The sequence below is a fragment of the Tepidiphilus sp. J10 genome, from assembly GCF_006980785.1.
In the GTDB taxonomy this organism is placed as follows: domain Bacteria; phylum Pseudomonadota; class Gammaproteobacteria; order Burkholderiales; family Rhodocyclaceae; genus Tepidiphilus; species Tepidiphilus olei.
Genome location: NZ_SBHP01000001.1, coordinates 545,497 through 656,779, shown reverse-complemented (window position 1 = coordinate 656,779; position 111,283 = coordinate 545,497). Strand labels below are relative to the sequence as shown.

Annotated in this window: 106 protein-coding genes (2 of these 106 running past the window's edge); 63 read left to right on the top strand and 43 right to left on the bottom strand. The window is 65.6% G+C overall.

The genetic code is table 11. The annotated features are described in order from the left end of the window. Positions 1-636 carry the 3' portion of an ABC transporter permease gene (locus tag EPD81_RS03230; RefSeq protein WP_142803961.1) on the top strand. It extends 501 nt beyond the left edge of the window, so 636 of the gene's 1,137 nt are visible here — the last part of the coding sequence; its start codon lies beyond the left edge, outside the window; the stop codon is at positions 634-636. Then, complete coding sequence (locus EPD81_RS03225; protein ID WP_142803960.1) at positions 633-1,394, top strand: ABC transporter ATP-binding protein; 762 nt, start codon at positions 633-635, stop codon at positions 1,392-1,394. The genes EPD81_RS03230 and EPD81_RS03225 overlap by 4 nt, the downstream gene beginning before the upstream one ends. A 22-nt stretch (positions 1,395-1,416) precedes the next feature. Here the strand turns inward: EPD81_RS03225 and gabD are convergent, their stop codons facing one another. The 4 genes from gabD to EPD81_RS03205 all read right to left on the bottom strand — a co-directional run bounded on the left by gabD (position 1,417) and on the right by EPD81_RS03205 (position 6,932). Continuing rightward, the gene (gene gabD / locus EPD81_RS03220; RefSeq protein WP_221928822.1) at positions 1,417-2,868 is read right to left on the bottom strand and encodes an NADP-dependent succinate-semialdehyde dehydrogenase; all 1,452 of its coding nucleotides are present in this window, start codon (positions 2,866-2,868) and stop codon (positions 1,417-1,419) included. Between the two features lie 20 nt (positions 2,869-2,888). Continuing rightward, positions 2,889-4,166: a Glu/Leu/Phe/Val dehydrogenase gene (locus EPD81_RS03215; RefSeq protein ID WP_142803959.1), complete on the bottom strand. Its 1,278-nt coding sequence runs from the start codon at positions 4,164-4,166 to the stop codon at positions 2,889-2,891. A gap of 337 nt (positions 4,167-4,503) precedes the next feature. Continuing rightward, positions 4,504-5,727 (bottom strand): CaiB/BaiF CoA-transferase family protein, encoded by a 1,224-nt coding sequence (locus EPD81_RS03210; protein WP_142803958.1) that lies wholly within the window; start codon positions 5,725-5,727, stop codon positions 4,504-4,506. Between the two features lie 17 nt (positions 5,728-5,744). Then, positions 5,745-6,932: an acyl-CoA dehydrogenase gene (locus EPD81_RS03205; protein ID WP_142803957.1), complete on the bottom strand. Its 1,188-nt coding sequence runs from the start codon at positions 6,930-6,932 to the stop codon at positions 5,745-5,747. A gap of 131 nt (positions 6,933-7,063) precedes the next feature. Between EPD81_RS03205 and EPD81_RS03200 the strand changes: the two genes are divergently transcribed. The 5 genes from EPD81_RS03200 to EPD81_RS03180 are packed head-to-tail and all read left to right on the top strand — an operon-like array spanning position 7,064 to position 10,400. Further along, entirely contained in the window at positions 7,064-7,345 is a 282-nt protein-coding gene (locus EPD81_RS03200; protein ID WP_142803956.1) for a hypothetical protein, read from the top strand. Positions 7,346-7,400: 55 nt separating this feature from the next. Then, positions 7,401-8,120 carry a dienelactone hydrolase family protein gene (locus EPD81_RS03195; RefSeq protein ID WP_142803955.1) on the top strand — a complete coding sequence of 240 codons (720 nt, stop codon included), beginning with the start codon at positions 7,401-7,403 and terminating at the stop codon, positions 8,118-8,120. A gap of 27 nt (positions 8,121-8,147) precedes the next feature. After that, positions 8,148-9,044, top strand: coding sequence for an MlaD family protein (locus EPD81_RS03190; RefSeq protein ID WP_142803954.1), 897 nt, complete (start codon positions 8,148-8,150; stop codon positions 9,042-9,044). A 4-nt stretch (positions 9,045-9,048) separates the two neighbouring features. Next, a complete protein-coding gene (locus tag EPD81_RS03185; RefSeq protein ID WP_142803953.1) occupies positions 9,049-9,684 on the top strand; it encodes an ABC-type transport auxiliary lipoprotein family protein in 636 nt (211 codons plus the stop codon). Next, a complete protein-coding gene (locus EPD81_RS03180) occupies positions 9,681-10,400 on the top strand; it encodes a uracil-DNA glycosylase family protein (RefSeq protein ID WP_142803952.1) in 720 nt (239 codons plus the stop codon). Before EPD81_RS03185 ends, EPD81_RS03180 begins: the two co-directional genes overlap by 4 nt. Positions 10,401-10,473: 73 nt before the next feature. Here EPD81_RS03180 and EPD81_RS03175 read toward each other — a convergent pair whose 3' ends face one another. Then, the gene (locus tag EPD81_RS03175) at positions 10,474-11,556 is read right to left on the bottom strand and encodes a C40 family peptidase (protein ID WP_221929184.1); all 1,083 of its coding nucleotides are present in this window, start codon (positions 11,554-11,556) and stop codon (positions 10,474-10,476) included. A 37-nt stretch (positions 11,557-11,593) separates the two neighbouring features. Between EPD81_RS03175 and EPD81_RS03170 the strand changes: the two genes are divergently transcribed. Next, positions 11,594-12,202 (top strand): UbiX family flavin prenyltransferase, encoded by a 609-nt coding sequence (locus EPD81_RS03170; RefSeq protein ID WP_142803951.1) that lies wholly within the window; start codon positions 11,594-11,596, stop codon positions 12,200-12,202. Positions 12,203-12,207: 5 nt separating this feature from the next. Here EPD81_RS03170 and ptsP read toward each other — a convergent pair whose 3' ends face one another. Both ptsP and EPD81_RS03160 read right to left on the bottom strand, forming a co-directional pair. After that, a complete protein-coding gene (gene ptsP / locus EPD81_RS03165) occupies positions 12,208-13,950 on the bottom strand; it encodes a phosphoenolpyruvate--protein phosphotransferase (RefSeq protein ID WP_142804259.1) in 1,743 nt (580 codons plus the stop codon). Positions 13,951-13,963: 13 nt separating this feature from the next. Continuing rightward, positions 13,964-14,233 carry an HPr family phosphocarrier protein gene (locus EPD81_RS03160; RefSeq protein ID WP_142803950.1) on the bottom strand — a complete coding sequence of 90 codons (270 nt, stop codon included), beginning with the start codon at positions 14,231-14,233 and terminating at the stop codon, positions 13,964-13,966. Between the two features lie 124 nt (positions 14,234-14,357). Here EPD81_RS03160 and EPD81_RS03155 point away from each other — a divergent pair, with 124 nt between their 5' ends. The 5 genes from EPD81_RS03155 (at position 14,358) to EPD81_RS03135 (ending at position 19,513) form a co-directional block, all read left to right on the top strand. Next, positions 14,358-15,149: an alpha/beta fold hydrolase gene (locus EPD81_RS03155; RefSeq protein WP_142803949.1), complete on the top strand. Its 792-nt coding sequence runs from the start codon at positions 14,358-14,360 to the stop codon at positions 15,147-15,149. Between the two features lie 134 nt (positions 15,150-15,283). Then, positions 15,284-17,206 carry a tRNA uridine-5-carboxymethylaminomethyl(34) synthesis enzyme MnmG gene (gene mnmG, locus EPD81_RS03150; protein ID WP_142803948.1) on the top strand — a complete coding sequence of 641 codons (1,923 nt, stop codon included), beginning with the start codon at positions 15,284-15,286 and terminating at the stop codon, positions 17,204-17,206. Then, complete coding sequence (gene rsmG / locus EPD81_RS03145; RefSeq protein WP_221929182.1) at positions 17,203-17,871, top strand: 16S rRNA (guanine(527)-N(7))-methyltransferase RsmG; 669 nt, start codon at positions 17,203-17,205, stop codon at positions 17,869-17,871. The genes mnmG and rsmG overlap by 4 nt, the downstream gene beginning before the upstream one ends. Beyond that, positions 17,871-18,662 carry a ParA family protein gene (locus EPD81_RS03140; RefSeq protein ID WP_142803947.1) on the top strand — a complete coding sequence of 264 codons (792 nt, stop codon included), beginning with the start codon at positions 17,871-17,873 and terminating at the stop codon, positions 18,660-18,662. The genes rsmG and EPD81_RS03140 overlap by 1 nt, the downstream gene beginning before the upstream one ends. After that, positions 18,662-19,513: a ParB/RepB/Spo0J family partition protein gene (locus EPD81_RS03135; protein WP_142803946.1), complete on the top strand. Its 852-nt coding sequence runs from the start codon at positions 18,662-18,664 to the stop codon at positions 19,511-19,513. The genes EPD81_RS03140 and EPD81_RS03135 overlap by 1 nt, the downstream gene beginning before the upstream one ends. On the opposite strand, the gene EPD81_RS03130 is transcribed toward EPD81_RS03135, so the two are convergent. After that, positions 19,510-21,423, bottom strand: a complete 1,914-nt coding sequence (locus EPD81_RS03130) for a sigma-54-dependent Fis family transcriptional regulator (protein WP_142803945.1) — start codon at positions 21,421-21,423, stop codon at positions 19,510-19,512. The two genes, EPD81_RS03135 and EPD81_RS03130, sit on opposite strands and share 4 nt — an antisense overlap. A gap of 238 nt (positions 21,424-21,661) precedes the next feature. On the opposite strand from EPD81_RS03130, the gene adh reads away from it, so the two are divergent. From adh to EPD81_RS03090, 8 genes are all read left to right on the top strand, one after another. Beyond that, positions 21,662-23,182 carry an aldehyde dehydrogenase gene (adh, locus tag EPD81_RS03125; protein ID WP_142803944.1) on the top strand — a complete coding sequence of 507 codons (1,521 nt, stop codon included), beginning with the start codon at positions 21,662-21,664 and terminating at the stop codon, positions 23,180-23,182. A gap of 103 nt (positions 23,183-23,285) precedes the next feature. Then, a complete protein-coding gene (locus EPD81_RS03120; protein ID WP_142804257.1) occupies positions 23,286-23,696 on the top strand; it encodes a DUF779 domain-containing protein in 411 nt (136 codons plus the stop codon). A 140-nt stretch (positions 23,697-23,836) separates the two neighbouring features. Further along, positions 23,837-24,634 (top strand): ABC transporter ATP-binding protein, encoded by a 798-nt coding sequence (locus tag EPD81_RS03115; RefSeq protein ID WP_142803943.1) that lies wholly within the window; start codon positions 23,837-23,839, stop codon positions 24,632-24,634. Beyond that, on the top strand, positions 24,624-26,588 hold the full coding sequence (locus EPD81_RS03110; protein ID WP_142803942.1) for a long-chain fatty acid--CoA ligase: 1,965 nt from the start codon (positions 24,624-24,626) through the stop codon (positions 26,586-26,588). The genes EPD81_RS03115 and EPD81_RS03110 overlap by 11 nt, the downstream gene beginning before the upstream one ends. 1 nt (position 26,589) lies before the next feature. Then, entirely contained in the window at positions 26,590-27,477 is an 888-nt protein-coding gene (locus EPD81_RS03105; protein WP_142803941.1) for a branched-chain amino acid ABC transporter permease, read from the top strand. Between the two features lie 3 nt (positions 27,478-27,480). Then, a complete protein-coding gene (locus EPD81_RS03100) occupies positions 27,481-28,554 on the top strand; it encodes a branched-chain amino acid ABC transporter permease (RefSeq protein ID WP_142803940.1) in 1,074 nt (357 codons plus the stop codon). A gap of 41 nt (positions 28,555-28,595) precedes the next feature. Further along, positions 28,596-29,846 carry an ABC transporter substrate-binding protein gene (locus tag EPD81_RS03095; protein WP_142803939.1) on the top strand — a complete coding sequence of 417 codons (1,251 nt, stop codon included), beginning with the start codon at positions 28,596-28,598 and terminating at the stop codon, positions 29,844-29,846. Positions 29,847-29,893: 47 nt separating this feature from the next. Continuing rightward, a complete protein-coding gene (locus EPD81_RS03090; RefSeq protein WP_142803938.1) occupies positions 29,894-30,715 on the top strand; it encodes an ABC transporter ATP-binding protein in 822 nt (273 codons plus the stop codon). A 34-nt stretch (positions 30,716-30,749) separates the two neighbouring features. Here EPD81_RS03090 and EPD81_RS03085 read toward each other — a convergent pair whose 3' ends face one another. Continuing rightward, positions 30,750-31,190, bottom strand: coding sequence for a PaaI family thioesterase (locus EPD81_RS03085; RefSeq protein ID WP_142803937.1), 441 nt, complete (start codon positions 31,188-31,190; stop codon positions 30,750-30,752). Between the two features lie 147 nt (positions 31,191-31,337). Between EPD81_RS03085 and EPD81_RS03080 the strand changes: the two genes are divergently transcribed. The 9 genes from EPD81_RS03080 to EPD81_RS03040 all read left to right on the top strand — a co-directional run bounded on the left by EPD81_RS03080 (position 31,338) and on the right by EPD81_RS03040 (position 38,377). Next, positions 31,338-31,694: an ATP synthase subunit I gene (locus EPD81_RS03080; protein WP_169115470.1), complete on the top strand. Its 357-nt coding sequence runs from the start codon at positions 31,338-31,340 to the stop codon at positions 31,692-31,694. Positions 31,695-31,703: 9 nt separating this feature from the next. Then, on the top strand, positions 31,704-32,555 hold the full coding sequence (gene atpB / locus EPD81_RS03075) for a F0F1 ATP synthase subunit A (RefSeq protein WP_142803935.1): 852 nt from the start codon (positions 31,704-31,706) through the stop codon (positions 32,553-32,555). Between the two features lie 101 nt (positions 32,556-32,656). Further along, positions 32,657-32,902 (top strand): F0F1 ATP synthase subunit C, encoded by a 246-nt coding sequence (gene atpE, locus EPD81_RS03070; protein WP_142803934.1) that lies wholly within the window; start codon positions 32,657-32,659, stop codon positions 32,900-32,902. 49 nt (positions 32,903-32,951) lie between these two features. Further along, the gene (locus tag EPD81_RS03065) at positions 32,952-33,425 is read left to right on the top strand and encodes a F0F1 ATP synthase subunit B (protein WP_028875395.1); all 474 of its coding nucleotides are present in this window, start codon (positions 32,952-32,954) and stop codon (positions 33,423-33,425) included. A 3-nt stretch (positions 33,426-33,428) separates the two neighbouring features. Beyond that, on the top strand, positions 33,429-33,971 hold the full coding sequence (locus tag EPD81_RS03060) for a F0F1 ATP synthase subunit delta (RefSeq protein WP_142803933.1): 543 nt from the start codon (positions 33,429-33,431) through the stop codon (positions 33,969-33,971). A 10-nt stretch (positions 33,972-33,981) separates the two neighbouring features. Then, positions 33,982-35,520, top strand: coding sequence for a F0F1 ATP synthase subunit alpha (gene atpA / locus EPD81_RS03055; protein ID WP_142803932.1), 1,539 nt, complete (start codon positions 33,982-33,984; stop codon positions 35,518-35,520). Between the two features lie 33 nt (positions 35,521-35,553). Continuing rightward, on the top strand, positions 35,554-36,423 hold the full coding sequence (gene atpG, locus EPD81_RS03050) for a F0F1 ATP synthase subunit gamma (protein ID WP_142803931.1): 870 nt from the start codon (positions 35,554-35,556) through the stop codon (positions 36,421-36,423). Positions 36,424-36,452: 29 nt separating this feature from the next. Beyond that, positions 36,453-37,850, top strand: a complete 1,398-nt coding sequence (atpD, locus tag EPD81_RS03045) for a F0F1 ATP synthase subunit beta (protein ID WP_142803930.1) — start codon at positions 36,453-36,455, stop codon at positions 37,848-37,850. 86 nt (positions 37,851-37,936) lie between these two features. After that, complete coding sequence (locus EPD81_RS03040; protein WP_142803929.1) at positions 37,937-38,377, top strand: F0F1 ATP synthase subunit epsilon; 441 nt, start codon at positions 37,937-37,939, stop codon at positions 38,375-38,377. 52 nt (positions 38,378-38,429) lie between these two features. On the opposite strand, the gene EPD81_RS03035 is transcribed toward EPD81_RS03040, so the two are convergent. From EPD81_RS03035 to EPD81_RS03010, 6 genes are all read right to left on the bottom strand, one after another. Beyond that, on the bottom strand, positions 38,430-39,017 hold the full coding sequence (locus tag EPD81_RS03035; RefSeq protein ID WP_142803928.1) for a hypothetical protein: 588 nt from the start codon (positions 39,015-39,017) through the stop codon (positions 38,430-38,432). A gap of 3 nt (positions 39,018-39,020) precedes the next feature. Then, positions 39,021-39,872, bottom strand: a complete 852-nt coding sequence (locus EPD81_RS03030) for a Tim44 domain-containing protein (RefSeq protein ID WP_142803927.1) — start codon at positions 39,870-39,872, stop codon at positions 39,021-39,023. 22 nt (positions 39,873-39,894) lie between these two features. After that, positions 39,895-40,629, bottom strand: coding sequence for a bifunctional demethylmenaquinone methyltransferase/2-methoxy-6-polyprenyl-1,4-benzoquinol methylase UbiE (gene ubiE, locus EPD81_RS03025; RefSeq protein WP_142803926.1), 735 nt, complete (start codon positions 40,627-40,629; stop codon positions 39,895-39,897). A 243-nt stretch (positions 40,630-40,872) separates the two neighbouring features. Continuing rightward, the gene (gene arsB / locus EPD81_RS03020) at positions 40,873-41,958 is read right to left on the bottom strand and encodes an ACR3 family arsenite efflux transporter (RefSeq protein WP_142803925.1); all 1,086 of its coding nucleotides are present in this window, start codon (positions 41,956-41,958) and stop codon (positions 40,873-40,875) included. Positions 41,959-41,973: 15 nt separating this feature from the next. Further along, entirely contained in the window at positions 41,974-42,387 is a 414-nt protein-coding gene (locus EPD81_RS03015) for an arsenate reductase ArsC (protein ID WP_142803924.1), read from the bottom strand. After that, positions 42,384-42,746 carry a helix-turn-helix transcriptional regulator gene (locus EPD81_RS03010; RefSeq protein WP_142803923.1) on the bottom strand — a complete coding sequence of 121 codons (363 nt, stop codon included), beginning with the start codon at positions 42,744-42,746 and terminating at the stop codon, positions 42,384-42,386. Before EPD81_RS03010 ends, EPD81_RS03015 begins: the two co-directional genes overlap by 4 nt. Positions 42,747-42,868: 122 nt before the next feature. On the opposite strand from EPD81_RS03010, the gene chrA reads away from it, so the two are divergent. The 6 genes from chrA (at position 42,869) to EPD81_RS02980 (ending at position 50,688) form a co-directional block, all read left to right on the top strand. Continuing rightward, positions 42,869-44,062, top strand: coding sequence for a chromate efflux transporter (gene chrA, locus EPD81_RS03005; RefSeq protein WP_142803922.1), 1,194 nt, complete (start codon positions 42,869-42,871; stop codon positions 44,060-44,062). A 100-nt stretch (positions 44,063-44,162) separates the two neighbouring features. Further along, on the top strand, positions 44,163-44,954 hold the full coding sequence (locus tag EPD81_RS03000) for a GNAT family N-acetyltransferase (protein WP_142803921.1): 792 nt from the start codon (positions 44,163-44,165) through the stop codon (positions 44,952-44,954). Positions 44,955-45,089: 135 nt separating this feature from the next. Next, positions 45,090-47,036 carry a phosphate transport regulator gene (locus EPD81_RS02995; RefSeq protein ID WP_142803920.1) on the top strand — a complete coding sequence of 649 codons (1,947 nt, stop codon included), beginning with the start codon at positions 45,090-45,092 and terminating at the stop codon, positions 47,034-47,036. Beyond that, positions 47,033-48,673, top strand: a complete 1,641-nt coding sequence (locus EPD81_RS02990) for a PEP/pyruvate-binding domain-containing protein (RefSeq protein ID WP_142803919.1) — start codon at positions 47,033-47,035, stop codon at positions 48,671-48,673. Before EPD81_RS02995 ends, EPD81_RS02990 begins: the two co-directional genes overlap by 4 nt. Next, positions 48,666-49,838, top strand: a complete 1,173-nt coding sequence (locus EPD81_RS02985) for a glycosyltransferase family 1 protein (protein WP_185955332.1) — start codon at positions 48,666-48,668, stop codon at positions 49,836-49,838. The genes EPD81_RS02990 and EPD81_RS02985 overlap by 8 nt, the downstream gene beginning before the upstream one ends. A 10-nt stretch (positions 49,839-49,848) precedes the next feature. After that, the gene (locus EPD81_RS02980; RefSeq protein WP_142803917.1) at positions 49,849-50,688 is read left to right on the top strand and encodes a UDP-2,3-diacylglucosamine diphosphatase; all 840 of its coding nucleotides are present in this window, start codon (positions 49,849-49,851) and stop codon (positions 50,686-50,688) included. Here the strand turns inward: EPD81_RS02980 and EPD81_RS02975 are convergent. Further along, positions 50,632-52,494, bottom strand: a complete 1,863-nt coding sequence (locus tag EPD81_RS02975; protein ID WP_221929179.1) for a GGDEF domain-containing protein — start codon at positions 52,492-52,494, stop codon at positions 50,632-50,634. The two genes, EPD81_RS02980 and EPD81_RS02975, sit on opposite strands and share 57 nt — an antisense overlap. A gap of 161 nt (positions 52,495-52,655) precedes the next feature. Here EPD81_RS02975 and EPD81_RS02970 point away from each other — a divergent pair, with 161 nt between their 5' ends. From EPD81_RS02970 to EPD81_RS02960, 3 genes are all read left to right on the top strand, one after another. Then, positions 52,656-53,888 (top strand): EAL domain-containing protein, encoded by a 1,233-nt coding sequence (locus EPD81_RS02970; protein WP_142803916.1) that lies wholly within the window; start codon positions 52,656-52,658, stop codon positions 53,886-53,888. 83 nt (positions 53,889-53,971) lie between these two features. Continuing rightward, positions 53,972-56,101: a methyl-accepting chemotaxis protein gene (locus EPD81_RS02965; protein ID WP_142804255.1), complete on the top strand. Its 2,130-nt coding sequence runs from the start codon at positions 53,972-53,974 to the stop codon at positions 56,099-56,101. 30 nt (positions 56,102-56,131) lie between these two features. Continuing rightward, positions 56,132-56,863: a glutamine amidotransferase gene (locus EPD81_RS02960; RefSeq protein WP_142803915.1), complete on the top strand. Its 732-nt coding sequence runs from the start codon at positions 56,132-56,134 to the stop codon at positions 56,861-56,863. Positions 56,864-56,872: 9 nt separating this feature from the next. On the opposite strand, the gene EPD81_RS02955 is transcribed toward EPD81_RS02960, so the two are convergent. Next, positions 56,873-57,184 carry a hypothetical protein gene (locus EPD81_RS02955; RefSeq protein WP_141056122.1) on the bottom strand — a complete coding sequence of 104 codons (312 nt, stop codon included), beginning with the start codon at positions 57,182-57,184 and terminating at the stop codon, positions 56,873-56,875. A 79-nt stretch (positions 57,185-57,263) separates the two neighbouring features. After that, entirely contained in the window at positions 57,264-58,025 is a 762-nt protein-coding gene (locus EPD81_RS02950) for a TorF family putative porin (RefSeq protein ID WP_142803914.1), read from the bottom strand. Between the two features lie 226 nt (positions 58,026-58,251). On the opposite strand from EPD81_RS02950, the gene phoB reads away from it, so the two are divergent. Both phoB and EPD81_RS02940 read left to right on the top strand, forming a co-directional pair. Further along, entirely contained in the window at positions 58,252-58,953 is a 702-nt protein-coding gene (gene phoB / locus EPD81_RS02945) for a phosphate regulon transcriptional regulator PhoB (protein WP_142803913.1), read from the top strand. Beyond that, positions 58,950-60,302, top strand: coding sequence for an ATP-binding protein (locus EPD81_RS02940; RefSeq protein WP_142803912.1), 1,353 nt, complete (start codon positions 58,950-58,952; stop codon positions 60,300-60,302). The genes phoB and EPD81_RS02940 overlap by 4 nt, the downstream gene beginning before the upstream one ends. Here EPD81_RS02940 and EPD81_RS02935 read toward each other — a convergent pair. The 4 genes from EPD81_RS02935 to gatC all read right to left on the bottom strand — a co-directional run bounded on the left by EPD81_RS02935 (position 60,270) and on the right by gatC (position 65,135). Beyond that, a complete protein-coding gene (locus EPD81_RS02935) occupies positions 60,270-61,814 on the bottom strand; it encodes a hypothetical protein (RefSeq protein ID WP_142803911.1) in 1,545 nt (514 codons plus the stop codon). The genes EPD81_RS02940 and EPD81_RS02935 overlap by 33 nt on opposite strands. 87 nt (positions 61,815-61,901) lie before the next feature. Next, complete coding sequence (gene gatB / locus EPD81_RS02930; RefSeq protein WP_142803910.1) at positions 61,902-63,362, bottom strand: Asp-tRNA(Asn)/Glu-tRNA(Gln) amidotransferase subunit GatB; 1,461 nt, start codon at positions 63,360-63,362, stop codon at positions 61,902-61,904. Between the two features lie 16 nt (positions 63,363-63,378). After that, entirely contained in the window at positions 63,379-64,857 is a 1,479-nt protein-coding gene (gene gatA / locus EPD81_RS02925; RefSeq protein WP_142803909.1) for an Asp-tRNA(Asn)/Glu-tRNA(Gln) amidotransferase subunit GatA, read from the bottom strand. Then, complete coding sequence (gatC, locus tag EPD81_RS02920) at positions 64,854-65,135, bottom strand: Asp-tRNA(Asn)/Glu-tRNA(Gln) amidotransferase subunit GatC (RefSeq protein ID WP_142803908.1); 282 nt, start codon at positions 65,133-65,135, stop codon at positions 64,854-64,856. The genes gatA and gatC overlap by 4 nt, the downstream gene beginning before the upstream one ends. A gap of 332 nt (positions 65,136-65,467) precedes the next feature. Between gatC and EPD81_RS02915 the strand changes: the two genes are divergently transcribed. From EPD81_RS02915 to lipA, 9 genes are read left to right on the top strand one after another with little or no spacing between them, the layout of a single operon-like run. Continuing rightward, entirely contained in the window at positions 65,468-66,508 is a 1,041-nt protein-coding gene (locus EPD81_RS02915) for a rod shape-determining protein (protein ID WP_142803907.1), read from the top strand. Between the two features lie 22 nt (positions 66,509-66,530). After that, positions 66,531-67,397, top strand: coding sequence for a rod shape-determining protein MreC (mreC, locus tag EPD81_RS02910; protein WP_142803906.1), 867 nt, complete (start codon positions 66,531-66,533; stop codon positions 67,395-67,397). Further along, positions 67,397-67,921: a rod shape-determining protein MreD gene (gene mreD / locus EPD81_RS02905; protein WP_142803905.1), complete on the top strand. Its 525-nt coding sequence runs from the start codon at positions 67,397-67,399 to the stop codon at positions 67,919-67,921. Before mreC ends, mreD begins: the two co-directional genes overlap by 1 nt. Before the next feature lie 7 nt (positions 67,922-67,928). Beyond that, positions 67,929-69,788, top strand: a complete 1,860-nt coding sequence (mrdA, locus tag EPD81_RS02900) for a penicillin-binding protein 2 (protein ID WP_185955331.1) — start codon at positions 67,929-67,931, stop codon at positions 69,786-69,788. After that, entirely contained in the window at positions 69,785-70,948 is a 1,164-nt protein-coding gene (rodA, locus tag EPD81_RS02895) for a rod shape-determining protein RodA (protein ID WP_142803903.1), read from the top strand. Before mrdA ends, rodA begins: the two co-directional genes overlap by 4 nt. Next, positions 70,945-71,955 (top strand): septal ring lytic transglycosylase RlpA family protein, encoded by a 1,011-nt coding sequence (locus EPD81_RS02890; RefSeq protein WP_142803902.1) that lies wholly within the window; start codon positions 70,945-70,947, stop codon positions 71,953-71,955. Before rodA ends, EPD81_RS02890 begins: the two co-directional genes overlap by 4 nt. A 49-nt stretch (positions 71,956-72,004) precedes the next feature. Continuing rightward, positions 72,005-73,147 (top strand): D-alanyl-D-alanine carboxypeptidase family protein, encoded by a 1,143-nt coding sequence (locus EPD81_RS02885; RefSeq protein WP_206673354.1) that lies wholly within the window; start codon positions 72,005-72,007, stop codon positions 73,145-73,147. After that, positions 73,129-73,809: a lipoyl(octanoyl) transferase LipB gene (gene lipB / locus EPD81_RS02880; RefSeq protein ID WP_221929177.1), complete on the top strand. Its 681-nt coding sequence runs from the start codon at positions 73,129-73,131 to the stop codon at positions 73,807-73,809. The genes EPD81_RS02885 and lipB overlap by 19 nt, the downstream gene beginning before the upstream one ends. Before the next feature lie 12 nt (positions 73,810-73,821). Continuing rightward, a complete protein-coding gene (gene lipA, locus EPD81_RS02875; protein WP_142803900.1) occupies positions 73,822-74,778 on the top strand; it encodes a lipoyl synthase in 957 nt (318 codons plus the stop codon). A gap of 33 nt (positions 74,779-74,811) precedes the next feature. On the opposite strand, the gene EPD81_RS02870 is transcribed toward lipA, so the two are convergent. Next, positions 74,812-76,221 carry an MFS transporter gene (locus tag EPD81_RS02870; protein ID WP_142803899.1) on the bottom strand — a complete coding sequence of 470 codons (1,410 nt, stop codon included), beginning with the start codon at positions 76,219-76,221 and terminating at the stop codon, positions 74,812-74,814. 593 nt (positions 76,222-76,814) lie between these two features. Here EPD81_RS02870 and EPD81_RS02860 point away from each other — a divergent pair. Beyond that, on the top strand, positions 76,815-78,785 hold the full coding sequence (locus tag EPD81_RS02860) for a UvrD-helicase domain-containing protein (RefSeq protein WP_142804253.1): 1,971 nt from the start codon (positions 76,815-76,817) through the stop codon (positions 78,783-78,785). Here the strand turns inward: EPD81_RS02860 and dsbD are convergent. Both dsbD and cutA read right to left on the bottom strand, forming a co-directional pair. Next, positions 78,782-80,623 (bottom strand): protein-disulfide reductase DsbD, encoded by a 1,842-nt coding sequence (gene dsbD, locus EPD81_RS02855; RefSeq protein WP_142803898.1) that lies wholly within the window; start codon positions 80,621-80,623, stop codon positions 78,782-78,784. The genes EPD81_RS02860 and dsbD overlap by 4 nt on opposite strands. Beyond that, positions 80,620-80,958, bottom strand: coding sequence for a divalent-cation tolerance protein CutA (cutA, locus tag EPD81_RS02850; protein WP_142803897.1), 339 nt, complete (start codon positions 80,956-80,958; stop codon positions 80,620-80,622). Before cutA ends, dsbD begins: the two co-directional genes overlap by 4 nt. A 97-nt stretch (positions 80,959-81,055) precedes the next feature. On the opposite strand from cutA, the gene EPD81_RS02845 reads away from it, so the two are divergent. Next, complete coding sequence (locus EPD81_RS02845) at positions 81,056-82,369, top strand: hemolysin family protein (protein ID WP_142803896.1); 1,314 nt, start codon at positions 81,056-81,058, stop codon at positions 82,367-82,369. A gap of 16 nt (positions 82,370-82,385) precedes the next feature. Here EPD81_RS02845 and EPD81_RS02840 read toward each other — a convergent pair whose 3' ends face one another. Both EPD81_RS02840 and EPD81_RS02835 read right to left on the bottom strand, forming a co-directional pair. Next, positions 82,386-82,601: a glycine zipper 2TM domain-containing protein gene (locus EPD81_RS02840; RefSeq protein ID WP_142803895.1), complete on the bottom strand. Its 216-nt coding sequence runs from the start codon at positions 82,599-82,601 to the stop codon at positions 82,386-82,388. A gap of 77 nt (positions 82,602-82,678) precedes the next feature. Then, on the bottom strand, positions 82,679-83,251 hold the full coding sequence (locus EPD81_RS02835; protein WP_221929176.1) for a YSC84-related protein: 573 nt from the start codon (positions 83,249-83,251) through the stop codon (positions 82,679-82,681). A gap of 201 nt (positions 83,252-83,452) precedes the next feature. Here EPD81_RS02835 and EPD81_RS02830 point away from each other — a divergent pair, with 201 nt between their 5' ends. Beyond that, positions 83,453-84,604, top strand: coding sequence for a glycosyltransferase family 1 protein (locus EPD81_RS02830; RefSeq protein ID WP_142804251.1), 1,152 nt, complete (start codon positions 83,453-83,455; stop codon positions 84,602-84,604). Beyond that, positions 84,601-85,416 carry a DUF2334 domain-containing protein gene (locus EPD81_RS02825; RefSeq protein ID WP_142803894.1) on the top strand — a complete coding sequence of 272 codons (816 nt, stop codon included), beginning with the start codon at positions 84,601-84,603 and terminating at the stop codon, positions 85,414-85,416. The genes EPD81_RS02830 and EPD81_RS02825 overlap by 4 nt, the downstream gene beginning before the upstream one ends. Here EPD81_RS02825 and EPD81_RS02820 read toward each other — a convergent pair. Genes EPD81_RS02820 through EPD81_RS02795 form a run of 6 tightly spaced genes read right to left on the bottom strand, consistent with a single transcriptional unit; the run spans position 85,339 to position 91,241 of the window. Next, complete coding sequence (locus EPD81_RS02820; RefSeq protein WP_185955330.1) at positions 85,339-86,358, bottom strand: alpha-hydroxy acid oxidase; 1,020 nt, start codon at positions 86,356-86,358, stop codon at positions 85,339-85,341. The genes EPD81_RS02825 and EPD81_RS02820 overlap by 78 nt on opposite strands. Positions 86,359-86,360: 2 nt before the next feature. Beyond that, positions 86,361-87,041 carry a Fe2+-dependent dioxygenase gene (locus tag EPD81_RS02815; RefSeq protein WP_142803892.1) on the bottom strand — a complete coding sequence of 227 codons (681 nt, stop codon included), beginning with the start codon at positions 87,039-87,041 and terminating at the stop codon, positions 86,361-86,363. Between the two features lie 43 nt (positions 87,042-87,084). Continuing rightward, positions 87,085-89,277 (bottom strand): TonB-dependent siderophore receptor, encoded by a 2,193-nt coding sequence (locus EPD81_RS02810; RefSeq protein ID WP_142803891.1) that lies wholly within the window; start codon positions 89,275-89,277, stop codon positions 87,085-87,087. Between the two features lie 40 nt (positions 89,278-89,317). Then, positions 89,318-89,740 (bottom strand): biopolymer transporter ExbD, encoded by a 423-nt coding sequence (locus tag EPD81_RS02805; RefSeq protein ID WP_142803890.1) that lies wholly within the window; start codon positions 89,738-89,740, stop codon positions 89,318-89,320. A gap of 12 nt (positions 89,741-89,752) precedes the next feature. Beyond that, on the bottom strand, positions 89,753-90,520 hold the full coding sequence (locus tag EPD81_RS02800) for a MotA/TolQ/ExbB proton channel family protein (protein WP_142803889.1): 768 nt from the start codon (positions 90,518-90,520) through the stop codon (positions 89,753-89,755). Positions 90,521-90,539: 19 nt separating this feature from the next. Beyond that, positions 90,540-91,241 (bottom strand): energy transducer TonB, encoded by a 702-nt coding sequence (locus EPD81_RS02795; protein ID WP_142803888.1) that lies wholly within the window; start codon positions 91,239-91,241, stop codon positions 90,540-90,542. A gap of 247 nt (positions 91,242-91,488) precedes the next feature. Between EPD81_RS02795 and EPD81_RS02790 the strand changes: the two genes are divergently transcribed. The 8 genes from EPD81_RS02790 to EPD81_RS02755 all read left to right on the top strand — a co-directional run bounded on the left by EPD81_RS02790 (position 91,489) and on the right by EPD81_RS02755 (position 100,944). Next, positions 91,489-93,468 carry a long-chain fatty acid--CoA ligase gene (locus EPD81_RS02790; protein ID WP_142803887.1) on the top strand — a complete coding sequence of 660 codons (1,980 nt, stop codon included), beginning with the start codon at positions 91,489-91,491 and terminating at the stop codon, positions 93,466-93,468. Between the two features lie 11 nt (positions 93,469-93,479). Continuing rightward, positions 93,480-94,265, top strand: coding sequence for an ABC transporter ATP-binding protein (locus EPD81_RS02785; protein ID WP_142803886.1), 786 nt, complete (start codon positions 93,480-93,482; stop codon positions 94,263-94,265). Positions 94,266-94,278: 13 nt separating this feature from the next. After that, positions 94,279-95,205 carry a branched-chain amino acid ABC transporter permease gene (locus tag EPD81_RS02780; protein ID WP_142803885.1) on the top strand — a complete coding sequence of 309 codons (927 nt, stop codon included), beginning with the start codon at positions 94,279-94,281 and terminating at the stop codon, positions 95,203-95,205. 21 nt (positions 95,206-95,226) lie between these two features. Continuing rightward, positions 95,227-96,294 (top strand): branched-chain amino acid ABC transporter permease, encoded by a 1,068-nt coding sequence (locus EPD81_RS02775; RefSeq protein WP_142803884.1) that lies wholly within the window; start codon positions 95,227-95,229, stop codon positions 96,292-96,294. Between the two features lie 53 nt (positions 96,295-96,347). Beyond that, positions 96,348-97,679: an ABC transporter substrate-binding protein gene (locus tag EPD81_RS02770; protein ID WP_142803883.1), complete on the top strand. Its 1,332-nt coding sequence runs from the start codon at positions 96,348-96,350 to the stop codon at positions 97,677-97,679. Between the two features lie 71 nt (positions 97,680-97,750). Continuing rightward, positions 97,751-98,584, top strand: a complete 834-nt coding sequence (locus tag EPD81_RS02765; RefSeq protein WP_142803882.1) for an ABC transporter ATP-binding protein — start codon at positions 97,751-97,753, stop codon at positions 98,582-98,584. A gap of 22 nt (positions 98,585-98,606) precedes the next feature. Next, a complete protein-coding gene (locus EPD81_RS02760) occupies positions 98,607-99,869 on the top strand; it encodes a phenylacetate--CoA ligase family protein (protein WP_221929175.1) in 1,263 nt (420 codons plus the stop codon). Continuing rightward, positions 99,862-100,944, top strand: coding sequence for a CaiB/BaiF CoA-transferase family protein (locus EPD81_RS02755; protein ID WP_221929174.1), 1,083 nt, complete (start codon positions 99,862-99,864; stop codon positions 100,942-100,944). Before EPD81_RS02760 ends, EPD81_RS02755 begins: the two co-directional genes overlap by 8 nt. Here the strand turns inward: EPD81_RS02755 and EPD81_RS02750 are convergent. The 10 genes from EPD81_RS02750 to EPD81_RS02705 all read right to left on the bottom strand — a co-directional run bounded on the left by EPD81_RS02750 (position 100,941) and on the right by EPD81_RS02705 (position 110,406). Next, the gene (locus tag EPD81_RS02750; protein WP_142803881.1) at positions 100,941-101,519 is read right to left on the bottom strand and encodes a PhaM family polyhydroxyalkanoate granule multifunctional regulatory protein; all 579 of its coding nucleotides are present in this window, start codon (positions 101,517-101,519) and stop codon (positions 100,941-100,943) included. The two genes, EPD81_RS02755 and EPD81_RS02750, sit on opposite strands and share 4 nt — an antisense overlap. 72 nt (positions 101,520-101,591) lie before the next feature. Next, positions 101,592-102,287: a hypothetical protein gene (locus EPD81_RS02745; protein WP_142803880.1), complete on the bottom strand. Its 696-nt coding sequence runs from the start codon at positions 102,285-102,287 to the stop codon at positions 101,592-101,594. 110 nt (positions 102,288-102,397) lie between these two features. Continuing rightward, positions 102,398-103,147 (bottom strand): trans-aconitate 2-methyltransferase, encoded by a 750-nt coding sequence (locus EPD81_RS02740; RefSeq protein WP_142803879.1) that lies wholly within the window; start codon positions 103,145-103,147, stop codon positions 102,398-102,400. Between the two features lie 43 nt (positions 103,148-103,190). Continuing rightward, positions 103,191-106,781, bottom strand: coding sequence for an indolepyruvate ferredoxin oxidoreductase family protein (locus tag EPD81_RS02735; RefSeq protein WP_142803878.1), 3,591 nt, complete (start codon positions 106,779-106,781; stop codon positions 103,191-103,193). 160 nt (positions 106,782-106,941) lie between these two features. After that, entirely contained in the window at positions 106,942-107,412 is a 471-nt protein-coding gene (rlmH, locus tag EPD81_RS02730) for a 23S rRNA (pseudouridine(1915)-N(3))-methyltransferase RlmH (RefSeq protein WP_142803877.1), read from the bottom strand. Positions 107,413-107,422: 10 nt separating this feature from the next. After that, positions 107,423-107,788 carry a ribosome silencing factor gene (rsfS, locus tag EPD81_RS02725; RefSeq protein ID WP_142803876.1) on the bottom strand — a complete coding sequence of 122 codons (366 nt, stop codon included), beginning with the start codon at positions 107,786-107,788 and terminating at the stop codon, positions 107,423-107,425. After that, positions 107,785-108,513 (bottom strand): nicotinate-nucleotide adenylyltransferase, encoded by a 729-nt coding sequence (nadD, locus tag EPD81_RS02720; RefSeq protein ID WP_142803875.1) that lies wholly within the window; start codon positions 108,511-108,513, stop codon positions 107,785-107,787. Before nadD ends, rsfS begins: the two co-directional genes overlap by 4 nt. Then, positions 108,494-109,243 (bottom strand): BPSS1780 family membrane protein, encoded by a 750-nt coding sequence (locus EPD81_RS02715; protein ID WP_142803874.1) that lies wholly within the window; start codon positions 109,241-109,243, stop codon positions 108,494-108,496. Before EPD81_RS02715 ends, nadD begins: the two co-directional genes overlap by 20 nt. Before the next feature lie 13 nt (positions 109,244-109,256). Next, positions 109,257-109,589, bottom strand: coding sequence for a DUF2782 domain-containing protein (locus EPD81_RS02710; protein ID WP_370456497.1), 333 nt, complete (start codon positions 109,587-109,589; stop codon positions 109,257-109,259). A 91-nt stretch (positions 109,590-109,680) separates the two neighbouring features. Next, the gene (locus tag EPD81_RS02705; protein ID WP_142803872.1) at positions 109,681-110,406 is read right to left on the bottom strand and encodes a TIGR00730 family Rossman fold protein; all 726 of its coding nucleotides are present in this window, start codon (positions 110,404-110,406) and stop codon (positions 109,681-109,683) included. 68 nt (positions 110,407-110,474) lie between these two features. Here EPD81_RS02705 and polA point away from each other — a divergent pair, with 68 nt between their 5' ends. Next, positions 110,475-111,283: the 5' portion of a DNA polymerase I gene (gene polA / locus EPD81_RS02700; RefSeq protein ID WP_142803871.1), read on the top strand. 1,912 nt of this gene lie beyond the right edge of the window; the window shows 809 of its 2,721 coding nt (coding positions 1-809); it begins with the start codon at positions 110,475-110,477; its stop codon lies beyond the right edge, outside the window.

Here is a 111,283-nt window from a genome sequence, read left to right as displayed (position 1 = left end):
GCAGCCGGCGTGCGGGCGGTGCCCATCGTGGCGCTGCTCTCCTTTCTCATCGGCGTGGTGCTCGCCTACCAGGCGGGCGTGACGCTCGATCGCTTCGGGGCCAACGTCTTCATCGCCGATATGATCGGCGTCGTCGTATTGCGCGAAATGGGGCCGTTGATCGCGGCGATCATCGTGGCCGGTCGCACCGGCTCGAGCTATGCTGCTCAGCTCGGATCGATGCGCGTCACCCAGGAGATCGACGCGCTGCGCTCACTGGCCCTGCCGCCGGCTGAGATGTTGGTGATTCCGCGCTTCTTGGCCCTGGCGATCGCCCTGCCGCTGCTCACGACGCTAGCCAACGCTGCTGGACTCTTCGGTGGGATGGTAGTGGCTACGGGCGGGTTTGGGCTGGATTGGACCGTCGGGCTACAGCGCTTGGGCCGGCTCGGGCATGCGCACTACTGGGTGGGTTTGGTGAAAACGCCAGTGTTCGCCATGGCGATCGCCCTCATCGGCTGCCAAGCGGGCATGAGCGTGCGTGGCTCGGCGCTCGAAGTGGGGCGGGCGACCACCTCTAGCGTGGTGCAATCCATCTTCTGGGTGATCGTGCTCGATGCGATCTTCTCCATCGTCTTTCGGCGGCTGGGGCTATGAGCGAGGTAAGCGAAGATACGCCCGCGATCGAGGTGCATGGCCTGTGCAACCGCTTCGGCAAACACGTGGTCCACGAGGGGCTCGACCTGGTCGTGCCGCGCGGCAAGGTGGTTTCGCTCGTCGGGGGCAGCGGCAGCGGCAAGACGGTGCTCCTCAACAACCTCATCATGCTCACGCGCCCGGCTGCCGGTTCCATCCGGCTCCTGGGGCGGGACGTGGCCTCTCTCGGGCGCGCGGAGCGTATCCGTCTGCAGCTGCGCCTGGGGGTTATGTTCCAGCAGGGGGCGCTCTTCACCTCCCTCACGGTACTGGAGAACGTGATGCTGCCGCTTGCCGAACATACCCGCTTGCCCCTACGGCTGCGCGAGGAACTGGCCATGCTCAAAATCCAGCTTGCAGGGTTGGACGCGGACGCGGTGCATCGCCATCCGCGCGAACTCTCCGGCGGCATGACCAAGCGCGCGGCGCTCGCCCGGGCGCTCGCGCTCGATCCCGAGATTCTCTTTCTCGACGAGCCGACCTCGGGGCTCGATCCGGTGAGCGCCCGGGCATTCGACCGGCTCGTATTGGAGTTGCGCGATGCCCTGGGCGTGACCATTTTTCAGGTCACGCACGATCTCGACTCGATCTTCGGTGCGAGCGACCTCGTGGTCTTTCTCGCCCGAAAGAAGGTATTGGCCGTGGGGACGGCCGAGGAGCTGGCCCAGCGGCCGGAGCCGGAGCTGCGGGCGTACTTCTCGGCGCGGGCGGGGAGGTGAGCCGCCGCGCGCCGTGGCACCATCAGATGCCGCCGATGCACATGTACTTGATCTCTATATATTCCTCGATGCCGTATTTGGAGCCCTCGCGCCCCATGCCGGAGAACTTCATGCCGCCGAAAGGAGCGACCTCGGTGGAGATGATGCCCGTGTTGATGCCGACGATGCCGTATTCGAGCGCCTCGCCCACGCGCCAGACGCGGCTCGAGGATTCGGTGTAGAAATAGGCGGCTAGTCCATACTCGGTATCGTTGGCCATGCGAATGGCTTCTTCTTCGGTGTGGAAACGGAAGAGCGGCGCTACCGGACCGAAGGTCTCTTCGCGTGCCACTTTCATCTCGGGCGTGACGTCGGCAAGGATGGTGGGCTCGAAAAAGGTCCCGCCCAGGGGATGGCGCTTGCCGCCAAGCACGATGCGTGCCCCTTTGCTCACGGCGTCGGCGATGTGCTCCTCGACCTTGCGCACGGCGTTCTCGTCGATCAGGGGCCCCTGGTTGGTGCCTTCGGCGAGCCCCGGGCCGACCTTGAGCCGGGAGACGGCCTCGGCGAGCTTGGTGGCGAAACGCTCATAGACGCCGTCTTGCACGAGCAGACGGTTCGCGCACACGCAGGTCTGGCCCGTGTTGCGGTATTTCGAGGCGAGAGCCCCCTGCACGGCGGCGTCGAGATCGGCATCGTCGAAGACGATGAATGGCGCATTGCCACCGAGTTCGAGCGAAAGTTTTTTCAGGGTGGGGGCGCACTGCGCCATGAGCTTGATGCCGATCTCGGTGGAGCCGGTAAACGAGAGCTTGCGCACGGTGGGATTGGCGGTGAGCTCACCGCCGATGGCCGTGGCCGAACCGGTGACGACGTTGAACACGCCTGCCGGTACGCCGGCTCGTTCGGCGAGCACCGCCAGCGCCAGGGCCGAGTACGGGGTTTGGCTCGCGGGCTTGAGCACCATGGGGCAGCCGGCGGCGAGTGCCGGCCCAGCCTTGCGGGTGATCATGGCAGAGGGGAAATTCCAGGGGGTGATCGCGCCGCACACACCGATCGGCTCCTTGGTGACGACGATGCGCTTGTCGGTCTGATGCGGCGGAATGACGTCACCGTAGATGCGCTTGCCCTCTTCGGCGAACCACTCGATGAAGGAAGCGGCATAGAGCACTTCGCCGCGTGCCTCGGTCAAAGGTTTGCCCTGCTCCGAGGTCATGATCAGGGCCAAGTCTTCCTGGTTTTCGACGATGAGGTCGAACCAGCGGCGCAGGATGCGGGCGCGCGCCCCGGCGGTGAGGGCGCGCCAGGCCGGCCAGGCGGCGTTGGCCGCCTCGATCGCGCGGCGCGTCTCGGTAGCGCCCATCTTGGGCACGGTACCGAGCACGCTGCCATCGGCGGGGTTGCGTACGGTGAGCACGGCACCGTCGTCGGCATCGACCCAGCGCCCGTCGATGTAGGCTTGGGTACGGAAGAGGGAAGGGTCTTTGAGATTCATGAGGATTACCTTCAGTGCAGTTAGGGATAAATGCCGCGCAGCTGCCGTGCCTCGAGCACGCGCCGGCAGGCGAGGATATAGGCGGCGGTGCGCAGCGTCACGCGGTGTTCTTGCGCGGCTTTCCATACGGCCTCGAAGGCTTCGCTGAGGATGCGCTCGAGCCGTTCGTTGATCTCCTGCTCGGTCCAGAAGAAACTGGAGAAATCCTGCACCCACTCGAAATAGCTCACCGTGACCCCGCCGGCATTGGTGAGTACGTCGGGCACGATGGTCACCCCGCGGGAGGTGAGGATGTCGTCGGCTTCGGGCGTGGTGGGGCCGTTGGCGCCTTCGAGGATGAGCCGCGCCTTGATGTCCATGGCGTTGTGCCGGTCGATCTGGCCTTCGAGGGCGGCCGGAACGAGGATGTCCGTTTCGACCGACCAGAGGTCTTCGTTCGCGATCGTCGTGGCCCCCGGGAACCGCCCCAGGGTACCCCCGCCGTCGAGCCAGTGCTGCAGGGCGTCGAGGTCGATGCCGTCACCGTTGTGGATCGTGCCGGTGACGTCTTGCAGGGCGACGATTTTTGCGCCGGCCGAGGCGAAACAACGGGCGGCGGTAGCCCCGACGTTGCCGTAGCCCTGGATGGTGACACGAGCGCCAGCCAGATCCAGGCCGAGTTTGCGCGCCGCGCTGCGCCCGACGATGAAGACGCCGCGACCGGTGGCTTCGCGCCGGCCCAGGCTGCCACCGAGGCTGACCGGCTTGCCGGTGACCACACCCATCACCGTCCGCCCCTGGTTGATGGAGTAGGTATCCATCATCCAGGCCATGATCTGCTCGTTGGTGTTGACGTCCGGCGCAGGGATGTCCTTGTCCGGGCCGATGAGTACGCCGATCTCGCTGGTGTAGCGGCGAGTGAGGCGCTCCAGTTCACCCCGGGTCAGGGTGCGGGGATCGACCCGTACCCCTCCCTTGGCTCCCCCGAAAGGAAGACCGATCACGGCGTTCTTGATCGTCATCCAGCCGGCGAGCGCCATCACCTCGGAGAGCGTGACGTCCTGGTGATAGCGCACCCCGCCCTTGCCGGGCCCGCGCGAGGTGTTGTGGTGGACGCGGTAGCCTTCGAAGTGCCGGATCGAACCGTCGTCCATCTTCACCGGGATGTCGACGATGAGGATACGCTTGGGTCGTTTGAGGGTTTCGATCCAGTAGCCCAGTTCGCCGAGGTGAGGGTGCACGCGGTCGACCTGTTCGAGGAAGACTTCCCAAGGGCCGAGGTGGGAGCGATCGAGGTAGGAGGGGAGGGAGTTCGTCATGATGGTTCCTCGTGAGAACGGGGCGCAAACCAGTCCTTGTGGGATTTTGGTGCCTACTGCGGAGCGTTAGTCGGATGCTCCGAATGAGCGACTGCGCGACTGCATGGCGGCATTTTCCAGGGCTCACATGCGTGCTTACCCATATGATATTGAATTTGCATACGGCACTCGAGGCGCCCGGCCCGGCGGTAAACGCCAAGGAGGGTTTTGCGCGGCGCCCCTTCCGTGTGAATGGTGTTTCTGTTGCGGTAGCTTTTCTGCTTCGCCCTTGCGTTCGTGAAGTCGCGGTCGCATCAGTGTAGGTAATGGGAGCAAAAATTGCAAAGCCGCTCGCCGTTCACACGATGCCTTTGGCCTGCAGCGACGATATTTCGGCCTCGTCCATCCCGAGCACCTCGCGCAGCACTTCGGCGGTGTGCTCACCCAGGAGCGGTGGAGCACCGCGGTAGGCTGGGGGCGTGGCCGACAGGCGCATGGGGTTGGCGACCTGGGGTACCTCGCCCAGCCGCTCGTGGGGCAGGCGCAGCGCCATGCCGCGGGCGCGTACCTGGGGGTCGGCGAAGACCCGGGAGAGGGGATTGATGGGGCCGCAGGGGACTCCGGCCCGCTCCAGGGCGGCGATCCAGGCATCGGTGCTGCGCGTGCGGGTGAGCTCCTGCAGGCGCGGGATGAGCTCGGCGCGGTGGGCGACGCGCGCCGGGTTGGTGGCATAGCGCGGGTCGGCGGCGAGCTCCGGCACCCCTGCTTCGGCACAGAAACGGGCGAATTGACCATCGTTGCCGATCGCCAGGATCATCCAGCCGTCGGCGGTGGGGAAATCCTGGTAGGGGACGATGTTGGGGTGGGCGTTGCCCAGCCGGGGAGGATCCTGGCTGGTGGTGAGGTAGTTGAGCGCCTGGTTGGCGAGGCAGGCGACCTGCACGTCGAGGAGTGCCATGTCGATGTATTGGCCGCGGCCGCTGCGTTCGCGCCAGGCAAGCGCGGCGAGGATGGCATTGGCGGCGTAGAGGCCGGTGAGGATGTCGGTGAGCGCCACGCCCACCTTCATCGGCCCGCCGCCGGGTTCGTGGTCGGGCCGGCCCGTGATGCTCATGAGGCCGCCCATGCCCTGGATGAGGAAATCGTATCCCGCCCGGGGCGCATAGGGACCGGTCTGGCCGAAACCGGTGATGGAGCAATACACGAGCCGGGGGTTGCGCGCCGAGAGGTTGGCGTAATCCAGGCCGTAGCGCGCCAGCGTCCCCACCTTGAAATTTTCGATGACGACGTCGGCCTCTTCGACCAGGCGCCGTATGATCTCCTGGCCTTCGGGGCGGGTGAGATCGACGGTGAGCGAGCGTTTGTTGCGGTTCGCGCACAGGAAGTAGGCGGCTACTTTTTCCTCGTCTTCACCGGTTCCCTTCCACCACGGCGGCCCCCAGGTACGGGTGTCGTCGCCGCTGCCGGGCTTTTCGATCTTGATGACGTCGGCACCCAGATCGGCGAGCAGCTGGCTCGCCCAGGGGCCGGCCAGCACGCGCGAGAGATCGAGTACGCGCAGGTGGGAGAGGGCCAGGTCCATCGTCGCGATTCCCTGGCTCAGTTGGCAAAGGCGGCGATGCCGGTGATGGCACGGCCGAGGATGAGGGCGTGGATGTCGTGCGTGCCCTCGTAGGTATTGACCACTTCGAGGTTGACGAGGTGGCGCGCCACGCAGTATTCGTCGCTGATGCCGTTGCCACCGAGCATGTCGCGGGCGGTGCGGGCGATGTCGAGCGCCTTGCCGCAGGAATTGCGTTTGACGATGGAAGTGAGTTCGACGGCCGCGATGCCTTCGTCCTTCATCCGCCCGATGCGCAGCACCGTCTGCAGCCCGAGGGCGATCTCGGTGCACATGTCGGCGAGCTTTTTCTGGATGAGCTGGTTGGCGGCGAGCGGCCGGCCGAACTGCTTGCGTTCGAGCACGTAGTTGCGGGCGGTTTCGTAGCAGGCCTGGGCCGCGCCCAGCGCACCCCAAGCGATGCCGAAACGGGCGGAGTTCAGGCAGGTGAAGGGGCCCTTGAGGCCGCGGACTTCGGGGAAGACGTTTTCCTCGGGCACGAAGACCTCGTCCATGACGATTTCGCCGGTGATCGAGGCGCGAAGCCCCACCTTGCCGTGGATGATCGGTGCCGAGAGCCCTTTCCAGCCTTTCTCCAGGATGAACCCGCGGATCTGTCCCTCGTCGTCTTTGGCCCAGACGACGAAGACGTCGGCGATGGGGCTGTTGGTGATCCACATCTTGTTGCCCGACAGCAGATAACCGCCGTCGACGCGGCGCGCCCGGCTCTCCATCCCCCCCGGGTCGGAGCCGTGGTTGGGCTCGGTGAGCCCGAAACAGCCGATCCATTCGCCGCGGGCGAGTTTGGGCAGGTACTTGCGCTTTTGCGATTCAGTGCCGAATTCGTGGATGGGGACCATCACGAGCGAACTCTGCACGCTCATCATCGAACGGTAGCCCGAGTCGACGTATTCGATCTCGCGGGCGATGAGCCCATAGGCGACGTAGTTGAGCCCCGCACCACCGTATTCTTCAGGGATGGTCGGGCCGAGCAGGCCCAGCTCGCCCATTTCACGGAAGATCGTCGGGTCGATTTTTTCGTGGCGAAAGGCGTCGCGGACTCGCGGCATGAGTTTTTCTTGGGCGTAATCATGAGCCGTGTCGCGTACGAGGCGTTCCGTTTCGGTGAGCTGGGCGTCGAGCAGCAGCGGATCTTGCCAGTCGAAAGTGGGGCGGTGAGTGGACATGAGGTTCTCCTTTGGCGGGTCGGGTGTGATGTTTTGGTATGGTATAAAGGGAATCTCCCGCCGACAAGCGCTTTTTATGCATCGACCGGTGTGTTGTGCTCATTGCGTGAGGGTAGGGGATGCTCAAGCGAATGCCTTTGACGATGGTGCTGCGGCTCGAGGCGCTGGAGCGCGATACCTTGGCGGTGATGTCCGACCAGGGGGCGGGCACGCTGGAGCCCGCCACCGGAGAGCTGATGATTCCCTGCAATCGCAGCTTCGTGAGCCGCCGCGCTTATTACCTGATCGTGCCCGAGCGCAAGGCCGAACGCCAAGCGCTGGCAGCATTTCGTCAATGGTTGGTGGCCGAGGCAGGGCGCAGCCGTGAATCGGTCCGAGACGCAGCGGTGGTCAGCAGGGGAGGGCGGTGCTAACATATATCGAGGGTTATTTGGCCCGCAAGGATTTCCTGCCCAGAGGAGGAACGAGATGACGATACGCACGCGTTTGGTGGAATACACACACGAGGGCACTACGCTCGAAGGCTTCCTGGCGTGGGACGATGCGATTACGGGCAGGCGTCCGGCCGTGGCCGTGGCGCATGCCTGGGCCGGACGTACCGCATTCGAGTGTGAAAAAGCGCGTCAGCTCGCGATGCAGGGCTACGTCGGCTTTGCCATCGATATGTACGGCAAAGGGGTGCTCGGCACGAGCAAGGAAGAGAACGCGAAGCTGATGACGCCCTTCATCGAGGATCGTGCGAAGCTGCAGGGGCGTATCGCCAAGGCGATCGAGACCCTGCGTGCCCAGCCCGAAGTCGATGCCGACCGGATCGCGGCGATCGGTTTCTGCTTCGGTGGGCTCACGGTGCTCGATCTGGCGCGCAGCGGAGCCGACGTGCGCGGGGTGGCGAGCTTCCACGGCCTCTTCACGCCGCCGGGCAACACCGCGGGCAAGAAGATCAAGGCCAAGGTGCTCGCGCTGCACGGTTGGGACGATCCCATGGTGCCGCCGAACATGGTGGTGGACTTCGCCAAGGAAATGACGGAAGCCGGCGCCGACTGGCAGCTGCACGCCTTCGGCAACACCATGCACGCCTTCACCCTGCCCGAGGCAAACGATCCGTCCTTTGGGACTGTTTATAATCCCAAAGCCGATGCGCGCTCGTGGGCGATCCTGCGCGAGTTCCTGCACGAGATCTTCGCATGAGGCGTGCGCCGCGGCGCTGACCAGACGATGGAATCGCGCGTCCCTTATGTGATCGTCGGCGTGTTCGTCATCGTGGCGCTCACGGCCCTGGCCGGTTTAGGCCTGTGGCTTGGCGCCGACGTCGATACCCGCCGCTATCTGCCCTACCGGGTGCTGACGACCGAATCGGTGACCGGCGTCAACCGCGGCAGTTTCGTGCGCTATCGCGGTGTGGTGGTGGGGCGAGTGTCGTCGGTGCGCCTGTTCGATGCCGAGCAGGTGGCCATCGATTTGGAGATCGTCGAAGGCACGCCAGTCAAGGTCGATACCAAGGCGACGATCGCCAGCCAAGGGTTGACGGGCCTGTCGTACATCGAGCTCTCGGGTGGATCCGCCGAATCGCCTCCGCTGTTGCCCGGGCCGGACGGGCGCCCGGCGGTGATCCAGTCTGCACCATCGCTGATGCGGCGCTTGGACGTGACCCTCTCGCAGAATCTGGAACAGGTAGAGGGCGTGATGCGGCAGCTGCAGAAACTGCTCTCCGACGAAAATCTGGCCAATTTGACGGCAACCATGGCCGACGCGCGCCGTTTCATGGCCGCGCTCGCCGCCCAGGAGAAACGCATCGACGCATTGGCCGCCTCCTTCGAACGAGCCGCGGCGCAGATGCCGGAGCTAGCCGTCGACGGGCGGCGGACGTTGAACGAGGCGCAGGCGCTCTTGGGAGAACTGCAGCAAACGGCCGCGGCACTGCGCGAGGCTACCGTGACGGCGCAGGAGGAGCTGCAGGCGGCGCGTCGCAGGGTGCAGCCTGAGGCGGTGGCTGCGCTGCAACGGCTGGAATCCTCCTTGATGCGGTTGGAGCGTTTGAGCGCTTCGCTCGAAGAGCGGCCGCAACGTTTGCTGTGGGGTGATCCCCCGGAGCGGCCTGGACCAGGGGAATGACACGATGGGCGCAAGGGCGGTTTTGCTGATTCTGGGCACGAGCCTGACGGTGGGTGCTTGTGCAGTGGGGCCTCAGGGGCCTGCACAGGCACCGGCGCGGCTGTCGCTGGAAGCGGCGGCCCGTGCGGCGGGATCGGGCGCAGTGCACGGCGCTTCGCAGTCGCTGCCGCTGACGGTTCAGGTGAGTACGCCCTGGGTGGCGCCGGCTTTTGCCGGTGAGCGCATCGCCTATCGGCGCGAGCCGCTGCGCATGGAGTATTACACGCTCAGCCGCTGGGCGGAGCCGCCGCAGGAGGCAGTGGCGGCGAGCTTGACGCGTCATCTCGAAGAAAGCGGCGCATTCCGCGTGGTGCTGCCGCCGCAGGCGCGCTTACCGGCCGATCGACGGCTCGCCGTCGACGTCGATCTCATGGAAGAACGGGTGCCGCCGGTTGGACCTGCCCCTTACGGTGAAGCGGAAGTGGCACTGCGGGCGCGCTGGGTGCAGGCCAGCGACGGGAAGGTACTGGCGAGTCGGCGCTTTGGCGCGACGGTTTCCGTACCCAGCCCCGACGCCGAAGGAGCCGTGCTCGCGCTCGGCGAAGCGCTCGCGCGCGTGAGTGCGGAGGTCGCGCGTTGGGCGGCGGAGGTGGAGCGATGAGCGCCGAGGCGCTGGTGGCAGCAGCGCGTCGTCTCCGTGAGCGAACCGCGACACTCGGGTTTGATCTGCCGGTGACACATGTCTATGCTCCGCTCGACTACGCTTGGGCGGTGCATGAGCAATACCTGCACCGCTATGGCGAGGGGCCGAAACGGGTCCTTTTCTTGGGGATGAATCCCGGACCATTCGGCATGGTGCAAACAGGAGTACCTTTCGGGGAGGTCGCAGCGGTACGCGAGTGGCTGGGCCTGGATGCGCCCATCGACCGCCCGGTCCGGGAGCATCCGCAACGCCCGATCGAGGGGTGGTCCTGTCGTCGATCCGAAGTTTCCGGAGCGCGTCTGTGGGGGTTCTTTCGTGCGCGATTCGGTACCGCTGCAGCCTTTTTTGCCGAGCACTTCGTGGCGAATTACTGTCCGCTCGCCTTCTTCGCCGGTACGCGCAACCTCACGCCCGACAAATTACCCTCCGAGGCGCGGGCGTCCTTGCTCTCCATGTGTGACGCCCACCTACGCGAGGTGGTCGCGGTCTTGCAGCCACGATGGGTGATCGGGGTCGGGGCGTGGGCGGAGCAGCGGGCGCGCCAGGCGCTCGCGACGATCGAGTCGGTTCGCATCGCTCGCATCTTGCATCCGAGCCCGGCGAGTCCGGCGGCCAATCGCGGCTGGGCCGAGCAAGCTCGCGCGATGCTCATCGAGCAAGGGGTGTGGGCTTAGGGAGACGCTGAAGAAGCCACGGAAAACCTGCCGTGGATCCGGGTGTCCGGAGCACGAGCTTTCGTGGGCGAGTTCATCGATCGTTTTGTGCCACCCGCCCCATGGGCTGCGGCTGAGACACGGTAGTGACGGGACTGTTGGCTTTTGCTTGGGTCTGCGGTTTCGTGTCAGGCGTGCTTTTCGCCGTGTTCGCCACTTTCCCCGTTTGCCCTTGAACTTGGCCGGATGGCGAGGAAGCGGGAGAGCGGCTCGCTGCCCGGGTGGTGGCCGGGGGGGTGCGCGTCTTCGCTACCGGGGTTTTCGTCCTGTTCGTTTTGGCGTTGCGCGTGGCGTTCGCGGGCTTGCGGGAGGTTGCTTTGGCTGTGGCCGGAGTGGTTTTTGCGCCCGGGTTTTTCGGGGCGAGGCTGGCGGCCATGGCGGGCGCGCCCACTGCTGCAGCCGTCTCGAGGAGGGCGGTTTCTTCCGTGGAGGACGGTTCAGCCGTTTTTTCTTTCTCTTGCCGTGAAAATTCTAGTGGTTCGGCATTCAAGCCTTCGATTCGTCCTCCCGCGACGAATCGCTCGCGCCAGTAGCCTCGTTCGAGGGTATCGATGGAGACGTTGCGGCCACTGCGTGGGGCATGGATGAAGCGCCCGTTGCCGAGGTAGATGGCGACATGGTTGATCGAACGGCTGCGTCTACCGGTCTTGAAGAAGAGCAGATCTCCGGGCTGCAGTTCGTTGCGTGAGACCCGTTCGGTGGCATGATACATTTCGCTTGAGGTGCGAGGCAGCTCGATGCCGATGCTGGAAAAAGAGTATTTGACGAAACCGCTGCAATCGAGCCCCTCGTCGGGGTCGTTGCCTCCCATGCGGTAGGGGGTGCCCTGCAAGGAGAGTGCGGTCTCCAAAGCCCTCGTCATTCGACTGGGTTTGACCTCCGCTCGGAGGGTATAGTCGGGGCTGCGGTAGATCGGTGCGGTCAGGAAGACGTCGAGCGCATCCTCTGCTTCGTCAGTGTCTTCGTCGCTCACGAGGGACGGGTCGCTGCGGGTGAGGGCATATCGGGAGGAATCGGACCGTACTGCCTGCTGGGTGAGGGTGCAAGCACTCAGCAGACCGAGCATCATTGCCAGGAGAATCGGTCGCCACGGACAGTGGGAGACTGGTGTGGGCATGACACACCTCCGACCGGAAAAAGGATAATTGTCAATTATGCAACGAAATGCAGGCGATGCAAACCTCGCTCGATCCCCGTCGCGACTGGTGGTGGCGGTGACCGGTGCCTCGGGCAGCATCCTGGCGCTCGAGCTGTTGCGTTGGTTGCGCGAGGTCACCGACTGGGAATTGCACGTGGTGGTATCGGCGGCGGCGTTGCGTACCGCTCGGTACGAGCTCGGCGTCGGGCGCGAGGCGTTCGCGGTGCACGCCGATGCGCTGCACGCGAACAAGAACATCGGCGCGCCGATCGCCTCGGGCTCGTTCGTCACGCTCGGCATGGTGGTGATCCCTTGCTCGATGAACACCTTGGCGGCGATCGCGCACGGTCTAGGGGACACCCTGATCGCACGGGCGGCCGACGTGACGCTCAAAGAGCGCCGGCGCTTGGTCCTGGTGCCACGTGAGACCCCCTTGAGCCTCATCCATTTGCGCAACATGACGACGGTGACCGAGGCGGGCGCAGTGATCGTCCCGCCCGTGCCGGCGTTCTACCTGGGGGAGCTCACGCCGCAGCGGCTGGTGCAGCAGATCGCGATGCGGGTGGCTTCGATCTTCGGCGTGGCGCCGGCGCCGTGGGCGGAATGGACGGGCGGCGAAGGATAGGCGTTTCAGGCAGAGGTCGCCGCGGCATTGAGTTTTTCGAACGCCTCACGCAGCCGTGCCGGCTCATCGAGCTTGAGCAGGCGCTGTACCTTGGGGGCGAGGTCGGCGAGGTCGGCGCGCAGTAGCCGCTGCTTTACGCTGAGCACCCGCTCCGGATGCATGGAAAATTGCCGCAATCCCATACCGAGGAAGAGCCAGGTGTATTCGGCGTGGCCGGCGAGCTCCCCGCACAAGGATACAGGCAATCCGTTCTTGATGCCGAATTGGAGGGTGCCGGCGATGAGACGCAGCACGGCGGGGTGCAGTGGATCGTAGAGATCGGCCACGGCGTCATCCTGCCGGTCGATGGCCAAGGTGTACTGGATGAGATCGTTGGTGCCGATCGAAAGGAATTGCACGCGCTTGAGGAAGATGCCGGGCGCGAGCGCCGCGGCCGGGATTTCGACCATGGCGCCGAGTTCGACGTCTTCGGCGAATTTCTTCCCCTCGCGCTGCAGCTGTTCCTTGGCGCGGGCAAGCAGCTGCAGCGTCTGGTCGATCTCGTGGGCGTGCGCCACCATGGGCAATAGGATCTTGAGTTTGCCGTGCACCGAAGCGCGCAGCAACGCCCGCAGCTGGGTGAGGAAAAACGTGGGATCGGCGAGGCAATAGCGGATGGCTCGCAGCCCCAGGGCGGGATTGGGCTGCACGCGCGGGGCGTTTGGCTCGAAATCCTTGTCGCCACCCAGATCGAAAGTGCGGATGGTGACCGGCTTGCCTTTCATGCTCTTGAGTACGTCGCGGTAGGCTTCGTATTGCTCGTCTTCGCTCGGTCGATCGAGCCGATCGAGAAAAAGGAATTCGGTGCGATAGAGCCCGATGCCGTCGGCGTTGACGCGGTGCACGAGGTCGAGGTCGCGCGGCGTCTCGATGTTGCACAGGAGCTCGATTGGCGTGCCATCGAGCGTGACGGTCGGGGCGTCCTTGAGACGTGCGAGCCGCGTGCGCGAGATCTCCAGCTCGGCTTTGCGCAGGCGGTATTCCTCGACGATGCTGGGATGAGGGTTGACGATGGCGACGCCGCGCGCTCCGTCGATGATGACGAGATCGTCTTCTTCGAGGAGCGAGCGTGCGAGCCGCACGCCCACCACCGCGGGCAGTTGCAGGCTACGCGCGACGATGGCGGTGTGCGAGGTGGGGCCACCGACGTCGGTGAGAAAGCCCGCGATGTGCTGTCCGCGAAAACCGATGGTGTCGGCCGGTGAGAGGTCGTGCGCCACGACGACGGTCGGCAGGTCGTCGCGCCGCGGTTTCGGCGGGCGCGCGAGCCCCAGCAGTTCCTTGAGGAGCCGCTCGACGAGTTGAATGACGTCGGCACGCCGCTCGCGCAGGTAAGGGTCTTCGATGGCGTCGAATTGCTCGAGCAGCGTGTCGAGCTGCTGGGTGAGCGCCCACTCGGCGTTGATGTGCTGCTGGCGCACACGCTCGCAGGCGGCTTCGACGAGCAGCGGGTCGTCGAGCATCATCGCTTGCAGGTCGAGAAAGGCGTTCAGTTCGGCCGAGGCTTGGCTCGCGGCGGTGGTGCCTTTGAGCGCGGCGAGTTCGGCCTTGATCGCAGCGGCGGCGGTGCGCAGGCGGGCGCATTCGTCCTCGACCCGACTGTCGGGGATCTCGTAATGGCTGACTTCGAGCAGGGCGTGTGAGACGAGATGCGCCCGGCCGATGGCGATGCCGCTCGAGACGGCGAGCCCGTGCAGCGCGAACGAGATGCCGCTCAAGCGTTTACTCCCCTTCGCCGAATCGGTTGCGGATGAGCTCGACGATGGCCTGCAGGGCTTCGTCGGCACGTTCGCCCTCGGTCTCGATCTCGACCTTGCTACCTTTGGCGGCAGCGAGCATCATCACGCCCATGATGCTCTTGGCGTTGACCCGTCGCCCGCTACGACTGATCCAGATCTGACAGGGGAACTGGCTGGCGAGCTCGGTGAGCTTGGCCGAGGCCCGCGCGTGCAGTCCGAGCTTGTTGATGATTTCGACTTCGGCTTTGGGCATGGTGGTGGTGATGTCGGAAAAGGAATTGGTCTCATTCTAACGAATGCGACGGAAAAACGCTCCTTTTTCCACCAGAATCGGGGTGATGCTAGACTACATGAACTCAATGGGGTGAAAGGAAATCATGGCGTTCGTCGACATCGACGGAATCAATCTGGAATACGAATGGTGGCGGCCGCGGGAGGCAGCCGCGGAGTCCTCGCCCGTCGTGTTGTTGCATGAAGCTCTGGGATCGGTGTCGATCTGGCGGGATTTCCCGCAGCGCCTCGCGGACGCTCTGCGCCGTCCCGTGATGGCCTATTCACGACAGGGTTATGGGCGCAGTGGGCGAGAAGGTCGTCCGCGCGGTTTGGATTACTTGCACCGCGAGGCTTGGCATTGGTTGCCGCGAGTGCTGGAAGCGCTGGAGATCGAGCGCCCGGTGCTCGTGGGGCACAGCGACGGGGCTTCGATCGCTCTCCTCCACGCCGCTTCCGGTATGGCGCCCCAGCCAGAAGCGGCGGTGCTGATCGCGCCGCACGTCGAGGTGGAACCGGAGGCGATCGCCGGAATCGAAGCGGCCGACCGGCTGTGGCATACGACCGACTGGCCGCAGCGCCTGGCGCGGCATCAGCCCGATCCGCAACGTGTATTCGCCGAGTGGCGTGATACTTGGCTCTCTGCCGCGTTTCGCGCGTGGAACATCGAGGCGGAGATCCCGAAGATCGCCTGTCCGGTGCTGGCAGTGCAGGGTGATCGGGACGAATACGCGACCTTGTCCCAGATCGAGAAAATCGCCCTAGGGGCGCCCCGTGGGAAGATGGTGGTATTGCCGCAGTGTGGCCACAGCCCGCATCGGGAACGGCCCGATGCATTGATCGCGGAGATCGCCCGGTTCCTCGACGAGCTCGACGAGCTCGTCGAAAAGCGTGCATGAACGGCGGGCCTGCTGGGTGTGGTTGAGCAGGCTGTAAGCGGGGCTCTTCGCCCGCGGCGGACACTGAACCCTTTGCTGTTCTTTGGCGTCGAAAACGCCTATAATGAAAAGTTTTCCTCGATCATCGCACGCCCATGATCTTTCCCGAACGCTTCGACGTCATCGTCGTCGGCGGCGGCCACGCCGGGACCGAAGCGGCCTTGGCCGCGGCGCGCGCTGGCGCGCGCACGCTGCTGCTGACCCACAACCTCGACACCCTGGGGCAGATGAGCTGCAACCCCTCCATCGGCGGCATCGGCAAGGGGCATCTCGTCAAGGAAGTCGACGCCTTGGGCGGGGCGATGGCGCTCGCCACGGACGAAGCCGGCATCCAGTTCCGCATCCTCAATGCGAGCAAGGGGCCGGCGGTGCGCGCCACCCGCGCCCAGGCCGATCGCGTGCTCTACCGCAAGGCGATCCGTAAGCGCCTGGAGAACCAGCCCAATTTGTGGCTCTTCCAGCAGGCGGTCGACGACCTGCTGGTGCAGGGCGATCGCGTGCAGGGGGTGGTGACGCAACTCGGTATCCGTTTCGAGGCCCCGGCGGTGGTGCTCACCACCGGCACGTTCCTGAACGGCCTCGTGCACGTGGGCCTGTCGCGCTACACGGCCGGCCGGGCGGGCGATCCGGCTTCCGTGTCGCTGGCGCAGCGGCTCGCCGAGCTGGGGCTGCCCAAGGGGCGCCTGAAAACCGGCACGCCGCCGCGGCTCGATGCGCGCACCATCGACTTCTCCCGCTGCACCGTGCAGCCGGGCGACGATCCCGAGCCGGTGTTCAGCTTTCTCGGCTCGCGCGCCCTGCATCCGCCGCAGCGGCCCTGCTGGATCACGCGCACCAACGCGCGCACGCACGAGATCATCCGCCGCAACCTCGACCGCTCGCCCATGTACTCCGGCGTGATCGAGGGGGTGGGGCCGCGCTACTGTCCCTCGATCGAGGACAAGATCCACCGCTTCGCCGACAAGGACGGGCACAACGTCTTCCTCGAACCCGAGGGGCTGGAGACGAACGAGATCTATCCCAACGGCGTGTCCACGTCGCTGCCTTTCGACGTGCAGCTCGAGATGTTGCGCACCATCCCGGGGCTGGAGCGGGTGCACGTGCTGCGCCCCGGCTACGCCATCGAATACGACTACTACGATCCGCGCCACCTCAAGCACAGCCTCGAGACCAAGCACTTCCACGGGCTTTTCTTTGCCGGCCAGATCAACGGCACCACCGGCTACGAAGAAGCGGCGGCGCAGGGTTTGCTCGCCGGGGTCAACGCCGCCCGCTTTGCCCTCGGGCACGAGCCGTGGTGGCCGCGGCGCGACGAAGCCTATCTCGGCGTGCTCGTCGATGATCTCGTCACCAAGGGCGTGAGCGAACCTTACCGCATGTTCACCTCGCGCGCCGAGTTCCGCTTGCAGTTGCGCGAGGACAACGCCGATCTGCGGCTCACCGGGATCGGGCGTCGCCTGGGCCTGGTCGATGATCTGCGCTGGACGGCGTTCTGCCGCAAACGCGAGGCGATCGAGCGCGAGACGGCGCGCCTGCAGGCACAGCGGGTCGTGCCGGCCCGGCTCTCGGCCGAAGAGGTGCAGGCGTTTGCCCAGGTGCTGGGCGCGCCGCTCGAGCGCGAAGCGAGCTTCTTCGATCTGCTGCGCCGTCCGGGGGTGCGCTACGAGGAACTCATGACCTTGCCCGGCGCGCCGGATCTGCCCGAATGCGACCCTGCGGTGATCGAGCAGCTCGAAATCGCTGCCAAGTATCACGGTTACCTCGCGCGCCAGCACACCGAGGTCGAGCGGCTCAAGGCCGCCGAGGCAGTCCGCATTCCGCCGGGGATCGATTATTCCCGCATCCCGGGGCTGTCGCGCGAGATCCAGCAGAAACTTGCCCAGCACGCGCCGGAAACTTTGGGGCAGGCGAGCCGCATCCAAGGCGTGACCCCGGCGGCGATCGCCATTTTGCTCGTGTGGCTGCGCCGCGGCGAATCCGCGCCCCAGACCGAAGTGGCGCCGGAGGGCGCCGAGTGAGCCCTCGCGCTCCTGCGCCGCTGGACGAGGCCGCGGCGCGCGCCCTGCTCGAAGAAGGCGTCGCTGCGCTCGGGCTTTCCTTGCCCGCGGCGACGCTGGATGCGCTGTGGCGCTACGCCGGGCTGCTCGTGAAGTGGAACCGCGTCTACAACCTCACGGCGATCGCGCGGCTCGACGAAGTCGTCACCCACCACCTGCTCGACGCGCTCGCCGTCTGGCCCTGGGTGCGGCAGGAACGGGTGCTCGTCGACGTCGGCTCCGGCGCAGGGCTGCCGGGGCTTGTGCTTGCCCTCGTGGCGCAGGCCGAGGAAAGTCCGCTCGTCGTGCATTCGCTCGACGCGGTGGCGAAAAAAGTCGCCTTCCAGCGCCAGGCGGCGATCGAATTGGGGCTGAAAGGATTCCATCCCTGGCACGAACGGGTCGAGCGCTGGCGGCCGCCGGCGCCGATCTCGGGTATCATCTCGCGAGCATTCGCGCGCTTCGATGAGTTCGTCGCGCTCACCCGCCACCTCCTGTCGCCGGGTGGGCACTGGTATGCCATGAAAGGGCCGCGCCACCGCGACGAACTCGCCGGCTTGCCGGTGGACGTGGTGACACGAGTCGTTCCGCTGGAGGTACCGGGGCTTGCCGAGGCGCGCCATCTCGTGATCGGGGAATTTCGCTGATGGGCCACGTGTTTTGCATCGCCAACCAAAAGGGCGGGGTCGGCAAGACCACGACCAGCGTCAACCTTGCCGCGGCGCTCGCCCGGCGGGGGCACCGCGTGCTGCTCGTCGACCTCGACCCGCAGGGCAACGCCACCATGGGCAGCGGCATCGACAAGCGCACGCTCGAGCGCTCCGTCTATCAGGTGCTGGTGGGGCTGTCGGGCTTGGAAGAGGCAACGTTGCGCTCCGAATCCGGCGGCTACGACGTGCTGCCCGCCAATCGGGAACTGGCCGGGGCCGAAGTGGAGCTCGTCGACTTGCCGCGACGCGAATTCCGTCTGCGTGACGCGCTCGCCGCCGCCCCTGCCGCCTACGATTTCGTGCTCATCGACTGTCCGCCGTCGCTGTCGCTGCTCACGCTCAACGCGCTCACCTGCGCCCACGGCGTGATCATTCCAATGCAATGCGAATACTATGCGCTGGAGGGCTTGTCGGATCTGGCCAACACCATCAAGCGGGTGCATGCGAACCTCAACCGGGACTTGCGCATCGTCGGGCTCCTGCGGGTGATGTTCGATCCGCGTGTGACGCTGCAGCAGCAGGTCTCGGAAGAAGTGCAGCGTCATTTCGGCGAGAAAGTCTTCACGACGGTGATCCCGCGCAACGTGCGCCTGGCCGAGGCGCCGAGCCACGGCATGCCCGGAGTCGTGTTCGATCCCCGCGCGCGAGGCGCGCTCGCCTACCTCGAATTCGCCGCCGAGCTGGAACGGCGCCTGGGCGTGTCAGCCCCGCTTGCGGAGGCGCACTGATGGCGGCGGGCAAGCGCAAGGGTCTGGGTCGCGGACTGGACGCGCTGCTGGGTGCACCGGTTTCGACGGCGCAGGAGACGTTGTGTCATGTCGATATCGATCGCATCGATCCCGGCCGCTACCAACCACGCACGCGCATGGACCCGCAGGCGCTGGAAGAGCTCGCCGCCTCGATTCGTGCCCAGGGCGTGATGCAGCCGCTGCTGGTGCGTCCCGTGGGCGAGCGCTATGAGCTCATCGCCGGCGAGCGGCGCTGGCGTGCCGCCCGCATGGCCGGGCTGCTGGAAGTGCCCTGCCTCGTGCGCGAGATTCCGGACGAGGCGGCGCTGGCGATGTCGCTCATCGAGAACCTCCAGCGCGAGGATCTCAACCCGATCGAAGAGGCCGTGGGTTTGCAGCGGCTCATCGACGAATTCGGCATGACGCACCAGCAGGCGGCCGAGGCCGTCGGGCGTAGCCGTTCGGCGGTCACCAACTTGCTGCGCCTGCTGCAATTGGCCGAGCCGGTGCGCGAGCTGCTGATGGAGGGTGCCCTGGAGATGGGGCACGCACGGGCGCTGCTCGCGCTCGCCGTGCCGCAGCAGGTGGAGCTCGCGCGGCGCGCCGCGGCGCAGGGTTGGTCGGTGCGCCAGACCGAACGCGCCGTGCAGGCGCTGCTCGTTCCGCCCGCGCCCAAGCCGGAGGACGTGAAAGACCCCGACTGGCGGCGGCTGGAAGAAACGCTTTCAGAGCACTTCGGCGCGCCGGTCGTGATCAAGCGCCGCCGCGACGGGCGCGGTACGCTCGAGATCGCCTTCAGTGACGACGACACGCTCGAAGGGCTGCTCGAACGTCTGGGCGTGCGGGCCTAGCGATCGGCGCGCCGTCCGTCCATCTCGCGCAATTTGCGATAGAGCGTGGCGCGGCTGATGCCCAGGCGCTTGGCCGCCGCCGTTCGGTTGCCGCCGCAGGCGGCCAGCGCCCGCTCGATGGCCGCACGCGATAGCGCCGCCAGCTCGAACGCTTCTTCCCCTGGGGCAGAGGTGAGCGGTGTGGTTCCGGACGATCGCTTCAGCGCCGCCGCGAGCCCTTCGGGCAGCGCCTCCCAGCCGATCTCCTCTTCGTCCTCGTCGAGCAGCGCCGCGGCCACGCGCAGCGCCTGCGCGAGTTCCCGCACGTTGCCCGGCCAAGGGTAGGACGAGAAGGCGGCGGCCACCTCGGGCGCGAGCCTCAGGTCCCGGTCCGGCGCGCAGGCGTGCAGGATGCGCTCCACCAGGGCGGGCAGGTCGCTGCGCTCGCGCAGCGGCGGCAAGGTGAGCGTCAGACCCGCCAGCCGATAGTAGAGATCGGCGCGGAATCGCCCCGCCTCGACCTCGGCCGGCAGGTCGCGGTGCGTGGCCGCGATGAGCGCAAACTCGACGCGCACGGGTTTTCCGCCCAGCGGCACGACCTCCTTCGTCTCCAATACGCGCAGCAGCCTTCCCTGCAGCGCGAGCGGCATGTCGCCGATCTCGTCGAGAAAGAGCGTGCCGCCGTGCGCCTCGCGGATGCGCCCCGGGCTACCTTCCCGGCGCGCGCCGGTGTAGGCGCCGGGGGCATAACCGAAGAGCTCGGCCTCGATGAGCGCCTCGGGCAGCGCGGCGCAATTGACTGCCACGAACGGCTTGTCACGGCGAGGCGAACTACGATGGAGGGCCTGGGCGAAGAGTTCCTTCCCCACGCCGCTCTCGCCGCGCAGCAGGATGGGGATGTCCTTGTCGAGCACCCGACGGGCCTGGGCGATGACCCGGCGCAGCGCCTCGTCGCCGGTGTCGAGCTCGGCCAAGGCATCGTTGGCCGGTGCAGGATCGGTGCGGCGGATCACGACGCGCGCGCGACGTCCTTCGAAACGCGCATAAAGCGGATTGCCCTGCGGATCGTACAGCAACACCGGTTCGTCGCCGCGCGGCGAGGGGGCGGCGCAGCGGAAGAGCCGCTCCATGGGCAGCGTGCCGATTTCCTCCTGCTGCAAGGAAAAGAGGCGGCGGGCGGCGGAATTGGCCGCCACGACCTGCCCTTCTTCCGAGACGCAGACGATGGCGTCATCGACGAACCCCCCCAGCGCGTGGGGGTCGCGATGCAGATGGATGCGCAGGCCGCGGTGGCGGGCGGCGATGGCGTGATTCTCGATGAGGCGAACCGCGGTATTGACCAAAGCGCGGGTGTGCGGATGATGGTCGTGCCAATCGCAGGAGACGTCGAGCACCGCCGCCAAGCGGCCCGTGCCGTCGAAGATGGGGGCGGCCGTACAGGCGAGGAACTCGTTGCAGCTCAGATAGTGCTCCGGCCCCAGTACTTCGACCGGCGTGCCTTCGGCGATCGCCGTGCCCACCGCGTTCGTGCCGCGCACCCCTTCGCGCCAGATCGCGCCGCGTGCCAGATGCACCCGTTGGGCTCGGGCGAGAAAGCGCGGGTCGCCCGTCGTCTCGACGATGACGCCTTCGGAGTCGGCCAGCACGAGGATGCTGCGTCCCGCCTGCAGATCCCCGAAGATGCCCTCGAATACCGGTCGGGCGTAACGCAACCACTCTTCCAACTGTTCGCGGGAGAGGGTGAGGCGAGACGGGTCGACCAAGCCTTCCTCGGCCGAAGGGTGCCGCTCGACCGAAAGTCCGTGCGCACGACAACGGCGCCAGGAGCGCTCGATCTCCGGGGCCAGGTGCAGTGAAGAGAGCTCTCCCCGTTCGGCGAAGGTCCTACGGGCGAGTGCGACCGCTTCGGGAGATGGGGTCAGCGTCGTCATTCCTCGTTCCTCTTCGGACTTGTTTGCGTCGTCGTTCTCATTCTCATTCGATGATTCGAGACACCGAGACAATCGGTGTCTCGTTTTGCGACGCTTTCTTGGTACAGCATAGCAAAAAATTCTTGAATCAAAGATAAGAAAAAGCTTGGCACGGTACTTGCATTATTTGAATGCCTGCGCCTCGATCGAGGCGCACGGAGTTCGTCCATCATTCATTCTATGAAGAGGAGAGGAGCACATGACGTATCCGTTCCCTGGCGATCCTTCCGCCCCGGTCCAATTCAAGGCCAAGTACGACAACTTCATCGGCGGCAAATGGGTGCCGCCGGTCAAGGGGCAATACTTCGACAACATCACCCCCATCACCGGCAAGGTATTCTGTCAGGCGGCGCGTTCCACGGCCGAGGACATCGAGCTCGCGCTCGATGCCGCGCACGCGGCCAAGGACAAATGGGGCAAGACGCCGCCGGCCAAACGCGCCCAGGTATTGCTCGCGATCGCCGACCGCATCGAGCAGAACCTGGAAAAACTCGCCTATGCCGAGACGGTGGATAACGGCAAGCCGATCCGCGAGACGCTCAACGCCGACATTCCCCTCACGATCGACCACTTCCGCTATTTTGCCGGTTGTATCCGTGCCCAGGAAGGCACGATCTCCGAGATCGACGAGAACACCGTCGCCTACCATTTCCACGAGCCGCTGGGCGTGGTCGGGCAGATCATCCCCTGGAACTTCCCCATCCTGATGGCAGCCTGGAAGCTCGCCCCGGCGCTCGCAGCCGGAAACTGCGTCGTGCTCAAGCCGGCCGAGCAGACGCCCACTAGCATCATGGTGCTCATGGAGCTCATCGCCGACCTCATTCCGCCGGGTGTGGTCAACGTCGTCAACGGCTTCGGTCTCGAGGCGGGCAAGCCGCTAGCCACCAGCCCGCGCATCGCCAAGATTGCCTTCACCGGCGAGACCACCACCGGGCGGCTCATCATGCAGTACGCCAGCCAAAACCTCATCCCGGTCACGCTCGAGCTCGGCGGCAAATCGCCCAACATCTTCTTCGAGGACGTCGCCGCGGCCGACGATGATTTCTTCGACAAGGCGATCGAAGGGATGGTGCTCTTTGCCTTCAACCAGGGCGAAGTGTGCACTTGCCCGTCGCGCGCGCTGATCCAGGAGTCGATCTACGACAAATTCATGTCCCGTGCGCTCGAGCGCGTCAAGGCGATCAAGCAGGGAAACCCGCTCGATCCGACGACGATGATCGGGGCTCAGGCGTCCTCCGAGCAGCTGGAGAAGATCCTTTCCTACCTCGACATCGGCAAGCAAGAGGGAGCGCAGTGTCTCATCGGCGGCGAACAGGCCAAGCTGCCCGGTGAGCTCGCCGGCGGCTATTACGTCAAGCCCACGATCTTCAAAGGGCACAACAAGATGCGCATCTTCCAGGAGGAGATCTTCGGCCCCGTGCTGGCGGTCACCACCTTCAAGGACGAAGCCGAGGCGCTCGCGATCGCCAACGATACCCTCTACGGTCTGGGCGCGGGCGTGTGGACGCGCGACGGCAGCCGTGCGTATCGCATGGGCCGCGGCATCCAGGCCGGACGGGTGTGGACCAACTGCTACCACCTCTATCCGGCGCATGCGGCGTTTGGCGGATACAAGCAGTCGGGCATCGGGCGTGAGAACCACAAGATGATGCTCGATCACTATCAGCAGACGAAGAATCTGCTGGTGAGCTATTCTCCGAAGAAACTCGGTTTCTTCTGATAGAAATGGGGGAAGGGTATCCCCTTCCTTTCGTTCGATTGGGCTGGGCGCCAGGGGAACGCCCCCTGGCGATTCTGTCTGGGAGGATACGATGGCTGCAGAAATGTCTGCACAAACTGCATCCGAGGAACACCCTCCGGTGCAACCACCGCCCCAGGTGATCGCCACGCCGGCGGCACTGGAACTCATCGAAAAACTCCGGAAGAAGTACGGACCCGTGATGTTTCATCAATCCGGCGGCTGTTGTGACGGATCTTCCCCCATGTGTTATCCGCAAGGGGAGTTCATCGTGGGCGACAACGATGTCCTGCTCGGCGAGATCGGCGGGGCGCCGTTCTACATCAGCAAGCCGCAGTTCGACTATTGGAAACATACCCAGCTCATCATCGACGTGGTACCCGGCCGCGGCGGCATGTTCTCCCTGGAAAACGGCGAAGGAGTGCGTTTCCTCGTGCGTTCTCGGCTGTTTAGCGATGAGGAATATGCGGCCCTGCAAGCAGCCGGCAAAGTGTGAGTATCGTTGCCCTGCAACAAATCCCATTTCGTTTGCCCCTCTTGACCACGTATCGGAGTTCCTCTAGTATCTTCCCCATACGATAACAAACGTTCATCGCACCATCATTCGATATTGCGATGCAGTAAAAGGAGGGAGGAGTGGCGACGACGGCCGAAGCCGCGCGCAGGGTTGCGCTGCGCTGTGAAAACGTCAATCGCTGGTTCGGCGGCCTGCATGCGCTCAAGGGTCCCGATCTGGCGATCTTCCAGGGCGAAATCTTCGGGTTGGTGGGGCCGAACGGCTCCGGCAAGACCACCCTCGTCAATACCGTCACCGGGTTTTACCCGCCCCAGAAAGGGCGGGTGTTCCTGTTCGACGAGCAGATCAACGGGCAGCCTCCCTATCGCATCGCGCAAAAGGGCGTGGCGCGCACCTTCCAGAACGTCGCGCTCTTTCGCGGCCTCACCGTGCTCGACAACATCCTCGTGGGGCGTCACATCCACATGCGCCCGAGCGCGCTCGCCACGCTCGGCTACTGGTGGTGGGCGAAGAAAGAGGAGGTGGCACACCGCGCCAAGGTCGAGGACGTCATCGACCTCCTGCAGCTCGAGGACGTGCGCGACGAGCCCGTCGACGTCATCCCCCTGGGCCTGCAAAAGCGCGTCGAGCTCGCTCGGGCGCTGGCCGCCGAGCCGCGGCTGCTGGTGCTCGACGAGCCCATGGCCGGCATGAACCAGGAAGAGAAAGAGTACATGGTGCGCTTCATCCTGGATGCGCACGAGGATCTCGGCCTCACCATTCTCATGATCGAACACCACATGGACGTGGTCACCTCGATCTGCCACCGCGTGGCGGTGTTCAACGACGGCGTGAAGATCGCCGAAGGGCCCCCGCGCGAGACCATCAACGACCCGGCCGTCGTGGCCGCCTACATCGGAGCGAGCGATGCGGCCTGACGATCTGCCTCGAGCCCTGCCCTGGCGTCCCCACGACTGGCGTAAAGGGGATCACCTGCTCGCGCTGCTCGCCGCCAACGCCTCGAGCCATCCGGCCGAGATCGCCATGCGCGAACGCGACCGCGGCATCTGGCGCGAATACACCTGGCAGGATTATCACGACACGGTGTTTGCCTTCGCCGCCGGCCTCGAATCCCTTGGCGTGCGTCCCTTCGAGGTGGTGCAGATCATCGGCGACAACCGGCCGGCGCTCTATTTCGCCATGGTCGCGTTGGGGGCCTTGCGCGCCATCGCCTCGCCCGCCTATCCCGACGCCACGCCCGAGGAGATCGCACTGCTCGCCGAGCGCGAAGACGTGCGCTGTGCCGTCGTCGAAGACCAGGAGCAGGTCGACAAGCTGCTGCAGCTGGAAAAGGAGCACGGCGAACGCTACCGGCTCATCGTCTACGACGACCCCCGCGGTCTGGCGGGCAAGATGCCCGAGCGTTTCGTCGCCTTCGCCGAGGTCGTCGCGCGCGGGCGCGAGCGGCTCGCCGCCGACCCCATGCTGCGCCAGGCCCTACTCGAACGCCCTTCGCCCTACGACGTCGCCGTGCTACTGCATTCATCCGGCACTACCGGCACGCCCAAGGGGGTGCCCCTCAAGCACGGCCACGTGCTCTCGGCGGTACGCAATGCTGCGCAGGCGGGTTACTTCCAGAATGGCGACGTGCACGTCGCCTATCTGCCCATGGCGTGGGTGGGCGATTACATCTTCTCCGTCGGGGCGGCCTTCGCCCTGCGTTTCGCGGTGAACATCCCCGAGCGACAGGAAACGGTGATCCGCGACCTGCGCGAGATCGCCCCCACCGTCTTCTTTTCTTCGCCGCGTGCCTGGGCCGGCATGATCACCCGCATCCAGGTGGGCATGGACGAATCCACCCCGCTCAAGCGCCGACTCTACGAGCATTTCATGGCCTTCGCCATCGAGCTCGAGCGGCGGCGCCTGGCCGGCGACCCGCCCTCGCTCGGTGCACGGCTGTGGCGGGCGCTGGGCGAGTGGATGATCTATGGTCCGATCAAGGACCAGCTGGGGCTTGCCCGCGTACGGCGCGCCTACACCGCCGGCGAGGCGATCGGCGAGGACGACTTCCTCTTCCTGCGCGCCCTCGGCGTGCCGCTGCGCCAGTTCTACGGTCAGACCGAGAACTGTGCCCTGTGCGCCGCCCAGTCGGCCGACGATGTCAAGCTGCACACCGTCGGACGCCCCTTCCCCGGCGTGGAGGTGAAGATCGCCGACAGCGGCGAGATCCTCGTGCGCGGCGACAACGTCTTCGACGGTTACTACGACAATCCCAAGGCGAGCGAAGAGGCCCTGGAAGACGGCTGGCTGCACACGGGCGATGCCGGCTACTTCGAAGAAGATGGCTCGCTCGTCGTGCTCGGACGCTTGTCGGAAGTGGCCTACACCGCCGCCGGCGAGCGCTACGTCGCCACCTACGTCGAGAACCGCATCAAGTTCAGCCAGTACGTCAAGGACGTCTGCGTCATCGGCGAGAACCGTCCCTTCCTTTCCGCCATCGTCTGTATCGACCTCGAGGCGGTGGGGCACTGGGCGGAGGAACACGGCGTGCCTTACACCTCCTATGCCGACCTGTCGCAGAAGCCCGAAGTCTACGATTTGGTCGCTGGCGTCATCGCGCACGTCAACGATGTGCTGCCTTCGGGGCTGCGCATCCGCCGTTTCGTCAATTTGCACAAGCCCTTCGACCCGGACGACGGCGAAGTTACGCGCACGCGCAAGCTGCGTCGCAAGGTGATCTACGAGCGCTATGCGCCCATCCTCGAGGCGCTCTACGACCCGGCGCGTCGCGAGATCGACTTCCAAGCGACGATCACCTACGAAACCGGCGAGACCGGCGTCATCGCCCGCCGCTTGCGGCTGTACGACGTCGCCCCGCCGCAGGGAGAGTGAGATGGACTTCTTGTTTCTGGCCGAACTCTTCGTCAATGGCCTGAGCACCGGGCTCATGTACAGCCTCGTGGCGCTGGGCATCACCCTGATCTACAAGGCGAGCGGCGTGCCCAACCTGGCGCAGGGCGCGATGGTGATGCTCTCGGGCTACCTCGTCTGGGCCGTGGTGAGCCTCCTTTCCTGGCCGCTGTGGCTGGCGGTCGCGCTCGCGGTGGTGGGCATGTTCCTCTTCGGTCTGGCCACCGAGCGCTGGCTGCTGCGCCGCATGGTGGGGCAGCCGGTCATCATGATCGTCATGCTTACGCTCGGGCTGGACATCTTCCTGCGGGGTTTCGTGCCCGGACTGCTGGGTGCGGCGCCCAAACGGCTCGACCTGGGCATCGGTCTTGCGCCCATCATCGTGGCCGACGTCTTCGTCAACCGCGCCTACCTCGTCGGGGCGATCGGCGCCATGGTACTCATCGCCGCCGCCATGCTCTTTTTCCGCACGCGGCTCGGCACCAAGCTGCGCGCTGTCTCGGACGATCACGTCGCCAGCTGGGCCGTGGGTATCTCGGTGGAGCGCGCGATCGGCATCTCCTGGGGCATCGCCGGCGTGGCCGCCGTGGGGGCCGGTACCATCTGGGGCTCGGTGCAGGGGGTGGACTGGACCTTGTCTGCGTTGCTCTTTCCCGCCATCGCCGTGGTGATCCTGGGCGGTATCGACAGCCTCATCGGGGTATTCGTCGGCGGGCTGGTGGTAGGCGTGCTCGGCTCGGTGATCCCGGGCTATCTCGACCCCATCGTCGGCGGCGGCACGCGCGACGTCGTTACTTCCCTGCTGATCGTGCTCACCATCCTCTTCCGGCCCTACGGCATGTTCGGTCGCGAAGACATCGAGAGGGTCTGATCCATGTTCTACCGTCTCTCCGGCGTCCACCATACCCGCTACGAAGACACGCGTCGGCTGTGGCCCATTCCTGCCGACCGGCGGCTGGTGGCGGTGCTCTTCCTGCTCGCGCTCAGCGCCCCCCTGTGGCTCTCCGAGCTCTACCTGCAAAACTACCTCCTGCCCTGGCTCATCTGGAGCGCGGCCGTTCTGTCGCTGACGCTCCTCATGGGGGTCGCCGGGCAGCTGCACTTCGGCTACGCCGCGGTGATGGCCATCGGAGCCTATTCGGCGATCCACCTCGTGCGCCTGGGAGTGCCCTTCGAACTCGCCTTCATCGGGGCGGGGCTCGTCGCGGCGGTGATCGGTTGTCTGTTTGGGGCGGCAGCCCTGCGCGTCAAGGGGCTCTACCTCGTGATGGCCACGCTCGCCATGCAGTACCTCGTCGACTGGGTCATCGTGAACGTTCCGGCGATCTCGGGCGGGGCGCACGCCACGCTACAGGCGCCCGAAGCCCGCGTGCTCTTTTTCTCCTTGTCCGATGGACTCACTCGGTACTACTTCGCCTTCTTCTGGGCGGTGTTCATGACGCTTTTCCTGCTCAACACCAAGCGCACCAGTTTTGGACGGGCACTGGTGGCCATCCGTGACAAGGATTACGCCGCCTCGGTGATCGGCGTGAGCCCCTTCAAATACAAGCTGCTCGCGTTCTTCACCAGCTCGTTTTTCGGCGGCATGAGCGGGGCCGTGCTGGCCTTCTGCTTTTACCGGGCCGTGACGCCGGAGCAATTCGGTTTCAACGTCTCGACCCAGCTCGTGGCCATGGTGCTCGTCGGCGGCCTGGGCAGTGTGATCGGCGCCTATCTCGGTGCGGCCTTCGTGCTACTCACGCCGATGATCCTCTCCAACGGCATCGCGGCGCTGTCGGATGCCGGCTGGCTGTCGGTGTCGGCAAACCTGCTCGCGCACCTGCCGCTCATGATCTACGGCGCGCTCATCATCGGCTTTCTGCTCGCCGAACCGTTGGGGCTGGCGAAGCTCTACGACAACATCCGCAATTACTTTCTCGTGTGGCCGTTCAAGCACTCGCGCCGCTGATGGAAATTTCAGGTGGTTCATCACGACAAGGAGGAGACGTAATGGAAACGACGTTCAAGAAAGGCATGCTGGGGGCGCTATTCGCCACGGCTGTATTGGCCGGCGCGCCAGCACTGCAGGCGCAGGAGACGGTGAAGTTCGGCCTGTTCCACGACTTCACCAAGGTCTACACCTTCGTGGCCGACGAGTTCAGCCAGGGGCAGCGCGACTACCTCACGCTGATCAACGAGGAGGGTGGCATCAAGGGGCAGAAGTTCGAGGCCATCGTGCGCGACCACGGCAACGAGCCGCAGCGCGGCCTGGAGCTCTACAACCGCGCGCGCGAGGAAGGCGCGATCTACTTCATGTTCCTGAGCACGCCGGTGGCCAACGCCGTCGTACCGCGGGCGTTGCAGGACAAGGTGGTACTGGGTACGCCGCTGCACGGGCGAGGTGACGCCATGGTGGGCGAGGCCTTCCCCTACGTCTTCCCCATGATGGCCACTTACTGGTCGCAGGCGACGCGTCTGCTCAAGTACGTCGAGGACACCCAAGGGGGGCTCAAGGGCAAGAAAATCGCGCACGTGCACATCGATACTCCCTTCGGGCGTGAGCCTTTGCCCATCTTGCAAAAGCTCGCGGAGCAGAAGTCCTTCGAGTTGCGCACGTTCGCTTATCCGAGCCCGGGTAATGAGCAATCGGCGGTATGGTCGGACGTTCGACGGTATCGTCCCGACTTCGTGCTGATCTGGGGAGCGGGCAACTCGCAGATGGTGTCGGTGCGCGAAGCAGTGCGCAACGGCATCGATCCGGCGAAGATCCTGTCGGTGGTCTGGCTCACCGAGACCGACATGAAGAACATCGGCGAGAGCACGGCCATCGGCATCAAGCGCGTCGAAGTGGTGCAGCCCGGCCGCGATCATCCCATCATCCAGCGCATCCTCGACAAGGTCTACAAGACCGGCAAGGGCGCCGGGCCAGAAGCGCGAGTGGGTAACACCTACTACAACTACGGCGTGGCCGACATGGTGATCGCGACCGAAGGGGCCAAACTCGCCCTGGAAAAACTCGGTCCGCCGCTCACCGCCGAAAAACTCAAGGCAGGGTTGGAGATGGTGAACAATCTCGACACCCAAGGCTTCATGCCACCCGTGACGATCACGCCGCAAGATCACCAGGGTGGCGGTCAGGCGCGCGTGTCGCAGTGGGACGGCAAAGCCTGGGTTCCCGTGAGCGATTGGGCTGCGGCCTATCAGGACGTGGTGTGGGAAGAAGCCCGCGCGAGCGCGGCGAAGTTCAGCCAGGCGAAATGAGGGGAGGCGGCGCCGGGGATGTCCCCGGCGCCGTACAGGGAGCGAGCATGAGCCAAACGGGCGATACGCGCGGCACGGCCCCCGTGCTGCTGCGGCTATCCAACGTCGAGGTGGTCTACGACAAGGTATTCCTGGCGATCAAGGGGATCTCGCTCGAGATCCGCGAGGGGGACATGGTGGCCTTGCTCGGCGCGAATGGCGCCGGCAAGAGCACCACGCTGAAATCGGTGAGCGGTCTGCTCGCGCCCGAGCGGGGCGAGGTGACCCGCGGGCACATCGAGTTCGCCGGTCGCGATCTGGGCACGATGCCCGCGCCGCAGCGCGTGCACCTGGGTATCGCCCACGTGCTCGAGGGGCGGCGCGTCTTCGGGCATCTCACGCCGGAGGAAAACCTCATCGCCGCCTACCGGGGGCGCGACCAGCGCCGCTACCTGCAGCTGCGAGACATGGTCTATGGTTACTTCCCGCGCCTGGTCGAGCGGGCGAAGTCGAAGGCGGGCTACCTCTCCGGTGGCGAGCAGCAGATGCTCGCCATCGGGCGTGCGCTCATGACCGAGCCGAAACTGCTGATGCTCGACGAGCCGAGCCTGGGGCTCTCGCCCTTGCTCGTCAAGGAGATTTTCGGCATCATCCGCGCGATCAACGAGAAAGAGCGCATGAGCGTCCTCCTCGTGGAGCAGAACGCCGTGGCGGCCCTGAACGTGGTGCAGTATGCTTACGTCGTCGACCAGGGGCGCATCGTGATGGACGGTCCTGCCGAGGTGCTACGGCAAAACCCCGATATCCAAGATTTTTACCTGGGGGGCAGTCACGCCGTCGATTACCACAACGTCAAGCACTACCGCCGGCGCAAGCGCTGGCTCGCTTGAAGTGGCGAGGGCGCGGCCGCCGCGGCTGCGCCCATTACTCCCGATCGGGCAAGCCGATCATGGTGGCCGTCATCAACGCCACCTGCTCGCGCCCGTCCGCGCGTTCCATCCAGCCTTCGCCCAGACACACCGTGAGGGTGCGTCCGGCACGCACCACGCGCCCCACCGCCACCAGGCGATCGCCCTTGGCGGGGGCGAGCAGGTTGGTCTTGATTTCCACCGAGAGCACCGCATGGCCGGGAGGCATGAGCGAATAGGCGGCATAGCCGAGCGCGCTGTCGAGGACGGTGATGACGACCCCGGCGTGCAGGAAGCCGTGCTGCTGCGTCAGATCGGCGCGAAAGGGCAGAACGATCTCCACTTCGCCCGGTTCGACCCGGGTGATCTCGGCGCCAAGGGTCTGCATCACGCGCTGGCGGGAGAAACTATCGCGCACGCGGGCCACGTAGTCGGGATCGACGGCAGTGAAAGGCATGAATTTCTCCTGGACAGGAAATCGAACCGTGATTTTAATCGAGGGAAAAGCGGATTCGATCGAAACGGGCGAATGGTGTAACGAAGTTTGACAGCAGCGCTCGATGTGCTTTAGAATCCACGGGATTTTTCGCAGGGGGTGGCCGCTGTGGGCACGGGTTTGATGCGCCTCGCGGCATGGCAGTTGGTTGTCGGGCTGCTCGTCGTGCTGGCGGCTTGGGCCGTGGCCGGGGAGGCGGTGGGTCGATCGGCGGCGATCGGAGCGCTCTCGGTGTGTATCCCCAATGCCGCGTTCGCCGCTTATCTGACGTTGCGCGCATGCTTGGGCTCACCCTCGGCAGTCGGATTCTTGGCCGGTGAGTTTTTGAAGATCGCCGCCATCGTGCTGTTGCTGTTCGCGTTCGTGCGACAGGGGGCCGTGGAGAGCTGGCCGGCGCTGCTCGCGGGCTTGATCGTGGCGCTCTATGCGAACGTGGCGGTTGCTGGATTTTTACGCAAAATCTGAGGGAAAAGCATGACTGCAAGCGCACAGGGGCCAACGGCGTCCGAATATGTCGTCCATCACTTGACCCACTTGAATACCCTGGGTGGGCCGCAGAAAGACATCGTCGACTTTTCGGTGATCAATCTCGATACGCTCTTTTTTTCGGTTCTGCTGGGATGGCTGACGGTCTACCTCCTGTATCGGGCGGCGAGAAAAGCCACATCCGGCGTGCCGACGCGCTTTCAGGCGGCGGTCGAGATCCTGGTCGAGATGGTTGCCGATCAGGCCAAGGGGGTGATTCACAGCGCCGAATCGCGCAAGTTCGTCGCGCCTCTCGGGCTGACCGTGTTCATCTGGATTTTTTTCATGAACGCGATGGATCTGGTGCCGGTCGACCTATTGCCCCGTATCTGGGAAGGTATTTATGTGGCTGCCGGGGGTGATCCGCACCACGCTTATCTCCGCGTGGTGGCCACGGCGGACATCAATGCCACTCTGGGTATGTCCATCGGGGTTCTGCTCATCTGCATCTATTACAACGTCAAAATCAAGGGGTTCGGGGGGTGGTTGCACGAGCTCTTCACTGCGCCCTTCGGCAGCCATCCGCTGCTCTACCCGATCAACTTTCTCATGCAGATCATCGAGTTCCTTGCGAAAACGCTCTCGCACGGGCTGCGACTCTTCGGCAACATGTACGCCGGTGAGCTCATCTTCATTCTGATTGCGCTGCTCGGTGGTACCGCCACCGTGCTCGGTTTCGTCGGCCATGTCCTGGCCGGTACGGCGTGGGCCATCTTTCACATTCTGATCATCACCTTGCAGGCGTTCATCTTCATGATGCTGACGCTGGTCTATGTGGGACAAGCCCACGAGGGGCATTGAGCCGAGGCCGGTGGCGGGATCGCGTTTCGCTGCCGGCAGTCGCGCGTAAACGTTGTAAAATCTTGCTTTTCTTTTTTCGTCATCAACCACTAGGAGTCGTCATGGAAAACGTTCTGGGTCTCGTCGCGCTCGCCGCTGGTCTCATCGTCGGTCTTGGGGCCATCGGCGCCTGTATCGGTATCGCCATCATGGGGTCGAAATACCTCGAAGCCTCCGCCCGTCAGCCCGAGCTGATGAACGCGCTGCAAACCAAGATGTTCCTGCTCGCCGGTCTGATCGACGCGGCGTTCCTGATCGGCGTCGGTATCGCGATGATGTTCGCGTTCGCCAACCCGTTCCAGCTCTGATCCTCGGAGTCGTGAACGCCCATCCGTTTTTTCATAGGGGGCAGACGTCGTGAATTTGAACGCAACCCTCATCGCCCAGCTGGTGGTGTTCTTCATCCTCGGCTGGTTCACGATGAAATACGTGTGGCCGCCGATCGTCAAGGCGCTCGACGAGCGTTCGGCCAAGATCGCGGAGGGGCTGGCGGCGGCCGACAAGGCGAAGGCGGATCTGGCGCTCGCCGAGAAGAAAGCCGTCGAAGAACTGCGCAAGGCGCGCGAGGAGGCGGCCCAGCTGCGCGCGGCCGCCGACAAGCAGATCGCCAAGCTGATGGAAGAAGCCCGGGCGGAAGCGGCCCGTCTCATCGCTCAGGCGCGCGAAGCGGCCGAGCAGGAGGCGCGCGCCGCCGTCGAGCGGATCAAAGACGATCTGCGCGAGGAAGTTGCCCGGCTCGCCGTCGCCGGCGCCGAACGTATCCTGCGCCGCGAGATCGACGCCAAGGCTCACGCCGAGCTCTTGGCCAACCTCAAACAGGAACTCGTCTAAGCCATGGCCGAAAAAGTCACCATCGCTCGCCCCTATGCGGAGGCCGCGTTCTCGCTGGCGCTGGGGGCCGGTGCGCTGGAGGCCTGGTCGCAAGCGCTGGAGCGGCTCGCCGCCCTCGTCACCCTCGACGAGGTGCGTAGCGTCCTGCTCGATCCCAAGGTCGACGATGAAAGCAAGGCGGGTCTGCTCCTGGATCTCGCCGGAGTCGACCAGCAACTGCCCGAAGCGGTGCGGAATTTCGTGCAGATGTTGGTAAAGAACGACCGTGTCTTGCTGTTACCGGAGATCCATGCGCTGTTCGTCGCCCGGAAGAACGATCACGAAGGCGTCGCCGTCGCCAAGGTCACGAGCGCGTTTGCGCTCGACGAGGCGACTCGGGAACGTCTCAGGCAAGACCTGGAAGCCCATTTCAAGAAAAAACTGCAACTCGAAATCACCGTCGATCCGGAGCTGATCGGAGGGGTGCGGGTGCAGGTGGGCGACGAAGTGATCGACGCTTCCGTACGTGGCAAGCTCGCGAACCTGGCCGCTGCGCTCAAAATCTAGGAGTCATTCGATGCAACTCAATCCCTCTGAAATCAGCGACCTGATCAAGAGCCGGATCCAGAACCTGCAGCTGTCCGCCCAGGCCCGCAACGAGGGCACCGTGGTGTCGATCGCCGACGGCATCTGCCGTATCCACGGTCTGGCCGACGCGATGCAGGGCGAAATGCTGGAGTTTCCCGGCAATACCTACGGACTCGCGCTCAACCTGGAGCGTGATTCGGTCGGTGCGGTGGTGCTCGGCGACTACGAGCATATCTCCGAAGGCGATACGGTCAAGGCCACCGGCCGCATCCTCGAAGTGCCGGTCGGTCCCGAACTGCTCGGACGCGTAGTCAATGCGCTGGGTCAGCCGATCGACGGCAAGGGTCCGATCGAGGCCAAACTCACCGACAAGATCGAGAAAGTCGCCCCTGGCGTCATCTGGCGTAAATCGGTGTCCCAGCCGGTGCAGACGGGCCTCAAGGCCGTCGATACGATGATCCCGATCGGCCGTGGCCAGCGCGAGCTGATCATCGGCGACCGCCAAACCGGTAAGACTGCAGTGGCCGTCGACACGATCATCAACCAGAAAGGCCAGAACATGTACTGCATCTACGTGGCGATCGGGCAGAAAGCCTCGACGATTGCCAACGTGGTGCGCAAGCTCGAAGAACACGGTGCGATGGAGTACACCACCGTGGTGGCCGCCTCGGCTTCCGATTCAGCTGCCATGCAGTATCTGGCTGCCTACGCCGGCTGCACCATGGGTGAATACTTCCGCGACCGCGGTCTGGATGCCCTCATCATTTACGACGACCTGACGAAACAGGCTTGGGCCTATCGTCAGATTTCGCTCCTGCTGCGTCGTCCGCCGGGGCGGGAAGCTTATCCGGGGGACGTGTTCTACCTGCATTCGCGGCTGCTGGAGCGCGCTGCTCGGGTCAACGAGCAGTACGTCGAAAACTTCACCAAGGGTGAGGTCAAGGGCAAAACCGGCTCGCTCACGGCACTGCCGATCATCGAGACGCAGGCCGGTGACGTTTCCGCCTTCGTGCCGACCAACGTGATCTCGATCACCGACGGTCAGATCTTCCTCGAAACCGATCTCTTCAACGCCGGCATCCGTCCGGCGGTCAACCCCGGCATCTCGGTGTCGCGGGTGGGGGGTGCGGCCCAGACCAAGGTCATCAAAAAGCTCTCGGGTGGGATCCGGACCGACCTCGCGCAGTATCGAGAGCTGGCGGCGTTCGCCCAGTTCGCATCCGATCTCGACGAGGCCACCCGCAAGCAGCTCGAGCGCGGCCGCCGCGTCACGGAACTGCTGAAACAGCCGCAATACTCGCCGATGAACATCGCGCAGATGGCGGTGTCGCTGCTGGCGGTCAACAACGGCTACTTCGATGACGTTCCCGTGGAAAAAGTGCTGGCGTGCGAGCATGACATGCACCAGTACGTGGCGCAGCAGCTGCCCGAAGTGATCGAGCGCATTCTGAAGACGGGCGAGCTTTCCGCGGAGGACGAAGCGCGTCTCAAGGATGCGATCGCCGCGTTCAAGAAATCCTGGGTCTGAGCGCACGGGCCACGGCACTAGGAGAAACGGGATATGGCCGGTAGCAAAGAGATACGAGGCAAGATCAAGAGCGTGCAGAACACGCGCAAGATCACCAAAGCCATGGAAATGGTGGCGGCCTCCAAGATGCGCAAAGCTCAGGAGCGGATGCGGACGGCCCGTCCCTACGCCGAGAAGATCCGTCGGCTCGCCGCCCATCTGTCGCATGCCACCGTCACCGAGTTTCGCCATCCTTTCCTCATCCAGAGGAAGCCGGTGAAGCGGGTCGGGCTCGTGCTCGTGACGACGGACAAAGGGCTTTGCGGTGGCCTCAATACCAACATCCTGCGGCACACCGTCAACACCATGAAGTCTTGGCAGGAAAACGGGGTCGAGGACATTCGCGTGGTGGCGATCGGCAACAAGGGCCTGGGGTTCATGCAGCGCATCAAGGCCAACGTCGTGGCCGAACGCACCCATCTGGGTGACCTGCCACATCTCGACCAGATCATCGGACCGGTGCGCGTGCTGCTCGACGCCTATACCGCCGGTGAGATCGAGGCGGTGCATCTGGCTTATACCCGTTTCGTCAATACGATGAAACAGGAGCCGGTGGTCGAGCAGCTGCTGCCACTGACCGGTGAGCGGCTAGGGGCGCCGGAGCATGCGTGGGATTACCTCTACGAGCCCGATCCCCAGTCGATCATCGAGGAGCTGCTGGTACGCTATCTCGAGACGATCGTCTATCAGGCGGTGGCCGAGAACATGGCCTCCGAGCAGAGCGCCCGGATGGTGGCGATGAAGGCGGCTTCCGACAATGCGGGCAACGTGATCAAGGAGCTGCAGCTCATCTACAACAAATCGCGGCAGGCGGCGATCACGAAAGAGCTCGCCGAGATCGTCGGCGGCGCGGCGGCGGTGTGACGGACAATGCACAATCGAGGAAATACACGATGACAACGGGTACGATCGTTCAATGCATCGGCGCGGTGGTGGACATCCAGTTCCCCCGCGATGCGATGCCGAAAATCTACGAAGCCTTGAAGCTGGAAGATACGAGCGAGTTTGCCGAGACCGGGCTCACGTTCGAGGTGCAGCAGCAGATGGGCGATGGTGTCGTTCGTACCATCGCCTTGGGTTCGAGCGACGGGCTGCGCCGCGGCATGAAAGTCAAGGCGACCGGCGCACCGATCTCGGTGCCCGTGGGGCATGGCACGCTCGGTCGGATCATGGACGTGCTGGGACGGCCCATCGACGAGGCCGGTCCCATCCAGGCCGACGAATACCGTTCGATCCACCAGAAAGCGCCGAAATTCGATGAGTTGTCTCCTTCGGTGGAGCTTCTCGAAACGGGCATCAAGGTGATCGACCTCATTTGCCCCTTTGCCAAAGGGGGTAAGGTGGGTCTGTTCGGTGGTGCCGGCGTGGGCAAGACCGTGAACATGATGGAGCTCATCAACAACATCGCCAAGCAGCACTCGGGCCTGTCGGTGTTCGCCGGTGTGGGTGAGCGCACCCGCGAGGGCAACGACTTCTACCACGAGATGAAGGAGTCGAACGTCCTCGACAAGGTGGCGATGGTCTTTGGTCAGATGAACGAGCCGCCGGGTAACCGTCTGCGCGTGGCACTCACGGGCCTGACCATGGCGGAGAAGTTCCGTGACGAAGGACGTGACATCCTCTTCTTCGTCGACAACATCTACCGCTACACGCTGGCCGGTACCGAAGTGTCGGCGCTGCTCGGGCGGATGCCTTCGGCGGTGGGTTATCAGCCGACGCTCGCCGAGGAGATGGGCAAGCTGCAGGAGCGCATCACCTCGACCAAGGTGGGTTCGATCACCTCGATCCAGGCGGTGTACGTGCCGGCGGACGACCTGACCGACCCTTCGCCCGCTACTACCTTCCTCCACCTCGACTCGACCGTGGTGCTGTCGCGCGACATCGCCGCATTGGGGATCTACCCGGCGGTCGATCCGCTCGATTCCACTTCGCGTCAGCTCGATCCACTCATCGTGGGTGAGGAACACTATACCGTGGCACGTGCCGTTCAGGCGACGTTGCAGCGCTACAAGGAACTGCGCGACATCATCGCCATTCTCGGGATGGACGAGCTTTCGCCGGAAGACAAACTGGCCGTGGCGCGGGCGCGTAAGATTCAACGCTTCCTGTCTCAGCCCTTCCACGTGGCCGAAGTGTTCACCGGCAGCCCCGGCAAGTTCGTTCCGCTCAAGGAGACGATCCGTGGCTTCAAGATGATCGTCGAAGGCCAGTGCGACGACATTCCCGAGCAGGCGTTCTACATGGTCGGTACCATCGACGAAGCGATGGAGAAGGCCAAGCAACTGCAATGACGATCTTGGCCGCCGTCGCCTGACGGTGGCCAGGCTCGTGCGTCGCGACCTTTCGGCCGCGGCGTATTCGACGAGGGGATGAAAAGATGGCAATGACCGTACACGTCGACGTCGTGAGCGCCGAAGAGCAGATCTTTTCGGGGCTCGCGGAGATGATCGTGCTGCCGGGGGAATCGGGCGAACTGGGGGTGCTGCCGGGCCACGCGCCTCTGCTCTCTCGTATTCGCCCTGGAGCGGTGCGCATCAAGGTGCCCGATCGTGACGAACCCGAGATCATCTTCGTGGCCGGTGGCATGCTGGAGGTTCAGCCCAATCTTGTCACGGTGCTTGCCGACACGGCGATCCGGGGGCGGGATCTGGACGAAGCGCGGGCGATGGAAGCCAAGCGCCGAGCCGAGGAGGCGCTTGCCAACCAGCAGGCCAAGATCGACTACGCACGGGCGCAGTCCGAACTGCTCGAAGCCGTGGCGCAGTTGCAGACCATCGAGCAGATCAAGCGCCTGAAGAACCGCGTGGGCGGACCTTGATCGCGCCTACATGTGCCTTGTACGTGAAAAGGGCCGCTCGAAGCGGCCTTTTTCATGTCGGGTGCTTTTTGCCGCCATCCAGCCGTTCGATCCGTTGGCGGAGCCGATCGAGGGCACGGACCAGCATGGCCGTTTCTTCCTTCAGCCGTTCATGCTCGGCGGAGGTGGGTAGCAAGCCCTTCTCTTCTTTCAGGGCTTCGATCAAGTTGGCCGCAAGTGCTTCGCTGGCGTTGCGCAGGGCGGTAAGGCCGGCGCGGAGTAAGCCGAGTAGCCGCAAGCCGACGATGGGGCCGAAACGCTCGGCGAACCAGCGCTCGAGCGCCGGCGTGGGTTCGGAGAACGCCTTGGCGAGCAGCTCGGCGATCGCCGCCTCGCCCTCGACATGGGTGCGTATCGCTGATTCGCGATCGAGCAGCCGGCGGCGCAGGAGTTCGTCGAGCCGTAGGCGAATGGTCACGGCGGGGTGGGATGTGGCATCGGACAGCAACCGCCCGTTCTCGGCGATCTTCAGCCCTAGGGGGGGCAAGGGGTCGATCTCGATGCGTATCGCGGCGCCCACGTGGGCGGCGAGCCGCTCCCGCCACCAAGGGACTTCGTCGAGGTGACGATCGAGCGCTGCGGTCAGCACGCCTTGCCACATGGTTCAGGCGATCGGTTGGATGCCGGCAAGGCGCCAGCCTCCGCCTCCCTCGGGCTTGACGAGATGCCAGTATTCGGCGAAGGGCTGCGGAGGAGCATCGGAGGATTCACGCAGACTGCCGGAGAATTCGACCGTGGCGACGTAGTGCCCGTCTTCGCGGGTGAGATCGACGAGGCGCGCTTCCAGCAGCGCAATGTCGGTCTTTTCGCCGGGATTCTGGCCGCCCTGGCGGCGTAGGTCGGCGAGCAGTTCGGGCGTGACGAGAGCGGCGATGGTTTCCCAGTCACCGCGATCGTGCGCCGCCTGTAGTTCGACGAAACGCCGCTTGGCTTCGGTGAGGAAGGCGGCTTCGTCGAGCTGGGCGCGTAGGTCGGTAGTATTCGAATCGCCAACGGAGAAGGAGGTGCTCGGGGCGCGTGGTGCTGCGGCGGGCTCGCTCATCGTGCGTTGGGTGGGGCCGGCATAGGCCGGTTCGGGTGTGCGCCGTGCCCCGGCGAAGCGGCGAAAGAGGGCGAAGAGCACCACGGCGAAGAGCACGAGGAGGAGCAGCGAGCCGAGTTCTTCGCCCAGGCCAAGGTGGTGGAAGAGCGCCGCCAATCCTAGGCCAGCGGCAAGACCGGCGAGCGGCCCCATCCAGGAGCGCTTGGGCGCGGGCTGGGGGGTTGTGCTGGGTTGTTGCGCCGGAGTCTGGCGTTGGGTGGGTGCCTGGGTGGGAGACGCCGGACTCGTCGGTTTCGTGGCGGGGGTGATGTTGCGCTGCATGCCGCCTCCGCCGAGCCGTCGGGCTTCGGCTACGTCGAAAACCGTGAAAGAGGCGAAGATCGCGAGCAAGAGAGAGAGCAAGGGTCGTTTCATGGGGCCTCCTTGGGGTTGGATCTCACAGTTTACGGCCGAGGTGCAGGGCGACCACGCCGGCGGTGAGATTGTAATAATCGACACGGCGAAAGCCGATGCGTTCCATCATCGCCTTGAGCGTTTCCTGGTCGGGATGTACACGGATCGATTCGGCGAGGTAGCGGTAGCTCTCGGCGTCGTGGGCGATTTTGCCGCCGAGCCAGGGGAGCACCTTGAAGGAATAGAGGTCGTAGGCCGGCGAGAGCGGGGCCCAAACGTGGGAGAATTCGAGCACGAGGAGCCGTCCGCCGGGTTTGAGCACGCGGTGCATCTCGGCGAGCGCCGCTTCTTTGTGCGTCATGTTGCGCAGGCCGAAAGCGACGCTGACGCAATCGAAACGGTTGGAAGGGAAGGGGAGCGCTTCGGCGTCGCACTGCGCTGTCGGCACCAGCAGCCCCTCGTCCAGGAGCCGGTCGCGCCCGCGGGCGAGCATGGCGCCGTTGATGTCGGTAAGCCAGACTTCACCGGTGGGGCCGACGCGCCGGGCGAAGGCCAACGCCAGGTCGCCCGTGCCGCCGGCGATGTCAAGCACCTTGTCGCCGCGGCGCACGCCGGAGAGGGTCACGGTGAATTTCTTCCACAGGCGGTGCAGGCCGAGCGACATGAGGTCGTTCATCAGGTCGTACTTGCCGGCGACCGAGGAAAATACCCGGCCGACGAGGCGTTTTTTTTCGGTTTCAGGCACTTGGCGAAACCCGAAGTCGGTGACCTCGTTCATGGGGTACGCGGTCCTTTGCAGCATGATGGCACAGGATCAATGATAACGCATTCGGTTTCCAAGGAGCCGGTGATTCGACTCGGAAGCGGTGCATCGGCTTGCGGCGTGGGAAACCGCTGCCGCGGGTCGCCCGAATACCCGGCTGAGCGCATGGCATCGGTGCGCGGCTGCCTGCTGCTCTTCGTGACCAGGCGCGTCGGTCGCGTTCCGCCCGCTTCGCTGTTGCCCCGTACTGGACGATTGCTACACGGGTGCCGAGCGTGTGCCGCGTTCGTACCAGCCGCGGGTGCGACGCACGAATTTCACGACCAGCAGCATGGCCGGCACTTCGATCAGCACGCCGACCACCGTGGCGAGCGTCGCCCCGGAGGAGAGGCCGAAGAGGCTGATCGCCGTGGCCACCGCCAGTTCGAAGAAGTTGGAGGCGCCGATTAGGGCCGACGGGCAGGCGACGGCGTAGTCCTCGCCCAGGGCGCGGTTGAGGCCGTAGGCGAGCGCGGCGTTGAAGGCGACCTGCACCACGATGGGCACGGCCAGCAGTGCGATCACCAGGGGCTGGGCAAGGATGGCTTGCCCCTGGAAAGCGAAGATCAGCACCAGGGTGGCAAGGAGCGCCGCGGTCGACCATGGTGCGATGCGGCGCATCGCCGCGGCAAAGGCCGCCTCGCCGCGTTTCATGAGCCGTGTGCGCCAGATCTGGGCGAGGATTACGGGAAGGACGAGGTAGAGGAGCACCGAGGCGACGAGCGTCTGCCAGGGCACCGTGATCGCCGACAGGCCGAGCAAGAATCCGACGAGCGGCGCGAAGGCGAAGATCATGATGAAATCATTGATCGCGACTTGGGTGAGGGTAAAGAGCGGGTCGCCGTCGGCGAGTCGGCTCCAGACGAAGACCATCGCGGTGCATGGGGCGGCAGCGAGCAGGATGAGTCCGGCGAGATAGGCGTCGATCTCGCCGGCCGGCAGCCATGGCGCGAACAGTTGGCGCAGGAAAATCCAGCCGAACAGGGCCATCGAAAAGGGTTTGACCAGCCAATTGACGAAGAGCGTCACGCCGATGCCGCGCGTGTGGCGTCGGATGTCGTGCAGAGCGCTGAAATCGACTTTCACCAGCATGGGGATGATCATGATCCAGATGAGGAGGCCCACCGACAGGTTGATTTCGGCGACCGACCAGCGCGAGAGCGTGGCGAACGCGCCTGGCAGCGCTTGGCCGAGCCCGACGCCGGCGCCGATGCACAGCAGCACCCAGAGGGTGAGGTAGCGTTCGAAGAACCCCAAGGGGGAGTCGTGGCCGGAGGCGGAAGACGTGGCGTGCGTTGTGCTCATGAACGAGTTCCTCGTTTACAGCCCAAGAGCCTGGCGAACGGCAGGCACCAGCCGGGTGCGGATTTCGTCGCGTACTTCGAGGAAACGTGCGAGCGGCTGCCCCATCGGGTCGGGGAAGGAAACGTGCAGCCGTGGCACCGGGCGGGGGAAGGCGGGGCAGGATTCCTTGGCGTCGTCGCAGACGGTGACGACGAGCTCGACCGGTTCGTCGAGCACGGCGTCGAGGGATTTGGGCACGAGCCCATCGGCCGGCAGGCCGGCGAGGCGCAGCGCGGCGAACACTTCGGCCGGCACTTCGTTCGCCGGCCGGGTGCCCGCCGAAATCGCCCGCACCGCGGGAGCGAGGTCGTGCGTGAGAATGACTTCTGCCAGTTGCGAGCGGCAGGCATTGTGCGTGCACAGCACGAGCACGGTCTTCGTCATCGTCATGTTCCTTGGGGCGCAGGGAGGGTCGTCGGAGGGAGTTTTTCGCTGGGTCCGGTTGCCGCCCCAGAGAGGCAAGTGACCCCGCCGCAGCAGTTCTGCGTGAGGAAGGCAAGGAGTTCGTCCATCGTCTCGTAAGCAGCGGCGTAGCGCAGGTACCGCCCCTCTTTGTGCCGGCGGATGAGACCGACGCGGTTCAGATGCGCGAGGTGGAAGGACAGTGTGGTGGGAGGCAGGCCGAGCGCTTCGCTCAGTTCGTTCGGATAGCGACCCTGCGGCCCAGCTTCGACGAGCAGGCGGAAGATGGCGAGCCGCGTTTCGTGCCCCAGCGCGGCGAGGAGTTCGGCAGCAAGTAACATTTCCATATTTCCATTATTGTTGAAGTATTGAATGATGTCAAGCATGCGATACCCGAAAAACCGTTCACCGACTATCCTGAGTCGACCAGGCGGTCGATGTGCCCGGCGCAGATGTGGAGGGAGGGGCAATGAACGGGGAACGAAAAAGGGCAGGGGCGTGGGACGTCTTGTTCGTCTTTCTGCGCCTGGGGCTGACGTCGTTCGGCGGGCCGATCGCGCATCTGGGCTATTTTCGCGAGGAGTTCGTGGTGCGCCGTGGCTGGCTCGACGAGCGGGAATATGCCGATCTGGTGGCGCTGTGCCAGTTCCTGCCGGGACCGGCGAGCAGTCAGGTGGGAATGGCATTAGGCTATCTGCGGGCCGGCTACGGCGGGGCGCTCGCCGCCTGGCTCGGGTTCACCCTGCCCTCGGCGGTGGCGATGATCCTGTTCGCGCTGGGCCTGACGCACTACGCCCAGGCGGTTCCCGCCGGCGTCTTGCACGGTTTGAAAGTGGCGGCGGTGGCGGTGGTGGCGCAGGCGGTGTGGGGCATGGCGCGCACGCTGTGTCCCGATGCGCGGCGCGTGACGCTGATGACGGTGGCGGCGTGCTGCGTCGCGCTCGCGCCGCTGGCTTGGGTGCAGGTGGCGGTCATCGCGGCGGCGGGCGTGGCCGGTTTGGCACTACTCCCAGGGCGGGAATTACCGCCGCCCGAGCCGTTGCCGATCGCGATGCGACGGCGGATCGGCCTCTTTTGGCTCGCGCTCTTCGCCGCGCTGCTCATGGTCCTGCCGCTGCTCGCCCACTTGACCGAAAACCCCACGCTCACGCTCGTCGATGCATTCTACCGCGCCGGCGCGCTCGTCTTCGGCGGAGGGCACGTGGTGCTGCCGCTGCTGCAGGCGGAGACGGTGCCGCGCGGCTGGGTGGACGCGCAGACGTTCCTCGCCGGCTACGGGGCGGCGCAGGCGGTGCCGGGGCCGCTCTTCACCTTCGCGGCTTTTCTCGGTGCCGTTCGCGAGATACCGCCGGCGGGCTGGACGGGCGGTCTGCTCGCGCTCACCGCGATTTTCCTGCCTTCGTTCTTCCTGATCCTCGGCGCACTGCCGTTCTGGGCGAAATGGCGCCACCTGCGGCACACGCAGGCGGCGCTCGCCGGCGTCAATGCCGCAGTGGTCGGCCTCCTGCTTGCCGCGCTCTATCAGCCGGTGTGGACCAGCGCGATCCTGCAGCCGCAGGATTTCTGTCTCGCGCTCGTCGCCTTTGTCGCGCTGCTCTTCTGGCGCGTGCCGCCTTGGGCAGTGGTCGGCGGGTGCGGTTTCCTGGGTGGGGTGCTGGGGTGAGGGAAGGGTTGCAGCGATGTGCCGTTGACATCACCATGTAACCTGACGTGCTTACTCTGCCGCCGTCGTCCCGATCGGGACTCGTGCCGCAGGAGCCGTCATGACCCTTGCCGTTGCCGTGCAACACCAGCGCGCCGCTTTGCCGGCGCTGGGGCGCTATGAACTGGCGCTCGCCGCGAGCGAGCTCGACGTGTATGAGGCGCAGCGTCTGCGCTACCGCGTCTTTCACGATGAACTCGGGGCGCGTTTGACGAGCCGTATTCCTGGGCTCGATTGCGATTTCTTCGATCCGTATTGCGAGCACCTCATCGTGCGCGACCGGGTGGAGCAGCGCGTGGTCGGCTGCTATCGCGTGCTCACGCCGGAAGGGGCGAAGCGCGTGGGCGGCTTGTATTCCGAGCAGGAATACGATCTGGTGCGCCTCGACCCCTTGCGCGAGCGCATGGTGGAGGTGGGGCGCGCCTGCATCGCGCCGGGGCATCGTCACGGTGGGGTGATTGCGCTGCTCTTCGCGGGGCTGGCGAGTTATCTGGACGTGCGCGGGTACCGCTATCTCTTCGGCTTGGCGTCGGTGCCGCTGCATGGCGGGATCGATGCGGTTCAGGCCCTGTTCGCGGCGCAGTGGGCGGCGCACGCTGCGCCGATCGAATACCACGTCACGCCGCGCCAGCCGCTGCCGGAAGTCGGGGGAGCGTCGAGCGTCGAGCCGGCGCCTTGCCCACCGCTCCTCAAGGCTTATCTCAACGCAGGGGCGTGGTTGTGTGGAGCACCGGCGCTGGATGCGGATTTCCAGTGCGCGGACGTGCCGGTTCTGCTGTCGGCCGAGCGCATTTCGCGGCGCTATGCGCGGCATTTCCGGGCAGAGGTGGGGAGGATGGGTTCCGGGGGATGAGGGGCATTCTGTGGTGGTTCATTCCTGTGGGCGCTGCGCTTGGCCGTGGGGGGGTCGTTTGTCTTCTTGAATGTCATCGTCGCGCAATCTTTCCGCGTCAGACTCGGAACATCTTGGTGGGAGCAGGGGACGAGGATGCGCAAGGAAGAGGCGGTGGCCGCGCTGGGGCAGCGCTCTTTGCTCTTGCCCGGTTGGGTCCGGGCGGCGCTGGCGGCGAACGACCGGCTCAAATTGTATCTGTCGCTGCTGCAGGAGGCGGCGCGGCACGCCACCGAGCCGCAGGCGGTGGGGACGGACTGGTCGGCCGAGTTCGTCCGGGCGGGGGTGAGGGAAACGGGATGGCTGCAGGAATTGGTGCGCAGCGCCTATTTCGACGATGGGGTGTTGATGCTGCGCCACCTCGATCGTTGGCGTGAGTCGGTGGCGACCGACCTGCAGACGATGGCGCGCCCCGTGTGCGAGGCCGACCACCCGGCGCCGGCCGATCTGGTAGCGCGGCGTGATGTCTGGCTCGAGTTCCTGCGCGGGCTCGATCCGCAGGAGGGGTTGGAACCCGAGCAGCTCACTGCGTTGACGCACGGCGAGCGTGATCGCGGCGACAGCCTGCACCTGCTGGTGATGGACTTGCACAAGGCGCTCAATGTGCTGGCCCGGGAGATCGCCACCGAGGAGCTCGACGGGGCCCACGTCTGGGGGCTCGCGCCCGAGGATCGGTCGCTCGTGCGCGCCTTCATGCGCGGACTGCGTCGCACCGCGCCGCTCAAATTCTCTCACCCGGGGTTGGACACGGCTGCGACCCGCGACGGGCCCCGCCTGCTCATCCAGAACGACATCGGCACGAACGACGTTCACGTGCTGGTGGTGACGGTGGAGGAGTGGGAGATCCGCTTGACTTATTCGGATCTGCATCGGGGGCGTTTCCGGTTCTTCCAGCGTTTGCTGGAGGAGATCGGTTTCACCTGGACGGTGCAGACGTCCGCCGCCGGTTCCGGCTTGAACGAAGGACGGCCTTACGTGGTGGGGGAGGCGGTATTTCGCGGACAGGATCGCGCCGCGCTCGAGGCGGCGCTGGAAGCGTTGGGCGCGAAGATCGTATTCGTGATCGACTGGAACCGGGCGCGCAAGCGGCTACAGCAGTTCGTCGGCAAGGAAGAGGCGCGGGCGTTGCTCTACCGCGCGGCCAAGGAGGAGTGCGGACACATGGGCTGGTTGCTGGCCGGCGGCGAGCGCCTGGTGTTTTCGGCCATGCAGTCGGTCGATGGCGAAGCCTTTCGCATCGGTGAGCGGCTCGACGAGGTGCTGGGGCCGCAGGCGGCGAGCGAGTATCTCTTCGCCCTGATGCGCGTGTCGACCCGGATACTGCTCGAACGTCAGCCGCCCGATCTGGTCGCCGACGAGGCGCGCATCCTGCTCGCCCGTCTGCTGCGGCAGCGTACTTTCGAACTGGATCTGCTCGCCGAGCATGCGGCGTACACCCACGCCATTGCTCGCGAGGTCTGCGCCGCCCTGGAGGAGGCCGACCCCGCGGCGCTCGAAGCGCAGGTGCAGCGCGGCAAGCAGTGGGAGCGTGAGGCCGATCACCTCCTGATGCAGGCGCGCGAGCGGGCGGAGCAGCACGCGCGCTGGCAGCCGCTGGTGCGCTTGATGGAGCATGCCGACGACGTGGCCGATGCGCTCGAGGAGGCGCTCTTCCTGCATACCCTGCTCTTCGTGGAGCCCTTGGCCGGACTTTCGCCGGGGGCGAGGGAGCCTTTGATCCGGCTGGCGGACACGACGCTGGCGGCGATCCAGGATTTGGTGCGTGCGGTCGAGATTGCCCGCTCGATGAGCGTGCAGGGCGAGGCCGAGGATGGGGACGCGTTCCTGCAGACGCTGTGGCGCATCTTGCGTGCCGAGCGGCTGTGCGACCAGCTCGCGCGCGAGGCGTATCGCGCCATCGTCGCGACCATGGCCGGGACGCCCACGGGAGCGCAGATCGCCGGGCAGATGGCGTCCGCGGTGGAGAAAGCATCCGACGGACTGCTCGCCGTGGGGTATGCCTTGCGCCAGAGGGTGATGGCGCGCACGGGGGTGACGTCATGAGCGTGCGTCATTGGCCCGAGGCGTGTTACCTGATCGCCGGTCGCGACGATCTGGAGTCGTTGCCGCGCAAGGCGCATCCTCCGCAGAGCGAGGGCGCGTTGCAGCTCGGCAACAAGGCGTGGAACCTGTGGCGGATGGCGCAAGCCGGCTTGCGCGTGCCGCCGGCGTTGGTGCTGGGCACCCGCTACGCGCACCGGCCAGCGTCCGATTGGGACGAGGCGCTCTTCTCCGCGGGGCTGCCGGAGTTGGAGCGGATCACTGGCCGGCGCCTGGGGGATGCGCGTCGTCCCTTGCTCGTGTCGGTGCGCTCGGGAGCGCCGGTGTCGATGCCGGGGATGATGGAGACGGTGCTCGACGTGGGGCTGTGCGACGAGACGGTGCCGGGGATGTTGCGCCTGACCGGCAATCCGCGGCTGGTGTGGGATTCGTACCGGCGGTTGGTGGCGGGCTATGGCGAGGTGGTGGCCGGCATCGATCCGGGGGTGTTCGAGGCGACGCTTGCCGAGCTCGCCCAGGGGCAGGAGGAGCAGACGCTTGCGTTCGATGCTTTGCGCGCCCTCACGCGACGTTATCTGGAATGCTACCGCGAGCAGGCGGGGGAACCTTTTCCGCAATCGGTGCGGGTGCAACTGCGCGAGTCGGTGCGGGCGGTGTTCGCTTCGTGGAGCGCGCCCAAGGCCGTGGATTACCGGCGGCATCAGGGGATCGACGATGCGCTGGGCACGGCGGTGACGATCCAGCAGATGGTTTTTGGCAACGCGGATCGGCGCTCTGGGGCCGGGGTGGGATTCACGCGCGATCCCACCGACGGCACGCCGCGGCCGTGGGTGGATTTCCTCTTCGAGGCGCAGGGCGAGGACGTGGTCTCGGGGCGGCGCAGCGCCGTGGGACATGAGCGACTGGCGGCTCGTCTGCCCCAGGTGTGGGCGGAACTGGGCGAGGGCGCAGCGCGCTTGGAGCGGCTGTTCGCCGACATGCAGGATTTCGAGTTTACGGTGGAGGAGGGCACGCTCTTCTGGTTGCAGGCGCGCGCGGGCAAGCGCACGCCGCGGGCGGCCGCGCGCATCGCCCTCGATTTGCTCACGGAGGGGGTGATCGACGCGCGGACCGCCTGGGAGCGCACGCGCGACCTTGCCTTGGAGGAGCTGGCGACGGTGTGCCTGGCTACTGCCGAGGGCGAGGCGCCGCAGCGGCTCGGGAGCGGGATTCCGGCTTCGCCCGGCATCGCCGGCGGCGAGCTCGCGCTCGATGCCGAACGGGTGGCGCAGCGGGCGGCGCAGGGCGCCAAGGTCATTCTGGTGCGGCAGGACGCCGAGACGGCCGACGTCGCGGCGCTGCGTCAGGCCGAGGGGTTGCTCACGCGGCGCGGGGCGCGCACCTCGCACGCGGCGGTGGTCGCACGCCAGATGGGCAAGGTGTGCGTGCTCGGCTGCGAGACCTTGACGATCCTGCCCGAGCAGCGCGCCGTGCGTTTCGGCGAGCGGGTCGTGGCCGAGGGGGAGACGATCACGCTCGATGGCAACGAGGGCGGCGTCTATGCCGGTCTGGTGCGCACGCAGACCGTGCCTGATGCGGCGCTGCAAGCGCAGATCATGGCGCTGCGGGCGCGCTTTGCCGCGGAGTGCGCCGATGCCTGAGCGCCGGTTGCGTCTGGCCGTGGTCACCGAGACCCATCCGCCCGAGATCAACGGGGTGGCACGGACCGTGGGGCGGATGCTGCAGGAGGCGCTCGCCGCCGGGCACGAGCTCGAAGTGGTGCGACCGCATCAGGGCGAGGAAGAGCATGAAGTGCCGGCGGGCGTGGAGACGGTATGGGTGCGCGCGATCGCCCTGCCGCGCTATCCGGGCTTGCGCATGGGTTGGCCGGCCCATGGGCGGCTCGTGCGCCGCTGGCGGGAACGCCGGCCGGATCTGGTCCATCTGGTCACCGAAGGGCCGCTGGGTCTGGCAGCGCTGCTGGCGGCGCGCCGTCTGGGCATTCCGCTCACTTCGGCCTTGCACACCAATTTCGACGCCTATGGGGCGCATTACGGCCTGGGTTGGCTGCGCGGCGCGATCGCGGCGTATCTGCGCGCTTTCCACAACGCCACGGCGCTCACGTTCGTGCCGACGCGACGCCAGAGCGAATCCTTGCGGGCCCAAGGCTACCGTCGCGTCGAGGTGCTCGCACGGGGCGTCGATACGGCGCTCTTCACGCCTGCCCGGCGCGATCCGTCGCTGCGGGCGCAGTGGGGCGTCGGGGAAAAAGGAGTGGCGGTGCTCTACGTCGGACGTCTCGCGCCGGAGAAGAATCTCGGTCTGCTCGCGCGGGCGTTTCGTGCCCTTGCCGGGCAGCAGCCTCGGGCGAAACTCGTCGTGGTCGGCGATGGGCCGCTTGCCGCCCGCTGGCGGCGCGAGCATCCGGAATTCGTCTTCTGCGGCCCGCGCCAGGGCGAGGATCTGGCGGCGCACTACGCTTCGGCCGATTGCTTTCTTTTTCCCAGCCTCACCGAGACGTTCGGCAACGTCGTGCTCGAGGCGATGGCGAGCGGTCTGCCCGTGGTGGGCTACGACGAGGCGGCCGTGGCCGAATGCATTGAAGATGGAGTCAATGGCCTTTCCTGCCCACCGGGCGACGAAGAGGCGTTCATCGCGCAGGCGTGCCAGCTGGCGACGGATGCGTCGCTGCGACTGCGCTTGGGGATTGCGGCGCGGGCTTCGGCATCCGAACGTTCCTGGTCGGACATTTTCCGCCGAGCGGAAACCGCGATTCACGACGTTTTGCGCGCGGCGGAGGAGCCGATCCTCTGCCGGGCCCCCTAGGAGGTTGGCGATGCCAGCGGTTCGTTCCGTTTTTCTCTCGGACATCCATCTCGGGACGCGCGCCTGCAAGGCCGAGCGTCTGGTCGATTTCCTGCGCGAATATCCGGCGCAGTACCTCTATCTCGTCGGCGACATCGTCGATTTCTGGGCGATGCGCCGCGGCATCCACTGGAGCGCGGCGCAGAACACCGTGGTGCAGAAGATTCTGCGGCGGGCGCGGCATGGCGAACGGGTGATTTTCATTCCTGGCAATCACGATGAGGCCCTGCGCGACTACGTCGGCGCTTCCTTCGGCGACATCACGCTGCACGCCGAGTACGTGCACGAGACGGCCGACGGCCGGCGGTTCCTGCTCATCCACGGCGATGAATTCGACGAGGTGACGCGTCACCACCGCTGGGTGGCTTTGCTCGGGGACGCCGCCTACGGTGCGCTCGTGCGCGCCAACGTCGTCTGGGCCTGGGTTCGCCGCCAGATGGGACGACCGGGCTATTGGTCGCTCGCCGGCCACGTCAAGCGCAAGGTGAAGAAAGCCCTGGAGTTCATGTACGGCTTCGAAGACGCGGTGATGCGCAGCGTGCGCGAGCGGGGTCTGGACGGCGTGATCTGCGGCCACATCCACTGGGCGGCGATCAAGGAGGTGGAAGGGTTGCTCTATGTCAATTGCGGCGACTGGGTGGATTCATGCACAGCCATCGTCGAGCATGCCGACGGCCGGTTGGAGCTGGTGGATTGGCACCGGGAGATCGCTCCGCCGCAACCGCCCCAAGCCCCGCGCCGAGCGCTCGAGCCCCTACCGCCCGAGGTCGAACTCGCCGACGTGCTCCATCGTGCCGACGGCATCCTGTAGGGCACCGCGAGCGCCCTGCTGCGTGGAGGTATGGCGGCGCTCGATGAAGAGTGAGCTGCCGGGTGTCTTCTTCGCCATCTTCTTCGCCACCGAGGCGGCCTCGGCCACGGCGTGGTAACTCTCGTAGCGCTGCGGCTCGTCGATGACGACGGCACCGACCGACAAGGCGCACAGCGGAAAGAATACCGTGCGCCCTTGTCGATCTTCGGCCTCGATGCCGCTGCGGGCGCGGTCTTCGGGACGGTAGAACTCGGGGATGCGGGCGTCGAATGCGCGCAGCAGAGCCTCGGTGCGCTCCTGCCAGTCGGGGCTGCCCCAGAGTGCGATGAAGTCGTCCCCGCCGATGTGACCGACGAAATCCCTGGCCGGATCGGTGTACTGACGCAACAGCTCGCCTACCAGGCGCAGGATGTCGTCGCCCCGGCGAAAGCCATAGACGTCGTTGTACGGCTTGAAGTGGTCGAGATCGAAATAGGCAGCCACGAACGGCTCGCCGCGTTTGAGCCGGGTGTCCATTTCCCGCTGGATCGGCACGTTGCCCGGCAGGTTGGTGAGCGGATTGGCATGGCGGGCGGCTTCGAGCTGCAAGCGGGTGATCTCGCGCAGCAGGGCGTGGCCGTTGCCCAGACCGAGGTAGCGGCCGGCGTCGGTGATGACGAACCCTTGAACCAAGTGCTTGGCATCGAGCTGGGTGATGAGATCCGACAGTTGCTGCAGGCTCATGCGCCGGTCGATCACCAGGGCGTTGCGATCGAGGTACATGGTGCAGGGGCGGTGCCCGTAGAGCTCGCGCCGGTAGGGACGGGCGTAGGCGTCCATGAAGTGGTTGCGTGCGATGAGTCCCAGTGGCAGGCCGTCGGCGACCACCGGTTGGGCATAGAGCTCCGGGTCGTGCTCGAAACGGGAGAAAACCTGCTCGTTCGTCGTCTCGGGCGCCACGGGGGCGACGTAGTGCACCAGGGAGGCGACGCTCGCCTCTGCGCCCGCGGGTACGGAGGCGTCGAGCACCTGCTCGGAGCGGAAGTGTTCCGGCTCGGGCCGATATTCGGGTCGCGGTTCGGGCCGGCCGAAGAGATACCCCTGACCGAGGGGGATGCCGCACTCGCGCACCACGGCGAGTTCGGCCGGCGTCTCGATGCCCTCGGCGATCACTTGGGTGCGGCTGTTGCGGGCGATGCGCGCGATCGACTCCAAGAATTGCCATTTGATCGGGTCGGCGTGTGCCCCTTGCACGAAGTGTTTGTCAATCTTGACGAAATCCGGCTCGAGCTCCGACCACAATCGCAGCGAAGAAAAGCCTTCGCCCAGATCGTCGATGGCGATGGCAAAGCCGAGGCTGCGGTAGTGCGCCACGGCATGGCGCAATTGGGCGTAGTCCAGGCCCGGCGTGGCTTCGGTGAGCTCGATGACGACTTCCCGCGGTGACAATCCCGCCTGTTCGATCCAGGCGAGCGTCCGGCTTTGATCGCCCGGCTGCACCACCATCGCCCCCGGATCGACGTTGAGCAGCAGTTTCCCTTGGCCGCCTTGAGCAGCGAAAGCGGCGATGACCGTCTCGCGGCAGAGGTATTCGAGCTCGCTCAACCGCCCGAGACGGCGCGCCGCGTCGAAGAGCACCAGGGGAGCGTGCAGCGAACTGTCGCTGGGGCCGCGGATGAGCCCTTCGAAGCCGAGGAGTCCGCCGTCCTCAAGCGTGATCACCGGCTGGAAACGCGCTGCCAGGCGTCGTTCCTGCAACAGGCGTTCCAGCTCGGGGAGGACATCGGCGGGATAGGGAGGGCACATGATTTCGGTCAGGGAATCCATGGACGAATTTCGCCACGACAAGGCGCATCGCCCGCCATCGTAGGCGAGCTGTGTGACGAGGATGTGACGCCGGCGCCGTTGCTGCAAAGAGGCTCAGGCATGATTATTGCTGGTTCTAGTGAGCATGCCGCGCAGTGCGGCGGAAATCGGAGGAACCCCCAATGTGCGAGCACGACGCGCCGGAATGCCTGGAAACATCGGTGCGCTGGCACCGCCATTCCGAGGACACGATCCTGAACTATCGTGATTGGCAGCTCATGAGCCATTTCCAGCCGATCTTCAGCATCGCGCACGGGCGCATCGTCGGGCTGGAAGCCTTGCTGCGGCCGCAGCACGAGGGGGTGGAGGTGCCGCCGCTGCGGTTTTTCACCTCGAGTCTGCACCCCGAAGAGCTCATTTTGCGCGACCGGCTCGCCCGTCGGTTGCACTACGAGAACTTTCGGCCGCTGGCAGGCGACGATCTGTGGCTTTTCGTCAATCGGGCACCGCAGGCACAGCTCACCGAAGAAGACGATCTCCCGGCCGGGCTCGATCCGCACCAGGTCGTGGTCGAGCTCACCGAGGACGAGAGTACCGATTCCGGGTGGCTGCGCGAACTCATGGCCCGCTACCGGGCGCTCGGCTGCCTGGTCGCGCTCGACGACTTTGGTGCTCGTCATTCGAACCTCGACCGGCTCTTCACGCTCGCGCCCGACATCGTCAAGCTCGATCGCACGCTGATTTTGTTCGCGGAAGAGGACGCGCGGGTGCGCCGCAGTCTCCAGCGGCTGGTGGCGCTCATCCGCGACACCGGTGCCTTGGTGCTCTTCGAGGGTGTGGAAACCGCGGCGCAGGCGCAGCTCGCCGTGCAGGCCGAAGCCGATCTCGTGCAAGGTTTCTACTACGCCCGGCCGCAGCCGCGCGCTTTCGCCCTCAAGAGCACCTGGGGCGCGCGGGAGAAACTGCACGACCCGCTGCGGGCGCGTCCTGTGCGCCGTCGTGAGGCGGTACCCAAAACGCTCGAAGAGGTGTTCCGGCAGACCTTGCGCCGCGTCGCTTTGGGAGAAGACTTTGCTCTGGCGAGCGCCGAGTTGATCGCCCGCCCCGAGGTCTATCGCGCCTATCTGCTCGACGCAAACGGCCGCCAGCTCGGGCACAGCGCCTCGCGCATGCCGCTGACCCTGCTGCGTTACCTGCCGCTGGCCGATGGCGCCGGTGCCCTGTGGAGCGCCCGGCCCTATTTTCGCCGCGCCATCGCCATGCCCGGGCGAATCCATTTGACCGACCCCTACCTCTCGGTACCCGATGGTACCTGGGTACGCACCCTTTCTGCCACGGCCCACGGCGAGGCCGGCACTTTCGTCGTCTGCGCCGACTTGGCGGCCGATACCCTCGATGCGGAGAATGCACCATGACGGCACAAACCTTGACCCATTCGAACCCTTTTGGTGCAAGTTATTCCCCGCCGCGCGCGGACGGCACGCTCAAGAGCCGGCGCATGGCGCTCACCCCCGCCGAGCGGCACTGGCTGCCCTGGTTCGGCAAAACCGGCAAGCTCGCCATGGGCTGGGCCTGCTGGCTCAACCGCCACCGCTATCCGGCGATCGAGCGCACTTTCGAGAGCATCGCCGCCACCCGCGTGCGCCTGCTCGAAGACTGGACGCGGACGCAGTGGGAACACCTCGCCGATCTGGCCCAGACCTACGCTGGCCGGTTCGACCAAGCGCTCGATGCCGAACCCTTGCGCCAGAAACGCCTGCTCGCCGCGGATTGTTCCGAACTCTTCGTCATCGACCCGAAAGGGCGGGTGCTCGCCTCGACTGCGCCGCAGCACGTCGGCAAGCAGGATCTGCCAGAGAAAGCCGTCGCCGCCGGGCTGAGTGGCCCGTTCCTGCACGGCCCCTACGCCGACCCATTCACCGAGACGCTGGGGCCGACGACTTCGCGTTTCCACGACGAAGTCACGCTGATGTTTTACCACCCCATCGTGCGCGACGGGGAGACGCTCGGCTGTGTCTGCGCCCGCGTGCCCAACGACGTGATCGGCGATCTCATCCAGCGCGAGGCGGGGCACATCTACCGCGACTCGGGCGACAACTACCTCTTCATGGTCGAATCGCGCTTCGATCCGACGATCGCCCCGGGCACGGCCCTGTCGCGTTCGCGCTTCGAGGATGAAACGTTTACCCTCGGAGACAACCTCAAGCGCGGCGTTTCCACCCCCTACGGCACCGTGCGCGTGCAGCGGCACACCGAGCTCGAACTGCGCTTCGTCGACCCGGCAACGGGACAACTGCACCCCGGCGTACGCGAGACGATCCGCTGCGGCGAGAACCTCTTCATCACCTATCCCGGCTATCCCGACTACCGCCACATTCCGGTGATCGGCAAGGGCGTCACGTTCCGGCTGCCGGGTTCGCCCGATCGCTGGGGGATGATGTGCGAAGCCGACCTCGAAGAGGTCTATCGCCACCGGCCGCTGGGGTTTGTGCTCGCGCGCGATTTTCTGCTGCTCGTCGGCGTCGCGGTGCTGTTGTCGGCGGTGTTCGCGCTCTATGCCGCACTGCCGCCGCCGACCGTGGTGGTGGCGATGGCTGCTGTGCTGCTCCTCGGCTACGCGCCGCTGCTGCAGCGCCGGGTGCAGGCGTTCACCGCCCGGCTCGATGCGATGGCCGAGATGATGCGCTCGCTCGCCGAGGGCGAGGCGAACCTCACGCAGCGCTTCGATCGCCGCCTGCTCGCCGAGGACGAGAGCGGCGAACTCGGCCGCTGGATCGACAGCTTCATCGATTCGCTCGACGGCACTTTGGGACAAGTGGTCCGCACCACCGAAGAAGTGCGTCAGACGCACGGCGAGATGATCGACAAGAACACGGAAGCTGCTGGCACCGCCAATGAGCTCCTTGCCGAGGTGCAGCATCTGCTCGACTCACTCGGCGAACAGCTCGCCGAGATCGACACCGCCACCCATACCGCCGAGGAAGTGCGCACCGCGCTCGGCGCGGTGGTGGAGAACGCCCAAGCCCAGTTTCAGACGGTGCGCACCCAGACCCAGGCGATCCGCGATTCGATCGACGCCGCCAGCCGCACCATCCAGGCGCTCAACCAGCGCACCGAGGAGATCGGCGACATCGTGGCGGTGATCAGCGACATCGCCGCCCAGACGAATCTGCTCGCGCTCAACGCGGCGATCGAGGCGGCGCGCGCCGGCGAGCACGGGCGCGGATTCGCGGTGGTGGCCGACGAGGTGCGCAAGCTGGCGCAACGCACGGCCAGTGCCACCGGCGACATCCGCGGCAAGATCGAGGGCATCCAGCACGGAGCGCGCGAGGCGGTCTCGATCATGGAATCCGGCGTGGCCGACGTCGAGAACGGTCTGCGGCTTGCCGAAGAAGCGGTCTCCGAGCAAGGCGAGGTGCACGAACTCGCCGAACGACTGCTGGGCGTGATCGAGCGCGTGGCCGAGCGCAGCCGCGTGAACGGCTCCATGATGCAACGCTTGGCGGCGATCGCCGACGGCATGCGCGGCTCGTTGGCGGCGCTCGCGGCGAGCGTCGACCGGGTCAAGCACGCCGCCGGCAAGCTGGGTGCTTCGATGCGGCGCTTCCGCGTGACGAGCGCGCGTTGAGCACCGGCGTGTTCCCTCGGGAGGACGAACATGACGAAGAACGAATCCGGCGCACGACGCGCCCCGCCGCTGGCCGTGGCGCTGCGGCACGTCGCTTACGAAGACTTGGGTCTGCTCGAGCCGTGGCTCGTGTGGCGCGGCTGGCGAGTGCGCTATATCGACCTCGGTCTCGACGAGCTCTGCGGCTGGGATGCGCTCGCCCCCGACCTGCTGGTGGTACTCGGCGGCCCGCTCGGCGCCGAGGACGACGATGATTTCCCTTTCCTTGCCGAGGAAGTGCGCTGGATCCGGGCGCGGCTGGATGCGCAGCGGCCCACGCTGGGTATCTGCCTCGGAGCGCAGCTCATGGCCCGTGCCCTGGGGGCGCGGGTGCGACCCATGGGAACGAAAGAACTGGGCTATTTCCCGCTCGAACTTACTCCGGCGGCTGCTGGCACGCCCATCGCCCGGATCGGCGCGCAGCCCGTACTGCAGTGGCACGGCGACGTCTTCGATCTACCCGACGGCGTGCAGAGCCTCGCGCGAACGCCGCTGTGCCCTAACCAGGCGTTCATGGTGGAGGATCACGCGATGGCCTGGCAATTCCACCTCGAAGTCGCCCCTTCTCGACTCGAGCGCTGGCTCATCGGCAACATCGATGAGATCCGGGCCTGCGGTCTGCGTCCGGACGAGCTACGCCGCCAGGCGCGGGCGCAGGAAGCGGGATTGCAGCAGGCAGCCGCAGCGGTGATGCAGGCGTGGTTCGAGCGGCTCGATCTCTGAGGTTGGCGCTCATCCACCCCGTGCGCCAAATCGGTAAGAGCGCACGTTGGAAGAATTTTTCTCGACAGAAGGATCGGCGATTTTCTCCTTTTCCAAGACGTCTTTTGATGAATTTTGCATTATTATCGCTCTCAGCCGGAGAATGAGTGCAAGGAGTTCTTCATCCTCGGCCATATCCTCGATTTCCTTCAGCACCTCCAAGGCTTGTTGTGCGTCTTTTTGCAGCCGTGCCAGATCGATGTTGTATTCCAGCTGACGACGGACGCTGAGTTTGAGTCGGGCGAGTAGTCGAATGAATTCGGGGTCGCTGGCGTCGATCATGGTTTCGTCCCGATCCTGCTTGATTGTTCATGCCCCCTCGACCGGACGTTGCCACAAACGATGGGCGAGGGGGTGTTGATCAAAAGCTTTTTTGGAACGAAAGAACTACTCTGGCATCGGCCACCTCTTCGCCGTCCCAGGTATAGGCGGATTTGCTGGCATCGGTGTCGGTGTAGGCCAGGGTGGCGACGCCGAAGCCGAGATCCTTGCTTACGCCGAGTTTCCAGTCGGTATATGAGGCTTCGTCGTTGTCTTTCACGTCCTGGTACCCGACGTGGCCGAGCACACTCCAGCCTCCGCCCAGGTCATAGCTGGCCGAGAGATCGAGGTAGTAGCTGCCGCGGGTGTCGTCGCCATCGTCGGTGGTCCAGCCGACGAAGTGGTCGGACACCGTGTGGTAGTACTTGAGCGCCACCGTTTTCCAGGACAGGCCGACGTAGACTTCGGTAGTGTCCGGGTCGACCGCCCCCGAGATTTTGTCGCCGGGATAGTAGTAGGTGATGATGCCGAAGTCATAGCCGAACGAGTCGGCGAAGCTGCCGCGAAAGCCGCCATAGAGGTCCACTTCGAGGCTGTTGTTCTTTTTGTAGCCGCCCGCCTCTACCCAATCGACGTTCGAGCCCCACAGTCCGACGTAGAATCCGCTGTCGTGCGCCAATTCGAGGCCACCCTGGACGGCGGGCTCGTTTTGCGTCTGCGATACGCCACGAAACATGTAGTCGCTGGTGGCCCCGAGGCTGAAACTGAGCGCAAAGGGGCTCTTGGCCGTGTCTTCGGCATGGGCCAAAGAGGCGCCGAGCATGGCCAGGGTGGCGGTGAGGGGAAGCAGAGGGGTTTTCATGGCAGTCTCCGGTGAAAGGGCCATGCCTTGGAAAGCAAGAAGGGTGCCAAGCGTTTTTTCCCGTTTGGCCGTGGCTTGCGGGCAGGCGCAGGGTGCCCCTTGCGCCATCTTGGGGCGGAAGATGCTTCGTTCGAGGGCAAGGGAACAGGGAGAGGCCCGAAAATGTCACGAAACCGTCACCATTTCGCGATATAACGGCAACGTTCTTCAGGCAAGCGGAGGGAGCATGGGGGCCAACGTGCTGGTGGTCGAGGACGAGCCGGCGATCCTGGAATTGATCGCGGTGAATCTGGAGCAAGCGGGATTTCACGTGCTGCGCGCGGCCGACGCGGAAAGTGCATTGCGCTTGATCGGCGAAGCCTTGCCGGATTTGATGCTCATCGATTGGATGCTGCCGGGGCTGTCGGGCATCGAACTGGTGCGGCGTTTGCGGCGAGAGGAGCGGACCCGGGCTCTGCCGCTCATCCTGCTCACGGCGCGTGGGGCAGAAGTGGATAAGGTGCTCGGGCTGGAGGCCGGGGCGGACGACTACGTGACCAAGCCTTTTTCGCCCCGCGAGCTGGTGGCGCGCATCCGGGCGGTGCTGCGCCGGCGCCGGCCGGAGGTGGGCGAGGAGGTGCTCGAAGCGGGCGGATTGAAACTCGATCCGGCGGCGCGGCGGGTGCTGGTGCAAGGTCGGGTCGTGGCGCTGGGCCCGACCGAATTTCGCTTGTTGCATTTTCTCATGACCCATCCGGAACGGGTGCATAGCCGCTCTCAGCTGCTCGATCGCGTCTGGGGGGATCACGTCTTCGTCGAGGAGCGCACGGTGGATGTGCACGTGCGCCGCCTGCGTGCAGCGCTCGAACCTCATGGTCTCGCGGGTCTGATCCAGACGGTGCGCGGAGCAGGATATCGATTCTCGGTGCAGATGGCGCAGGAAGCATGAAAACGGCGCAGCGCCTGCGGCGGCATGGGCGCTTTGCGTGGCGGCGATTGCTTGGCGTTGGGGCGCTCGTGGTGCCGGTTTCCTTCTTTTCCTGGCAGGCGGGGTTGGGGGTGCTCGTGCTCGGCCTGGGCTGGGCATGGTGGCGGCTCGAGCGCGAATTTGCCGAGGTTCTGGAGCAGGCGTTTTCCGGGAGACCCTTGGAGGAGGTGTCCGCACGGTCGCGCCTGATACTCGAGCCGTTGCGGGCGCAGGAGCGGGTGTGGCGACGTCGGGTGGAGGCGGCACGGCGCGACCGGGAGCGCCTGATCGCGGCCTGGGATCGCCTGCCGGTCGGGGTCGTATGGTTGCGCGACGATGGAACGATCCGTAGGCTCAACCGTCGCGCCGAGGAATTGCTGCAATTGCAGCCCCGTTTGCATGCAGGGCAGCCCTTGGCGCTCTTTCTGCCCGAGCCGCGTTGGGTCGAACGCATCCGCGCGGCGGGCGAGGCTGGTTTCACCGGTGAAGTACCCCGGCGCGGTGAGGCGCTCTACTGCCGCCTACAGTGGGTGCCACTCGAAGAAGGGGAGGCGCTGCTGCTCGTCGAGGATCGCACCGAGGCGATGCGGCTCGAGCGGATGCGGCGCGACTTCGTCGCCAACGTCTCGCACGAGCTGCGCACGCCGCTCACCATCGTGCGTGGCTACCTCGAGATGGCGCTGGATGCGCAGATGCCACTTCCTCCTTCGGTGTCGGGCTATCTGGAGCAGGTCCATGCTCAGGCAGTGCGCATGCAGCGGCTGGTGGAGGATCTTCTGACGCTGGCGCAACTCGAGGGCACACAGCCTGCACCGGCACGCTGGGTGGAGGTGGCCGAGCTGTTGGAGACGGTAGCGACCCAGGCCAGAAGCGTGGCGCCGGATGGTCTGACGGTGGAGGTGTCTCTGCCGCCGGAACCTTGCGCGATCCTGGGAGTGCGCACGGAGTTGGAATCGGCCTTGGGCAATCTCGCCCTCAACGCGGTGCGCTACACCCCGGCACCGGGACGGGTGGTGATCGGCGCGCGCAGCGTGAAAAACGCAGAAGGAGAGCTGTTCGTGCGCGACACCGGGATCGGCATCGCTCCGGAGCACCTGCCGAGGCTCACGGAGCGATTCTACCGGGTCGACCGGGCGCGCTCTCGTGATCGCGGGGGGACCGGACTGGGGTTGGCGATCGTCAACCACGTGGCGCAACGCCACGGGGCGCGACTCCTCATCGAGAGCACGCTGGGGCAGGGGAGCGAGTTCCGGCTGCGCTTTCCTGCCACACGCTGGCGTCGGAGCGAAGCGAATCGATCAGAGGATGACGGGATCGATCCAGAAGAATGAAAGGAGGATATAGTCCTCGCCTTTTTCGAGGACTTCTTGGACGCGGGCACCTCGCGTTTTGTGGTCGACCCACAGATTGATGAGCTTGGTGTCGGTGCCGATTTCCAGCGGGGCGAGCAGGCGGTGCGTGCCTTCGTCGCCGCGTGTCGTGTCGGAGAACCAGAAAGCGGGATGCCAGGGGCTGGGCGGGGCGCCCACCACGGGAAAGTGTTGTACCGCCGTGGGGCGGGGGATGCCTGGAATCTGCTCGAGTCCGAGGTGGATTTCGCCGTCGAACGTGGCCTGGCGCCAGCGCACGCGGGCGAGCATGCCGCCGTAGACTTTGGGGCTTTTGCGCACGAGAATCAGTCGCCCCGGCGGCCAGCGAGTGAGCTCGCTGCGCGCGCCGCTGCGGCGGATGCGCCACCCTTTGGGGCTGCGGTCCATCGCGTCCCACTGGCTGAGGTGGGGGGAGTAGAGGAGTTCATTCTTTTCGCGCTCGCGCTCGGTGAGGTCGACCTCGCTGAGGGTGCCGCCGAAGAGCTGGATGCGTTGTGCTTCCTCGAAAGTGCGGCGTACCGACACCGCCGTGGGTGGTTCGAATGGATGCCCCGTGAAATAGAAATAGATCGCTGGCCAGTCGCTGACCACGTGTAGTCCTTCGCTGCTCGGTGCACGAGGCTCCTGCCGTTTGGGGGGCTCCCCCGTCCAGCGTTGTGACAGCGTCTCGAGTAGCAGGCGCTCATCGGTCGGCAGGCCGGGTTGGGCGAGACGTTCATAAACCTTGGGAATCAGCGCGCCGGCATCATAGAGGCGCAAAATCTTGGCGTCGGCGAGAGCCAGCGCGGGAATGGGAGGGGAATTGCCGGCGAGATCGATTCCGTAGCGATCGTCGACCCGATCGAGCCACTCGGGCGGGACGAATTGGGCGTAGGGCGCCAACTCGAGGGCGAACGTCACGACCCGCGGCAGCATCGACATGGGAAGTGCATTGGGGTTGGCGAGGTGAATGAGCGCGGCCGCGTGGTGCACTTCGCGGCAGCTGAGGCGAGCGGGCGTGCCGAAGAGACCATCGTCGATGCGCCGATTGGCGACGTTGGCTCGCTCGGCCCGCAGGAATGCTTGGTGCAATCCACCCCAGAGCGTATCGGGTATGCGGGTGAGTTCGAACCAGAAGATGAGCATCATGCGCAGCAGGCACCAGCTCTGCCGTTCATGGGCGTGTGCGCTGTAGGGCGAGGAGGGAATGGTGGCAGGGTGTTTCGTTGCCTTGGTGTAGATCTTGATCAGTTTGCCCCACGCTTTCAGGTAGGGGGATTCGCGCACGGGAGGAGCGCGGCGCGGCCAGCCGACGCGATGTAGCGCCGTGCGCAGTAGATCGGCACGGTCGACGAGCTGGCTCAAGGTAGAAAATTCGTAGCCTAGGAGGCTGTCGGCCAGCAGTTCGAATTCGGCGGCGGGCGGCGCCGGGTCGGGAGAGACGGCGAGCAGGTGTCGCAAGCGCTCATCGATGGCTTCGATCGTATCCTGCATGGCTGGTCTCTCTACGATACCGACGGAGAGGGCATTTTAGCCGATTACCCGGATGGTTTTTCGGGTTCGCGCGCGGGCAAGAAATCCTCAGCCGGTGAGCTTACGGCGCAGCAGTTCGGTCACGCGTTGCGGATTGGCCGCTCCGCGCGAGGCTTTCATCACCTGGCCGACGAGGGCGTTCAAGGCCTTCTCCTTGCCGGCGCGGAATTCCTCGACCGATTTCGGATTGGCGGCGATCGCTGCATCCACCAGGGATTCCAGGGCGCTCTCGTCGCTCACCTGCTTGAGTCCCTGTGTCTCGATGATCGCGTCGACGTCCTGGCCTTCACCGGTCCATAGCGCCTCGAACACTTTTTTTGCCCCGGCGTGCGAGATCGTGCCGTCGTGCACGCGCTGCACCAGGGCGGCGATGTGTGTTGGCCGCACGGGGCTCTCGCCGATCTCGAGCCCGCCGCGGTTGAGCTTGGCGGCGAGCTCGCCGAGGATCCAGTTGGCACAGGGTTTGGCGAGCGACTGACCGGCCGCGGCGACGGCGGCCAGATAGTAGTCGGCCAGTTCTTTGCTTGCCGTGAGGAGGTTGGCATCGTAGCGGGTGAGGCCGTGTTCTTCCACCAACCGGCGGCGCAGCGCCTGCGGCAGCTCGGGCAGATTCGCCCGGATCTCTTCGATCCAGGCACGGTCGATGACGAGCGGCAGGAGATCGGGATCGGGGAAGTAGCGGTAGTCGTGCGCATCTTCCTTGGTGCGCATCACGCGGGTCTCGCCGCGCTCGGGGTCGAAGAGCACGGTGGCCTGCTGGACGGTGCCGCCTTCCTCCAGCGTTTCGATCTGCCAGCGGACTTCGTAGTCGATCGCCTGCTGCAGGAAGCGGAAGGAATTGAGGTTCTTGATCTCGCGCCGCGTGCCCAGGCGCGTCTCGCCCTTGGGGCGCACCGAGACGTTGGCGTCGATGCGAAACGAGCCTTCCTGCATGTTGCCGTCGCACACCCCGATCCAGCGAACCAGGGCGTGTAACGCGCGGGCGTAGGCCACCGCCTCTTCGGCCGAACGCATGTCGGGCTCGGAGACGATCTCGAGCAGCGGCGTGCCGGCGCGGTTGAGGTCGATTCCGGTCATGCCGTGGAAGTCTTCGTGCAGGCTCTTGCCGGCGTCCTCTTCGAGGTGCGCGCGAGTGATGCGCACGGTTTTCTCGTAGGCGGAGTCCCCTTCGCCTACCTGGATGGTGAGCGTGCCGTTTTTCACCACCGGCAGCTCGTACTGGCTGATCTGGTAGCCTTTGGGCAGATCGGGATAGAAGTAGTTTTTGCGCGCGAACACGCTGCGCTCGGCGATCTCGGCCTCGATCGCCAGCCCGAGGCGGATGGCACGCTCGACGGCGCCGCGGTTGAGCACGGGCAGCGTGCCGGGCAGGGCCACGTCGATGGCGCACGCCTGGCGATTGGGTTCGGCGCCGAAGGCGATGGAAGCCCCGGAGAAGATCTTGCTGCGCGTGGTGAGCTGCGCGTGGATCTCGAGGCCGATGACGATTTCCCAGTCGGTGCGGTTCATGGCGGTTCCGTGGGGTTTAGAGCGGCGGTAGCTGGCGGTGCCAGTCGGTTTTTCCCTGGAAGGCGTGGGCGGCGAGCAGCAGCCGCGTTTCGGCGAGATAGGGGCCGATGAGCTGGCAGCCGATGGGCAGCCCTGCCGCATCGAACCCGCAGGGGTGCGACAGCGCCGGCAGCCCGGCGAGGTTGGCCCCGATGGTATAGATGTCCTGCAGGTATTCCTGCACTGGATCATGACCCTTCTCGCCCAGGCGCCAAGCGGTGGTCGGGGCGGTGGGGGCGAGGATGAGGTCGCAGGAGTCGAAGGCTTGGCGGTAGTCTTCGGCGATCAGACGACGCAGTTTTTGCGCCTGCAGGTAATAGGCGTCGTAGTAGCCGTGCGAGAGCACGTAGGTGCCGACGAGGATGCGACGCTTGACTTCGTCGCCGAAGCCTTGGGCGCGCGTCTTGCGGTACATGTCGTCGAGGTCGGCATAGTCGGGAGCGCGGTAACCGTAGCGCACGCCGTCGTAGCGGGCGAGGTTGCTCGAGGCTTCCGCCGGGGCGATGACGTAGTAGGCGGGAATGGCGAGTTCGGCGCGCGGCAGGGACACGTCGACCAGGCGCGCGCCCAGGGATTCGTAAATGCGGGCGGCCGATTCGACGGCGCGGCGCACGTCGGCGTCGAGCCCCTCGACGGCGAAGAATTCGCGCGGCAGGCCCAGGCGCAGCCCGTCGAGTCGCCCGTCGGCGGCGGTGAGTGCCGCGACATGGTCTTCGGCCGGTCGATCGAGCGAGGTGGAGTCGCGCGGATCGAAGCCTTCGATGGCCGTGAGGGCGAGCGCGCAGTCTTCGGCGCTGCGCGCGATCACGCCGGCCTGATCGAGCGAGGAGGCGTAGGCGATGATGCCGTAGCGGCTCACCCGCCCGTAGCTCGGCTTGATGCCGGTGACGCCGCACATGGCGGCCGGCTGGCGCACGCTGCCGCCGGTGTCGGTGCCGGTGGCCACGGGCACGATACCGGCGGCCACGGCCGCGGCCGAGCCGCCCGAGGAGCCGCCGGCGATGCGGCTCGTATCCCAGGGATTGCAGCAGGGGCCGAAGTGGGAGTGTTCGTTCGCCGAGCCCATGGCGAATTCGTCGAGGTTGGTCTTGCCGATGCTCACGGCTCCGGCATCGGCCAGCCGTTCGACCACGAAGGCGTCGTAAGGGGGGACGAACTCGGCGAGCATGCGCGAGGCGGCGGTGGTGCGCACGCCCCGGGTGCAGAAGAGGTCTTTGTGCGCGAGCGGGATACCAGAGAGTAACGAGACGTTTCCGGCGCGGCGTCGCTCGTCGGCGGCACGCGCGGCCGCGAGCGCCGACTCGGGGGTGAGGGTGATGAAGGCGTTGAGCCGTTCCTGTAGACTTTGTGCGCGTTCGAGCGCCGCCTCGGCCAAGGCTTCGGCGCGGATGCGCCCCTCGGCGAGGGCGGCAGCGAGCTCGCGCAGAGAGGAGGTGAGGAGCCGTTCTGCGCTCATTCGATCACCTTGGGTACGAGATAAAGGCCGTTTTCGGCCGCGGGCGCGAGGGCGAGCAGGGCGTCGCGCTGATCCGGTTCGGTGACGATGTCCTCGCGCAGGCGCTGGGGCAAATCGAGCGGATGGCTCATGGGGGCCACCCCGGTGGCGTCGACGGCTTGTAGCCGATCCACGAGGGCGAGGACCCGTTCGAGGTCGGCGCGGAACGCCGCGGCGCTGTCGGGAGTCAATTCGATGCGGGCGAGCTCGGCGATGCGGTCGAGATCGATGGCGGGCATACGGCAGTCTCTGTCGCGTCCAAAGCATTGTAGAGTATCATAATCGTGGTCGTTTTGCCGTGCCGTCGGCCGCAAAGTCTCAAGGGTGCCTCGAAAAGCCGTTGCGCGCTTGTAGGGCAAGGCGCCCGGTGCGCAGGGTGCGAGACATCTCGCCGAGAAGGGTGAGTCGTCGAGCATCGCGCAACGCCGCCATGTAGTTGCGCAGTGGGTTCTTCGATGCGCCCTCGGGACTTGCTCGGGCAGGTGATGGCGGTCCTGCGCTGCTGGGGCTCGGGCTGCCGCCTCGGTGGCACCCTCATTTCCGCGAATATTGCGTTTCTCGAGGACTCAACATGTTCGGTTTTTTGCGCTCTTTGTTCTCCAACGATCTGGCGATCGACCTGGGGACGGCCAATACGCTCATCTATATGCGGGGGCGCGGTATCGTGCTCAACGAGCCTTCGGTGGTGGCGATCCGCGTCGATCCTTCCTCGGGGAAGAAGGTGATCCAGGCCGTTGGGCAGACGGCCAAGCAGATGCTGGGCAAAACGCCGGGAAACCTGCAGGCGATCCGGCCGATGAAAGACGGCGTGATCGCCGACTTCGTGGTCACCGAGCAGATGATCAAGCAGTTCATCAAGAAAGTACACGCGTCCAGCCTGCTCTCGCCTAGCCCTCGCATCATCATCTGCGTTCCCTGTGGTTCGACTCAAGTCGAGCGCCGCGCCATCCGCGACGCGGCGCTCGCCGCCGGCGCGAGTAAGGTGTTCCTCATCGAAGAACCGATGGCGGCGGCGATCGGTGCGGGATTGCCGGTGGCCGAGGCAACGGGCTCCATGGTGGTCGACATCGGCGGGGGGACCACGGAAGTCGGCGTGATCGCCCTGGGCGGGATGGTGTACTCGGGTTCGATCCGGGTGGGGGGCGATAAATTCGATGATGCGATCGTCAACTACATTCGGCGCAATTACGGCATGTTGATCGGAGAGGCAACGGCCGAATTGATCAAGAAGCAGGTGGCGATCGCCTTTCCTTCCCCCGAAGTGCTCGAAGTGGAAGTCAAGGGGCGCAACCTGGCCGAGGGGATTCCGCGTAGCTTCACCGTTTCCTCGAACGAGATTCGGGAGGCGATCGCCGATCCCTTGAATCAAATCGTCTCGGCGATCAAGATCGCCCTGGAGCAGACGCCGCCGGAATTGGGTTCCGACATCGCCGAGCGCGGCATCGTGCTCACGGGCGGCGGGGCCCTGTTGCGCGATCTCGATCGCTTGATCCAGGAAGAGACGGGGCTGCCGGTGATCGTGGCCGAAGACCCGCTCACGTGCGTGGCCCGTGGCTGCGGCATGGCGCTGGAAAAGGTCGACATGCTCGACACCCTCTTCGCCACGGAATGACCCCACGCACCGGGGGAGCGCGATGAATTCCCCGCTCGGCGATTCGCCCAACGTCCCGCGCTTTCATCGGACGATGTCGCCCGGGCAGCGCTTGGGGTTGGCGACGCTGGCTGCCGTGTCGCTGCTGGTGCTCGACCTGCGTTTCGGCGCATTGGACGTGGTGCGCGACGCGATCTCTGTGGTGTTGCGCCCCGTACAGGAGGCGGCGCACTGGCCGGTGAAGCTCGTGGTCGATGGGTCGATCTATTTCGCTACCCTCGCCGAGGTACAAGCGGAAAATGCACGCCTGCGACGCATCGAAATGGAAGACCGTCTGCGAGCGGCGACCCTGGCGGCTCTGGAGGCGGAGAACACCGAGTTGCGGCGCCTCCTGGGCATGGCCAGGCGCTTCGAATTGCGTCGGATCGGAGTCGAGGTCTTGTACGACGCGCCCGATCCCTTCAGTCGGCGCATCGTCGTCGATCGCGGGGCGAACGCCGGCGTACGGCCGGGATTGGCGGTGGTCGATGCCGAGGGCCTCGTCGGTCAGGTGACGCGTACCCAACCGCTGGTGTCGGAGGTGACGCTGATCACTCAGCGCGATCATGCAATCCCCGTGATGGTACAGCGCAACGGATTACGTGGCGTGGTCTATGGCCTGGGCGACGGTTATCTCGAATTGCGTCATCTGTTGGTCGAGGCCGACGTCCGCACCGACGACGTGCTCGTCACCTCCGGCCTCGATGGCGTGTTTCCCCCGGGAATTCCCGTGGCCCAGGTGGTGTCGGTAGACGCCGGAGGAGTCTTTTTGCGCATCGTTTGTCGGCCGACGTCGTTCGGGGAACGCCGCCGGCATTTGCTGGTGGTCGAGCGGATCCCGCCCAAAGGGGAGCCAGGGGAGGGGGCTTGATGCACGAATCGTCCCGTACGACCCGCGTACTGCAGCCGCCGCGGCTGCGCTTCATTCTGAGCACGCTGGCACTCGCCTTCTTCTGGGATCTCATTCCCAAGGGGGGAGGCGGGTTTTGGCCCGAGATGACTATGGCGGTGCTTACGTTCTGGGCATTGCGCGATCCGCAGCGGGTGGGCGTGGGCGCGGCGTTCACCTTGGGCGTGATGCTCGACGTCGGGCGAGGCGCGGCCTTGGGGCAGGAGGCGCTCGCTTTCGTGTGGGTGGTTTATCTGGCCCAGCGCCGTGCCGCACGCATCCTGTGGTTTGGTGCTTGGGGGCAGGCCCTGCTGTTGTTGCCGTTGTGGTCGTTGGCGCTGGCCTTGCAGGCCGCGGTACGTCTGGTTGCGGGCGGAGATTGGCCCGGGTGGGGATATTTTGGATCCGCCGTGACCCTCGTCCTCTTGTGGCCGATCTTGAGCCATGGGCTGCTGTGGCCGCAGTGGCGCGCTGCGCGTGCCGGCGGGTCCGCGTCTTTGTCCTGAGGTGCGTATGCCCAAGAGCGCGTTGGGGGAGGGATCGGAAATCGCGCGTACGCACCGTCGGCTGTGGGTGCTGGTGGTCGTCATGCTGGTCGGTTTCGGTCTGCTGCTCGGACGCATGTACCAGCTGCAGATCGGTGAGCACGAGCGATTTCGTACCCTGGCTGACGACAATCGCCAGGCTTTCGTGCCGATTGCGCCGCATCGCGGGCAGATTTTCGACGTGCGCGGCGAAGCCCTCGCGCGTAACGTGCGCACCTACACCCTGGAACTCGATCCGGCCCAGGTGAAGGATGTCGAAGGGACGATCGCGCGTCTCTCCGAGGTGGTGCGCATCGAGGAGAGTGACCACAAGCGCTTCCTGCGCCAGATGCGTGATCAGCGCGGTCTGGGTAGTGTCGTGATCCGTCAGCATCTCTCCGACGAGGAGGTGGCGCGCTTCGTCGCGAAGAAGTTTGCCTTCCCCGGAGTCGAAGTGCAGGCCAGACTCATTCGGGAGTATCCGCAGGCGGAGGTGACGGCACACGTGGTCGGCTATCTCGGGCGGATCAACGCGCAGGAACAGGAGCGACTCGAGGCCGAGGGGCTGACGGGGATCTATCGGGGTACCGAGAGCATCGGGAAAGAAGGGGTGGAGGCGCAGTACGAACGGCTGCTTCATGGCACCCCGGGTTGGGAATTGTTGGAAGTGAATGCGGCAGGCCGGGCGGTGCGTTTGCTCGGGCGGCAGGAAGCGGTGCGGGGCCGGGATCTGGTGCTGACGATCGACGCGCGACTGCAGCGTTTCGTGCTCGAGGCGTTTGCCGGGCGGCGCGGGGCTTTCGTCGCGCTCGATCCGCGCGACGGAGGCGTGATCGCCATGGTCTCTTCTCCGTCTTTCGACCCGAACCTGTTTCTCGGTGGCTTGACGCAGGCCGACTGGGAACGGCTCGCGCTGAGCGATGATAAACCCCTGTTCAATCGCGCGCTACGCGGTACCTACCCGCCTGGTTCGACCTTCAAGCCCTTCATGGCGATGCTGGGTCTGGCCTCGGGGAGTCGGCAACCGGGCCAGCGCTTCGATCGGCAAGGGATGTTCGAGTACTCCGGCGTGAGACTGTACGACCGCAAGCGGAATTGTCAAAGTGGCGTCGATTTGCACCGGGCGCTGGCTTTCTCTTGCAACGTGTATTTCTACTCGCTGGGCAACGAGCTGGGGATCGATGCCATCAGTGCTTTCATGGAGCAGCTAGGGTTCGGGCGACGTACCGGAATCGACCTGCCGGGAGAGGCGGCAGGCGTGCTGCCCTCGCGCGAGTGGAAAAGGCAGCGATTCAACCAAGCGAATCAGCAGCAGTGGTTTGGTGGCGAAACGCTTTCTACCGCGATCGGCCAGGGGTACAATGCCTACACGCCCTTGAAGATGGCCCACGCCTTGAGCATCCTCGTCAATGGCGGCGTGATACGCAAGCCGCATGTGCTGGCGGCTTCGATCGATCCACTCACGGGGGAGCGTGTTCCCGTCGCCGGTGAAGTGACCGGTTTCGTCAAGCTCGATCCCGCGCACGTCGATGCCGTGCTGCGGGCAATGGTCGATGGCGCGCGCATCGGCACCTCGGCGCGCGCGTTTGCCGGCGCAGCCTATTCCCTGGGCGGGAAAACGGGAACGGCACAGGTATTCTCCCTGCAGGGGCGCAAGTACGACCCCGACGCCACGGACGAAGATCTACTCGATCATTCGTGGTTCATCGCCTTCGCCCCGGCCGAAGAGCCGCGCATCGTCGCCGCGATCATCGTGGAGAACGGAGGGCCGGGAGGCAGGACGGCGGCGCCGCTGATGCGCCAAATATTTGATTATCATTTTTCCGTTGCCGGTGGAAAGGAAAAATGATGAAGAAGGCGTATTGGCTCGTGATGATCGCCCACGCGATGCGACGCTGGGATTTCCCTCTGCTCGTCTGCGTGCTACTGCTCTTTGCCGCCGGGCAAGTGGTGTTGATGAGCGCATCGCCCGAGCGGGTCGGGACCTTGTGGGGGCACCAGGCGCTGGCACTGGCCGCGCTCTTGACGGCGGCGCTGGTCCCGTTTCGCTGGTGGCTGCGCCTGGCCTTGCCGTTGTATCTCCTCGGTGTCCTCCTGCTGCTGGCGGTGCTCCTCTTCGGCGAGACGACCAAAGGGGCTACGCGATGGCTCGACCTGGGGGTGGTTCGCATCCAGCCTTCCGAGCTGATGAAACTGGCGGCGCCGATGATGCTTGCCTGGTATTTTGCGTTGCGACGGCATTCGCTCGCGTGGTGGGATCATGTCGTGGCGCTGATGCTCTTGGCGATTCCCGCAATCTTGATCCTGAAAGAGCCGGACTTGGGTACGACCATCCTCGTGGTGGCGGCCGGGGGATTCGTGCTCTTCTTCGCCGGGTTTTCATGGCGGTTCATCGTGCCGCTCGTGTTGGCCTTGGCCGTCGGGATCGGTGCGCTCCTCGTGCAAGGAGATCGCTGGTGTGCGCCCGGCGTGGAATGGCCAATGCTACACGAATATCAGAGACAGCGCGTGTGCACCTTGCTCGATCCGCACCGGGACCCTCTCGGTAAAGGTTTTCACACGATCCAGGCCACGATCGCCATCGGTTCGGGGGGCGCTTGGGGCAAGGGATGGCGCGAGGGCACGCAATCCCAACTCTCCTTCGTTCCCGAGCGCCACACCGATTTCATTTTTGCGGTGCTTGCCGAGGAGTTCGGATTCTTCGGTGTCGCGCTATTATTGAGTGTATATACCGCGCTGCTGCTGCGCGGTGCGTGGCTCGCCATCAGGAGCCCATCGTGGCCGGGGATGCTGCTGGGCGGCGCGGTGGTGGGGACCACGTTCGTCTATGTCTTCGTGAACGTGGCGATGGTCAGTGGCATGTTGCCGGTGGTAGGAGTGCCTTTGCCCTTCATCAGCTATGGCGGCACGGCTCTGGTGACGCTCGCCACGGGGCTGGGATTGCTCTTGAGTGCAGCGGTCCGATCGGCGCCTCGCGGTGGTTTTTCCGGCCAGCGGAGAGGGGTATGACATCAGGAACGAGATGGCGCGTGACCGGTGTGCTGCTCCTCGTCGCCCTGGGGCTGGCGGCCTGCGGCACTGCTCCACGGACGAAGCGCTCCTCGCTCGTGGAAACGGGGGGCGCCTTGGTCACTGGGGAAGAACCGGTTCCGCGCATCGAACCTTTGCGTCCGGCCAACGCGCGCGCCTACACCGTGCTCGGCCGCACCTATTTTCCCATGACCGATTTCGCTCCCTATCGTGAGATCGGTGTGGCTTCGTGGTACGGCCGTCAGTTCCATGGCCAGCCCACGGCCACGGGGGAGCGCTACGACATGTATTCCTTCACGGCCGCACACAAGACGCTCCCTCTCCCCAGTTATGCTCGAGTGACCAATCTCTCCAACGGCCGTCAGGTGATCGTGCGGGTGAACGATCGCGGCCCTTTCGTGTCTGATCGACTCATCGATCTCTCCTTTGCTGCGGCGGATCGACTCGGTTTCGTCAACCAGGGTACGACCAGCGTGGAGGTGGAGCTGATCCTGCCCGAGGAAATCCGCTTGGCCGAGGCGCGGGGCGAGGCCATACGCGCGCGCGGCGCCGAGGCTGGGCCAGCGCTGGTGGTGGCGCGTGTGCTGTCAGCGCGGTTGCAGGGGGAAGAGCGAACGTCGTCGTCGCGGAACGACGCACCCATCGTCTCCGTGTCGTCGGCTGCGCCAGGGTCTGCGCTCGAGCAGCCAGATTCGAGCAAAGCGGTGGTGGCGATGGAGCCCCTCGAGCCGGTTGCGGACGAACGTCGTTCTCCGGCCCCGGGCTATTATCTCCAGTTGGGCGCTTTTGCCTTGGCCGACAATGCGGATTCCTTCCGGAGGCACGCCGCTACGTTGTTGCCGGAAGTCGATCTGCACGTGATTCCGGCCACGGACAAAATCCGGGTCTGGGTCGGGCCGTTCGCCGACGAGGCGGCGGCGCGCGCGGCGGCCCGGATCGTCACGGCGCGCCTGGGCGGCAGTGCTTTCTTGGTGACCGCCCCCTGAGCCGCCGCGTATAATGGGACGCTTCTCGAAGCGATTCAGGAGTTGGGACGTGAGGTTCGTTCGTTCGATTCAGGTTTGGTGTGTCCTGTTCATCGCGTGTTGGGTCACGGTAGCGCAGGCGGCGGTGCCGCCCATCACGCTCAATGCCCGGCAGTGGGTGTTGATCGATGCCCGCACCGGCGAGGTGCTCGCTAGCAAGGATGCCGATCAGCCGGCCGAGCCGGCTTCCATCACCAAACTCATGACCGCCTATGTCGTGTTCGGCGCACTGCGTGACGGGCGGCTCGAGCTGGAGCAGCAAATTCCAGTGTCCACGACGGCGTGGAAGATGGGGGGCTCGCGCATGTTCATCGACCCCAAGATGACGCCTACGGTGGAAGAGCTGCTGCGCGGCATGATCATCCAGTCGGGGAACGACGCTTCCGTGGCCCTGGCCGAGGCGGTCGCCGGCAGCGAAGAGGCTTTTACCGCCCTCATGAACGATGCGGCGAAGAAACTCGGCCTGAAGAACTCGCATTTCATGAATTCGACCGGCATGCCCGATCCGCAGCACTACATGAGTGCGCACGACATCGCGCTCCTCGCGCGTGCCATCATCGAAGAGTTTCCGCAGTTCTACGCCCTCTATTCGGAAAAGGAGTACGTTTTCAACGGCATCCGTCAGCCCAACCGTAATCGCCTGCTTTGGCTCGATCCCAGCGTCGATGGGATCAAGACCGGGCATACCTCCTCTGCCGGCTATTGCCTGGCTTCCTCGGCTCGGCGCGAGGGACGGCGGCTCATCGCCGTGGTGCTGGGCGCGCCCTCCGACGAGGTGCGGGTGCAGGAGTCGCTGAAGCTGCTCAATTACGGCTTCCAGTTCTTCGACGCCGTCAAACTCTACGACGCCAACCAGGCGGTAGCCACGCTGCGCGTATGGAAAGGGGCCAAGCGCGAGATTCCGGTGGGCTTTACCACCGACGTGGTGCTGACCCTGCCGCGTGAAGACGTCAAGCACGCCGAGGCGCGCTTCATCGGCGAGGAGCCGCTCCTCGCGCCGGTGAGCAAGGGGCAGCCGGTGGGCAAGGTAGAAGTGAGCGTCGAGGGCAAACCGCTCACCACGCTCACGGCGGTGGCGCTCGACGACGTGCCGCAAGCGGGCTGGTTCGGTCGTGCCTGGGATGCGCTGGTGTTGTGGATCAAGAGCTGGTGAGCTGCACGCCGGTTTTCTGGCTCGACCGGCAGCCTTACGAGCCGGTGTGGCGCGCAATGCAGCGCGCCACCGCCGAGCGCGGGCCTGATACCCTCGACCGGCTGTGGTGCCTCGAACACGAGCCGGTTTATACCCTGGGGCTCGCCGGCCGTCCCGAGCACCTGCTGCCCCAGGGGCGGGCCACGGGCATTCCTCTGGTGCACATCGACCGCGGCGGCCAAATCACCTACCATGGGCCGGGTCAGCTCGTCGTTTATTTCCTCCTCGACCTGCGCCGCCGGCGCTCGAGCGTGCGCGCTCTGGTGCATCACATCGAACAGAGCGTGATCGACCTGCTCGCCAGCTGCGGGCTGCAAGGTGAACGGCGCGAGGGGGCGCCCGGGGTCTACCTTGCCGGCGCCAAGATTGCCGCGCTGGGGCTACGGGTGAAGAATGGCTGCACGTACCACGGACTTTCGCTCAACGTGGACCTCGACCTCTCGCCTTTTGCCGGCATCAACCCCTGTGGCCATGCGGGGCTCGCCACCACCCGCCTGCGCGATCATGGCCTCGATTGGAGCGTGCGCGAGACCGCCGAGCGGCTGCTCGATCCGCTGCAGACCTGGCTCGGGCCGCTTGCCTGGAGCGAAACTCCCGATCCCTGGGCCCCGCCCTCTCCCTGAAAGGAGCCGATCATGGACCGACCCGTCGATGCACCCGAGAAAGCCCGTGGCGCCCAGAAGACCGCCCGTATCCCGATCAAAATCGTCCCCAAGACGCCGCTGCCCAAACCCGAGTGGATCCGCGTGCGCCTGGCCGGGGGTGAAGAGGCCGAGCGCTTCCAGCAAATCAAGGCCACTTTGCGCGCCCATCAGCTGCACACCGTGTGTGAGGAAGCCTCCTGCCCCAACATCCACGAGTGTTTCGGCAAGGGCACGGCCACCTTCATGATCCTGGGCGACGTCTGCACGCGCCGCTGCCCCTTCTGCGACGTGGCCCACGGCAAGCCCTTGCCGCCGGATCCGGCCGAACCCGAGCATCTCGCGCACACGGTGGCGGCCATGCGCCTGCGCTACGTGGTCATCACCAGCGTCGACCGCGACGATCTGCGCGACGGCGGCGCGGCGCACTTCGCCGCCTGCATCCGCGCCGTGCGTGCACACTCGCCTTCCACCCGCATCGAAGTGCTGGTGCCGGACTTCCGCGGCCGGCTGGAGGCGGCGCTGGAAGCCTTCGCCCAGGATCTGCCCGACGTGATGAACCACAACCTGGAAACCGTGCCCCGGCTCTACCGCCAGGCGCGGCCCGGGGCCGACTATGCCCATTCCTTGCGGCTGTTGGCGGAATTCAAGGCGCGCCATCCCGAGGTGGCGACCAAGTCTGGCCTGATGGTCGGGTTGGGCGAAACCGACGAGGAGATCGTGCAGGTGATGCGCGACCTGCGGGCGCACGGCTGCGACATGCTCACCATCGGCCAGTACCTGCAGCCTTCGTCCGGACACCTGCCGGTGGAGCGTTACGTTCCACCCGAGACCTTCGCCGCCTTCGAGCGCGAGGCACTCGCGCTGGGGTTCAGGCACGCTGCCTGCGGGCCGCTCGTGCGTTCCTCCTACTGGGCCGATCGTCAGGCGCACGAGGCCGGCGTGGCCTGAGTCGCGCCGTTTCCGTCGGTTTTTCCCATCCGATCAGGAGGGGCGAGCGGTCGCCCCGGGGGCCTCGTTGCCGGTTTCACGGTTCGAGCGCTCGGCATCGGTTTCCTCGGAACTGCTGGATGGGGCGCCTTCGGTCGTTTGCGCGTTTTCTCGAGCGTCGGCGATCTCTTCTTCCGTCGAGGGGGAGTCTGCCCGGGGGATGGGTGTGTCCTGCATCTGGGCGGGTTCCGCTTCGGCCATCAGTTCGAGGACGGCGGGCGAAGTACGTACCATGGGTTTGAAGTGCGCCGGTTCTTCGACGATCACGTCCATGCTGCGGCGGTACTGCAGTGCGGCGAGCACCGTCATCGGCAAGAGGGCCACCGCGAGGAAGGCCGGGAAAGCGTTCGGCCCGAAATCCGTCATGGCCCAGCCGGCCAGCGAGGGGCCCAGCGCCGCGGCGATGCCATGCAACATCAGCAAAGCCGTGTTGCCTGCGAGAATCTCGTCGCGGTGCAGATGATCGACCAGATGCGCGACCACGATGGGATAGACGGCGAGCAGGAAGAGACCGAAGATCGGCCCCATCATCAAGAGGGGCAATTTCAGACTGGGTGCGAGCGCCAGCAGGCAGGCCGTGATGCAGGCCAGCCCTCCGACCCAGGCCAAGGTGAGGCGGCGATCGAAACGGTCCGAAAGCCAACCGATGGGCCACTGGAACAGGGCGCCCGCTAGGATGGTGAGCGAGAGAAAAGTGCCGATTTCGGCATTGCCCAAACCCAAACGGTTGAGGTAGGCTGCGGAGAGGGTCCAGAATGAACCCATCGCCAAGCCGGAGGAGACGGCTCCCATGGCCGCGACCGGGGCGCTCAACCACAGGCGGCGCAGGGACATTCGCGCCACTTCGACGATGGCCGGTGGCTGTAAGCGTGTGGCCGTCACGGGCAAGATCGCCAGCACCGCGAAGATGGCCGAGACCGCGAACAGGTTGAAGACGCCCGGGCTATTCCAGCGCAGGAAAAGCTGGGCACAGCCAAGCGCCACGAGATTGACGATCATGTAGACGGCGAATATGAAGCCCCGTCGCTCGGGTGGGGCACTCCCTCCGAGCCAGCTCTCGATCACGGCATAGAAACCGACGATGGACACGCCAGTGAGGAAGCGCAGCACGATCCAAATTTCGGCATGTACGTAAAGCAGGTGCAGGAGCACGCAGGCGGTGATCGTCGCGCAGAAAAAAGCAAAGGCCCGGATGTGTCCCATGCGCCGGATGAGGTAAGGGGTGATCCAGGTGCCGGCGAAGAACCCCACGAAATAGCTCGACCCCATCAGCCCCAGCAGTTGATCGCTGAACCCCTCGAGCCCTCCACGCAATGCGATGAGAGAGTTGAGTAGCCCCGTACCGAGCAGTAACGAGGCCACCCCGAGCATCAGAGCGGTAATGGGAAACAGAATGCTACGCATGGAGCCTCCCGCAAGGGTCGCAAAAAAGCGAAGGCGGCAGGGATCGGTGCGCCGCCCTCGTCGTGCTAAGGAAACGCTGAATAATTGGCTGCGCGGGCGAATCGCTGCGTTGCGCGGTGCTCGCTCCCTCGCCTATCCACTCGATATGTCTCGGTCGCTGCGCTCCGTGCGCCTTGCGCTTCATCCCGCTCGCTCATTTCTTCAGCGTTTCCCTAAGGATAGCCTGTCCTGCGGTGCAGCGCAAACCGGCCAACGGGAGGATCCTCTGCATGACGCGCTGCGCGTTTGCGTTCTCCTGCGCCTACTCGGAGAGATGCCTTGAATTCGGTACGCCGGGTGCCTTGCCATGTGATTGCGCACGATGATTTCGTACGAGAGGCGCAGAGCAGTAAGGCGGCGCCAGCCCACGAGGGTACAATCTCACGGGAGCCCTAAATGGCCCTTTGCGCGCCTGCACGGCGTCGCGTACGGTATTCGGTTGCCCGCTCGTACCCTCGATGGGTGTTGTATCCCGTGCCCGGAGCGCCTCGTCCTTCGGCCGGGCGTGACGGTTTTTTTGCAGTCTCCCGATGGACCCTCATTTTTCCGTGCTCATGTCTTTGAATGCCGAACAGCGAAGCGCGATCACCCACCTCGACGGCCCCTGCCTGGTGCTCGCCGGGGCCGGTAGCGGCAAGACGCGCGTCATCACGCACAAGATCGCCCACCTCATCCAAAAGGTGGGGCTCGCCCCCCGGCACATCGCCGCCATCACCTTCACCAACAAAGCCGCCCGCGAGATGCAGGAACGCGTGGCGGCGCTCCTGGGAGGGCGGCTCCCCGGCGGGCTCACCGTGAGCACTTTCCATGCGCTCGGCGTGCGCCTGCTGCGCGAAGAGGCGCCGCACCTCGGGCTCAAACCGCGCTTCTCCATCCTCGACCCGGCCGACGCGCAGAACGTACTCGCCGAACTTCTGCCTGCGGCCGAGCGCGGCATCGTGCGCCAGCTGCACTGGCGCATCTCGCAATGGAAGAACGCAGCGATCGAACCGGAGGAGGCCGAGCAGCTCGCCGGCGACGAGCTCGCCGCCGCCGCAGCCGCTGCCTACCGCGACTACGAACGCACGCTGCGCGCCTACCACGCCGTCGACTTCGACGACCTGATCCTGCTGCCCCTGCGCCTGCTGCGGCGCGAGGCCGAGGTGCGCGAGCGCTGGCAGAACCGGCTGCGTTACCTCCTCGTCGATGAATACCAGGACACCAACCGCACCCAGTACGAGCTCCTGAAGCTGCTCGCCGGGCCGCGCGAAGCCTTCACCGCCGTGGGCGACGATGATCAGGCGATCTACGGCTGGCGCGGCGCCGACGTCGAGAACCTGCGGCTGCTCGCGCAGGATTACCCCCGGCTGCGCGTCATCAAGCTGGAGCAGAACTACCGCTCCAGCCGCCGCATCCTCGTCGCCGCCAACGCTCTGATCGCGCACAACGACAAGCTCTTCGACAAGCGTCTGTGGTCCGAGCACGGCGAGGGCGAACCGGTCAGCGTATACGCCTGTCGGGATCCCGAACACGAGGCCGAATGGGTGGCGGCGCGGCTCGACGCCCACCGCTTCCAGCACCGCGGCCGCTGGCGCGACTATGCCATCCTCTATCGCAGCAACCACCAGGGGCGGCTCTTCGAGCAAGCCCTGCGCCAGCACAAGATCCCCTATACCCTCACCGGGGGGCAATCCTACTTCGACCGCGTCGAGATCCGCGACGTCATGGCCTACCTGCGGCTACTGCTCAACGAGGACGACGACCCGGCCTTCGTGCGCGCCATCACCACGCCGCGGCGCGGCATCGGCCCGGCGAGCATCGAGGCCCTGTCGCGTTACGCCGGCCTGCGTCACCTGAGCCTGTCGGCAGCGCTGCGCGAGGAGGGCGCGGCGGCGCACGTGCCGGCCGCGGCGCTGCAGACCCTGCGTACCTTCGCCGAATTCCTCGATCGGCTCCGCTGGCGGGCCGAACGCGAGCCTGCCGCCCGACTCCTCGAAGAGCTGCTTGCGGCGATCGACCTCGAAGGCTGGTATCTGACGCACGGCGAGGCGCGTGAGGCCGAGACCCGGGCGCGCTCGCTGCGCGACTTTGCCGCCTGGGTGGGACGCAAGGGCGAGGACGAAGGAAAGACGCTGCTCGAGCTCGCGCAGACGCTCAATCTCGTCGCCCGGCTCGACGACGGCGAGGACGATGCCGACGCGGTGCAGCTCGCCACCCTGCACGCGGCCAAGGGGCTGGAATTCAAGCACGTCTTCCTCGTCGGCGTGGAAGAGGGGATCCTGCCGCATCAGGCGAGCCTCGAGGAGGAACGTCTTGATGAAGAACGCCGGCTGATGTACGTGGGCATCACGCGCGCGCAGCGCAGCCTGACGATCACCTGGTGTGAGCGCCGGCGTGAGGGCAAGGAGTGGCGCAGCGTGGAGCCCTCGCGTTTCATCGCCGAGATGGGCGAGGGGGTGCAGATGCGGCGGCGCGACGAACCCGTGGCCAAGGAAGACGCCAAGGCGCGGCTTGCGCGCTTGCGCGCGATGCTCGAAGGCGGCTAACGCCCCAGCCAGCGCTCGAATCGCGGCAGCAATTCATCGGGGCCGAGGTAGCCTGCCACGCGCAACTCGCTATGCTCTTCTCCTCCGGGCGCGAAGAAGAGCAGGGCCGGCGGGCCGAAGAGTTCGAAACGGCGCAACAGCGCGCGGGCGGATTCGTCGGCGGCGGTTACGTCCGCGCCGAGGCGGGTCACGTCGGCGAGGTGCGGGCGCAGGCGAGGGTCTTCGAGGGCGCGCTCCAGTTCCAGGCAGGAGATGCACCAGTCGGCCCGCACGTCGACCAGCACGGGGCGATCGCTCGCGCGCACCGCCGACTCCAGCTCGGCGAGCGTGCGCACGGTGGGAACCGGCTGCGCCGGCGCCGAGGCGGAAGAGGCAGCCGAGAGGCGCAGCGCGAGCGGCTGCAAGGGATCACGCGCCCCGCCCAACAGCCCCACCAGGGCGACGATGCCGTAGGTGGCAAGCGCAAGGCCCAGGGCCTTACCCAGGCGCCGCATGGCCGGCGCTTGCGGTGGCAGCGGATCGAGCGCATGCAGGAAGACGCTGGTGCCCAGCGCGAGCAGGGCCCAGCCGAGCAGCCATAGCCAATCCGGCGCCACCGGCCGCACGATCCACCAAGCGAGCGCCAGCATCAGCACGCCGAAGATGCGCTTCACGCCTTTGAGCCAGGGTCCGGAGCGCGGCAGCAGCTCACGCGCGCCCAAGCCCACCGCCACGAGTGGAGCCCCCATCCCCAATCCCAGGGCGAAGAGCGCCCAGCCTCCGAGCCAGGCGTCCCCCGTGCGGGCGATGTAGAGCAGCGCGCCCGCGAGCGGCGCGGCCACGCAGGGGCCGACTACCAGCGCCGAGATCGCCCCCATGAAGGCCACCCCGAGATAACGCCCGCCCGGCAGCCGCCCGGCGGCGGCATCGAGCCGGGTCTGCCAGGAGGACGGCAGCTGCAGCTCGTAGAGGCCGAACATCGATAGGGCGAGCAGCACGAACACCAGCGCAAAGCCTCCCAGCACCCAGGGCGTCTGCAGGGCGGCCGAGAGCATCGTGCCCGACAGCCCCGCGAGCGCCCCCGCGAGGGCATAGACGGCGGCCATGGCCAGGACGTAGGCGAGCGACAGGCCGAACGCCCGTCCGCGCGAGACGTGCTCCTTGCTTCCAACGATGATGCCCGAGATGATGGGGATCATGGGGAAGGTGCAGGGCGTGAAGGCGAGCAACAGCCCCAGGCCGAAAAACGTGGCGAGCATGGGCGCCCAGTGGCTGCCGGCGAGCGCTTGTGCCAGCCGCCCGCTCTCGTCGCCCGGCAGCGGGCTCGAAGGTGGCGTGGACTCCGCTGCGATCGAGGCCGAAGCCTGGGTTGGCGTGGAGGCGGGCGTGACACCACGCAGACGCTGCAACAAGCTGGGGGCGGGCGGGGTGGCGGCCACTTCGAGGTCGGAGATCACTGGTGGGTAGCAGATTCCCCCGTCCCAGCAGCCTTGATGGGTGATACGCAGGCGCTGTGGCGCCTCGCCTTCGTATCTCAGCGGCAAGCCGAGTCGGTTACGGAAGATCTGAACGTCGCCAAAGAACTCGTCCTGCTTCGATTCGCCCGGTGGCAGTTCGGGCAAGAGGCGGGTTTCTCGCGGGGAGAGGACGGTGAATCTCAGTTTGTCCCGGTAGAGATAATAGCCCTCGCGAATCGTGAATTCGACGACGATCGTGCCGTTTTCTGCACGGTAAGCGTGGGGCACGAAGGCTTCTTCCGGTGGAACGGGGTCGGCGGCGCGACCCGGGAGCGGCGCGAGCAGGAAGACGAGAGACAGCAGGAAAAACGGCAGGCGTAACCGAGAACGAAGACGGCTCATGCGGGATCCTCGGGCGGGTTGAGGGTTTCCGTGGCGACCCACTCCAGATAGGCAGGCAGGCCCGCCGACACTGAGACCGCGATGATTTCCGGGAGTTCATAAGGATGCAAGGCGCGTAAACGTTCCTGTAGTGCGCGATGGCGTGCCGCCGCGGTTTTGATGAGCAGCAGCGTCTCCGCGTCTTCCTGTACCGTGCCCTGCCAGCGGTAAAAGGACGTCAAGCCCGGCACGAGGTTCACACAGGCAGCCAGCCGCTCTTCGACCAGGGTTCGGGCGAGCGAGCGCGCGGTATTGAGGTCGGGGACCGTGCAATATACGAGCAGGATCGAATCCATCGACGTTGCTCCCTCTGCGTAAAAGTCCCATTATATCCATCGGGTCGCGACGGACTTCCTCGCTATAATGAGGAAGTCTCGGACGAAAAAAACCAACATGTCGATCCTTGTCGCCCTCTTGGCGCTCGTGCTCACGAGTGCTTTCTTTTCCATGTCGGAGATATCGCTCGCGGCGTCGCGCCGCTTGCGCCTCGAGATGCTGGCCAAGCAAGGAGACGTCAGGGCCCAGCGGGTGTTGACGCTCCAGGATCAGCCGGGGCACTATTTCACGGTGGTGCAGATCGGCCTCAATGCGGTTGCGATCCTCGGCGGTGCGGTGGGAGAGTCTTCCGTCACGCCTTGGCTCGAACCGTTCGTGGCGCTCTTGTTGCCGCCGGAGTATGTCCGCTCCGTCGCCTCTTCCCTTGCGTTTCTTGGTGTCACGTTGCTCTTCGTCGTGTTCGCCGACCTGGTGCCGAAACGCCTCGCGCTACTCGCGCCCGAGCGCATCGCGCTGGTGGCGGCCCCGCCGATGACGCTGCTCGTGCGCCTGCTCCATCCCCTGGTGTGGATGATCGACGCCCTCGCTTCCTGGGTGCTGCGCCTGGCCGGAGCGCCGGAACGCCGGCGCGAGGAGGTCACCGTCGATGAAATCGTGGCGCTGGCCGACGCCGCCACGCGTGCCGGAACGCTGCTCGCCGAGGAGCAGAAACTGGTGACCCGTGTTTTCGAGCTCGACGAGCGCACCGTGCGTACCGCCATGGTGCCGCGCGACGAGATCGTCTATCTTTTGGTTGGTGAGCCCGAGGAAAACATTCGGCAGAAGTTGCGCAACCACCCCCACGGCAAGTTTCCCGTGTGTGACGGCTCGCTCGACCGTCCTGTGGGCTACGTGGACACGCGCGATCTGTTCCTCTCCATCATCGACGGAGAAAAAGTCTCGCTGACCGCCGAGATGGTGGTGCGGGATTTGTTGGTCTTCCCGGATACGCTCACGCTGCTCGAGGCGCTGCAGCGCTTTCGCAGTGCCGGGCAAGATTTCGCGCTCATTGTCAACGAATATGCCATAGTTGTGGGTTTGCTCACGCTTCGCGACGTGATGGACACGGTGGTCGCGGTCGATCCCGTCGTGGGGCGCGAAGAGATGATCGTTCGGCGTGACGCCGATTCCTGGTTGCTCGATGGGCTCACCCCGATCGCCGAGGTGGCCGAGGTGCTCGGAATCGACGGGTTCGAAGGATCGGAACACTTCGAGACCATCGCCGGGTTCATGATGTATCACTTGCGCAAGGTACCCAAGCGCACCGATGCGCTCGAATACAAAGGCTACCGTTTCGAAGTGGTCGATATCGACAACTACCGCATCGACCAATTGCTGGTGACCCGCCTCTCCGCTCCCACGGGAACGGAGACGACGGGCGATGGCGGCTAGCGCTGCGTCGCTCGAATCACTTGCCGAGCTGATCGCCGATGACGCCCCCAATGGCGGCACCTCCGACCGTGCCGAGCAGGTGCCCGTCCGAAACGGCCGCACCGACGACGCCGCCCAAGGCAGCACCCCCTACCGCGGCCTTTTCTCGGGACGACATGTTGTCCCACGTGGCACAACCACTCAGCAGACTCAGGGTGAATGCGGTGAGCGCGAGAAGGAAAATCCGTTTCATGGTCGCTCCTGTTCGTGATTTACATATTTCATTATGCCATGCATGACGCATGGAACGTGTTTCGGAATGTCAATGGATCAGGGGTGCTCGATGCGCGTGATTTTCGTGCCTTCGATGTTGATGCCGCCCATGAGCCCCTGCTGGTCGAAGATGAAGGCATAGGCGTCGTCGCGCAGCGTGGTGGTGGAGAGGTTCGCTGCGACTCCGGTATCCACCAAGGTGACGTTCGGACCGGAACCCAACTCCCAGCCTTGGCTCTCTTCAAGGTATTTCAGAGCCTTGTCGTTCATCAGGAACAGGGCGTAGCCGTACGATTGAGCGCCGAGCTGCAAGCCCCAGGAAGCGGAGACCGAATTATAAAATCCCCGTACCTTGCCATCGACGAAAAGTACGCCTTCACCATAGCTGCCGCCGAAGACGAGGCCTGCTTTGATGATGTTGGGGAACACCAGCACGCCTTTGGCCGACTTGGCGATGGCGTCTGCCGATGGGTTGATTTTGCGTAGCGTGGCCAGAGCTTGCTGGGCATCGCGGATCAGTTCTTCTTGTGACGTGGCTGCGTGGGCTCGTGGCAGGAGTAGCACGAGACTCATCGCGATCAGTAGTACGTAGAACCAAGCGCGGTGAAACGATCGGTCGAACGGGATCATCGTTTTTCTCCTCGAGACGAAAAGACGTTCGTATGAACCAGGTTAGTCTGCGGATCCAGGAAGATCAATCGTTGGCATCGGCCAAAAAAGAAACAAGGTGTTTACGGGATGCTTTTGCCGCTGCGAGAGATCCTGCAGGGGGTGGCAGGCAAGAGGCGGCAGCGCTACACTGATAGAACTTTCTTGCCGACCGGACGATTCATGCATATTGCCGACGTCACAATGTTCTACGCGGAAGCGAGCGGGGGCGTACGGACGTATCTGGAGTCGAAGCGACGTTTTCTTTCTTCGATCGAGGGGGTGCGGCATACCCTGGTGGTGCCGGGAGCAGAAGATCGCTCCGCACCCGGCTGCGAGATGATCTCGGCCTGGCCCATCCCTTTCTCCACCGGTTATCGCTTCCCCTTGCGCCCTGGGCCGTGGGGGGAGCGTCTCGTTGCCTTGGCGCCCGACGTGATCGAGGCGGGAGACCCCTACGTTCCTGCCTGGGCAGCGCTGGCCGCGGGGGAGCGGCTGGGCGTACCCGTGATCGGTTTTTACCATTCGGATCTCCCCCGCCTCGTCGAGCGACGATTCGGGCGAACCTGGGGGCAGGCGGCGGCCGCCTATGTGCGTCATCTCTACCGGCGATTCGACCGGGTGCTCACGCCCAGCCGCACCATGGTGGAGCATCTGGCGGCGCTCGGCGTGGAGGGCGCGATCGCCCAGCCCTTGGGCGTCGACACGGCCGCGTTCTCGCCGGCGCGGCGCGACCCCGCTCTGCGCGCCGAGTTGGGTATCCCTCAAGCGCGCTGCCTCATGGTCTTCGCCGGTCGCGGCTCGCGCGAGAAGAATCTCGACGTGCTGCTTGCGGCGGCGCGGCTCTTGGGCGAGGATTTTCATCTGCTGCTCGTGGGCAGCGCCATGCCGCGGCGGGTGCCGGAGAACGTGACGGTGGTTGATCGCTTCGTCGGTCGTGAAGACGTCGCCCGTATTCTTGCCAGTGCCGATCTGCTCGTTCATGCCGGCAATCAGGAGACCTTCGGCCTGGTGGTGCTCGAGGCGATGGCAAGCGGCATCCCCGTGGTCGGTGTGGCCGGCGGGGCCGTGTCCGAACTGGTGCCGCCCGAGGCCGGCCGGATCGCTCCGCGTCTGGATGCGGCGGTGTTTGCGCAGACGGTGCGTGAGTTTGTCCGTGAGGTCGATCTCGAAGAGGCTGGGCGGCAGGCGCGCGCCTGGGTAGAGCGCCGTTATGCCTGGCCGGCGGTACTGCCCGGACTGCTGGAGCACTACCGTGCCCTGTGCGGCGTACCCTCGCTGCTGCCGGTGCCGGTGGCTGCGGAAGTGGCCGATGCCTGGCAGGGGGGGCGATGAAGGCGCTCTTCTCGGTCGTGCTGCACGACGTGGCGCCGGCCACTTGGCCGCTTTATGCCGACTTTGCCGCGCGTGCGACGGCGCTGGGTGTGCCATTGACCCTCTTGGTGGTGCCCGACTACCACGGGCAGGGGACGTTCGAGCGGGACCCCCGTTTCTGTGCCACGATCGAGCGGGAACTGGCCCGCGGCGGCGAGGCGGTGTTGCACGGGTATTACCACGCCGACGAGCTGCCCTGCCATGGGCCGATCGACTTCGTGCGCCGGCGCCTCTTTACCCACGAGGGGGAATTCGCGGCGATCTCCGAGCAAGAGGCGCTGGCACGGCTCGAGCAGGGCCTCGCGCTCTTCGCGCGCCTGGGCTGGCCGGTGGAAGGGTTCGTCGCGCCGGGTTGGCTTCTGGGAGAAGGCGCCTGGCGCGCGCTTGCGCGCACGTCTTTGCGCTATACCAGTTCGCCGCGGCGGGTGTATGGGCGCGCGGGCGAGGAGTGGCACCCGGTCGAAGCGCCGAGTCTCGTGTGGAGCGCCCGCAGCGGCTGGCGGCGGCTCGTCTCGCAGGTGGTCAATGAGCGTTGGTTGAGGCGCAGCGCGAGCCGTCCTTGGCTGCGCCTGGGACTGCATCCAGTGGATATGCGCCACGAGCGCTCTCGCCGTTTCTGGGAGCGGGCGATGCTCGCGCTGCTGGCCGAACGGACGCCGTGCACCAAGGGCGAAGCGCTTCGCAATCTGGCGCCGTTACAGCAGGGCGGCGACGGCGGCGTACTCGTCGCGCAGCAGCCGAAGGCAGCGGGCGACGCCGTGCGCGCCCTCTAGGGCAAGCGCTGCCACGTAGGGGCGGCCGACGAGCACGGCCGACGCGCCCAGTGCCAAGGCTTTGGCGACGTCACTGCCGCGGCGCACGCCGCCATCGAAGAGGACCGTCATCCGTTTGCCCGTGGCTCGTGCGAGCGGGGCAAGCCGTGCAAGGCTCGCGGGGGCGGCGTCGAAGGTGCGCCCGCCGTGATTGGAGACGACGAGGCCGTCGTAACCCAGCCGCGCCAATGCGTCGGCGTCTTCTTCGTGCAGCACGCCTTTGGCAAGGAGGGGCTGCCGCACGTGATCGCGTAGCCAGGCGAGATCGTCATGCGTCGGAGCGAGGGCGAGGAGGGCCGCCAGTTCGTGCGTGCGCTGCGTCGGCGCCTGCGCTTCGAGGTTGGCTGGCGCCGCCCGCGGCGGCAGGCGAAAACCGCTGCGCCACAGCCGCCAGCGCAAGCCTCCGATGGGCGCATCCAGGGTGATCATCCAGGCTTCGGGGCGCAGCGCCGCGGCGCGCTCGATGAGCCGCTCGGTGGCGGCACGATCGCCCTGCCAGTAGATCTGGAACCACAGTGCTTCGTCTTCGGCGAGCTGGCGCAGTTGCGGCCAGGGGGTGCTCGCCAGGCTGGAGACGATGGGCGTGACGCCTTGCGCCAGCGCGGCGAGGACGCTCGCCGCTTCGCCGTCGGGATGGAAGAGGCGCTGATGGGCGATCGGCGCGAGTAGCAGCGGCGAGGCGTGGCGCCGGCCGAAGAGGGTCGGGCCGCCCGGTGGGGTAAAAGGAGTGTCGCGCACGAAACGGGGAATGAGGGTGGCGGCATCGAGCGCCTCGCGGTTGCGCCGCGCCGCCAGTTCCGCCTCGGCCCCGCCGAAGAGGTAGGCGGCGACGTCCGGCGGCAGCCGCTGCTGCGCCAGTTCGAGGTAGTCTTCGGCGCATACGGGCGCAGGAGTGTCGGACACGGCTAGACGCTCCAGCGTCGCAGCAGGTTGTGGTAGACCGTGGAGAAGCGCGCGGCGAGCGCGCCCTCCCCGTGTTCGCTGCGCAGCGTCAGGGTCGCCATGTCGAGCTCGAAGAGCAGGCGCCGCTCGACCGGATCGGGCACCAGGCTCTGGAACCACATGAAGGAGGCGAGCCGCTCGCCCCGGGTGACCGGCGTGACCTCGTGCAGCGAACTGGCGGGGTAGATGACGATGGAACCGGCCTTGCCCTTGACGCGCTGTGTGCCGAAGAGGTCGTGGATCACGAGCTCGCCGCCGTCGTATTCTTCCGGGGCGCTGAAAAAGAGGGTGGCCGAGACGTCGGTACGCAGTTTGCGCTCGCCCACCAGCCGGATGGCGGCATCGACGTGCGGCCCGTAGTGCTCACCCTCGCCGATGGCGCGGTAGCGGTTGAACTGCGGCGGGAAGATGTCGCGCGGCAGCACGGCCGAAAAAACGAGCGGCTCGCGCTCGAGCGCCTGCAGCACCAGCTGGCGCAAGGGGGCTAGAGTGGGGCAGTCTTCGGCGATCTGCAGGTTGTTCTTGACCTCGCGCGCGAGTGGTCCGGCGCTGCTGCGGCCATCGACCCAGCGCGCCTGCGCGAGCAGTGTCCGGGCGCGTTCGACTTCCGCGGCGGAGAGAACTTCGTCGATCGTCAGGAGCATGGTGTCTTCCGTTGAGGGCGGGGCCAGGAGCCCCGCCGAAAGCTCAGAACTTGAACTCGGCCGTGAGGATCACCGCCCGGTCGGTGCCGGGGACGACCAAGCCGCCGTTTTCGTAGATGGCATCATAATAGACCTTGTCGAAAAGGTTGCGCACGTTCATGCGTACCGTGTAGGAGGGCTGTTCATAGGCGAGCATGGCGTCCCAGCGGGTGTAGGAGGGGGCGACGTTGGGCGAGAACTTGCCGTTTACGAAGGGTCCGTTGGCGGCCATGGGGTTATAGCCATAGCGCTCGCCTTTGGTCTCGGCGCCCAGGCCGGCTTTCCAGCCTGGCATGAAGCGGTAGGTGGTCCACAGGTTGAAGGTGTAGTCTGGCGTGTTGCGCGGCTGCTGCCCCTTGAGGCGCGGGTCGGCGCCGGGGGCGACTTTGAGGATTTCGGCGTCCATCAGGGCCAGGCCGGCGAAGACTTCCCAGCGCTCGGTGATGCGGCCGGCGGCTTCGAGCTCCAGCCCGTCGGTGCGGCGCTTGCGGGTGAGGATGGCGCCGGTGGTCTCGAGATCGGTGTTGCGCTCCCAATCCTTGGTGGCGCGAAAGAGCGCGGCGCGCAGCGAGAGATCGCCTTCGAAGAGCATCCACTTGGCCCCGAGCTCGACCACGTCGCTGCGCTCGGCCGGATATTCGCCGCCGGAGAGCTGGTAGAGGTCGGCGGTGGGGCTGAAGCTGTCGGACCACGAGAGATAGTAGTGCTGGTTGGCGGTGGGCAGCCACGACAGGCCCGCCCGGTAGCTGTTCTCGCCGTAGTCGAGGCTGGGGGAATTGACGTTGCTGTAGTCGGCGGAGAGCTCGTCGCGGCGTGCGCCCAGGGTGAGTTTCCAGCCGGGCAGGAATTCGATGGTGTCCTGGGCGAGCAGCGCGTAGCTGTCGCCGGTGAAATCGGTGGCGCTCGCCTTGGGATCCTCGATGCCGGGGCGATAGAAGGCCGGCGCCCCCGGGGCGGCGAGATTGCGCAGCGAGCGGCGGTGGCTGTCTTCGTTGAGGTATTCGAATCCCAGGAGCAGTTCATGGCGCATGCCGGCGAGCGTGAGGGCGTGCGTGAGATCGGATTGCAGCGCCACGGTTTGATAGTCGGTGTTGCGTGTTTTCGAGCTGCCACTCGAACCGTCGGCAGCGGGTGCGCTAGTGCGTGAAGGGGCGAGCGCCCAATAACTGCGGTCGTAATCGGCGAAACGAAGGCTCGTGCGCCACTCGGTGCCCGGTTGGAAACGGTGGGTGTAGGTGGCGGTGGCGATGTGTGTGTCCGAGTCGTCGAAGGTATCGTCGGTGCCCCAGAAGGCGGAGGATCCAAAGCGTTTGAGCGGCCGCTTGGTCGTGGCATCGAAGGGTACGCCGTAGTCGGGATTGTCGCGAGTCTGTAGATAGTAGTAGCTGAGCTGCACTTCGTCGCGCGTGCCCATGCCGTGGACGAAACTCAGGGCCGCACCCTGGCGGTCGACCTCGGGTTCGGCACCGTTGGCCGGGTTCTTGCGCCAGCTGCCTTCCACGCGTTTCATGAGATTGACGCGCAGCGCCGAGTTCTCACCCAGGGTTTTGTTGAGATCGGCCGTGCCCTCGCGATAGTCCTCGGTACCGACCGAGCCGGTGAGCTTGTACTTGTCGACGGGCAACGGCGTCTTGCTCACCTGGTTGATGACGCCACCCGCCTGGCCGCGGCCGTAGAGCATGGCGGCGGCGCCGCGCAGCACTTCCACGCTCTCGAGATCGAAGGTCTCGCGGTTGTATTGCGCCGTGTCGCGCATGCCGTCGAGGTACATGTCGCCGAAGGTATAGAAACCACGCAGCATCATGTTGTCGCCGGAGCGCCCACCCTCGGCGGCGTTGAAGGTGAGTCCCGAGACGTTGCGCAGCGCCTCGCGCAAGGAACCCACTTGCTGGTCTTCGAGCAGGTCGCGGGTGAGGATGGTGATCGCCTGGGGAATCTCCTGCGGGTCTTGCAGCGTTTTGCCCACGCGGGTGGTGCGCTTGAGGTACCCCTCTTCGGCAACGGGGGCTTGATCGGTCACGGTCACGGTGGGCAGGACTTGGGCGTCGGCAGCGCCGGTTTCGGCGCTTTGAGCCAGCGCCGGTTGCGCGGCACCCAGTCCGATGAGCACCGCCGCACCCAGCGGCAGGACCTTGGGACGAAGAAGCGCGGCGTTTTCCGCTTGCGGCTGGGGTTCGTGCGGAGGGACGGTCGACATCGAAAACACTCCTTGGGGTTGGGAAAAGCGTCGTCGTTTTTCAGGGCGAGGGCTCACCCGGCAGGGTCACGAAGGCGATCTTCGCCAGGCCGTGGCGCGAGGCGGCCGCCATCAAACGGGCGATCGCCTCATAGGGGGTGGCACGATCGGCTTGCAGCTCCAGCGTGGTCTGGGGCGTGAGTTCGGCGAGGCGCGGCTCCAGCGCCGTCCAGTCGATCGCCTCGTCGTTCCAGTGCAGGGTCTGCCCGTCGGCGGCGAGCCGCAGGCGTAGGCGCTCTTCGTCGCGTTGGGTGTCGGGGACGCTGCTCGCCTGAGGCAGGTCGACTTTCACCGCGTGGGTCATCAAGGGGGCGGTGACGATGAAGATGATGAGCAGCACCAGCATCACGTCGATGAAGGGCACCATGTTGATCTCGTTGATCGGTTCGGTGTCACCGGTGCTGTCGAGTCGAGCGAAGGCCATGAGAGATCTCCGTCAGGAGGCAGTCTTGCGGGCAGGGCGAGGGGCGTCGACACCGAGCGCGACGACGGCGGGTTCGGACCGGGTCGTCGGACGTTTGATGCCGGTGACGAGGAAGGTGTAGACGTCATAGGCGAAGGACTCCAGCTCCTGGGTGCGGCGGCGCTGGATGCGGCTGAAGGCGTTGTACGCGATCGCGGCCGGAATCGCGGTGGCCAGACCGAATCCGGTCATCACCAGGGCTTCACCGATGGGGCCGGCCACTTTGTCGAGCGAGGCGCTCCCGCTGGCGGCGATCGCCTGCAGTGCGTGATAAATGCCCCAGACGGTGCCAAAGAGCCCGATGAAGGGGGCGCTGGAGGCGGTAGTACCGAGGAGCGTCATGCCGGCTTCGTCGCGGGCGCGGGCTTCGTCGATGGCACGGCGCAAGGCCCGGGTGAGGAGTTCCTGCGGCTCGTCTCGTTCTCCGAGTGCTCCGGGACGTGTCGCGGCGTTTTCTCCTGCCCGGTCGATGCGCTCCAGAACTTCGAGACCGTGATGGACGAGGTGTGAGGCGGGATCGATCGCGCCGTGTTCCCTGAGGTCGCGCGCGATCTCGGCCAGATCGCCCGCGTTCCAGAATCGGCGCAGAAACTGGGCGGCTCGCCGCGACAGACGCAGGTGCAGTGCCGTTTTGGCGAGGATCACGGCCCAGCTCGATACGGAGAGCAGCGCGAGCAGCAGGAAGATGAAGCGGCTTACGCCGTCGCCTTGGGAAAAGAAATGCAGCAGGGGTTCGTTCATGGGTAAGGCTCCGCAAAGATCAGGAAGAAGAAAGGGAAAAAGCGATGGGCACGAGTACCGTGGCCTCGACCGGCGTGTCGCCGCGGCGTGCGGGAACGAATTTCCAACGTTCGACGGCGTCGCGCGCGGCCCGGTCGAGCCGGGGGTAGCCCGAGGAGCGCTCCATCTCGACGTGGCGAGGCGACCCGTCAGCTCCGACCAGTACGCGCAGGATCACCTTCCCTTGTTCGCCGAGTTGGCGTGAGACGGGGGGATAGGCGGGTCGAGGGTTGGCGAGGTAGGCGACATCGAAGCGCGGTTCGACGAAAGGCGCGGCTTCGGCGCTCGGGGTGCTGCCGTGGGCAGCGGTGGAAGCGTCCGCTGCCGGCGCGGAGTCTGCCGTCGCCTCGTTTGCCGGGGTGGCCGGGGCCGGGGCGGCGTTTGCCATTTTCGGTGGCGGTGGTGCTGGAGTGGGCCGAGCCGTCGCATGGGATTTTGGCTGCGAGCGGGCAGGCGCTTTCGCTTTGGGAGGGGTCGGAGGGGGTTCGGCGGCAGGCGCCGGCGCCACTGCGGGAGCGGGTTCGGGCGACGGAGCGACCCAGGCGAGCGTCATGATCGGGGCCGCGGCAGGCGCCTGCACTTCGGGCAGGGCGCGTGCGCTAGCGTAGAGGATCGCCCCGTGCAGCGCGAGGGCGGCGACAATCGACCAGGGCGAGATGACGCGATGAGTGTCTGGAGTCATGGTCCGGGGTGGGAAACGTTCCTTTGTAAATGATATGGTAAACGATAATCAGTATCAAGTGCAAAAAAATATTTCGCACGTCACGCGGGATCCGGTAATCCGTCGTTACATTCACGTTACGTTCGTGACAAACCCTTGCAAAACTTCGTCGGCACAATGCAGCCGTCGAGTGGAGGGAGACGGCCCCGCCGCAAAACGAGAACGACGGCGGGGTTCTACACACTCATCGTATTGGAGGAGGATTGGCATGGCCGAGGGCGCGAAACCGCATGCCCCTGCGATCATCCCGGGACTGGAGACTTTCCCGCGCATGCTGCGGCATCATGCCCGCGTGCGCGCCGACCGGCCGGCGATCCGCGAGAAGGAATACGGCATCTGGCAGACCTACACCTGGGGGGAGTGCTATGCCCAGGTGCGCGCGCTCGCCTGTGGGCTGGCCGAGGCGGGTTTCCGGCGCGGCGACCGTTTGGCCATCGTCGGTGACAACCGGCCCCGCCTCTACCTGGCGGTGGCCGCGGCGCAATGCCTGGGTGGCATCCCGGTGCTGCTCTACCAGGATGCGATCGCCGAGGAGATGGCCTACGTGCTGCAGGACGCCGAGGTCAAGATGGCGGTGGTGGAGGATCAGGAGCAGGTCGACAAGCTCCTCGAGATCCTCGATCGCCTGCCCTCGCTCGAGCGCATCTTCTATGACGATCCGCGCGGGATGCGCCACTACACCTTGCCGGTGCTGCAAGGGTTGGACGAGCTCCTGGAGGCTGGGCGCATCCACGATCGCAACCAGCCCGATTTCGTCGATGAGGAGATCGAGAAGGGGGAGAGTGACGACGTCTCGGTCATGCTCTATACCTCGGGCACCACCGGCAAGCCCAAAGGGGTGTGCCAGACGCATCGGGCTTTTCTCTTCGCCGGCATGGGCGGGGTACAGTTCGACCGCCTCACCGACAAGGAGGAAGTGCTCTCCTATCTGCCGATGGCCTGGGTGGGGGACCATCTCTTCTCCTATGCGCAGGCCTATGCCGCCGGTTTCACCATCAATTGCCCCGAGTCGAGCGAGACGGTGATGACCGATCTGCGCGAGATCGGGCCCACGTACTACTTCGCGCCGCCGCGCGTGTTCGAGAACCTGCGTACCCAGGTGTGGATCCGTATGGAGGATGCCGGCCGTTTGAAGCAGGCGATGTTTCGCCATTTCATGAAAGTGGCCGAGCGCTGTGGTATCCAGATCCTCGAGGGGCGTCCCGTGCCGCTGCTGCAGCGCCTGCACTATGCCTTGGGTGAGATCCTGGTCTATGGGCCGCTGCGCAACGTGCTGGGTCTGTCGCGCCTGCGCGTGGCCTATACGGCCGGGGCGGCGATCGGGCCGGATCTCTTCCGTTTCTACCGCTCGATTGGCATCAACCTCAAGCAGCTCTATGGCCAGACCGAGACCTGCGCCTACGTCTGCCTGCAGCCAGACGGGGAGGTCAAGCTCGATTCGGTGGGCAAACCCGCGCCGGGGGTGGAGGTGAAGATCGCCGACAACGGCGAGATCCGCGTACGCGGCCCGATGCTGCTCAAAGCCTATTACAAGCGGCCGCAGGACACGGCCGAGGCCTTCGACGAGGAAGGCTATTTCATGACGGGGGATGCGGGCTTCTTCGACGAGGACGGGCACCTCAAGATCATCGACCGGGCCAAGGACGTGGGGCGGCTCAAGGACGGCTCGATGTTTGCACCCAATTTCATCGAGAACAAGCTCAAGTTCTTCCCTCTCATCAAGGAGGCGGTGGCTTTCGGGCACGACCGTCCTTACGTGACCGCCTTCATCAACATCGACCTGGAGGCGGTGGGCAACTGGGCCGAGCGCCGCGGGCTCGCTTATTCGGGCTATACCGATCTGGCGCAGCAGCCGGCCGTCTACGATTTGATCCAGCAGTGCGTGGAAGAGGTCAATGAAGACCTGAGCCACGATCCGCAGATGAACGGCTCGCAGATCCGGCGTTTCCTCATCCTGCACAAGGAGCTCGATGCCGACGACGAGGAGCTCACCCGCACGCGCAAGGTGCGTCGGCGTTTCATTTCCGAGAAGTATGCCGTGCTCGTCGAGGCGCTCTATGCCGGCAAGGACAGCCAATACATCGAGACGGCGGTCAAGTACGAAGACGGGCGCACCGGCAAGATCGCTGCCGATGTGCGCATCCGCGACGCAAAGGTCTTCCCGTCCTCACCGCGCGTGCACGCTTGAAGGAGGAGGAAATGGCGCGAGTCATCGGCGACGTGATCCTCGATCTGCAGAACATCTCGCTGTCGTTCGGCGGGGTCAAGGCGCTCACCAACATCAGTTTCGACGTGCGCGAGGGCGAGATCCGCGCGATCATCGGTCCCAACGGGGCGGGCAAGAGCTCGATGCTCAACGTCATCAATGGCGTCTATCACCCGCAGCAGGGGCGCATCGTCTTCCGTGGCCAGGAGCGGCGACGGATGAATCCCCACGAGGCGGCGGCGCAGGGCATCGCCCGCACGTTCCAGAACATCGCCCTTTTCAAAGGCATGACGGTGCTCGACAACATCATGACCGGGCGCAACCTCCTGATGCGGCGCAACTTCCTGTGGAATGCGCTCTACTGGGGGCCGAGTCGACGTGAGGAGATCGCGCACCGGCGCCGTGTCGAGGAGATCATCGATTTCCTCGAGATCCAGAACATCCGCAAGACGCCGGTGGGGCGTCTGCCCTATGGACTACAAAAACGGGTGGAACTCGCCCGGGCGCTGGCGGCCGAACCCTCGCTGCTCTTGCTCGACGAACCCATGGCCGGGATGAACGTGGAGGAGAAACAGGACATGTGCCGCTTCATCCTCGACGTGAACGAGCAGTTGGGGACCACCATCGTGCTCATCGAGCACGACATGGGGGTGGTGATGGACATCTCCGACCGGGTGGTCGTGCTCGATTACGGTCGCAAGATCGGCGACGGATCGCCCGACGAGGTGCGCAACGACCCGGTCGTGATCGAAGCTTATCTCGGCGGCGCTGCCCACTGAGGGAGAAGGGACGATGCAATTCTTTCTGGAAGTGCTCATCGGTGGGCTGCTCGCGGGGATGCTCTATGCCTTGGTGGCGCTCGGTTTCGTGCTCATCTTCAAGGCCTCGGGGGTGTTCAACTTTGCCCAGGGGGCGATGGTCTTCTTCGCCGCACTCACTTTCGTCGGCCTGACCGAGCGTTTGCCCCAGTGGTTTGGGTTCTCGCCCGAGTGGGCGGGGCTTTTCTGGATCGCGCTGCTGCTCACCGCCGCGATCATGGTGCTGTTTGCCTGGCTGGTGGAGCGTTTCATGCTGCGCAAGCTGGTCAATCAGCCGGCGATCACGCTCTTCATGGCCACCATTGGGCTCACCTATCTCATCGAAGGGGTGGCGCAGGGCATGTGGGGGGCGATGGTGCGTGGCCTCGACCTGGGAATCTCGGACGAGCCGGTGATGTGGCTGCTCGAGCGCCACAATTTGATGATTTCCAAGTTCGACCTCGTGGCGGCGGCGGTGGCCGGCGTCCTGGTGGCCGTGCTTGCGTTCTTTTTCCAATATACCAAAGTAGGGCGGGCGCTGCGGGCGGTGGCCGACGATCACCAGGCGGCGCTGTCGGTGGGCATCCCGCTGCAGCGCATCTGGGTGATCGTGTGGGCGGTGGCCGGGTTCGTGGCCATCGTCGCCGGTCTGGTGTGGGGGTCGCGCAACGGTGTGCAGTTCGCCCTCACCTTCACGGCCCTCAAGGCATTGCCGGTACTCATCCTCGGCGGGCTAACCTCGGTGCCTGGCGCCATCGTCGGTGGGCTCATCATCGGGGCGAGTGAAAAACTGGCCGAAGTGTATCTCGGGCCTTACGTGGGCGGCGGGATCGACTCGTGGTTCCCCTACGTGCTCGCACTCGTCTTCCTGCTGATCCGGCCCGAGGGGCTCTTCGGCGAAAAACACATCGACCGCGTCTGACGGGTTCGGGAGGATTTGGGGATGATCTATCGCGAGGCAGGGCAATTCAAAGCGAGTTACGAGGAAGATCAGCAGATTTTCCCGATCAGGCAAGACCGGATCGTGATGGCGGCGCTCGTGGTGGCGGCGTTCCTCGTCGTGCCCTTCGTGGCCAGCGAGTACTGGCTGCAGGCGGTGCTCACGCCGGTGCTGGTGTTCGCGCTCGCCGCCCTGGGGCTCAACATCCTCACCGGTTATGCGGGGCAGCTGTCGCTGGGTACCGGAGCGTTCATGGCGGTGGGGGCGTATGCCACTTACAACTTTCTCCTGCGTCTCGACGGCCTGCCTTTTCTCGTCGGACTCGCCCTCGGCGGGCTGAGCGCGGCGGCCGTGGGCGTCGTCTTTGGGCTGCCTTCGCTGCGCATCAAGGGGTTCTATCTCGCCATGGCCACGCTCGCGGCCCAGTTTTTCATCATCTGGGTCCTCACCAAATTCCCCTGGTTCTCGAACTACTCTTCTTCCGGCATCATTTCAGCGCAGCGCATCGAAATCCTGGGATTTGCCTTCGACACGCCGGTGAGCAAGTATCTGCTCACGCTCGCCATCGTTTCGCTCCTCGCGCTGGCGGCGAAGAACCTCGCGCGCACCAACACCGGCCGCTCGTGGATGGCGGTGCGCGACATGGACGTGGCGGCCGAAGTGATCGGTATTCCCCTCATGAAGACCAAGCTGCTGGCTTTTGCCGTCTCGTCCTTCTACTGCGGCATCGCCGGCGGGCTGTACGCCTATACTTATCTGGGCACGGTCGAACCCGATGGCTTCGGGCTCGACCTCTCCTTCAAAATTCTCTTCATGATCATCATCGGCGGCATGGGCTCGGTGCTGGGCGCCTTTCTCGGGGCGGCCTTCATCCTCTTGCTGCCCGTCGGGCTCAACGTGCTGATGCACACTTCGGTCGGGGCGCTCGTCCCGGCCACGCTCGCCTCGAACCTGGAGTTGATCGTGTTCGGCGTGCTCATCATCTTCTTCCTGATCGTCGAGCCGCACGGCCTCACCCGCCTGTGGCAGATCGGCAAGGAGAAACTGCGCCTGTGGCCTTTCCCGCACTGAGCGGAGGCGGTCGACGGCGCGGGCGTTTCACCACACCAAGAGGAGGCATGGCGATGAAACTGAAAAAAGCATGGCTGACGGCGGTGGCGGCGGCCACCGTCTGGGGCGCGGCCGGTCTGGGTACGGCCCAGGCGGCGGAACAGTACCTCGGCTTGCCGAGCTACCGGGTTGGGCCGTATGCGGCCGGCGGTACGGGGGTCTTCGGCGGTTGGATCGACTACATGAAGCTCATCAACGAGCGCGACGGGGGCGTGAACGGCGTCAAGCTCGTGTGGCAAGAGTGCGAGACGGAATACAACAACGCGCGCGGCCTGGAGTGCTACGAACGGCTCAAACAGCGGGGAGACCAGCGCAATGTGCTCTTCGCGCCGGTCTCCACCGGCATCACCTTCGGGGTGTTCGAGCGTGTTCCTCGGGACGAGATCCCGTTGCTGTCGATCGGGATCGGCCGCTCGGATACTGCCGACGGGAGCGTATTCCCTTGGGTCTTTCCCATGATAGCCACCTATTGGTCGCAAGCCTCGGCCATCGTCGGCTATCTCGGGCAGCGTGAGGGCGGCATGGACAAGCTCAAGGGCAAAAAGATCGCCGTGCTCTACCTCGACTTCGCTCCGGGCAAGGAGCCTTTCCCCGTGCTCGACCGCTTGGCGCAGAAGTGGGGCTTTACCACCGAGAAGATCGCCGTGGCCATGCCCGGCAACGAGCAGCAGGCGCAGTGGCTGCAGATCCGGCAGATGCGGCCCGACTACGTGATTCTCCTCACTTATGGCGTCTCCAACCCGACGGCCCTGAAGACCGCGGCGCGTACGGGCTTCCCGGCCGATCGCATCGTGGGCTGGTGGTGGGCCGGAGCCGAGGAGGACGTCGTACCGGCGGGCGATGCGGCCAAGGGGTTCGTGGCCGGAGCGTTCAACCCGGCGGGTACCGATTTCCCTGTGATCCAGGACATCCAGAAGCATGTCTATGCCAAGGGTCAGGGTGACATGCAAGATCCCAAGCGCGTCGGCAGTACCTATTACAACCGTGGCGTGGGGCACGGGATCATCTACGTGGAAGCGCTGCGCCTCGCCCAGGAGAAATTCGGCCAGGGGCAACCGGTTGACGGTGAGCAGATGCGCTGGGCGCTGGAAAATCTCCGGCTGGACGAGAAGCGGTTGGAGGCGATCGGCGCCAAAGGGTTGATGCCCGAGCTGGCGCTGTCGTGCGCCGACCACGAGGGGTCCGGCCGGGTACGCTTCCAGCAGTGGGACGGCGAGAAATGGGTGTCCGTCTCCGACTGGATCGAACCGGATCGCGAGGTGGTGCGCGCGCTGGTGGAAGAGTCGGCGGCGGCCTACGCCAAGGAAAAAGGTATCACGCCGCGTGATTGCAGCAAGGAGCAGTGAGCGACGGCGGCGGTCCTTCGCGGGCCGCCGCCCGCCCTGTACGGCTAGTCCCAAACCGGAGTCAATGTGCGATGAACGCTGAAGCGGGCCGCGCCGCCGTTGGCGAACCCTACCTCGTCGTCAACAACGTCGAGGTGATCTACGACCACGTGATCCTGGTGCTCAAGGGCGTCTCGCTCGAAGTGCCGCGTGGCGGCGTCGTCGCGCTGCTCGGCGCCAATGGCGCGGGCAAGTCGACCACGCTCAAGGCCATCTCCAATCTGCTGCGTGCCGAGCGCGGCGAGGTGACCAAGGGTTCGGTCAGTTTCAAGGGAGAGCGCGTCGATGCCCTCTCGCCCAACGAGCTGGTGCGCCGCGGGGTCATCCAGGTGATGGAAGGGCGGCATTGTTTCGAGCACCTCACCATCGAGGAGAATCTCCTCACGGGGGCCTATACGCGCAAGCTTTCGCGCGCGCAGCTCGCCCAGGCGCTCGAGCGCGTCTATCACTATTTTCCCCGGCTCAAGGAGCGGCGCAAGTCGCAGGCGGGTTACACTTCAGGCGGCGAGCAGCAGATGTGTGCCATCGGCCGGGCTCTGATGGCCGCACCCGAGATGATCCTGCTCGACGAACCCTCCATGGGGTTGGCGCCCCAGGTGGTCGAAGAGATCTTCGAGATCGTGCACGAGCTCAACGCTAAGGAAAACGTGAGCTTCCTGCTCGCCGAACAGAACACCATGGTGGCGCTGCGCTACGCCAACTTCGGCTACATTCTGGAAAACGGCCGGGTGGTGATGGAGGGCGAAGCCCGGGAACTGCGTGAGAACGAGGACGTGAAGGAGTTCTACCTCGGCCTCTCGTCACAGGGACGTAAGAGTTTCCGCGAGGTGAAACATTATCGTCGGCGCAAGCGTTGGCTGTCCTGATACGGCACAGGAGGAGCGTGACATGGAAACCGCAATGACTCAAGGAAACAGGGGAAGATATTACGACGAGCGGGAGACGTGGGATCCCCAGCGCCGCGAATCGGATCTCTTCGCCCGCTTGCCAGCGCAGATCGCGCATGCCAAAGCGCACGCGCCGGTCTACGCCAAATTGCTCGCCCACGTCGACCCACAAGCGATCACCTCGCGAGCGGCGCTTGCGCAACTGCCGGTGGTACGCAAGTCCGAGCTGCTGGAGCTGCAAAAGCAAGCGCGCCCTTTTGGTGGATTTGCAACCGTCGGCTGGGGAAGAGACATGTTGCGTGTCTTTTCTTCACCCGGGCCGATTTACGAGCCGGAAGGCCGAGGCGAGGATGCCTATGGTCAAGCTCGAGCGCTCTTTGCCGCAGGCTTCGCCGAAGGCGATTTGGTCCATAATACTTTTTCTTATCATCTGACGCCGGCTGGCGTCATGATCGAAAGCGGGGCGCATGCTTTGGGGTGCACGGTGTTTCCCGGTGGCGTGGGACAGACCGAGCTGCAGGTGCAGGCGATCGCCGACTTGAAGCCAACCGCCTATGCCGGAACGCCTTCTTTCTTGCGTATCTTGATCCAGAAATGCCGCGAGGCGGGCGTGGAAATGTCCTTTCGCAAGGCCCTCGTTTCGGGCGAGGCCTGTCCTCCCGCGCTGCAACGAGAGTTCGCCGAGGCCGGCATCGACGTCTATCAAAGCTATGGGACTGCCGACGTGGGCCTCATCGCTTACGAGACGTGGGCGCGAGAAGGTTTGGTGCTTGCCGAACACATCATCGTCGAGATCGTGCGCCCAGGTGGTACGGAACCGGTGCCCGAGGGCGAGGTGGGGGAAGTAGTGGTCACCACCTTCAACCCTGTCTATCCTCTGATCCGTTTCGGCACCGGGGATCTCTCGGCCATCCTCCCTGGCATCTCGCCCTGCGGGCGCACGAACACACGCATCCGCGGTTGGCTCGGGCGGGCGGATCAGACGACCAAGGTCAAAGGGATGTTCGTGCATCCCTCGCAGGTGCTGGCGGTGGCCTCACGCCATCCCGAAGTGCGGCGGGCCCGGCTGGTGGTCGAGAACCCGAACTTGTCCGACGTCATGATCCTCGAATGCGAAGTGGCGGGAGGTGACGAGGGATTGCGCCTGGCGATCGAGACGACGCTGCGTGAAATCACCAAGCTGCGCGGCGAAGTACGCTTCGTGCCACCGGGTAGTCTGCCCAATGATGGTAAAGTGATCGACGATCGGAGAAAATATGACTGAAACCGAACCGCAGAAACGAACCTTGCCCTTGCTCGGGGGCATGACGGTGCTCGATCTCTCGCTCCTGTTGCCGGGGCCGATGGCTGCTTGGCATTTGGCCGAGCTTGGTGCACGCGTGATCAAGGTCGAGCCGCCGCAGGGGGACGACGCGGCGCGCATGGGGGTTCGACGAGCGGGTGATGCAACGTCCTTTTTCTATCGAAGTATCAACGGACGCAAGGAAATCCACCGCATCGACCTCAAGAGCGAAGAAGGTCGGGCGTGGTTCGAGGCGCGCCTGCGCGAAGCCGACGCCGTGATCGAAGGTTTCCGTCCCGGCGTGCTCGAGCGGCTTGGCCTGGGGTTCGAGGCCATGCGCAGGCTCAATCCGCGCATCGTGCTGGTGTCCATTTCCGGCTACGGTCAGGATGGCCCGATGGCGCAGGCGGCGGGGCACGACATCAACTATCTGGCGCTCGCCGGGGTGCTGCACCAGACCGGTACGGCCGGTGGGCCGCCCGCGCAGTGCAACCTGCAGATCGCCGATTTACTGGGCGGGGCGCTGCATGCGGCGCTCGCCACGGTCGCTGCGGTGCATGCGGCGCGGCGCGACGGGGTCGGTGCCCATGTCGATCTCTCCATGACCGAGGCCAGCTGGGCGCATCTGGTCTTTCCTCTGGCGCAAGCCCTGGTCGAGGGGCGCAGTGAACCGCGGGGTGAGGGCTTGCTCACCGGGGGAGTGCCATGCTACGGGGTGTATGAAACCGCCGACGGGCGGCATCTCGCCGTGGGGGCACTGGAAGAGAAATTTTGGGTGCGGTTGTGTGAGGCGATCGGACGACCCGATCTCGTTCCTTTTCATCGCGCCGTGGGTGAGGAAGGGGTCAAGGCCAGGGCGGAACTGGCGGCGGTGCTGCGCACGCGCACGCGCGACGAATGGGCGGCGTTCTTCGCGCCGCACGATTGCTGCGTCACGCCGGTGCTTGCGCCCGAGGAAACGCTGGAGCATCCGCTCTTCCGGGAACGGAATGCCCTGAAAACGGCGGAAGAAGGCGGCCCCTGGCCCCGTTCGCCGCTGCGGGTACGGCGGGGTTAGGTACCTTCTTTCCCGCTATCTCCTTTCGGCGAGGGCGCGGTTTTCTGACGCCGCCGCGCCGGCTTGGGTTTGGGCACCGCAGACGAGTCAGGCGCAGGAGAGGCTTCCCGTCCTGTTTCTGCGGCAGTCCGGGCGACCGTTGAATCGGCTGCTTGCGGTGGTGGCGAGGGGGGCTGAGCAAAGGCCTGATGTGCCGCCTGGGTGGCGGTGGCGGTGGCCTCGACCGTTTGCTGGGCGGCCTGCTGCATCGTCTGCCACAGCTGTGCCATGGCCTCGAAGGGGTTGCCGGCCGGGGTGGTGGCCGCTTCCGCCGCCGCGGCCTGACTCGCCGTGCCCATCTGCGTGAGCGAGAGGATGGCGACGCGCTGCATCTCCAGCGATTGACGCGTCATCTGCAGGGTGCTCAGGTTCATCTGCAGCCATTGCTCCACCGCCTTGAATTCGGCGATGCGCCGCTCGACGTCGGCGAGATCCATCGTCGGAAACACCATTCCCGGAACCGGCACGCCGATGTTGGCGCACATCTGCCGCAAGAAGGCGAAAGGGTCATTACCCTCGAAGAAATTCTGCGTCATGGTCTTCCTCTCCGGTCGCGTGTTGCGCTATGAGCCGCTGTTCTCTCATGGCATTGTAGCGCGATGCGAACCTCAGCGCCTGAGGCGCAAGGGCATTTCCTCTTCGGGAATGCCTTCGTAGATTTCTTCACCTTCTGCTTCGTCGAATGAGGCGGGGAGCTCACGGCCGAGATCGAGCACTTCCAGCAGCTGGCGGGCGAAGGCCCGGGCGGTGTTGTTGAGGGGGGTGGGAAGTTGTGCCGGCAGGTGCTTTTGCAGCAACAGCTTGGTTGCCGAGACTGCCGGAACGGGGCGCAGGATGCGGCCGAGGTAAGGCGCCATCAGCTGGGCCACCGCGCGATCGGCAGCTTCGCGCTGCCAGACATTGACCGGCCACTGGCTGGGCACGGCATAGGCGCGGGGGAACTGCTCGAGGTCGGCGGTGACCGTGCGGATGTCCTCGTGCGACTCGCGAAACGGCAGCAACACGAGGTCGGACAGCGCATAGAGGCGTCGGTCGACGTCGGGGCGGTTGCCGCCGCCGTCGATCACGCCGATCCAGTCATCCAGCGGGCGCAGTTTGTCGATGATGCGCTTGAGCGTGTCGAGCGAGCGCGCGTCGGCGATGACGTAGCGCCGTCCGCGCGGGTCGAGCGGTTGACGGGTGGTATCGGTGAGCACGCAGGCCGAGCGCCGGCCAAGCAGCCCCAACCCGTGGCAGAGCAGGTGCGAGAGCGTGGTCTTGCCGGTGCCGCCTTTGTTGCCGATGATCGCAATCAGGATCGCCATGACGAAGAGCCTCGTGGTGGAGGGCAGCCTTGGCAGGATTATCGGCAGATACGCACCGACTCTTGAGGAAAATAGCGCCCCCCTCTCCCGTCAATTCCCCAATTCCTGCGTTACCCCACCCGGTAGAGCCAGAGAGGACGATGGGTACCTTGCGGCACGATGTGGGCTTCGGGCACGATCCCGGGGATGGGGAACTCGTTGCTGCAGACCAGCGATCCCGGCGGGAGTTCCGCTCGAGCCTTGCGCCACAAGTCGGGCATGGGCACGGGTGAGAGGAAGGCGTAGAGCACGTCGTATCCTGCCCAAGGCAGCGCGAAGGCATCGCCTCGACGCAGATGCAGGTTTGGCAGGCCGCGGCCGCGCCAGCGTGCGATCAGGTGCGGCAGGACCGCCTGCTCGATACCGGTGAATTCGCCTCGAGGAAAAGCGCGGGCGAGCGCGACGACGACGCGGCCCGTGCCGCTGCCCACGTCGAGGAAATGGAAAGGACGATCGGCGGGCAGCAGCGCCGCGAGCGCATCCACCGTGGCGCGGTGCGACAGGAAAAGGGGCACCCGGGTGCGCGTCGGGTTGCCGAAGACGAGGGCGAGCAGCACGAAGGCCGCGAGGTACCACCCCGGCGCGAGCCCCAGGCCATGCAGGAGCACGAGGGCAGGGGAGAAAATGAGCTGAAAGAGGATCCACCACCAGGGGCTGCGCAAGGACGCGGCCATCCCTGCCGCCGCGAGCGCCTGCAAGGCGAGGAGCGGCCACAGCCCGGCCACGAGGCCAAGATGCGCGGCGACGAAGGCGAGCAGCCAGCCCAGCAGCTGGGCCAGCGCCGCGGCAAGGAGCGGCGAGCGCGAGAGGCGGAACGTCATGCTTTCATGATACTACCTCGTGCCGCCTCGTGTGCTTCGGTGCTCAAGCCGGCACGGGCTGTCCTGCCGCAGAAGGCTCCGTCGCGCCGGCTTTGCCGATTTCCTGCCACCGCCGCCACAACACGGCGCGGCGGCGTTCGGCTTCTTCGCCCTGGGCCCGCTTGACGTGCCCGAACCCACGGATACGCTGCGGCAGGGCGAGCAGTTCGGTGGCGAGCGCCAGCCGCTCGGCGGTGAGTTCGCGCAAGACCCGCTCCACGTCGCCTTCGAATTCGGTGATGAGGGCGCGCTCCCAGCGCCGCTCCTCGGTGCGGGCGAAGGGGTCGAGCACCGTGCCGCGCAAGCGTTTCATCTTGGCGAGTAGCGCGAAGGCGTGGCGCATGGCCGGGCCGTACTCGCGCTTGGCGACGAGGCCGGTGACTGGGTCGGGACGCGCAAGGAGCGGCGGGGCGAGGTGGAAGCGCACCTCGAACGGGCCTTCGAAGCGCGCTTCCAGCTGCTGCCAGAATTTGGGGTCGCAGTAGAGGCGCGCCACTTCGTATTCGTCCTTGATCGCCAGCAGCTTGAAGTAGGAGCGGGCCACGGCGTCGGTGAGCGGCATGGTGCCAGGCGTCTCCTCGGCAGGGGTGCCGCGCAGCGCACGCTCGGCGGCGCGCACGCGTTCCACCAGCCGGCGATAGCGCTCGGCGTAGGCTTCGTCCTGGTAGTCGACGAGATAGGTGGCGCGCCGCTCGATCACTTCGTCGAGCGTGCGGGCAAAGCGCGCTTCGGGCTCGGCTTCGGGGCGGGCGAAGTCGAGCACCGCCTGCGGGTCGTGGGCCATGCGCCGCCCCCAGAGGAAGGCGGCGCGGTTCATGTCGATGGCCACGCCGTTCAATTCGATCGCCCGCATGAGCGATTCGTGGCTCACCGGCACCCAGCCTTTCTGCCAGGCGTAGCCCAGCAGGAAGAGATTGGTGGCGATGGCGTCGCCCATGAGCCGGGTCGCGAGCCCGGTGGCGTCGAGGAATTCGGCCGGGGCTTCGCCCACGCGCTCACGAATGCGCGCTTGCATCTCCTGGGCCGAGAAGCGCCAGTCGGGATTGCGCAGGAAGTCGATGGTGGGAATCTCGGCGGCGTTGGTGACCACGCGCGTACGGCCCGGAGCCATCTTGGTGAGCGCCTCGGCGCTCGCTGTCACGATGAGGTCGCCGCCGATGATCGCATCGGCCGCCCCGGCGGCGATGCGCACCGCATGCAAGTCTTGCGGGGTGGCGGCGATGCGGATGTGGCTGAAGACCGAGCCGTTCTTCTGCGCGAGCCCCGTCATGTCGAGCACGGTGACGCCCTTGCCGTCGAGGTGCGCCGCCATGCCGATGAGCGCGCCGATGGTGATCACCCCCGTGCCGCCCACGCCGGTCACGAGAATGTTCCAGGGCGATGCGAGCCCGGGCAGGGGCGGCTCGGGCGGCAGGGGAAAGCGACCCGGTTCGTCGGCGAGCGCCTTGCCCTTGCGCGGCCGCCCCCCTTCGATGGTCACGAAACTGGGGCAGAAGCCTTTGAGGCAGCTGTAGTCCTTGTTGCAATTGGATTGGTCGATGCGCCGTTTGCGCCCGAATTCGGTCTCCACCGGAACGACGGCCACGCAGTTCGATTGCACCGTGCAGTCGCCGCACCCCTCGCACACCGCCTCATGGATGAAGACGCGCTTTGGCGGATCGGGGTAGAGGCCGCGCTTGCGCCGACGCCGCTTCTCGGCGGCGCAGGTCTGGTCATAGACGATGGCCGAGACGCCCGGAAGTTGGCGCAATTCGCGTTGGATCGCGTCGAGCTCGTCGCGGTGCCGAATCGGGACGTGGCGCAGATCCGCCGGCCCGTAGGGGCGCGCCGTGCCGTCGGTGACCACCACCACGTTGGCCACGCCTTCGGCTTGCAGTTGCTTGACGAGCATCGGCACGGTGAGCGGGCCATCGACCGGCTGCCCGCCGGTCATGGCCACGGCATCGTTGAAGAGGATCTTGTAGGTGATATTGACTCCGGCGGCCACCGCCTGGCGGATGGCGAGGATGCCTGAGTGGAAGTAGGTGCCATCGCCCATGTTGGCGAAGAGGTGGCGCTCTTCGGTGAAAGGGGCTTGACCGACCCAGGGGACGCCCTCTCCGCCCATGTGGGTGAACGTGGCCGTGCGTCGTTCGGGCATCCAGGTGACCATGTAATGACAGCCGATGCCGGCCACGGCACGGCTTCCTTCCGGCACGTGCGTGGAGGTGTTGTGCGGGCATCCGGGGCAGAAAGTGGGGACGCGCTCAGCGACGGGAGGGCGAACGGTGAGGGCGCGTTCGCTCGCGTCGAGGAAGGCCAGGCGCTCGCGGATGCGCTCGGAGGTGTAGAAACGCGCGATGCGCTGGGCGATCACCCGGGCGATCTGCGACGGGTTGAGCTCCCCCGCGGCAGGCAACAGCCACTGACCGTGGTCCACTTTGCCATCGGGGCGCAGGATGTGCGCCCATTCACCTTTTTCGTCGAATTTGCCGATCACTCGCGGGCGCACGTCCTCACGCCAGTTGTAGAGTTCTTCCTTGAGTTGGTATTCGATGAGTTGGCGTTTCTCCTCGACGACGAGGATCTCCTCGAGCCCTTCGGCGAAGCGGCGCACGCCTTCGGCCTCGAGTGGCCAGACCATGCCGACTTTGTAGACACGAATGCCGATTCGGGCGGCGAGCTCCTCGTCGATGCCCAGATCGTCGAGCGCCTGGCGCACGTCCAGATAGGCTTTGCCGGAGGTGATGATGCCCAGGCGCGGCTGCGGCGAATCGATGACCACGTGATTGAGCCCGTTGGCGCGGCAGTAGGCGAGCGCGGCGTAGAGCTTGTGGTGCAGCAGCCGTTTCTCCTGCACCAGCGGCGGATCGGGCCAGCGGATGTTGAGCCCGTCGGGCGGCAGGGGGAAGTCCTCGGGGATGCGTGTTTCGATGCGGAAGGGATCGACGTCGATCGAGGCCGAGGTTTCCACCGTGTCGGCGAGGGCCTTGAAGGCCACCCAGCAGCCGCAGTAGCGCGACAGGGCGTAACCGTGGATGCCCAGGTCGAGGTATTCCTGCACGCCGGCCGGGGCGAGCACCGGCATCATCAGCGCCTTGAAGACGTGGTCGGTCTGGTGCGGTAGCGTGGAGGACTTGGCGGCATGGTCGTCGCCGGCCACGGCAAGCACGCCACCGAAGCGCGAAGTGCCGGCGGCATTGGCATGGCGGAAGACGTCGCCGCAGCGATCGACCCCCGGTCCCTTGCCGTACCACATGGCGAAGACGCCGTCGTATTTGGCTCCGGGAAAGAGCCCCACTTGCTGGGTGCCCCAGACGGCGGTGGCGGCGAGATCTTCATTGACGCCGGGCTGGAAGACGACGTGATGCGAGCGTAGATGTTCCTTGGCGCGCCACAAGGTCTGATCGAGTCCGCCGAGCGGCGAGCCCCGGTAGCCGGAGACGAAGCCGGCCGTGTTGAGCCCGGCGGCTTCGTCGCGCTCACGCTGGATGAGCAGCAGGCGCACGAGTGCCTGGTAGCCGGTGAGATAGACGCGTCCAGTGACGCGATAGCGGTCGTCGAGCGACGCAAGGGGGGCGGCCACGGCGGGCGTGGTGGCAGGGGTGCTGGCCATCGGTGTCTCCTCCGTTCATCCGCCGGGTTCGCTCGTGGCGAGTCGGCGGGGGTCCATGCGATCGGGCGCGTGGGTAGGCGCCCCTTTGCATTTCAGCTTAGTCGAGGAGTAAGCCTAGTGCCAAACGGTCGATGAGGGCAGTCGGGTAAACCCTGAAGGTTCAATCGCGGTGATAGGGATGCCCTGCCGTCAAACTCCAGGCGCGATAGAGCGCCTCGATCAGGACGACACGGGCGAGCGCGTGTGGCAGCGTCAGGCTGGAGAGACGCACCGTTTCGTCGGCGGTCTGCAAGAGCGTGGGATCGAGCCCGTCGGGGCCGCCGATGAGGAGCGCCACGTCACGCCCGTCGTGGCGCCAGGACTGGAGCCGATCGGCGAGCTGCTTCGTGTTGAGGTCGGCACCGCGCTCGTCGAGCGCGACGAGGCGTGTTCCAGTAGGGATCTGCGCGCGCAGGCGCTCGGCTTCGCGGCGCTTGAGCTCGGACACCGATTTGCCGCCGGTACGCGGCTCGGTCTTGACTTCGACGATCGTCAACGGCAGATCGGGAGGGAAACGCCGCGCGTATTCAGTGCAGGCCGTCTCGGCCCAGGCGGGCAGGCGCGTGCCCACCGCGAGCAGGGTGAGCTTCATCGTGCGTCGTTCAGGTGCCTTGGCGGGCAGTGGCGCCGTGCTGCCACAGGTCTTCGAGGCGATAGTAGGCGCGCACGGCCGGCTGCATGACGTGTACGACGACCGGTCCGAGATCGACGAGCACCCATTCGCCCAGAGCCTCGCCCTCGACGCCGACGATGGGGATGCCGGCCTCCTTGGCGCGCTGGATCACGCGTTGGGCGAGCGCCTTCGTCTGACGCGTGGACTGGGCGCTGGCGACGACGACGCGGTCGAAGAGCGGCGAGAGCGCTCGCGTGTCGAACACGCGGATGTCCTCGCCCTTGACGTCTTCGAGGGCTTCGACGGACAGGGCGGCGATGGCTTCGGCATCGAGTAGGGTGTCGGTGGTGGTCATGGGTTTCCAGGGTCTCCTTGGTACAGTGAATGGGTGGTGATGTAGCGCAGCACCGCCTCCGGCAAGAGATAGCGGGCGCTGCGTCCCTCGTACAGCAGCCGGCGGATCGTGGTGGCCGAGATGGCGAGCGGCGTGTTGCGGAAGAATCCGACGAGGCCGGCCGGCGTTTCGGCGAACCGCGCGAGTTTGGGCGCGCGCCGCTCAGCGAGCACGTCCTGCAAGGCCGGTGGTAGCCCCGCGCCGGGCTCGGGCGGATCGTCTTCGGGCGGTTCGCTGCCCCAGGGCGGCGGAAAATCTGGCCGCATGGCGACGAGCACGTGGGCCAGTTCGAAGAGCCGCTGCCACTGGTGCCACGAGGGTAGGCCGAAGAAGGCGTCGGCGCCGAGGATCAGCACGAGAGATCGGCGTGGACCGTAGCGGCGCCGCAAGGTTTCCAGGGTGATGACGGTGTAGCTCTTGCCGCTGCGGCGCAACTCCAGATCGTCGGCACGAAAGGCGGCATGGCCACGGAGGGCGCAGCGGACCATGCCGAGCCGATGGGCGGCCGGGGTGCCCGGCGCGGGGCGATGCGGCGGGTCGCCTGCCGGGATGAAGAGCACGCGCTCGAGCGCGAGCGCCTCGCGCGCCTCTTCGGCGAGCCGCAGGTGGCCGTAGTGGATCGGGTCGAAGGTGCCGCCGAGTATGCCGATCGGCCGCAGTGGGGCGTTAGCGGGGACCGAAGACATCGCGTACTTGCAGGTAGAGCCCGGCGAAGAGCGTCGGTACGAGTACCAGCGGCAGCAGGAACAGAGCGATGCCGAGCACGTAGGGATGGATGAGCGCGGCCAAAAAAGATAACACGAGCACCAGGGCGAAAACGACGGCAGCAATACCTAACGCATATACGAGCAAGGCGCGCCAGTTGCGTAGGGTGGCATAGAAACTGAAAAAGAGCGCCTTGGGCCAAGGTTGCCGGTGCCAGGCGACCAGGGCCGGGGCGAACCAGTAGGCCATGGTCACCGGCAGCGCTATCGCGAGCCAGACGAGCAACGGCCACAGGAGCTGGGGCTCGCTCTCGAGCGAGGCGGGATCGATCGTGCCGCGATACAGCCCGAGCATCAGGCCGCCGTCGACGAGGATCGTGGCGAGTACGGCGAGCAGGTTTCCCGCCAGCTGAAAAGCACCCAGCGCGGCGAGCGAGCGCCACGGCCCACGAAAACCGGCGAAGAGCACTTCTGGTCCCGGACGGCGTCCGCTCTCGGCAGCGGACATGCCCTCGAGCACGCCGATCGAAAGGATGGGCATGAGCAGTGCTGCGAGAAACTGACCGAGGTAGGGCAGGCTCGAGGCGAGCAACAGCAGCAGGACGTAGGCAAAGCTCACGTAACTCGTGAGCGCGGGGGCGCGGCGCCACAGCGCGAACCCGTCTGCGATCCAGCGCCAGCCGCGCGAATATTCAAGGATGTGAGCGTGCATGCGGTACCGGCGCTCACCAGGACTTGATGATCCACATCGGCACGGAGAGCTCGGGCGTGCCGTCGAATCGCTCCATCACGCCGTTGCCGGTGCGATCGATCAGATAGTACGGTGTGCCCCCATGGGCCGGTACGACCTTGATCATATAGACGCGCCCTCCGATGCGGTATTCGGTGACTTCGTCTTCCCCTTCCTTGCGGATCGTCACTTGAGGCTCGAGCAGATCCTCTTCGGTGATGGGTCCGGGCAGCGGCGGTGGTTCGGGGATGGGTTCCAGCGGAGGGCGCGCAGTTTGCCCCCAGGCCGAACTGGCCGCGAGCAGTACGGTGAATAGCAATGGGCGAATGCTGGATTTCATGGGTGCGATTCCGGCGGCAAAGCTTCCTGTCGGCATTCTACCTTAGCGGCGGGCAGCCCCGCGCTTTTCTTCGATGTTTTCAGAGGTTGAGCATCAGCTCGCGCTCGGTGGGCAGGGGTTCGAAACCGCGGCTCTCGTAGTATCGGAAGATTGCCGCGACGATCTCGTCGGGATCCTCGATGATCTGCACGATGTCGAGATCGCCCGGGTCGATCATGCCTTCTCCCACGAGCCGCTCGCGTGCCCACTCGAGCAACCCTTCCCAGAATGGGCGGTGTACCAGGATCAGTGGGATGCGCCGGCTCTTGCCGGTCTGGATGAGCGTCATGGCCTCGAAAAGTTCATCGAGGGTACCGAATCCACCTGGCAATACGACGTAGGCCGAGGCGAACTTCACGAACATGTATTTGCGCGCGAAGAAGTGCCGGAACGTCTGCGAGATGTCCTGGTAGGGGTTGGCGTGCTGCTCGTGCGGCAACTGGATGTTGAGCCCCACCGAGGGGCTCTTGCCGAAGTAGGCGCCTTTGTTGGCCGCTTCCATCACACCCGGCCCTCCGCCGGAGATGACGGTGAACCCGGCGTCCGAGAGCTTGCGCGCGATGCGCTCGGCGAGCAGATAATAAGGGTGGTCGGGCACGACACGGGCGCTGCCGAAGATGCTCACCGCCGGGCGGATGGCGGCGAGCCGCTCGGTGCCCTCGACGAATTCGGCCATGATGCCGAAGATGCGCCAGGATTCGCGCCCGTTGTATTGAATGTCCTTGGGGTCGACGACCGGATTGGGGAGTTTGTCGTTCAACGGCATGGTCTTCCTTTCATCGTGCGCCGAACCGCGGTATAGTTGCCCGTTTGCAAGCCTCTGTGAGAGACGCCATGACGACGCGTCTGCTGCTCGTCGACGGTTCGAGCTATCTTTATCGAGCGTATCACGCTTTGCCCGATCTTCGTACTTCCCGGGGAGAGCCCACGGGCGCCATCCGCGGGGTCCTGTCGATGTTGCGGCGCCTGACGCAGGAATTCCCCGCGCCGTATCGGGCCTGCGTGTTCGATGCGCCGGGCAAAACCTTTCGCGACGAATGGTACCCGCAGTACAAGGCGCAGCGCCCCGAAATGCCCGAGGACCTCGCCGCGCAGATTCCCGTGCTGCACGAGGCGATCGAGGCCGAGGGCTGGCCGCTCCTGGTGATCCCGGGAGTGGAGGCCGACGACGTGATCGGCACGCTCACCCGCCAGGCGCTGGCACGCGGCTGGGAAGTGGTGATCTCCACCGGCGACAAGGACCTCACCCAACTCGTTGGACCGGGGGTCTTGTGGGTCGACACCATGCGCGGCGAGAAGCTCGACGCCCAGGGCGTGGAGGAGAAATTCGGCGTTCCGCCCGAGCGCATCGTCGATTACCTGGCGCTGGTGGGAGACACGGTCGACAACGTCCCCGGCGTGGCGGGCTGCGGCCCCAAGACGGCAGCGAAATGGCTGCGGCAATACGGTTCGCTCGATGCCTTGCTGGCGCACGCCGACGAGATCAAGGGGCAGGTGGGGGAAAACTTGCGTGCGGCACGCGATTTTCTGCCGCTGGCAAGAAAGCTCCTGACCGTGCGCTGTGACCTCGAACTGCCGGTGCGGCTGGAAGATCTGCAGGCGCGGCCGCCTCAGCGCGAGAAACTCCTCGCGCTCTATGAACG

Bases quoted from the DNA above. Each gene is read 5' to 3' on its own strand.
- EPD81_RS03225 (WP_142803960.1), top strand. From the start codon at position 633: ATGAGCGAGGTAAGCGAAGATACGCCCGCGATCGAGGTGCATGGCCTG.
- gabD (WP_221928822.1), bottom strand. From the start codon at position 2,868: ATGAATCTCAAAGACCCTTCCCTCTTCCGTACCCAAGCCTACATCGAC.
- EPD81_RS03215 (WP_142803959.1), bottom strand. From the start codon at position 4,166: ATGACGAACTCCCTCCCCTCCTACCTCGATCGCTCCCACCTCGGCCCT.
- EPD81_RS03210 (WP_142803958.1), bottom strand. From the start codon at position 5,727: ATGGACCTGGCCCTCTCCCACCTGCGCGTACTCGATCTCTCGCGCGTG.
- EPD81_RS03205 (WP_142803957.1), bottom strand. From the start codon at position 6,932: ATGTCCACTCACCGCCCCACTTTCGACTGGCAAGATCCGCTGCTGCTC.
- EPD81_RS03200 (WP_142803956.1), top strand. From the start codon at position 7,064: ATGCCTTTGACGATGGTGCTGCGGCTCGAGGCGCTGGAGCGCGATACC.
- EPD81_RS03195 (WP_142803955.1), top strand. From the start codon at position 7,401: ATGACGATACGCACGCGTTTGGTGGAATACACACACGAGGGCACTACG.
- EPD81_RS03190 (WP_142803954.1), top strand. From the start codon at position 8,148: ATGGAATCGCGCGTCCCTTATGTGATCGTCGGCGTGTTCGTCATCGTG.
- EPD81_RS03185 (WP_142803953.1), top strand. From the start codon at position 9,049: ATGGGCGCAAGGGCGGTTTTGCTGATTCTGGGCACGAGCCTGACGGTG.
- EPD81_RS03180 (WP_142803952.1), top strand. From the start codon at position 9,681: ATGAGCGCCGAGGCGCTGGTGGCAGCAGCGCGTCGTCTCCGTGAGCGA.
- EPD81_RS03175 (WP_221929184.1), bottom strand. From the start codon at position 11,556: ATGCCCACACCAGTCTCCCACTGTCCGTGGCGACCGATTCTCCTGGCA.
- EPD81_RS03170 (WP_142803951.1), top strand. From the start codon at position 11,594: ATGCAACGAAATGCAGGCGATGCAAACCTCGCTCGATCCCCGTCGCGA.
- EPD81_RS03160 (WP_142803950.1), bottom strand. From the start codon at position 14,233: ATGCCCAAAGCCGAAGTCGAAATCATCAACAAGCTCGGACTGCACGCG.
- EPD81_RS03155 (WP_142803949.1), top strand. From the start codon at position 14,358: ATGGCGTTCGTCGACATCGACGGAATCAATCTGGAATACGAATGGTGG.
- mnmG (WP_142803948.1), top strand. From the start codon at position 15,284: ATGATCTTTCCCGAACGCTTCGACGTCATCGTCGTCGGCGGCGGCCAC.
- EPD81_RS03140 (WP_142803947.1), top strand. From the start codon at position 17,871: ATGGGCCACGTGTTTTGCATCGCCAACCAAAAGGGCGGGGTCGGCAAG.
- EPD81_RS03135 (WP_142803946.1), top strand. From the start codon at position 18,662: ATGGCGGCGGGCAAGCGCAAGGGTCTGGGTCGCGGACTGGACGCGCTG.
- EPD81_RS03130 (WP_142803945.1), bottom strand. From the start codon at position 21,423: ATGACGACGCTGACCCCATCTCCCGAAGCGGTCGCACTCGCCCGTAGG.
- adh (WP_142803944.1), top strand. From the start codon at position 21,662: ATGACGTATCCGTTCCCTGGCGATCCTTCCGCCCCGGTCCAATTCAAG.
- EPD81_RS03120 (WP_142804257.1), top strand. From the start codon at position 23,286: ATGTCTGCACAAACTGCATCCGAGGAACACCCTCCGGTGCAACCACCG.
- EPD81_RS03110 (WP_142803942.1), top strand. From the start codon at position 24,624: ATGCGGCCTGACGATCTGCCTCGAGCCCTGCCCTGGCGTCCCCACGAC.
- EPD81_RS03105 (WP_142803941.1), top strand. From the start codon at position 26,590: ATGGACTTCTTGTTTCTGGCCGAACTCTTCGTCAATGGCCTGAGCACC.
- EPD81_RS03100 (WP_142803940.1), top strand. From the start codon at position 27,481: ATGTTCTACCGTCTCTCCGGCGTCCACCATACCCGCTACGAAGACACG.
- EPD81_RS03095 (WP_142803939.1), top strand. From the start codon at position 28,596: ATGGAAACGACGTTCAAGAAAGGCATGCTGGGGGCGCTATTCGCCACG.
- EPD81_RS03090 (WP_142803938.1), top strand. From the start codon at position 29,894: ATGAGCCAAACGGGCGATACGCGCGGCACGGCCCCCGTGCTGCTGCGG.
- EPD81_RS03085 (WP_142803937.1), bottom strand. From the start codon at position 31,190: ATGCCTTTCACTGCCGTCGATCCCGACTACGTGGCCCGCGTGCGCGAT.
- atpB (WP_142803935.1), top strand. From the start codon at position 31,704: ATGACTGCAAGCGCACAGGGGCCAACGGCGTCCGAATATGTCGTCCAT.
- atpE (WP_142803934.1), top strand. From the start codon at position 32,657: ATGGAAAACGTTCTGGGTCTCGTCGCGCTCGCCGCTGGTCTCATCGTC.
- EPD81_RS03060 (WP_142803933.1), top strand. From the start codon at position 33,429: ATGGCCGAAAAAGTCACCATCGCTCGCCCCTATGCGGAGGCCGCGTTC.
- atpA (WP_142803932.1), top strand. From the start codon at position 33,982: ATGCAACTCAATCCCTCTGAAATCAGCGACCTGATCAAGAGCCGGATC.
- atpG (WP_142803931.1), top strand. From the start codon at position 35,554: ATGGCCGGTAGCAAAGAGATACGAGGCAAGATCAAGAGCGTGCAGAAC.
- atpD (WP_142803930.1), top strand. From the start codon at position 36,453: ATGACAACGGGTACGATCGTTCAATGCATCGGCGCGGTGGTGGACATC.
- EPD81_RS03040 (WP_142803929.1), top strand. From the start codon at position 37,937: ATGGCAATGACCGTACACGTCGACGTCGTGAGCGCCGAAGAGCAGATC.
- EPD81_RS03035 (WP_142803928.1), bottom strand. From the start codon at position 39,017: ATGTGGCAAGGCGTGCTGACCGCAGCGCTCGATCGTCACCTCGACGAA.
- EPD81_RS03030 (WP_142803927.1), bottom strand. From the start codon at position 39,872: ATGAAACGACCCTTGCTCTCTCTCTTGCTCGCGATCTTCGCCTCTTTC.
- ubiE (WP_142803926.1), bottom strand. From the start codon at position 40,629: ATGAACGAGGTCACCGACTTCGGGTTTCGCCAAGTGCCTGAAACCGAA.
- arsB (WP_142803925.1), bottom strand. From the start codon at position 41,958: ATGAGCACAACGCACGCCACGTCTTCCGCCTCCGGCCACGACTCCCCC.
- EPD81_RS03015 (WP_142803924.1), bottom strand. From the start codon at position 42,387: ATGACGATGACGAAGACCGTGCTCGTGCTGTGCACGCACAATGCCTGC.
- EPD81_RS03010 (WP_142803923.1), bottom strand. From the start codon at position 42,746: ATGGAAATGTTACTTGCTGCCGAACTCCTCGCCGCGCTGGGGCACGAA.
- chrA (WP_142803922.1), top strand. From the start codon at position 42,869: ATGAACGGGGAACGAAAAAGGGCAGGGGCGTGGGACGTCTTGTTCGTC.
- EPD81_RS03000 (WP_142803921.1), top strand. From the start codon at position 44,163: ATGACCCTTGCCGTTGCCGTGCAACACCAGCGCGCCGCTTTGCCGGCG.
- EPD81_RS02995 (WP_142803920.1), top strand. From the start codon at position 45,090: ATGCGCAAGGAAGAGGCGGTGGCCGCGCTGGGGCAGCGCTCTTTGCTC.
- EPD81_RS02990 (WP_142803919.1), top strand. From the start codon at position 47,033: ATGAGCGTGCGTCATTGGCCCGAGGCGTGTTACCTGATCGCCGGTCGC.
- EPD81_RS02985 (WP_185955332.1), top strand. From the start codon at position 48,666: ATGCCTGAGCGCCGGTTGCGTCTGGCCGTGGTCACCGAGACCCATCCG.
- EPD81_RS02980 (WP_142803917.1), top strand. From the start codon at position 49,849: ATGCCAGCGGTTCGTTCCGTTTTTCTCTCGGACATCCATCTCGGGACG.
- EPD81_RS02975 (WP_221929179.1), bottom strand. From the start codon at position 52,494: ATGGATTCCCTGACCGAAATCATGTGCCCTCCCTATCCCGCCGATGTC.
- EPD81_RS02970 (WP_142803916.1), top strand. From the start codon at position 52,656: ATGTGCGAGCACGACGCGCCGGAATGCCTGGAAACATCGGTGCGCTGG.
- EPD81_RS02965 (WP_142804255.1), top strand. From the start codon at position 53,972: ATGGCGCTCACCCCCGCCGAGCGGCACTGGCTGCCCTGGTTCGGCAAA.
- EPD81_RS02960 (WP_142803915.1), top strand. From the start codon at position 56,132: ATGACGAAGAACGAATCCGGCGCACGACGCGCCCCGCCGCTGGCCGTG.
- EPD81_RS02955 (WP_141056122.1), bottom strand. From the start codon at position 57,184: ATGATCGACGCCAGCGACCCCGAATTCATTCGACTACTCGCCCGACTC.
- EPD81_RS02950 (WP_142803914.1), bottom strand. From the start codon at position 58,025: ATGAAAACCCCTCTGCTTCCCCTCACCGCCACCCTGGCCATGCTCGGC.
- phoB (WP_142803913.1), top strand. From the start codon at position 58,252: ATGGGGGCCAACGTGCTGGTGGTCGAGGACGAGCCGGCGATCCTGGAA.
- EPD81_RS02940 (WP_142803912.1), top strand. From the start codon at position 58,950: ATGAAAACGGCGCAGCGCCTGCGGCGGCATGGGCGCTTTGCGTGGCGG.
- EPD81_RS02935 (WP_142803911.1), bottom strand. From the start codon at position 61,814: ATGCAGGATACGATCGAAGCCATCGATGAGCGCTTGCGACACCTGCTC.
- gatB (WP_142803910.1), bottom strand. From the start codon at position 63,362: ATGAACCGCACCGACTGGGAAATCGTCATCGGCCTCGAGATCCACGCG.
- gatA (WP_142803909.1), bottom strand. From the start codon at position 64,857: ATGAGCGCAGAACGGCTCCTCACCTCCTCTCTGCGCGAGCTCGCTGCC.
- gatC (WP_142803908.1), bottom strand. From the start codon at position 65,135: ATGCCCGCCATCGATCTCGACCGCATCGCCGAGCTCGCCCGCATCGAA.
- EPD81_RS02915 (WP_142803907.1), top strand. From the start codon at position 65,468: ATGTTCGGTTTTTTGCGCTCTTTGTTCTCCAACGATCTGGCGATCGAC.
- mreC (WP_142803906.1), top strand. From the start codon at position 66,531: ATGAATTCCCCGCTCGGCGATTCGCCCAACGTCCCGCGCTTTCATCGG.
- mreD (WP_142803905.1), top strand. From the start codon at position 67,397: ATGCACGAATCGTCCCGTACGACCCGCGTACTGCAGCCGCCGCGGCTG.
- mrdA (WP_185955331.1), top strand. From the start codon at position 67,929: ATGCCCAAGAGCGCGTTGGGGGAGGGATCGGAAATCGCGCGTACGCAC.
- rodA (WP_142803903.1), top strand. From the start codon at position 69,785: ATGATGAAGAAGGCGTATTGGCTCGTGATGATCGCCCACGCGATGCGA.
- EPD81_RS02890 (WP_142803902.1), top strand. From the start codon at position 70,945: ATGACATCAGGAACGAGATGGCGCGTGACCGGTGTGCTGCTCCTCGTC.
- lipA (WP_142803900.1), top strand. From the start codon at position 73,822: ATGGACCGACCCGTCGATGCACCCGAGAAAGCCCGTGGCGCCCAGAAG.
- EPD81_RS02870 (WP_142803899.1), bottom strand. From the start codon at position 76,221: ATGCGTAGCATTCTGTTTCCCATTACCGCTCTGATGCTCGGGGTGGCC.
- EPD81_RS02860 (WP_142804253.1), top strand. From the start codon at position 76,815: ATGTCTTTGAATGCCGAACAGCGAAGCGCGATCACCCACCTCGACGGC.
- dsbD (WP_142803898.1), bottom strand. From the start codon at position 80,623: ATGAGCCGTCTTCGTTCTCGGTTACGCCTGCCGTTTTTCCTGCTGTCT.
- cutA (WP_142803897.1), bottom strand. From the start codon at position 80,958: ATGGATTCGATCCTGCTCGTATATTGCACGGTCCCCGACCTCAATACC.
- EPD81_RS02845 (WP_142803896.1), top strand. From the start codon at position 81,056: ATGTCGATCCTTGTCGCCCTCTTGGCGCTCGTGCTCACGAGTGCTTTC.
- EPD81_RS02840 (WP_142803895.1), bottom strand. From the start codon at position 82,601: ATGAAACGGATTTTCCTTCTCGCGCTCACCGCATTCACCCTGAGTCTG.
- EPD81_RS02835 (WP_221929176.1), bottom strand. From the start codon at position 83,251: ATGATCCCGTTCGACCGATCGTTTCACCGCGCTTGGTTCTACGTACTA.
- EPD81_RS02830 (WP_142804251.1), top strand. From the start codon at position 83,453: ATGCATATTGCCGACGTCACAATGTTCTACGCGGAAGCGAGCGGGGGC.
- EPD81_RS02825 (WP_142803894.1), top strand. From the start codon at position 84,601: ATGAAGGCGCTCTTCTCGGTCGTGCTGCACGACGTGGCGCCGGCCACT.
- EPD81_RS02815 (WP_142803892.1), bottom strand. From the start codon at position 87,041: ATGCTCCTGACGATCGACGAAGTTCTCTCCGCCGCGGAAGTCGAACGC.
- EPD81_RS02810 (WP_142803891.1), bottom strand. From the start codon at position 89,277: ATGTCGACCGTCCCTCCGCACGAACCCCAGCCGCAAGCGGAAAACGCC.
- EPD81_RS02805 (WP_142803890.1), bottom strand. From the start codon at position 89,740: ATGGCCTTCGCTCGACTCGACAGCACCGGTGACACCGAACCGATCAAC.
- EPD81_RS02800 (WP_142803889.1), bottom strand. From the start codon at position 90,520: ATGAACGAACCCCTGCTGCATTTCTTTTCCCAAGGCGACGGCGTAAGC.
- EPD81_RS02795 (WP_142803888.1), bottom strand. From the start codon at position 91,241: ATGACTCCAGACACTCATCGCGTCATCTCGCCCTGGTCGATTGTCGCC.
- EPD81_RS02790 (WP_142803887.1), top strand. From the start codon at position 91,489: ATGGCCGAGGGCGCGAAACCGCATGCCCCTGCGATCATCCCGGGACTG.
- EPD81_RS02785 (WP_142803886.1), top strand. From the start codon at position 93,480: ATGGCGCGAGTCATCGGCGACGTGATCCTCGATCTGCAGAACATCTCG.
- EPD81_RS02780 (WP_142803885.1), top strand. From the start codon at position 94,279: ATGCAATTCTTTCTGGAAGTGCTCATCGGTGGGCTGCTCGCGGGGATG.
- EPD81_RS02775 (WP_142803884.1), top strand. From the start codon at position 95,227: ATGATCTATCGCGAGGCAGGGCAATTCAAAGCGAGTTACGAGGAAGAT.
- EPD81_RS02770 (WP_142803883.1), top strand. From the start codon at position 96,348: ATGAAACTGAAAAAAGCATGGCTGACGGCGGTGGCGGCGGCCACCGTC.
- EPD81_RS02765 (WP_142803882.1), top strand. From the start codon at position 97,751: ATGAACGCTGAAGCGGGCCGCGCCGCCGTTGGCGAACCCTACCTCGTC.
- EPD81_RS02760 (WP_221929175.1), top strand. From the start codon at position 98,607: ATGGAAACCGCAATGACTCAAGGAAACAGGGGAAGATATTACGACGAG.
- EPD81_RS02755 (WP_221929174.1), top strand. From the start codon at position 99,862: ATGACTGAAACCGAACCGCAGAAACGAACCTTGCCCTTGCTCGGGGGC.
- EPD81_RS02750 (WP_142803881.1), bottom strand. From the start codon at position 101,519: ATGACGCAGAATTTCTTCGAGGGTAATGACCCTTTCGCCTTCTTGCGG.
- EPD81_RS02745 (WP_142803880.1), bottom strand. From the start codon at position 102,287: ATGGCGATCCTGATTGCGATCATCGGCAACAAAGGCGGCACCGGCAAG.
- EPD81_RS02740 (WP_142803879.1), bottom strand. From the start codon at position 103,147: ATGACGTTCCGCCTCTCGCGCTCGCCGCTCCTTGCCGCGGCGCTGGCC.
- EPD81_RS02735 (WP_142803878.1), bottom strand. From the start codon at position 106,781: ATGGCCAGCACCCCTGCCACCACGCCCGCCGTGGCCGCCCCCCTTGCG.
- rlmH (WP_142803877.1), bottom strand. From the start codon at position 107,412: ATGAAGCTCACCCTGCTCGCGGTGGGCACGCGCCTGCCCGCCTGGGCC.
- rsfS (WP_142803876.1), bottom strand. From the start codon at position 107,788: ATGACCACCACCGACACCCTACTCGATGCCGAAGCCATCGCCGCCCTG.
- nadD (WP_142803875.1), bottom strand. From the start codon at position 108,513: ATGTCTTCGGTCCCCGCTAACGCCCCACTGCGGCCGATCGGCATACTC.
- EPD81_RS02715 (WP_142803874.1), bottom strand. From the start codon at position 109,243: ATGCACGCTCACATCCTTGAATATTCGCGCGGCTGGCGCTGGATCGCA.
- EPD81_RS02705 (WP_142803872.1), bottom strand. From the start codon at position 110,406: ATGCCGTTGAACGACAAACTCCCCAATCCGGTCGTCGACCCCAAGGAC.